105 protein-coding genes, 2 tRNA genes and 2 pseudogenes (1 of these 109 only partly in view) are annotated in these 111,318 nt (G+C 71.6%); 69 read left to right on the forward strand and 40 right to left on the reverse strand.

Annotated elements, in window-relative coordinates:
* Positions 1 to 247, forward strand: a 247-nt coding sequence (locus tag ACUJ8O_RS02650) for an integrase core domain-containing protein (protein ID WP_445373121.1), incomplete at its 5' end; no start/stop codon positions are given.
* A gap of 181 nt (positions 248 to 428) precedes the next feature.
* On the opposite strand, the gene ACUJ8O_RS02655 is transcribed toward ACUJ8O_RS02650, so the two are convergent.
* The 10 genes from ACUJ8O_RS02655 to dnaA all read right to left on the reverse strand — a co-directional run bounded on the left by ACUJ8O_RS02655 (position 429) and on the right by dnaA (position 11,890).
* Positions 429 to 501 (reverse strand) — tRNA-Ala (locus ACUJ8O_RS02655).
* A gap of 11 nt (positions 502 to 512) precedes the next feature.
* Complete coding sequence (locus ACUJ8O_RS02660) at positions 513 to 674, reverse strand: hypothetical protein (protein ID WP_010079767.1); 162 nt, start codon at positions 672 to 674, stop codon at positions 513 to 515.
* A 58-nt stretch (positions 675 to 732) separates the two neighbouring features.
* A tRNA-Ile gene (locus ACUJ8O_RS02665) sits at positions 733 to 806 on the reverse strand.
* Positions 807 to 906: 100 nt separating this feature from the next.
* Positions 907 to 1,407 carry a DUF3566 domain-containing protein gene (locus ACUJ8O_RS02670; RefSeq protein ID WP_095347371.1) on the reverse strand — a complete coding sequence of 167 codons (501 nt, stop codon included), beginning with the start codon at positions 1,405 to 1,407 and terminating at the stop codon, positions 907 to 909.
* Positions 1,404 to 4,100, reverse strand: a complete 2,697-nt coding sequence (gyrA, locus tag ACUJ8O_RS02675) for a DNA gyrase subunit A (RefSeq protein ID WP_095347372.1) — start codon at positions 4,098 to 4,100, stop codon at positions 1,404 to 1,406. The genes ACUJ8O_RS02670 and gyrA overlap by 4 nt, the downstream gene beginning before the upstream one ends.
* Positions 4,101 to 4,166: 66 nt before the next feature.
* Complete coding sequence (gyrB, locus tag ACUJ8O_RS02680) at positions 4,167 to 6,317, reverse strand: DNA topoisomerase (ATP-hydrolyzing) subunit B (RefSeq protein WP_170747709.1); 2,151 nt, start codon at positions 6,315 to 6,317, stop codon at positions 4,167 to 4,169.
* Between the two features lie 369 nt (positions 6,318 to 6,686).
* The gene (locus ACUJ8O_RS02685) at positions 6,687 to 7,250 is read right to left on the reverse strand and encodes a DUF721 domain-containing protein (protein WP_095347374.1); all 564 of its coding nucleotides are present in this window, start codon (positions 7,248 to 7,250) and stop codon (positions 6,687 to 6,689) included.
* A complete protein-coding gene (recF, locus tag ACUJ8O_RS02690; protein WP_371506794.1) occupies positions 7,243 to 8,457 on the reverse strand; it encodes a DNA replication/repair protein RecF in 1,215 nt (404 codons plus the stop codon). Before recF ends, ACUJ8O_RS02685 begins: the two co-directional genes overlap by 8 nt.
* 21 nt (positions 8,458 to 8,478) lie before the next feature.
* A complete protein-coding gene (dnaN, locus tag ACUJ8O_RS02695; protein ID WP_170747710.1) occupies positions 8,479 to 9,594 on the reverse strand; it encodes a DNA polymerase III subunit beta in 1,116 nt (371 codons plus the stop codon).
* Between the two features lie 748 nt (positions 9,595 to 10,342).
* Positions 10,343 to 11,890, reverse strand: a complete 1,548-nt coding sequence (gene dnaA / locus ACUJ8O_RS02700) for a chromosomal replication initiator protein DnaA (protein ID WP_371506793.1) — start codon at positions 11,888 to 11,890, stop codon at positions 10,343 to 10,345.
* A gap of 342 nt (positions 11,891 to 12,232) precedes the next feature.
* Here dnaA and rpmH point away from each other — a divergent pair, with 342 nt between their 5' ends.
* The 8 genes from rpmH (at position 12,233) to ACUJ8O_RS02740 (ending at position 20,329) form a co-directional block, all read left to right on the forward strand.
* A complete protein-coding gene (gene rpmH / locus ACUJ8O_RS02705; RefSeq protein ID WP_002856443.1) occupies positions 12,233 to 12,370 on the forward strand; it encodes a 50S ribosomal protein L34 in 138 nt (45 codons plus the stop codon).
* Positions 12,371 to 12,398: 28 nt separating this feature from the next.
* On the forward strand, positions 12,399 to 12,797 hold the full coding sequence (rnpA, locus tag ACUJ8O_RS02710) for a ribonuclease P protein component (protein WP_002856442.1): 399 nt from the start codon (positions 12,399 to 12,401) through the stop codon (positions 12,795 to 12,797).
* A complete protein-coding gene (yidD, locus tag ACUJ8O_RS02715) occupies positions 12,798 to 13,166 on the forward strand; it encodes a membrane protein insertion efficiency factor YidD (protein ID WP_002856440.1) in 369 nt (122 codons plus the stop codon).
* Between the two features lie 5 nt (positions 13,167 to 13,171).
* Positions 13,172 to 14,170, forward strand: a complete 999-nt coding sequence (gene yidC / locus ACUJ8O_RS02720) for a membrane protein insertase YidC (protein ID WP_010079777.1) — start codon at positions 13,172 to 13,174, stop codon at positions 14,168 to 14,170.
* A gap of 2 nt (positions 14,171 to 14,172) precedes the next feature.
* Complete coding sequence (locus tag ACUJ8O_RS02725; RefSeq protein WP_036314423.1) at positions 14,173 to 14,757, forward strand: Jag family protein; 585 nt, start codon at positions 14,173 to 14,175, stop codon at positions 14,755 to 14,757.
* Positions 14,750 to 15,475: a 16S rRNA (guanine(527)-N(7))-methyltransferase RsmG gene (gene rsmG / locus ACUJ8O_RS02730; protein WP_134416153.1), complete on the forward strand. Its 726-nt coding sequence runs from the start codon at positions 14,750 to 14,752 to the stop codon at positions 15,473 to 15,475. The genes ACUJ8O_RS02725 and rsmG overlap by 8 nt, the downstream gene beginning before the upstream one ends.
* A 74-nt stretch (positions 15,476 to 15,549) precedes the next feature.
* Positions 15,550 to 16,497, forward strand: a complete 948-nt coding sequence (locus ACUJ8O_RS02735; protein ID WP_036314421.1) for a ParA family protein — start codon at positions 15,550 to 15,552, stop codon at positions 16,495 to 16,497.
* Between the two features lie 2,509 nt (positions 16,498 to 19,006).
* A complete protein-coding gene (locus ACUJ8O_RS02740) occupies positions 19,007 to 20,329 on the forward strand; it encodes a ParB/RepB/Spo0J family partition protein (RefSeq protein WP_095347379.1) in 1,323 nt (440 codons plus the stop codon).
* Positions 20,330 to 20,446: 117 nt separating this feature from the next.
* Here the strand turns inward: ACUJ8O_RS02740 and trxA are convergent, their stop codons facing one another.
* From trxA to ACUJ8O_RS02765, 5 genes are all read right to left on the reverse strand, one after another.
* Positions 20,447 to 20,836, reverse strand: coding sequence for a thioredoxin (gene trxA, locus ACUJ8O_RS02745; RefSeq protein ID WP_323662986.1), 390 nt, complete (start codon positions 20,834 to 20,836; stop codon positions 20,447 to 20,449).
* 31 nt (positions 20,837 to 20,867) lie between these two features.
* The gene (trxB, locus tag ACUJ8O_RS02750) at positions 20,868 to 21,869 is read right to left on the reverse strand and encodes a thioredoxin-disulfide reductase (protein ID WP_101967584.1); all 1,002 of its coding nucleotides are present in this window, start codon (positions 21,867 to 21,869) and stop codon (positions 20,868 to 20,870) included.
* A gap of 148 nt (positions 21,870 to 22,017) precedes the next feature.
* Positions 22,018 to 24,093, reverse strand: a complete 2,076-nt coding sequence (locus ACUJ8O_RS02755; RefSeq protein WP_445373122.1) for a hypothetical protein — start codon at positions 24,091 to 24,093, stop codon at positions 22,018 to 22,020.
* A gap of 65 nt (positions 24,094 to 24,158) precedes the next feature.
* A complete protein-coding gene (murJ, locus tag ACUJ8O_RS02760; RefSeq protein ID WP_002857806.1) occupies positions 24,159 to 26,003 on the reverse strand; it encodes a murein biosynthesis integral membrane protein MurJ in 1,845 nt (614 codons plus the stop codon).
* A gap of 46 nt (positions 26,004 to 26,049) precedes the next feature.
* Positions 26,050 to 26,661, reverse strand: a complete 612-nt coding sequence (locus ACUJ8O_RS02765; protein WP_041102508.1) for an NUDIX hydrolase — start codon at positions 26,659 to 26,661, stop codon at positions 26,050 to 26,052.
* Positions 26,662 to 26,726: 65 nt separating this feature from the next.
* Here ACUJ8O_RS02765 and ACUJ8O_RS02770 point away from each other — a divergent pair, with 65 nt between their 5' ends.
* From ACUJ8O_RS02770 to ACUJ8O_RS02780, 3 genes are all read left to right on the forward strand, one after another.
* A complete protein-coding gene (locus ACUJ8O_RS02770; RefSeq protein ID WP_049145039.1) occupies positions 26,727 to 28,178 on the forward strand; it encodes a CCA tRNA nucleotidyltransferase in 1,452 nt (483 codons plus the stop codon).
* A gap of 52 nt (positions 28,179 to 28,230) precedes the next feature.
* Complete coding sequence (locus tag ACUJ8O_RS02775; protein WP_115165600.1) at positions 28,231 to 28,530, forward strand: DUF7218 family protein; 300 nt, start codon at positions 28,231 to 28,233, stop codon at positions 28,528 to 28,530.
* 143 nt (positions 28,531 to 28,673) lie between these two features.
* Positions 28,674 to 30,812, forward strand: a complete 2,139-nt coding sequence (locus tag ACUJ8O_RS02780; protein ID WP_445373123.1) for an acyltransferase family protein — start codon at positions 28,674 to 28,676, stop codon at positions 30,810 to 30,812.
* 106 nt (positions 30,813 to 30,918) lie between these two features.
* Here ACUJ8O_RS02780 and ACUJ8O_RS02785 read toward each other — a convergent pair whose 3' ends face one another.
* On the reverse strand, positions 30,919 to 32,004 hold the full coding sequence (locus ACUJ8O_RS02785) for an inositol-3-phosphate synthase (protein WP_144819071.1): 1,086 nt from the start codon (positions 32,002 to 32,004) through the stop codon (positions 30,919 to 30,921).
* A gap of 169 nt (positions 32,005 to 32,173) precedes the next feature.
* On the opposite strand from ACUJ8O_RS02785, the gene ACUJ8O_RS02790 reads away from it, so the two are divergent.
* Entirely contained in the window at positions 32,174 to 33,697 is a 1,524-nt protein-coding gene (locus ACUJ8O_RS02790; protein ID WP_445373124.1) for a glycosyltransferase family 87 protein, read from the forward strand.
* Here the strand turns inward: ACUJ8O_RS02790 and ACUJ8O_RS02795 are convergent.
* Positions 33,688 to 34,017 (reverse strand): hypothetical protein, encoded by a 330-nt coding sequence (locus ACUJ8O_RS02795; RefSeq protein ID WP_257997765.1) that lies wholly within the window; start codon positions 34,015 to 34,017, stop codon positions 33,688 to 33,690. The two genes, ACUJ8O_RS02790 and ACUJ8O_RS02795, sit on opposite strands and share 10 nt — an antisense overlap.
* Before the next feature lie 106 nt (positions 34,018 to 34,123).
* On the opposite strand from ACUJ8O_RS02795, the gene ACUJ8O_RS02800 reads away from it, so the two are divergent.
* From ACUJ8O_RS02800 to ACUJ8O_RS02825, 6 genes are all read left to right on the forward strand, one after another.
* Positions 34,124 to 35,611 carry a M18 family aminopeptidase gene (locus ACUJ8O_RS02800; RefSeq protein ID WP_445373125.1) on the forward strand — a complete coding sequence of 496 codons (1,488 nt, stop codon included), beginning with the start codon at positions 34,124 to 34,126 and terminating at the stop codon, positions 35,609 to 35,611.
* A 301-nt stretch (positions 35,612 to 35,912) separates the two neighbouring features.
* A complete protein-coding gene (gene rpsF, locus ACUJ8O_RS02805) occupies positions 35,913 to 36,218 on the forward strand; it encodes a 30S ribosomal protein S6 (RefSeq protein WP_002857790.1) in 306 nt (101 codons plus the stop codon).
* A gap of 132 nt (positions 36,219 to 36,350) precedes the next feature.
* Positions 36,351 to 36,947, forward strand: coding sequence for a single-stranded DNA-binding protein (locus ACUJ8O_RS02810; protein WP_044659956.1), 597 nt, complete (start codon positions 36,351 to 36,353; stop codon positions 36,945 to 36,947).
* 230 nt (positions 36,948 to 37,177) lie between these two features.
* A complete protein-coding gene (gene rpsR, locus ACUJ8O_RS02815; RefSeq protein ID WP_002857788.1) occupies positions 37,178 to 37,417 on the forward strand; it encodes a 30S ribosomal protein S18 in 240 nt (79 codons plus the stop codon).
* 28 nt (positions 37,418 to 37,445) lie between these two features.
* On the forward strand, positions 37,446 to 37,907 hold the full coding sequence (rplI, locus tag ACUJ8O_RS02820; RefSeq protein WP_020621886.1) for a 50S ribosomal protein L9: 462 nt from the start codon (positions 37,446 to 37,448) through the stop codon (positions 37,905 to 37,907).
* A 101-nt stretch (positions 37,908 to 38,008) separates the two neighbouring features.
* Positions 38,009 to 39,232 (forward strand): MFS transporter, encoded by a 1,224-nt coding sequence (locus tag ACUJ8O_RS02825; protein ID WP_371506789.1) that lies wholly within the window; start codon positions 38,009 to 38,011, stop codon positions 39,230 to 39,232.
* Between the two features lie 40 nt (positions 39,233 to 39,272).
* On the opposite strand, the gene ACUJ8O_RS02830 is transcribed toward ACUJ8O_RS02825, so the two are convergent.
* Both ACUJ8O_RS02830 and ACUJ8O_RS02835 read right to left on the reverse strand, forming a co-directional pair.
* Positions 39,273 to 40,388, reverse strand: coding sequence for a succinylglutamate desuccinylase/aspartoacylase family protein (locus ACUJ8O_RS02830; RefSeq protein ID WP_445373126.1), 1,116 nt, complete (start codon positions 40,386 to 40,388; stop codon positions 39,273 to 39,275).
* Positions 40,385 to 40,915, reverse strand: a complete 531-nt coding sequence (locus tag ACUJ8O_RS02835; RefSeq protein ID WP_036338493.1) for an ATP-dependent zinc protease family protein — start codon at positions 40,913 to 40,915, stop codon at positions 40,385 to 40,387. The genes ACUJ8O_RS02830 and ACUJ8O_RS02835 overlap by 4 nt, the downstream gene beginning before the upstream one ends.
* A 27-nt stretch (positions 40,916 to 40,942) precedes the next feature.
* Here ACUJ8O_RS02835 and rimK point away from each other — a divergent pair, with 27 nt between their 5' ends.
* Positions 40,943 to 42,178 carry a 30S ribosomal protein S6--L-glutamate ligase gene (rimK, locus tag ACUJ8O_RS02840; protein WP_123243984.1) on the forward strand — a complete coding sequence of 412 codons (1,236 nt, stop codon included), beginning with the start codon at positions 40,943 to 40,945 and terminating at the stop codon, positions 42,176 to 42,178.
* 15 nt (positions 42,179 to 42,193) lie between these two features.
* Here the strand turns inward: rimK and ACUJ8O_RS02845 are convergent, their stop codons facing one another.
* Both ACUJ8O_RS02845 and ACUJ8O_RS02850 read right to left on the reverse strand, forming a co-directional pair.
* Positions 42,194 to 43,420, reverse strand: a complete 1,227-nt coding sequence (locus ACUJ8O_RS02845; protein WP_323662995.1) for an acyl-CoA dehydrogenase family protein — start codon at positions 43,418 to 43,420, stop codon at positions 42,194 to 42,196.
* A 25-nt stretch (positions 43,421 to 43,445) separates the two neighbouring features.
* On the reverse strand, positions 43,446 to 44,621 hold the full coding sequence (locus tag ACUJ8O_RS02850) for a CaiB/BaiF CoA transferase family protein (protein WP_323662996.1): 1,176 nt from the start codon (positions 44,619 to 44,621) through the stop codon (positions 43,446 to 43,448).
* Positions 44,622 to 45,352: 731 nt separating this feature from the next.
* Here ACUJ8O_RS02850 and dnaB point away from each other — a divergent pair.
* The 5 genes from dnaB (at position 45,353) to ACUJ8O_RS02875 (ending at position 54,233) form a co-directional block, all read left to right on the forward strand.
* Positions 45,353 to 46,741 (forward strand): replicative DNA helicase, encoded by a 1,389-nt coding sequence (gene dnaB, locus ACUJ8O_RS02855; RefSeq protein ID WP_036338505.1) that lies wholly within the window; start codon positions 45,353 to 45,355, stop codon positions 46,739 to 46,741.
* 28 nt (positions 46,742 to 46,769) lie between these two features.
* Complete coding sequence (locus ACUJ8O_RS02860) at positions 46,770 to 47,933, forward strand: PIN domain-containing protein (RefSeq protein ID WP_152540178.1); 1,164 nt, start codon at positions 46,770 to 46,772, stop codon at positions 47,931 to 47,933.
* A gap of 173 nt (positions 47,934 to 48,106) precedes the next feature.
* Positions 48,107 to 49,579: a type I restriction-modification system subunit M gene (locus ACUJ8O_RS02865; protein WP_036338508.1), complete on the forward strand. Its 1,473-nt coding sequence runs from the start codon at positions 48,107 to 48,109 to the stop codon at positions 49,577 to 49,579.
* A complete protein-coding gene (locus ACUJ8O_RS02870; protein WP_080694970.1) occupies positions 49,576 to 50,724 on the forward strand; it encodes a restriction endonuclease subunit S in 1,149 nt (382 codons plus the stop codon). The genes ACUJ8O_RS02865 and ACUJ8O_RS02870 overlap by 4 nt, the downstream gene beginning before the upstream one ends.
* A 56-nt stretch (positions 50,725 to 50,780) precedes the next feature.
* Positions 50,781 to 54,233, forward strand: coding sequence for a DEAD/DEAH box helicase family protein (locus tag ACUJ8O_RS02875; RefSeq protein WP_235188160.1), 3,453 nt, complete (start codon positions 50,781 to 50,783; stop codon positions 54,231 to 54,233).
* Between the two features lie 7 nt (positions 54,234 to 54,240).
* Here the strand turns inward: ACUJ8O_RS02875 and ACUJ8O_RS02880 are convergent, their stop codons facing one another.
* The 3 genes from ACUJ8O_RS02880 to ACUJ8O_RS02890 form a co-directional block, all read right to left on the reverse strand.
* Positions 54,241 to 54,750 carry a hypothetical protein gene (locus ACUJ8O_RS02880; RefSeq protein WP_036338511.1) on the reverse strand — a complete coding sequence of 170 codons (510 nt, stop codon included), beginning with the start codon at positions 54,748 to 54,750 and terminating at the stop codon, positions 54,241 to 54,243.
* Between the two features lie 230 nt (positions 54,751 to 54,980).
* Entirely contained in the window at positions 54,981 to 56,066 is a 1,086-nt protein-coding gene (locus ACUJ8O_RS02885) for an endonuclease NucS domain-containing protein (protein ID WP_036338514.1), read from the reverse strand.
* 45 nt (positions 56,067 to 56,111) lie between these two features.
* Complete coding sequence (locus ACUJ8O_RS02890; protein WP_052001142.1) at positions 56,112 to 57,122, reverse strand: GIY-YIG nuclease family protein; 1,011 nt, start codon at positions 57,120 to 57,122, stop codon at positions 56,112 to 56,114.
* Between the two features lie 116 nt (positions 57,123 to 57,238).
* Between ACUJ8O_RS02890 and ACUJ8O_RS02895 the strand changes: the two are divergent.
* Together ACUJ8O_RS02895 and ACUJ8O_RS02900 are read left to right on the forward strand one after the other, a co-directional pair.
* Positions 57,239 to 57,784: pseudogene (locus ACUJ8O_RS02895) on the forward strand (GIY-YIG nuclease family protein); the annotation flags it as partial.
* A 49-nt stretch (positions 57,785 to 57,833) separates the two neighbouring features.
* Positions 57,834 to 58,223, forward strand: coding sequence for a hypothetical protein (locus tag ACUJ8O_RS02900; protein ID WP_127434991.1), 390 nt, complete (start codon positions 57,834 to 57,836; stop codon positions 58,221 to 58,223).
* 198 nt (positions 58,224 to 58,421) lie between these two features.
* On the opposite strand, the gene ACUJ8O_RS02905 is transcribed toward ACUJ8O_RS02900, so the two are convergent.
* Positions 58,422 to 58,814, reverse strand: a complete 393-nt coding sequence (locus ACUJ8O_RS02905; protein ID WP_194073915.1) for a DUF6176 family protein — start codon at positions 58,812 to 58,814, stop codon at positions 58,422 to 58,424.
* A 110-nt stretch (positions 58,815 to 58,924) separates the two neighbouring features.
* On the opposite strand from ACUJ8O_RS02905, the gene ACUJ8O_RS02910 reads away from it, so the two are divergent.
* The 3 genes from ACUJ8O_RS02910 to ACUJ8O_RS02920 are packed head-to-tail and all read left to right on the forward strand — an operon-like array spanning position 58,925 to position 60,294.
* Entirely contained in the window at positions 58,925 to 59,536 is a 612-nt protein-coding gene (locus ACUJ8O_RS02910) for a GNAT family N-acetyltransferase (RefSeq protein ID WP_052001145.1), read from the forward strand.
* Positions 59,537 to 59,550: 14 nt separating this feature from the next.
* Positions 59,551 to 59,922 carry an alcohol dehydrogenase catalytic domain-containing protein gene (locus ACUJ8O_RS02915; RefSeq protein WP_445373127.1) on the forward strand — a complete coding sequence of 124 codons (372 nt, stop codon included), beginning with the start codon at positions 59,551 to 59,553 and terminating at the stop codon, positions 59,920 to 59,922.
* A gap of 21 nt (positions 59,923 to 59,943) precedes the next feature.
* Entirely contained in the window at positions 59,944 to 60,294 is a 351-nt protein-coding gene (locus tag ACUJ8O_RS02920) for a GNAT family N-acetyltransferase (RefSeq protein WP_194073913.1), read from the forward strand.
* Between the two features lie 55 nt (positions 60,295 to 60,349).
* Here ACUJ8O_RS02920 and ACUJ8O_RS02925 read toward each other — a convergent pair whose 3' ends face one another.
* Together ACUJ8O_RS02925 and ACUJ8O_RS02930 are read right to left on the reverse strand one after the other, a co-directional pair.
* Positions 60,350 to 62,260 carry a DUF262 domain-containing protein gene (locus ACUJ8O_RS02925; protein ID WP_052001107.1) on the reverse strand — a complete coding sequence of 637 codons (1,911 nt, stop codon included), beginning with the start codon at positions 62,258 to 62,260 and terminating at the stop codon, positions 60,350 to 60,352.
* Between the two features lie 284 nt (positions 62,261 to 62,544).
* A pseudogene (locus tag ACUJ8O_RS02930) lies at positions 62,545 to 62,838 on the reverse strand (AMP-binding enzyme); the annotation flags it as partial.
* 99 nt (positions 62,839 to 62,937) lie between these two features.
* Here ACUJ8O_RS02930 and ACUJ8O_RS02935 point away from each other — a divergent pair.
* The 3 genes from ACUJ8O_RS02935 (at position 62,938) to ACUJ8O_RS02945 (ending at position 66,047) form a co-directional block, all read left to right on the forward strand.
* Positions 62,938 to 64,512: an ATP-binding protein gene (locus ACUJ8O_RS02935; protein ID WP_036337850.1), complete on the forward strand. Its 1,575-nt coding sequence runs from the start codon at positions 62,938 to 62,940 to the stop codon at positions 64,510 to 64,512.
* A gap of 96 nt (positions 64,513 to 64,608) precedes the next feature.
* A complete protein-coding gene (locus ACUJ8O_RS02940; protein ID WP_445373128.1) occupies positions 64,609 to 65,460 on the forward strand; it encodes a GIY-YIG nuclease family protein in 852 nt (283 codons plus the stop codon).
* Positions 65,461 to 65,510: 50 nt separating this feature from the next.
* Positions 65,511 to 66,047 carry a hypothetical protein gene (locus ACUJ8O_RS02945; RefSeq protein ID WP_158184091.1) on the forward strand — a complete coding sequence of 179 codons (537 nt, stop codon included), beginning with the start codon at positions 65,511 to 65,513 and terminating at the stop codon, positions 66,045 to 66,047.
* Positions 66,048 to 66,246: 199 nt separating this feature from the next.
* Here the strand turns inward: ACUJ8O_RS02945 and glpK are convergent, their stop codons facing one another.
* The 3 genes from glpK to ACUJ8O_RS02960 all read right to left on the reverse strand — a co-directional run bounded on the left by glpK (position 66,247) and on the right by ACUJ8O_RS02960 (position 70,349).
* Positions 66,247 to 67,779 carry a glycerol kinase GlpK gene (gene glpK / locus ACUJ8O_RS02950; RefSeq protein ID WP_152744150.1) on the reverse strand — a complete coding sequence of 511 codons (1,533 nt, stop codon included), beginning with the start codon at positions 67,777 to 67,779 and terminating at the stop codon, positions 66,247 to 66,249.
* Positions 67,780 to 67,873: 94 nt separating this feature from the next.
* Positions 67,874 to 68,596 carry an MIP/aquaporin family protein gene (locus ACUJ8O_RS02955; protein ID WP_010079813.1) on the reverse strand — a complete coding sequence of 241 codons (723 nt, stop codon included), beginning with the start codon at positions 68,594 to 68,596 and terminating at the stop codon, positions 67,874 to 67,876.
* Between the two features lie 13 nt (positions 68,597 to 68,609).
* Positions 68,610 to 70,349: a glycerol-3-phosphate dehydrogenase/oxidase gene (locus ACUJ8O_RS02960; RefSeq protein WP_095346735.1), complete on the reverse strand. Its 1,740-nt coding sequence runs from the start codon at positions 70,347 to 70,349 to the stop codon at positions 68,610 to 68,612.
* A 292-nt stretch (positions 70,350 to 70,641) separates the two neighbouring features.
* Between ACUJ8O_RS02960 and ACUJ8O_RS02965 the strand changes: the two genes are divergently transcribed.
* Positions 70,642 to 71,091: a hypothetical protein gene (locus ACUJ8O_RS02965; protein WP_043275869.1), complete on the forward strand. Its 450-nt coding sequence runs from the start codon at positions 70,642 to 70,644 to the stop codon at positions 71,089 to 71,091.
* Between the two features lie 65 nt (positions 71,092 to 71,156).
* On the opposite strand, the gene ACUJ8O_RS02970 is transcribed toward ACUJ8O_RS02965, so the two are convergent.
* Positions 71,157 to 72,299: a GNAT family N-acetyltransferase gene (locus tag ACUJ8O_RS02970; RefSeq protein ID WP_445373129.1), complete on the reverse strand. Its 1,143-nt coding sequence runs from the start codon at positions 72,297 to 72,299 to the stop codon at positions 71,157 to 71,159.
* Positions 72,300 to 72,350: 51 nt separating this feature from the next.
* Here ACUJ8O_RS02970 and ACUJ8O_RS02975 point away from each other — a divergent pair, with 51 nt between their 5' ends.
* The 15 genes from ACUJ8O_RS02975 to ACUJ8O_RS03045 all read left to right on the forward strand — a co-directional run bounded on the left by ACUJ8O_RS02975 (position 72,351) and on the right by ACUJ8O_RS03045 (position 84,271).
* Positions 72,351 to 72,935: a GNAT family N-acetyltransferase gene (locus ACUJ8O_RS02975; RefSeq protein ID WP_170747877.1), complete on the forward strand. Its 585-nt coding sequence runs from the start codon at positions 72,351 to 72,353 to the stop codon at positions 72,933 to 72,935.
* Positions 72,936 to 73,097: 162 nt separating this feature from the next.
* On the forward strand, positions 73,098 to 73,700 hold the full coding sequence (locus ACUJ8O_RS02980) for a helix-turn-helix domain-containing protein (RefSeq protein WP_170747876.1): 603 nt from the start codon (positions 73,098 to 73,100) through the stop codon (positions 73,698 to 73,700).
* A gap of 414 nt (positions 73,701 to 74,114) precedes the next feature.
* On the forward strand, positions 74,115 to 75,164 hold the full coding sequence (locus tag ACUJ8O_RS02985) for a restriction endonuclease (RefSeq protein ID WP_170747875.1): 1,050 nt from the start codon (positions 74,115 to 74,117) through the stop codon (positions 75,162 to 75,164).
* Positions 75,161 to 75,793 carry a GIY-YIG nuclease family protein gene (locus ACUJ8O_RS02990; RefSeq protein WP_445373130.1) on the forward strand — a complete coding sequence of 211 codons (633 nt, stop codon included), beginning with the start codon at positions 75,161 to 75,163 and terminating at the stop codon, positions 75,791 to 75,793. Before ACUJ8O_RS02985 ends, ACUJ8O_RS02990 begins: the two co-directional genes overlap by 4 nt.
* Before the next feature lie 132 nt (positions 75,794 to 75,925).
* On the forward strand, positions 75,926 to 76,834 hold the full coding sequence (locus ACUJ8O_RS02995) for an 8-oxoguanine DNA glycosylase OGG fold protein (RefSeq protein ID WP_170747873.1): 909 nt from the start codon (positions 75,926 to 75,928) through the stop codon (positions 76,832 to 76,834).
* 1 nt (position 76,835) lies between these two features.
* On the forward strand, positions 76,836 to 77,177 hold the full coding sequence (locus tag ACUJ8O_RS03000; RefSeq protein ID WP_445373153.1) for an alpha/beta fold hydrolase: 342 nt from the start codon (positions 76,836 to 76,838) through the stop codon (positions 77,175 to 77,177).
* A 23-nt stretch (positions 77,178 to 77,200) separates the two neighbouring features.
* On the forward strand, positions 77,201 to 77,797 hold the full coding sequence (locus ACUJ8O_RS03005) for a DinB family protein (protein WP_445373131.1): 597 nt from the start codon (positions 77,201 to 77,203) through the stop codon (positions 77,795 to 77,797).
* Between the two features lie 6 nt (positions 77,798 to 77,803).
* The gene (locus ACUJ8O_RS03010; protein WP_170747871.1) at positions 77,804 to 78,001 is read left to right on the forward strand and encodes an 8-oxoguanine DNA glycosylase OGG fold protein; all 198 of its coding nucleotides are present in this window, start codon (positions 77,804 to 77,806) and stop codon (positions 77,999 to 78,001) included.
* Positions 78,002 to 78,129: 128 nt separating this feature from the next.
* Positions 78,130 to 78,639, forward strand: coding sequence for a hypothetical protein (locus tag ACUJ8O_RS03015; protein ID WP_170747870.1), 510 nt, complete (start codon positions 78,130 to 78,132; stop codon positions 78,637 to 78,639).
* Positions 78,640 to 78,812: 173 nt separating this feature from the next.
* Entirely contained in the window at positions 78,813 to 79,787 is a 975-nt protein-coding gene (locus ACUJ8O_RS03020) for an Abi family protein (protein WP_170747869.1), read from the forward strand.
* 85 nt (positions 79,788 to 79,872) lie between these two features.
* On the forward strand, positions 79,873 to 80,229 hold the full coding sequence (locus ACUJ8O_RS03025; RefSeq protein WP_170747868.1) for a DUF6176 family protein: 357 nt from the start codon (positions 79,873 to 79,875) through the stop codon (positions 80,227 to 80,229).
* A gap of 56 nt (positions 80,230 to 80,285) precedes the next feature.
* The gene (locus tag ACUJ8O_RS03030) at positions 80,286 to 80,765 is read left to right on the forward strand and encodes an RES family NAD+ phosphorylase (RefSeq protein ID WP_170747867.1); all 480 of its coding nucleotides are present in this window, start codon (positions 80,286 to 80,288) and stop codon (positions 80,763 to 80,765) included.
* Positions 80,766 to 80,814: 49 nt separating this feature from the next.
* Positions 80,815 to 81,180 carry a serine/threonine protein phosphatase gene (locus tag ACUJ8O_RS03035; protein WP_088477507.1) on the forward strand — a complete coding sequence of 122 codons (366 nt, stop codon included), beginning with the start codon at positions 80,815 to 80,817 and terminating at the stop codon, positions 81,178 to 81,180.
* Between the two features lie 111 nt (positions 81,181 to 81,291).
* The gene (locus ACUJ8O_RS03040) at positions 81,292 to 82,944 is read left to right on the forward strand and encodes a DNA glycosylase AlkZ-like family protein (protein ID WP_170747866.1); all 1,653 of its coding nucleotides are present in this window, start codon (positions 81,292 to 81,294) and stop codon (positions 82,942 to 82,944) included.
* A 109-nt stretch (positions 82,945 to 83,053) separates the two neighbouring features.
* The gene (locus ACUJ8O_RS03045; RefSeq protein ID WP_170747865.1) at positions 83,054 to 84,271 is read left to right on the forward strand and encodes a Fic family protein; all 1,218 of its coding nucleotides are present in this window, start codon (positions 83,054 to 83,056) and stop codon (positions 84,269 to 84,271) included.
* A gap of 29 nt (positions 84,272 to 84,300) precedes the next feature.
* Here the strand turns inward: ACUJ8O_RS03045 and ACUJ8O_RS03050 are convergent, their stop codons facing one another.
* Positions 84,301 to 84,480, reverse strand: coding sequence for a hypothetical protein (locus tag ACUJ8O_RS03050; protein ID WP_240967101.1), 180 nt, complete (start codon positions 84,478 to 84,480; stop codon positions 84,301 to 84,303).
* Positions 84,481 to 84,673: 193 nt separating this feature from the next.
* Between ACUJ8O_RS03050 and ACUJ8O_RS03055 the strand changes: the two genes are divergently transcribed.
* From ACUJ8O_RS03055 to ACUJ8O_RS03070, 4 genes are all read left to right on the forward strand, one after another.
* Positions 84,674 to 85,381 carry a GntR family transcriptional regulator gene (locus ACUJ8O_RS03055; protein WP_043280379.1) on the forward strand — a complete coding sequence of 236 codons (708 nt, stop codon included), beginning with the start codon at positions 84,674 to 84,676 and terminating at the stop codon, positions 85,379 to 85,381.
* Positions 85,378 to 85,740, forward strand: a complete 363-nt coding sequence (locus ACUJ8O_RS03060) for a CidA/LrgA family protein (protein ID WP_095346741.1) — start codon at positions 85,378 to 85,380, stop codon at positions 85,738 to 85,740. Before ACUJ8O_RS03055 ends, ACUJ8O_RS03060 begins: the two co-directional genes overlap by 4 nt.
* Complete coding sequence (locus ACUJ8O_RS03065) at positions 85,737 to 86,471, forward strand: LrgB family protein (RefSeq protein WP_445373132.1); 735 nt, start codon at positions 85,737 to 85,739, stop codon at positions 86,469 to 86,471. Before ACUJ8O_RS03060 ends, ACUJ8O_RS03065 begins: the two co-directional genes overlap by 4 nt.
* Positions 86,472 to 86,648: 177 nt before the next feature.
* Complete coding sequence (locus ACUJ8O_RS03070) at positions 86,649 to 87,401, forward strand: metal-dependent hydrolase (RefSeq protein WP_445373133.1); 753 nt, start codon at positions 86,649 to 86,651, stop codon at positions 87,399 to 87,401.
* Between the two features lie 28 nt (positions 87,402 to 87,429).
* Here the strand turns inward: ACUJ8O_RS03070 and ACUJ8O_RS03075 are convergent, their stop codons facing one another.
* Both ACUJ8O_RS03075 and ACUJ8O_RS03080 read right to left on the reverse strand, forming a co-directional pair.
* A complete protein-coding gene (locus ACUJ8O_RS03075) occupies positions 87,430 to 88,152 on the reverse strand; it encodes a DUF6226 family protein (RefSeq protein WP_445373134.1) in 723 nt (240 codons plus the stop codon).
* Between the two features lie 42 nt (positions 88,153 to 88,194).
* The gene (locus tag ACUJ8O_RS03080; protein WP_445373135.1) at positions 88,195 to 89,697 is read right to left on the reverse strand and encodes a long-chain-fatty-acid--CoA ligase; all 1,503 of its coding nucleotides are present in this window, start codon (positions 89,695 to 89,697) and stop codon (positions 88,195 to 88,197) included.
* A gap of 262 nt (positions 89,698 to 89,959) precedes the next feature.
* On the opposite strand from ACUJ8O_RS03080, the gene ACUJ8O_RS03085 reads away from it, so the two are divergent.
* The 6 genes from ACUJ8O_RS03085 (at position 89,960) to ACUJ8O_RS03110 (ending at position 95,982) form a co-directional block, all read left to right on the forward strand.
* Entirely contained in the window at positions 89,960 to 91,021 is a 1,062-nt protein-coding gene (locus ACUJ8O_RS03085; RefSeq protein WP_144824478.1) for a zinc-binding dehydrogenase, read from the forward strand.
* A 134-nt stretch (positions 91,022 to 91,155) separates the two neighbouring features.
* Positions 91,156 to 92,052, forward strand: coding sequence for a MerR family transcriptional regulator (locus tag ACUJ8O_RS03090; RefSeq protein ID WP_445373136.1), 897 nt, complete (start codon positions 91,156 to 91,158; stop codon positions 92,050 to 92,052).
* Positions 92,053 to 92,190: 138 nt separating this feature from the next.
* Positions 92,191 to 93,735: an alanine/glycine:cation symporter family protein gene (locus ACUJ8O_RS03095; RefSeq protein ID WP_216880097.1), complete on the forward strand. Its 1,545-nt coding sequence runs from the start codon at positions 92,191 to 92,193 to the stop codon at positions 93,733 to 93,735.
* Between the two features lie 98 nt (positions 93,736 to 93,833).
* The gene (locus ACUJ8O_RS03100) at positions 93,834 to 94,424 is read left to right on the forward strand and encodes a DinB family protein (RefSeq protein WP_010079843.1); all 591 of its coding nucleotides are present in this window, start codon (positions 93,834 to 93,836) and stop codon (positions 94,422 to 94,424) included.
* Between the two features lie 11 nt (positions 94,425 to 94,435).
* Positions 94,436 to 94,963 (forward strand): hypothetical protein, encoded by a 528-nt coding sequence (locus tag ACUJ8O_RS03105; protein ID WP_036315583.1) that lies wholly within the window; start codon positions 94,436 to 94,438, stop codon positions 94,961 to 94,963.
* A gap of 188 nt (positions 94,964 to 95,151) precedes the next feature.
* Positions 95,152 to 95,982 carry an alpha/beta fold hydrolase gene (locus ACUJ8O_RS03110; RefSeq protein ID WP_020627045.1) on the forward strand — a complete coding sequence of 277 codons (831 nt, stop codon included), beginning with the start codon at positions 95,152 to 95,154 and terminating at the stop codon, positions 95,980 to 95,982.
* Between the two features lie 7 nt (positions 95,983 to 95,989).
* Here ACUJ8O_RS03110 and ACUJ8O_RS03115 read toward each other — a convergent pair whose 3' ends face one another.
* Positions 95,990 to 96,727, reverse strand: a complete 738-nt coding sequence (locus ACUJ8O_RS03115) for a Pr6Pr family membrane protein (protein WP_020627044.1) — start codon at positions 96,725 to 96,727, stop codon at positions 95,990 to 95,992.
* 104 nt (positions 96,728 to 96,831) lie between these two features.
* Here ACUJ8O_RS03115 and ACUJ8O_RS03120 point away from each other — a divergent pair, with 104 nt between their 5' ends.
* A complete protein-coding gene (locus ACUJ8O_RS03120; RefSeq protein ID WP_020627043.1) occupies positions 96,832 to 97,281 on the forward strand; it encodes an SRPBCC family protein in 450 nt (149 codons plus the stop codon).
* A 45-nt stretch (positions 97,282 to 97,326) separates the two neighbouring features.
* Here the strand turns inward: ACUJ8O_RS03120 and ACUJ8O_RS03125 are convergent, their stop codons facing one another.
* Entirely contained in the window at positions 97,327 to 99,075 is a 1,749-nt protein-coding gene (locus ACUJ8O_RS03125; protein ID WP_036315586.1) for an ABC-F family ATP-binding cassette domain-containing protein, read from the reverse strand.
* A 61-nt stretch (positions 99,076 to 99,136) separates the two neighbouring features.
* Between ACUJ8O_RS03125 and ACUJ8O_RS03130 the strand changes: the two genes are divergently transcribed.
* From ACUJ8O_RS03130 to ACUJ8O_RS03140, 3 genes are all read left to right on the forward strand, one after another.
* Positions 99,137 to 100,315 carry a cystathionine gamma-lyase gene (locus ACUJ8O_RS03130; RefSeq protein WP_445373137.1) on the forward strand — a complete coding sequence of 393 codons (1,179 nt, stop codon included), beginning with the start codon at positions 99,137 to 99,139 and terminating at the stop codon, positions 100,313 to 100,315.
* Between the two features lie 189 nt (positions 100,316 to 100,504).
* Positions 100,505 to 102,136, forward strand: coding sequence for an amidohydrolase (locus ACUJ8O_RS03135; RefSeq protein WP_445373138.1), 1,632 nt, complete (start codon positions 100,505 to 100,507; stop codon positions 102,134 to 102,136).
* Between the two features lie 217 nt (positions 102,137 to 102,353).
* Positions 102,354 to 103,274 carry a glucose 1-dehydrogenase gene (locus ACUJ8O_RS03140; RefSeq protein WP_036315591.1) on the forward strand — a complete coding sequence of 307 codons (921 nt, stop codon included), beginning with the start codon at positions 102,354 to 102,356 and terminating at the stop codon, positions 103,272 to 103,274.
* Positions 103,275 to 103,304: 30 nt separating this feature from the next.
* On the opposite strand, the gene ACUJ8O_RS03145 is transcribed toward ACUJ8O_RS03140, so the two are convergent.
* Positions 103,305 to 104,006, reverse strand: a complete 702-nt coding sequence (locus tag ACUJ8O_RS03145; RefSeq protein WP_036337122.1) for a ZIP family metal transporter — start codon at positions 104,004 to 104,006, stop codon at positions 103,305 to 103,307.
* 54 nt (positions 104,007 to 104,060) lie between these two features.
* The gene (trpB, locus tag ACUJ8O_RS03150) at positions 104,061 to 105,362 is read right to left on the reverse strand and encodes a tryptophan synthase subunit beta (RefSeq protein ID WP_197458574.1); all 1,302 of its coding nucleotides are present in this window, start codon (positions 105,360 to 105,362) and stop codon (positions 104,061 to 104,063) included.
* A 248-nt stretch (positions 105,363 to 105,610) separates the two neighbouring features.
* On the opposite strand from trpB, the gene ACUJ8O_RS03155 reads away from it, so the two are divergent.
* From ACUJ8O_RS03155 to ACUJ8O_RS03165, 3 genes are all read left to right on the forward strand, one after another.
* Complete coding sequence (locus ACUJ8O_RS03155; RefSeq protein ID WP_061867713.1) at positions 105,611 to 106,186, forward strand: hypothetical protein; 576 nt, start codon at positions 105,611 to 105,613, stop codon at positions 106,184 to 106,186.
* A 92-nt stretch (positions 106,187 to 106,278) separates the two neighbouring features.
* A complete protein-coding gene (locus ACUJ8O_RS03160; RefSeq protein WP_036315598.1) occupies positions 106,279 to 106,842 on the forward strand; it encodes a GNAT family N-acetyltransferase in 564 nt (187 codons plus the stop codon).
* Positions 106,843 to 106,859: 17 nt separating this feature from the next.
* Positions 106,860 to 107,891 (forward strand): DMT family transporter, encoded by a 1,032-nt coding sequence (locus tag ACUJ8O_RS03165; RefSeq protein ID WP_082836637.1) that lies wholly within the window; start codon positions 106,860 to 106,862, stop codon positions 107,889 to 107,891.
* A 39-nt stretch (positions 107,892 to 107,930) separates the two neighbouring features.
* Here ACUJ8O_RS03165 and ACUJ8O_RS03170 read toward each other — a convergent pair whose 3' ends face one another.
* On the reverse strand, positions 107,931 to 109,166 hold the full coding sequence (locus ACUJ8O_RS03170) for an MFS transporter (protein ID WP_445373139.1): 1,236 nt from the start codon (positions 109,164 to 109,166) through the stop codon (positions 107,931 to 107,933).
* 24 nt (positions 109,167 to 109,190) lie between these two features.
* Between ACUJ8O_RS03170 and ACUJ8O_RS03175 the strand changes: the two genes are divergently transcribed.
* A complete protein-coding gene (locus ACUJ8O_RS03175) occupies positions 109,191 to 109,700 on the forward strand; it encodes a MarR family winged helix-turn-helix transcriptional regulator (RefSeq protein ID WP_063189379.1) in 510 nt (169 codons plus the stop codon).
* Between the two features lie 15 nt (positions 109,701 to 109,715).
* Here ACUJ8O_RS03175 and ACUJ8O_RS03180 read toward each other — a convergent pair whose 3' ends face one another.
* Positions 109,716 to 110,534, reverse strand: a complete 819-nt coding sequence (locus ACUJ8O_RS03180) for a spermidine synthase (RefSeq protein ID WP_063189381.1) — start codon at positions 110,532 to 110,534, stop codon at positions 109,716 to 109,718.
* A gap of 35 nt (positions 110,535 to 110,569) precedes the next feature.
* Here ACUJ8O_RS03180 and ACUJ8O_RS03185 point away from each other — a divergent pair, with 35 nt between their 5' ends.
* Both ACUJ8O_RS03185 and ACUJ8O_RS03190 read left to right on the forward strand, forming a co-directional pair.
* The gene (locus ACUJ8O_RS03185) at positions 110,570 to 110,824 is read left to right on the forward strand and encodes a glutaredoxin family protein (protein ID WP_020624868.1); all 255 of its coding nucleotides are present in this window, start codon (positions 110,570 to 110,572) and stop codon (positions 110,822 to 110,824) included.
* Positions 110,825 to 110,895: 71 nt separating this feature from the next.
* Positions 110,896 to 111,318, forward strand: partial view of an SRPBCC family protein gene (locus tag ACUJ8O_RS03190; protein ID WP_144825846.1) — the 5' portion only. It continues 57 nt past the right edge of the window; only the first 423 of its 480 coding nucleotides appear in the window; the start codon lies at positions 110,896 to 110,898; its stop codon lies beyond the right edge, outside the window.

Here is a 111,318-nt window from a genome sequence, read left to right on the forward strand (position 1 = left end):
CGACAGTTATGACAACGCCCTCGCTGAGACCGTGAACGGCTACGACAAGACTGAACTCGTCCGCGGCCCCGCCCGTCCCGGACCGTGGCGGACGGTCGAGGACCTCGAGCTCGCGACCCTCGGATGGGTGCACTGGCACAACACCCAGCGCCTCCACGGCTACCTCGGCGACGTCCCGCCCCCTGAGTTCGAGCAGACGTTCCGTGCTGGCCAAACCACGAGCACCGAGCTGGTGGGAATCAGATAACGCGAGTCTCCACCAGACTCAGGGCGCTTCACAACGAGCTCGCGTCGACCACGCCGACCCTTCGAGATGCTCCTCGATCCGCAGGTCAATGCCAACGCTCTGACCTGGGCCGCAGACGCGAACAAGGCCCGAACCTCGACCAACGTTTCCGTTGGCAAGGGTTCGAGCCTTGTGCGTGCGGTGGAGGCAAGGGGACTCGAACCCCTAACCCCCTGCTTGCAAAGCAGGTGCGCTACCAATTGCGCCATGCCCCCGTGAGGACGGGTCAGTCCTCCGGTGCCGGCTCGACGCCGTCGGCGTCCTCCGGCAGGTCGTCCGTGGCCGTGGCCCAGACGTCCTTCCCCGCACTGTTCTCCCGCCAGAGACGCGCCCCATAGGCGGCTGCCGCGGCGCCGACCACGAGGGCCACGCGTGCCAGTCGACCCATGGGAAGACCTCCGGAGACGAACGGAGCCCCAGCGGACCGGGGCTCTGTGTGGTGGGAGTGGGCGTACCAAGACTTGAACTTGGGACCTCTTCGTTATCAGCGAAGCGCTCTAACCGCCTGAGCTATACGCCCTCACCGTCGGTCACGGCTGACGCCGTTCACAACAGGAGATGACTGTACAGGAACGCCGACGCCCCGCGCAAATCCGCGCGGGGCGTCGGCGAGGGTCGGCTCAGTCGTCCGCCAGCGTGACGCCGATGCCGCCCACGAGGCTCGCGCAGAGGTTGTAGAGCAGCGCGGCCAGGGTGGCCAGGGCGGTCAGCAGGATGACGTTGACCACGGCCAGCACGGTGGCCAGCGAGGTGACGGTGCTCAGCGGGGCCAGGGACGCCACGGTGTAGCGCCCGGCCTCGGAGCCGAGCACAGTGCCGATCACGTCGTTGACCCTGTCGAAGATCCCGAGGACGTCGGACAGCGAGTACAGCGCCACCGCCGCCACCACCGTGAGGATGCCCAGCGCCACCGAGAGCAGGAACGCCAGCTTCAGCACCGACCACGGGTCCACCCGGGTCAGCACCAGGCGGGCGCGGCGCACCTTGGCCTTCGGGACGGCGCGGACCAGGTCCTCCTGCGAGGACCCGCTGGCCTTGCGCACCGGGCGGCCGGACCGCGGCTCGGCGGCCTTCCCAGTGCTCCGTCCCTGGCCGGGACGCGACGACGCGGACGTGCTCACTGCTCTCCTCCGTCTGCACCCTCACCGGCGTCCTGCGTCAGGGCGTCCTCCGGTGCGGCTACGGGGTCGGTCGGGTCGATGTCTGCGTCCAAGGGTACATCCGGCCCCGCCTCGGCCTCGGCGTCCGCCTTCGCCTCCATCTCCTGCTCGTTGTTCAGGGTGACGGCGACGATCCGGTCCCGCTTGTCCGGCTTGGCGAAGATCACGCCCATCGTGTCGCGGCCCTTGGCCGGCACGCCGGCGACGGCGGAGCGCACCACCTTGCCCGAGGCCATCACCACGAGGACCTCCTGGTCCTCGCGCACCACGAGACCGCCGGCGAGCTCGCCGCGGTCGTCCACGAGCTTGGCGACCTTGATGCCGAGGCCGCCGCGGTTCTGCAGGCGGTACTCGTCCACGTGGGTGCGCTTGGCGAAGCCGCCGTCCGTGACGGTGAAGACGTAGCCGTCCTCCTCCACCACGTCCATGGTCAGCAGGGAGTCGTCGTCGCGGAACTTCATGCCCGTCACGCCCGAGGTCGCACGGCCCATGGGACGCAGCGCCTCGTCCGTGGCGGTGAACCGCAGGGACTGGCCCTTGCGCGAGATCAGGATGAGGTCGTCGTCGGGCGAGACCACGCGGGCCGAGACCAGCTCGTCCCCCTCGCGCAGCTTGATGGCGATCAGGCCGGCGGTGCGGTTCGTGTCGTAGTCCAGCAGCGGCGTCTTCTTCACGAGGCCGCCGCGCGTGGCGAGCACGAGGTACGGGGCCCGGCCGTAGTCCACGAGCGGCTGGATCTGGGCGATCCGCTCGTCCGGCTGGAACGCGAGCAGGTTGGCCACGTGCTGGCCCTTCGCGTCGCGGCCGGCCTCGAGCAGCTCGTACGTCTTGATGCGGTACACGCGGCCGAAGTTCGTGAAGAACAGCAGCCAGTGGTGCGTGGACACGGTGAGGAAGTGCTCGACGACGTCGTCGCCGCGCAGCGTCGCCCCGCGCACGCCCTTGCCGCCGCGCGCCTGGGACCGGTACTGGTCGATCCGGGTGCGCTTGACGTAGCCGCCGCGGGTGATGGAGACGACCATCTCCTCCTCGGGGATCAGGTCCTCGATGGACATGTCCCCGTCGAAGCCGGCCATGATCTCGGTGCGGCGGTCGTCGCCGTGCTTGGCCACGATCTCGGCGAGCTCCTCGGAGATGACCTCGCGCTGACGCTGCGGGGACTCCAGGATCCGGTTGTACTCGGCGATCTTCGCCATGAGGTCGTCGTACTCGTCCTGGATCTTCCGGGACTCCAGGGCGGCGAGCTGGCGCAGCTGCATCTGCAGGATGGCCTGGGCCTGGACGTCGTCGATGTCCAGGAGCTCCTTGAGGGCCTCGCGGGCCACGTCCGCCGAGGCCGAGCGGCGGATGGTCTTGATGACCTCGTCCAGCATGTCCAGGGCCTTGAGCAGGCCGCGCAGGATGTGCGCGCGCTCCTCGGCCTTGCGCTTGCGGAACGCGGTGCGGCGCACGATCACGTCGATCTGGTGCTTCACCCAGTGGTGCACGAAGCCGTCCAGGGACAGGGTGCGCGGCACGCCGTCCACGAGCGCGAGCATGTTGGCCGAGAAGTTCGACTGCAGCTCGGTGTGCTTGTAGAGGTTGTTCAGCACCACCTTGGCGACGGCGTCGCGTTTGAGCACGATCACCAGGCGCTGGCCGGTGCGACCCGAGGTCTCGTCGCGCATGTCCGCGATGCCGTTGATCTTGCCGTCCCGCACCATCTCCGCGATCTTCGCGGCGAGGTTGTCCGGGTTGGTCATGTAGGGCAGCTCGGTGACCACGAGGCACGTGCGGCCCTGGATCTCCTCCACGTTGACCACGGCGCGCATGGTGATGGGGCCGCGGCCGGTCCGGTAGACCTCCTCGATGCCCTTGCGGCCCAGGATCTGGGCGCCCGTGGGGAAGTCGGGGCCGTGCACGCGGGCCAGGAGCGCCTCGAGCAGCTCCTCGCGGGTGGCCTCGGGGTGCTCGAGGTACCACTGCACGCCCGCGGCCACCTCGCGCATGTTGTGCGGCGGGATGTTCGTGGCCATGCCGACGGCGATGCCCGAGGAGCCGTTGACCAGCAGGTTCGGGTACCGGGCGGGCAGGACGACGGGCTCCTGCTGCTTGCCGTCGTAGTTGTCCTGCATGTCGACGGTGTCCTCGTCGATGTCCCGGACCATCTCCATGGCCAGCGGGGCCATCTTGGTCTCGGTGTAGCGCTGGGCGGCGGCGCCGTCGTTGCCCGGGGAGCCGAAGTTGCCCTGGCCGAGCGCCAGCGGGTAGCGCTGGACCCAGTCCTGGATGAGGCGCACGAGGGCGTCGTAGATCGCGGTGTCGCCGTGCGGGTGGTAGTTGCCCATCACGTCGCCCACCACGCGGGCGGACTTGTTGAACGCGCGGTCCGGGCGGTAGCCGCCGTCGTACATCGCGTAGAGCACGCGACGGTGCACCGGCTTGAGGCCGTCGCGCACGTCCGGCAGCGCGCGGCCGACGATCACGGCCATCGCGTAGTCCAGGTACGAGCGCTTCATCTCCGACTCGAGGTCGACGGGCTCGACCTTGTCGGCGGCGCCCTCGGGGAGCACGTAGTGCTCGACCTCGATGTCCAGGCCGGTCTGCGGGGTCCCCGGGATCGGGGCGCCCTCGACGGGCTCGTCCGGGGTCTGGGGGGTGGTCTCGTCGCTCACGCGGGTCCTCTCGTGCTCCCCTCAGGCGGGGAGGGTGGTCGACTCAGGCAGGTCTGCGGGTCCGGCTCAGACGTCCAGGAAGCGGATGTCCTTGGCGTTCTGCTGGATGAAGCTGCGGCGGGACTCCACGTCCTCGCCCATCAGCATGGAGAAGACGGCGTCCGCGGCGGCGGCGTCCTCCATGGTCACCTGCAGCAGGGTGCGGTGCTCCGGGTCCATGGTGGTGTCCCACAGCTCCTGGTAGTTCATCTCGCCCAGGCCCTTGTAGCGCTGCACGCCGTTGTCCTTGGGGTAGCGCCAGCCCTTGGCCAGGCCGGCCTCGACGGCGGCGTCGCGCTCCTCGTCCGAGAACACGTAGTCGTGCGGGGCGTTGGACCACTTGATGCGGTACAGCGGCGGCTGCGCGAGGAACACGTGGCCGGCCTCGATGAGCGGGCGCATGTACCGGAACAGCACGGTCAGCAGGAGCGTGGTGATGTGCTGGCCGTCCACGTCCGCGTCCGCCATGAGCACGATCTTGTGGTACCGCAGCTTGGAGATGTCGAACTCCTCGCCGATGTTGGTGCCGAACGCCGTGATCATCGACTGGATCTCGGCGTTGCCGAGGGCCTTGTCCAGGCGGGCGCGCTCCACGTTCAGGATCTTGCCGCGCAGCGGCAGGATGGCCTGCGTCTCCGGGTTGCGGCCCTGCTTGGCCGAACCGCCGGCGGAGTCGCCCTCCACGATGTACACCTCGCAGCGCTCGGGGTCCTTCGAGGAGCAGTCGGCCAGCTTGCCGGGCATGCCGAAGGACTCCAGCGGGGACTTGCGGCGGGCGTTGTCCCGGGCCTTGCGGGCGGCCAGGCGGGCGTGCGAGGCCATGATGGCCTTGCGGATGATCTCCTTGGCCGGCCCCGGATTGCGCTCGAACCAGTCGCCGAGGTGGTCCGTGACCGCCTTGGACACGAACCCGCGGGCCTCGGAGTTGCCGAGCTTGGTCTTGGTCTGGCCCTCGAACTGCGGCTCGGAGAGCTTCACAGAGATCACGGCGGTCAGGCCCTCGCGGATGTCCTCGCCCGAGAGGTTGTCCTCCTTGGGCTTGAGGATCTCCTTCTCCCGCGCGTACCGGTTGACCAAGGAGGTCAGCGCGGCGCGGAAGCCCTCCTCGTGGGTGCCGCCCTCGTGGGTGTTGATCGTGTTCGCGTAGGTGTGCACGGACTCCGAGTAGGCGGAGGTCCACTGCATGGCCACCTCGACGGCCATGGAGCGGCCGTCCGAGAAGTCCTCGGCCTCGAAGGCGATGACGTCGTCGTGGACGTACTCGACCTTCTTGGCGGAGTTGAGGTGCTGGACGTAGTCGAGCAGGCCGTTCTCGTACAGGTAGGTGACGGAGCGGCGCTGGGGCTCCTGCTCCGTGTCCTCCGCCAGGCCGTTCTCCGCGACGTCCTCGCCGGCGGCGCCCTCGCCCGCGATCTCGTCGTCGACGACCTCGTTGGACTCCTGGACGCGCTCGTCCGTGAGGGTGATGCGCAGGCCCTTGTTGAGGAAGGCCATCTGCTGGAAGCGGGCGCGCAGGGTCTCGTAGTCGAACTCGATCGAGTCGAAGATCTCCGCGTCCGGGTAGAACGTCTGCACGGTGCCCGTGGCGTCCGTGGCCTCACCCTTGACCAGCTCGCCCTGGGGCACGCCGCCGTCCGCGAAGGACATGCGCCACACGTGCCCCTGACGGCGGACCTCGGTGTCCACGCGGCGGGAGAGCGCGTTGACCACGGAGATGCCCACGCCGTGCAGGCCGCCCGAGACGGCGTAGCCGCCGCCGCCGAACTTGCCGCCGGCGTGCAGGATCGTCATGACGACCTCGACGGTCGGCCTCCCCTCGGTGGGGTGCAGGTCCACGGGGATGCCGCGGCCGTCGTCCGCCACGCGCACGCCGCCGTCGGCCTGCAGCGTGACGTCGATGCCGGTGGCGTAGCCGGCCAGCGCCTCGTCCACGGAGTTGTCCACGACCTCGTACACGAGGTGATGCAGGCCCCGCGGGCCGGTGGAGCCGATGTACATGCCGGGGCGCTTGCGGACGGCCTCGAGGCCCTCGAGCACGGTGATGGCGCTGGCGCCGTACTCACCGGGCACCTTCCGGTCCTTCACCGGGGCCTCGGGCTGCCCGACGGCGTCCGGCACGGCCTCCGGGTTCGGCGCGGCCGACGCGGCGGTCGGCTCCTCCGCGGGGTTCTCGGGCATGGCGTCAACCACGGGTGGCTCACTTCCTCGGACGTCGGCGGCAGGGTCGACCCGCGCGCAGGCGCGCGACGCCGCCCGGACAGGACCGGCACGCGACACGCTCCCGCAGATCCACGGGGGCGGGGGACGGACGACGGCCGGCCCCCTCTCACTGGTCCCAGTGTACCGCCTGACACCCCGAGGGCCCGCATCGACGGGGGTCCGCCGCGGGAGAACACCCGCTCAGCGGCCAGGGACACGGCTCAGGACGCGCGCAGGAGACCGCCTATGCCTCCCGGGCCGTCACCGACCCTGTGACCGCGCTAGAGCGGCGCCCATGGCCTCGCCGCGTCCGGGTCGTCGTCGGGCGCCGCGCGGATGGCCGCGGACTCAGCCGTAGGTGTCGCGCGGCCCGCGTCCGCCGCGCACGGTGCGCGGCCCCCTGCGCCAGCTCGGGGCCTGGGGCCCCGCCACCTCGATGCGGGTCACGACGCCGGGCCCGAGCGCCTCGTCGAAGCGCTGCAGGAGCACGGGGCTCATCAGGCGCAGCTGCGTGGCCCACGCGGTGGAGCTCGTCCGGACCCGCACCACGGAGTCCTCGAAGCTCTCCGGGCGACAGTGCAGCGCGATCTCCGGCCCCACCAGCTCGGCCCAGCGGGTGAGCACGGAGCCGACCGCCACGGGGGTGGACCAGCCGCGATCGCGGATCAGTCGGCCGAACACGGTGGACACCGTGGCCGGGTCCCGGTCCGCACCCCCGAACGGGCGCCGACGGTCCTGCCGCTCCCGGCCGGCCGCCGTCGTGCCCGCCATGGCCCCGGCCAGGCCCGCGCCCGTCCCCCGCGCCCGCAGCGGCGCCTCGCCCCGCTCCCGGGCGGCCTCGCGGACCCGGCGCAGCTGTACGAGCGCCAGGTCCGGCCGGTCCGGCTCGAACGGGGCGGGGGTCTCAGCCATCGGCCCCGCCCTCGCGCCGGGGCTCGCGGATGTCGCCCTCCACGGGGGCCGCGGCGGCCACGGCCTCGGAGCCCTCCGCGTCCTGGCGGATGAGCACGCGGTGGGCCGTGAGCTCCTCGGGGACGTCCTCGAGTGCGGCGGCCGTGACGATCACCTGCTCGGCCCGGTGGACGAGCGCGGCGAGGCGGCGACGACGGGCGGCGTCGAGCTCCGCGAACACGTCGTCCAGGATCAGGACGGGGCGGGCGTCGGGGTCCGGGTCGTCGGCCACGAGCACGTCGTAGGCCGCCATGCGCAGGGCCAGCGCCAGCGACCACGTCTCCCCGTGGGAGGCGTAGCCGCGCGCGGGCGCCGGGCCCAGGAAGAGGGCGAGCTCGTCCCGGTGGGGGCCCACCAGGGTGAGCGCCCGCGCCCGCTCCTCCTCCCGCTGGGTCTCGAGCGTCCGGCGCATGTCCACGGCCAGGTCCGCCACGGCCGGGACTTCCGCGTGGGTGCCGCGGGCCAGCGGGACGGTGGACTCGTAGGCGTAGGCCGCCGCCTTGGAGCCGTTGGTCAGCGCCGCATACATCTCCTGGAGGGGGCGGGCCAGCAGGCGCAGCACGTGCAGGCGGCCGTGGAGCAGGCGGGCGCCGGCGGCGCAGAGGTGCTCGTCCCAGACGGCGAGCGTCGCGTCCTCCTCCGGGCCCCAGCGGCGAGAGCCGCGGCCCGACTTGAGCAGGGCGTTGCGCTGACGCAGCACGCGTTCGTAGTCGGCGGCGGCCTCGCCGAGCGCCGGACGCAGCTGCACCATGAGCTGGTCGAGGAGACGACGGCGGCCGCCCGGCTCCCCCGTCACGAGGCTGAGGTCCTCCGGGGCGAAGACCACGGTGCGCAGGATCCCGAGGCCCTCCTTCGCCCGCACGGGGGCGCCGCGGTTGATGGCCACCCGGTTGGACCGGCCCGGCAGGATCTCCAGCTCGAGGGCGACGGTGCGGGAACCGCGGTGCACGCGCCCGGCCATCCGGGCCCGGTCCCGGCCGAAGCGCACGAGCTGCGCGTCCGAGCTGACCCGGTGGGACTGCTGGGCGCCGAGGTAGCCGATCGCCTCCACGAGGTTGGTCTTGCCCACCCCGTTGGCCCCGAGCAGCACCGTGGACCCCGGCGTCAGCTCCAGGTCGGCCCAGCGGTAGGACCGGAAGTCCGCGACGGTGAGGTGGGACAGGTACACGGGTGCGTCCGGCCCCCTGCGTCAGGCGATGCGCACCGGCATCACGAGGTAGCGGTAGTCGGAGACGACGCCGTCCTCCTGGTTCACGCCGGTGAGCAGGGCGGGCTTGGGCGCGGACGTGAAGGCGAAGCGCACCTGCGGCTGGTCCACCACGGCCAGGCCCTCGGAGAGGTAGGACGGGTTGAACGCCACGGTGATGTCCTCGCCCTCGAGCGTGCACGGCACGGACTCGTTGGCGCTCGCGTCATCGCCGGTGCCGGCGTCCAGGGTGACCTGGCCCTCCGTGAACACCATGCGCAGGGCGGTGTTGCGCTCGGCCACGAGGGCGACGCGGCGGGACGCCTCGACCAGGGCGGCGGTGTCCACCACGGCCTGGATGGGGCTGGACTCGGGGAAGAGCGAGCGGATCTTGGGGTACTCGCCGTCCACGAGCACGGAGGTGGTGCGGCGGCCACCGGAGGCGAAGCCCACGAGGTCGGCGGTCTGACCGAGGAGGATCTCCAGGTCGCCGCCGGAGCCGAGGGACTTGGCGACCTCGGTGAGCGTGCGCGCCTTGATGAGCAGCGACGTCGAGAGGGACGGGTCCGCCGGGGTCCAGCGGATCTCCTTCATGGCCAGCCGGTAGCGGTCCGTGGCCAGGAAGGTCATGGTGTCGCCCTCGATCTCCACCTTCACGGCGGTGAGGATCGGCAGGGTGTCGTCCTTGGAGGCGGCGACGGTGACCTGGGCGACGGCGTGGGCGAACGCGGCGCCGTCCACGGTGCCCGCGGGGGCCGGCAGCTCGGGCAGGGCCGGGTAGTCGCCCACGGGCATCGTGGCCAGGGCGAAGCGGGAGGAGCGGCAGGTGACGAGCACCTTGCCGCCGTCGAGCTCCACCGTGACCTGGGCCTGCGGCAGGGAGCGGACGATGTCGTTCAGCAGGCGGCCGGAGACGAGCACCTGGCCCGCGGTCTCGACGTCGGCCTCGATCTCCAGGCGCGCGGAGGTCTCGTAGTCGAAGCTCGCGATGGACACGACGCCGGCCTCGGCCGTGATCAGCAGGCCCGAGAGCACCGGCACCGGCGGGCGCGGGGACAGGGAGCGTGCGGCCCAGGAGACGGCGTCGGTGAGGATGTCGCGTTCGACGGTGAACTTCACGAGCTGCACTGCCTCTCTGGGGGTGATGACGGGGGTTGCGGGCCCGGGGGGAACGGCGACACGCGGGCCTCAGCATAGGCGGTCCGCGCGGCGGGTGTCAGGTCGCCGACGAATGACAGCGGTGTGATTCCACGGATCTCGGGCGCCCGGGCGCAGCCCGGGCCCTCGAGGCGCTCAGCTCGGTGAGGGGCGGCGGAGATGATGTTGCTTGGCGGGATCTCTCCAGGGGGATCAGAAGGAGTGGTAGCGGGTGTGGATCCTGTGGAGAACGCCGTTCTGCCGCGTCACCATGCGGATTCGGCTGGGGGAACCGTGTGGACGCCCGCTCGTTCGGGGTGTGCATCCGGTGTGGACGAGCCTCGGAGGCCCTCCCCCCGCTCTGCACAGGCCCGACCGGGGTTGTCCAGACTCATCCCCGGATCCACCCCCCAGTTGTCCACATTCCTGTCCACAGGACGCGTCCACACCCGTCGAAATCCGCGAGATCATGCGGTTTTCGGCTGTGGAGATCTGTGGATACGTGTGGACCACCGAATGACATCCGTGTGATTCACCAGCCTGTGCACCGTCGTCGTCCCCAGGGGTGTGGACGCGGCGTGAGCGGCCTGATTCCGCCATCCACAGGCGCGGAGGTTGTCCACAGTGGCGGGGGTTCTCCACAGAGTTGTCCACACCGGTGGACAATGTGGAAGAAGACTCGAGTCCCGGTCGAAGGTTCGAACCGGGACTCGAGGGGGCAGTGGGTGGCTCAGGTGCCGCGCTGTTTCCGCTTGATCTCGTTGGTGAGCTCGGTGACCTGGTTGTAGATCGTCCGCCGCTCGGCCATCAGCTCGCGGATCTTGCGGTCCGCGTGGATGACGGTGGTGTGGTCGCGGCCGCCCAGGACCTGGCCGATCTTGGGCAGGGACATCTCGGTCAGCTCGCGCAGCAGGTACATGGCGATCTGCCGCGCCGTCACCAGCGTGCGGGTGCGGGACTTGCTGGTCAGCTCCTCGAGGGTGAGATTGAAGTACTCCCCCGTGGCGTGCAGGATCAGCTCCGGGGTGATCTCGTGCGCCGTCTCGTCCGTGATCAGGTCCTTGAGCACATGCTCGGCCAGCTCGATGTCCACGGTCTGCCGGTTGAGCGAGGCGAACGCGGTCACGCGGATCAGCGCGCCCTCGAGCTCGCGGATGTTCGTGGAGATGCGCGAGGCGATGTACTCCAGCGCCTCCGGCGGGGCCACGAGCCCCTCGGCCTCCGCCTTCTTCCGGAGGATCGCGATGCGCGTCTCGAGGTCCGGCGGCTGGATGTCCGTGATCAGCCCCCACTCGAAGCGGGAGCGCAGCCGGTCCTCGAACCCGGAGAGCTGCTTGGGCGGCAGGTCCGAGGTGATGACCACCTGCTTGTTGTTGTTGTAGAGCGTGTTGAAGGTGTGGAAGAACTCCTCGACCGTCGCCTCCTTGTCCGCCAGGAACTGGATGTCGTCGATCAGCAGGATGTCCACGTTGCGGTAGACCTGCTTGAACGAGGCGCCCTCGTCGTGGCGGATGGAGTTGATGAAGTCGTTGGTGAACTCCTCCGAGTTCACGTACCGCACCCGCAGGCCCGGGTAGAGGCGACGGGCGTAGTGCCCGATCGCGTGCAGCAGGTGCGTCTTGCCCAGGCCGGACTCGCCGTAGATGAACAGCGGGTTGTACGCCTTCGCCGGCGCCTCGGCCACCGCGTTCGCGGCGGCGTGCGCGAACCGGTTGGACGAGCCGATCACGAACGTCTCGAAGTGGTAGCGGTCGTTGAGGCGGCTGGTCTCCGCGGACGTCGACGGCGGCGCGGGGGTCGGCTTGCCGTTCCCGCTCGGGGCCGCGGTCGCAGCGGGCGCGACGTCGGCCGGCGGCTCGATGCGGAAGCCCGGCAGCTCCTCGGCGACGGCGCGGCGGGAGGTGGCGGCGGTCGCAGCCGGGGGCAGCTCGACGTCCGGCACCGCGGCGGCGGCCGGTCCGCCCGCGAGGGAGGAGCGGCGGGCCTCGGACGAGGGGGTCCGCGGCGGCTGCAGGTTCGCGTCGATCGAGATGGCCAGCAGGATCTCCTCGCGGAACTCCTTGGTCAGGGCGTCCGTGAGGGCGTCGGCCACCTGGGTGCCCTGGAGCGTCTCGCGGGTGGTCTCGTTCGGCACGGCCAGCAGGAGCGTGTTGCCGATGAGGCCCTGCGGCTGGGCCAGGTAGACGAAGCCCATGAGGCGGGCGCTGACCCGCGCGTCGTCCTCGAGGGAGCCCACGACGGAGCGCCACGAGCTGAGCACGGCCTGGTCTGCCACCACGGAGGCTTCCTTTCCTGGGGCAGACGTCCCCGAGGACGGGGGCGGCTGCGCGAGACGGACGACGGTGCTCGGAGTCTAACGGTTGTCCACAGGGTTGTGCACAGACGGTGGACAACCCCTATCATCCTGTGGACGACCGCCCCGGGCGCCCACGGGCGTCCGGGATCCGCGCGCACCCGTTTGACCCCTGCGTACCCCGGCCACTAGAGTTGTCTGGTCCCCCGGGTGTCGGTTGATCGTGCCCGCCGGGGATTTCATGTCAGAGCCTCACCGGTCCTTCCCCCTGGTCCACCTGCTCAGGTCGACGGTCGAAGGCACACAACACGTCGTGGAGAGATCACAGTGACCAAGCGCACGTTCCAGCCCAACAACCGCCGTCGTGCCCGCAAGCACGGCTTCCGTGCCCGCATGCGCACCCGCGCCGGCCGCGCCATCCTGTCCGCTCGCCGCGGCAAGAACCGCGCCGAGCTGTCCGCCTGAGGACCTCGGTCCAGGGACGGCGCGCCCCGTGCTGCCCCGTGACCGTCGCGTCCGCACGCCCGCGGAGTTCCGTCACCTCGGTCGCACCGGCACCCGCGCGGGTCGGCGCACCGTCGTGGTGAGCGTCGCCACGGACCCCGATCAGACCCGGTCCACGTCGCCGAGCGCCCCTCGGCCGCGGGCCGGGTTCGTCGTGTCCAAGGCCGTGGGGAACGCGGTGACCCGCAACCGGGTGAAGCGGCGGCTGCGCGCCGTCGTCGCGGATCAGATGCGCCTGCCCCCGCTGCGCGACCTGCCGGTTCTGGTGCAGGTCCGCGCGCTGCCGGCCGCCGCCGAGGCGGACTACGCGCTGCTGCGCCGCGAGACCGTCGGCGCGCTCGGCAAGGCCCTGAAGCCGCACCTGCCCGCCGCCTCGGAGCACGCGTAGATGACCGTCACGCCCTCGCCCTTCGTCGTGCTCGAGCCCTCCCGTGAGTGGGGGCCGCTGCGCGCGCTGCCGTCCGCCCTGCTGGCGGGCCTGCTCACGGTCTATCGGGCCGTGGTCTCCCCGCTGTACGGACCCGTGTGCCGGTTCTTCCCCAGCTGCTCCGCCTACGGGCTGGAGGCCGTGCACGTGCACGGCGCGGTGAAGGGGTCGTGGCTCGCCGCGCGGCGCATCGGCCGGTGCCATCCCTGGAACGACGGCGGCGTGGACCCGGTCCCGCCCGGGCACCGACGCTGGCCGCCGGGCCGGCAGCCGCGCATCCTCGCCCTGAACCACCCTCCCATCCCACCTGATCTCCCGCAGGAGGATTGACCCCCATGTTCGAAGCCATCCTCTCCCCGTTCCGCTGGCTGATGTCCTGGCTGCTCGGGGCGTTCCACAGCATCCTGGAGTTTGCGGGCCTGCCCGCGGACTCCGGCTGGACGTGGGCCCTGTCCATCCTCCTGCTGGTGGTGCTCATCCGCACCCTGCTGATCCCGCTGTTCGTCAAGCAGATCAAGGCGCAGCGCGCCATGCAGGCCATCCAGCCCGAGCTGCAGAAGCTGCAGGCCAAGTACAAGGGCAAGAAGGACCAGCTCTCCCGCCAGGCCATGGCCATGGAGCAGCAGGCGCTCATGAAGGAGCACAAGGCGAACCCGTTCGCCGCCTGCCTGCCGCTGCTGATCCAGATGCCGTTCTTCTTCGCGCTCTACCAGGTGCTGATCGGCGCCCGCGGCGCGGCGGAGCGCGGCGAGGCCATGGACGCCCTGTCCGCGGACCAGATCCGCTCCTTCGAGGGCTCCACGATCTTCGGCGCCCGCATGTCGGACACCTTCATGAACTCGCTCGGCGCGCCGGGCAGCGGGCCCGTGATCGTCACGGCGATCGTGCTGATCCTGCTCATGTCGGGCTCGATGTTCTTCATGCAGAAGATGCTCATGACGAAGAACATGACGCAGCAGGCCCTCTCCGGGCCCATGATGCAGACGCAGCAGATCATGCTCTACGCCATGCCCCTGATCTTCGGCATCGGCGGCATCAACTTCCCGATCGGCGTGCTCCTGTACTGGACCTACTCCAACTTCTGGGCCGTCGGCCAGCAGTGGTGGATCATCCGCAACAACCCGACCCCGGGCTCCCTCGCCGAGAAGGAGCTCAACGAGCGCCGCGCCGCCAAGGGCCTGCCCCCCGTGGGCCAGAAGGTGTCGAACGCCGAGGCCACGCCCTCGTCCGCGCACACCCAGGCGGGCCGCGGCGGTGCCGTGCTGAACGGTGAGGTCGTCCGCCAGTCGGGTCAGCGCGTCCAGCCCCAGCGCAAGAACCGCAGGAGGAAGTGAGCATGTCCGCCGAGAACGTGACCCCGGCCTCCGAGGCCGAGGACGCCGTCGTCGAGACCCCCGTGGGCCAGGGCTCTCGCGTCGCGGAGCAGGACGGTGCCGCCGTCTCGGAGGCGGTGCGCCGCCTCGAGGAGGAGGGCGACGTCGCCGCGGACTACGTCGAGGAGCTGCTCGACATCGCGGACCTGGACGGGGACATCGACATCGAGGTCCGCGACGGGCGCACGTACGTGTCCGTCGTCTCCGAGGACCACGATGAGCGCCTGGACGGCCTCGTCGGCCCCGACGGCCGCACCCTGGAGGCCCTGCAGGAGCTCGTCCGGCTGGCCGTGCTCGCCGCCACGGGGCACCGCTCCCGGCTGATCCTGGACGTCTGCGGGCACCGGGAGCGCCGCAACGTCGCCCTGCGCACCGCCGCCCAGGCGGCCGTCGAGCGCGTCCGCGCCGGCGAGGGTCCCGTGCACCTCGAGCCCATGGGCGCGTACGAGCGCAAGATCGTCCACGACGTCGTCGCGGACGCCGGCCTGACCTCCGAGTCGGAGGGCGAGGGCGCCCGCCGGCACGTGGTCATCTCCGCCGATGACTGAGCAGGGTTCGGCCTACGAGCGGCGCCCCGGGCTGGATCCGCGGGACCGGGGCGACCGTCCCGCACCCGTGGGACAGCCGGCACCGCCGCTGACCGATGCGCTGCGGCCGGCCGCCGTCGAGCTGTTCGGCGAGGCCCTCCCCCGGGCCGAGGCGTACGTGGCCCACCTGGCGGACACCGGCATCGAGTGGGGCCTGATCGGCCCGCGCGAGGCGCCCCGTCTCTGGGAGCGCCACGTCCTGAACTGCGCCGTGGTCGAGGAGCTCCTCCCGCAGGGTGCGCTCGTGGCCGACGTCGGCTCCGGTGCGGGCCTGCCCGGCCTGTGCCTCGCGCTCGCGCGCCCCGACTGCCAGTTCCTGCTCATCGAGCCGCTCGAGCGGCGCGTGGAGTGGCTGGACATGGTGGTCGCCGACCTCGGCCTGGAGAACGTGGACGTGATCCGCGGCCGCGCCGAGCAGGTCTCCGGGGACCTCGACGTCGACGTCGTGACCGCCCGCGCCGTGTCCGCGCTGAAGACCCTCGTGCCGCTGACCATGCCGATGCTGCAGGGCGCCGGGGAGCTGCTGGCCATCAAGGGCCGCTCCGCGGCCGACGAGATCGCCGCCGCCCGCAAGGTCCTGCGCAAGTATGGTGGTGCCGAGCCCGAGATCCTCACGGTGGGCGAGGGCCTGCTGCCCGAGACCACCACCGTCGTGCGCGTCAGCGCGCGTCCCCGCTGACCCCTCCCCCACCGGGACGGGACGGGCCGGGCGGCAGCAGATCCGCACACCCGCGACCCAGGAGGTAGAGCCGCATGGCGCAGGAGCAGGAGAGCCGGGGTGGGGCCTGGAGGGCCCTGCGCCAGAAGTGGACCGGCCGGACCGCCGAGAAGGGCGGCGCCGACGCCGAGGAGCCCGCGCGGCTTCAGCGGCGCCGTCTGACGCGCCCCGACCGCACCCGCGTGTTCACGACGTCCAACCAGAAGGGCGGCGTCGGCAAGACGACGACGACGGTCAACCTGGCCGCGGCCCTCGCCCGCGCGGGCATGCGGGTGATGGTGGTGGACATCGACCCGCAGGGCAATGCGTCCACCGCGCTGAACATCCCCCACACCGGGGACGTCGCCTCCGTGTACGACGTGCTCCTGGGCGAGATGGAGATCCAGGACGTCGTGCAGGACGCCCCGGACGTGGACGGCCTGCAGGTGGTGCCTGCGACGATCGACCTGGCCGGTGCCGAGATCGAGCTGGTCTCGCTGGTGGCCCGCGAACAGCGACTGTCGCGGGCGCTCGAGGCGTACACCGCCTGGCGCGAGGGGGACGGCCAGGAGCGGCTGGACTACGTGTTCATCGACTGCCCGCCGTCCCTGGGCCTGCTGACGGTCAACGCGTTCGTGGCGGCCGAGGAGGTGCTCATCCCGATCCAGGCCGAGTACTACGCCCTCGAGGGCCTCTCCCAGCTGCTCAAGAACGTGCAGATGATCCAGAAGCACCTGAACCCGCGTCTCCAGGTGAGCACCATCCTGCTGACGATGTTCGACGCGCGGACCAACCTCGCCGTGCAGGTGGCGGAGGAGGTCCGGACGCACTTCCCGGAGCAGCTGCTGAGCACCGCGATCCCCCGCAACGTCCGCATCTCCGAGGCCCCCAGCTATCAGCAGACGGTGCTGACGTACGACCCGGCCTCGGCCGGCGCCATGGCGTACCGGGAGGCGGCCGCGGAGATCGCCGGCCGCGGGGCGCCGACGGCCCTGAAGGGCTGACGCCCAGCCGGCCGCTGCGGCGGTCGCCGGGTGGCGCTGCTGGCGACGACGAAGCCCGCCGGAGGGAGTGATCCCCCCGGCGGGCTTCGTCGTGAGTGAGTGCGGCCCGGGAGATAAGCGGTAGGAAGACAAGCGGAATCGCTGGGCATGGCGGACGACCGTGTTTCACGTGAAACGACCCCCTCCGAGGGTGCGAGCGTGGTGCCGCCGCGGCGGGACGATGGGGAGGGGTGCCCGTGGTGGACTGCTTCCGTCTGACACGCTCCCCTCTCCTTCGCTGGGCCGGCCCCTCCGCCGCCGGCCAGGCGCACCTGTCGCGAGGCCTGGGTGGAGCCGCGGGCGGCGACGCACGAACTCACGGGGTGAACGGCATGGCGGCGGGGCGGCAACGGCGGCTGTGAGGGCCGGCGGTGCACGCTGCGTTGAAGTGCTCCGCGAGGGCTGCGCGACGCGTGGGGAACGTACTGGGCGCGGCCGTGCAGGGTATGGTCCGTCCCTCCTCCTTCACCCGGGTGCGCTGCAGCCTCGAGGATGCAGCCAGCGAGCAGGCCGGGTGCTGTGAGTGGGTGCCCCCTCTCCCCCACGGTCAGACCTCCTCGCCGTCGGTGACGTGCAGGGAATCGGGGCCAGAGCGGAGCACGAGCCGTGGTGTCGCCGCGAGGCGCGCGGCCGGTCTGCCGTCAGCGTGTGCGAGAGCAGACGTCAGCGGCGATGGTGGGCTGCTGTGATTCGTCTGAGTTGGAGGGGCCGAACGGCGGCGCCAGAAGGACAGTTCTATTGTGCATTCCTGTGTGCGGAGTAGGAGAGACTCCGGCGAAGAGGGGCGGCCGCACGCCCCCAATGTATACAGAGACAAGCATGTGAGCTGGCACTTTGCGGAATCAGCAGTGGTTAGCGGCTATCGTCGATGTTGATATGTGGACAAGATCTGTGGACAAGGGGACGTCGTGGGTAGGTGGCCGTGGGTGCCACCATGGCGCTGGTTGGTCTGGCGAATCCCCAGCGTGGCCCGACGGCTAGGTACGGGGTCGGCAGGGGGAATGCTGAGTCAGCCTGGGTCCCCTCCCCCGGGAAACCCGCATCAGCTCAGTGCGGGACGGTCAGGCCGCACGGTTCTGACCCCTGCAACGACGTGGAAGCAGGACGTCGATCACTCAGGTGGTGGCCGGGGGTTTCACGTGAAACACGATGCTCGCGCGTAGGTCTAGCGTCGATCCCTGGAGGGAGCCGCGTGCGGACGGACGGGTGAAGACCCGGTTCCACACGAGTCGGACGTGAACCTTAATGGGCGGAATGGGCAGACGGGAGGAATGGGTCCGGTCTGTCGGGCGGAAGGGCCTGCCATATGACTGTACGGCCGCTGCTGACGGCAGCGACTGCATCGAACAGTACGGTCAACGGCACAAGTCGGTGCAAGCCGCGCGACATGGGACCCGCGACCCGGCGTTCGCGCCCAGTACGCCGCCACGTTTCACGTGAAACCGAACGACCGACGTCCGGCGCTCGACGCGCCCGGGTCACAACGTCAGCAACGCGAGGAGTCTGAACCTCGAACGCATCTCACGCCCCTATGGACGCCGGCATCTGAATGCAACCCGCTCGTGGGCGGACTTCCGTGGCACCAGTGCACGGTCGAATCTTCGAACGGGACGTTTCACGTGAAACGAGCCTCGGGCGAAGGGGCCGTACCGTGAGATAACCACTTCAGGTTATCCATGGAACACACCATCAATGCCGCCAATGGGGTGACAGAGAACGACACGACAAGGAGGCACTGGTTCGTGAGGAGCAACCACGACAACCATCGGGCCCCCGTCCGTGTTCTCTGCGACAGACTCATTCGTGTTTCACGTGAAACACGGTCACCGACGCAACGTTCGATTCGTGAGCCGCGCGGGGGTGAGGAAGCACTGAACACAAGACGACGAGAAGTCCGAGCACGGCCGTTCGGCGATTCGAGTGTCCACACCACACCGCGGGGAGTGGAGCGGCGCTTCGATCCTGGTCCGCCACTTTCGATTCGACGATCCGCAGCATGATGCGGGTGGCCGGCAGACTGAGTACCGTCCGCACGGAAGGTTGATCGGTACCGGTACACCGAGAACACAAGCCGGTATATCTGCGATTCGACAATCGCCCACTCGCCAGCTTAGGGATCGCGTTTCATGTGAAACGAGTGGACCCTACGGGATGCATGTGAGGGTTCTGATGATTGCAGCCGCAACCCTCCTGGAGCGCTCCAACTCGGAGTGTTCCACGTGAAACACTCACGCTCGCGGCAGGCGTCCACCCGCGCGCCCACCCCCCCCGTCGTCCGAGTCCAATCACGGACGTGCATGCCAGAACCGAGACCCGAATATCACCGCACCCCTTGCAGCTCAGGCCCTCGCGTGGCCACCGGCAGTCGGGGCCAGCACAACGTGCGGGGTGTCCTCACGTCGCCCAGGATCATCGAGACCAGGCCGCTCACCTACACTGATCGCAGACCCACTCACTGCAGGAGGACCCGTTGAAGACGAGCCGTCGAGGAGGCCTGGGGCGAGGCCTCGGCGCCCTGATCCAGAGCACTGTAGAAGCCCCGGAAGAGAACGCCGAGGCACCCTCCCCGGAGGACTCTCCGACGCCGGCGAAGAGCGGCCCGAAGACCGAGACGCCGGGGGAGTCCGGCGAGCCGGTCCCGTCGGCCTCCCAGCAAAAGACCACGGGCCGCACCGCTCAGGTCACGAAATCAACGTCCACAACTGGCCGGAACGCCGCGTCCGCCACGAAGGCAGGGACCACCTCGTCGAAGCGTGCCTCGCGACCCGCGCAGCGTCCCGTCGACGTGTTCTTCTCCGCAGAGTCCGAGGATGCACCCGCGGCGCGGCCGACCAAGGGGCGTCCGGCCATGCCGACGGTGAAGGCGCCCAGCAAGCGTGCCACCTCCGCGACGTCGTCGAGGAAGGAACCGGGGGACTCGAGCGTTGAGTCCGCCGCGACCGAGGGGACCGTGTCCGCGGACATCGCGGTCCTGCGGGAGATCCCGGTGGGGGACATCCACCCCAACCCGCGGCAGCCGCGTGAGGTGTTCGACGAGGACCACATGGCGGAACTGGTCACCTCGATCCGCGAGGTCGGCATCCTGCAGCCGATCGTCGTGCGCGAGGTGGACGGCCCCACCCCCTATGAGCTGATCATGGGCGAGCGCCGGTGGCGCGCCACCCAGAAGGCCGGCCTGGACACCATCCCGGCGATCGTCCGCCAGACCCCGGACCAGGACCTCCTGCGGGATGCTCTGCTGGAGAACCTGCACCGCTCCCAGCTGAACCCGCTCGAAGAGGCCGCCGCCTACCAGCAGCTCATGGAGGACTTCGCCTGCACGCAGGAGGAACTGTCCCAGCGCATCGGCCGCTCTCGTCCGCAGATCTCCAACACGCTGCGGCTGCTCAAGCTGCCGCCCCTCGTGCAGCGCCGCGTGGCCGCCGGCACGCTCTCGGCCGGCCATGCGCGTGCGCTGCTCGGTCTCACGGACCCGTCGGACATGGAGCGTCTGGCGCAGCGGATCCAGTCGGAGGGCTTGTCCGTCCGGTCCACGGAGGAGGCGGTCGCGCAGCTGCAGGGCGGGCTCCGGCCGGGCCGCACGCCGCGGCGCAGCACGGACGACGCCCGCCACGAGCGCCTGGACCACTACGCCACCGCGCTCACCAGCCGCCTGGACACCGCCGTGAAGATCACCCTCGGCGCGCGCAAGGGCCGCATCGCCATCGACTTCACCACCGTGGAGGACCTGAACCGCATCATGGACCTCATCCAGGGCGGTCAGGACGGCAAGGGGAAGGGCAAGAAGTCCTGATCCGGAGTTCCCGCGGACGGCGTCCACGGGCACCCGCCGCTGGTCCTGAAGATCAACGCACGACGGCCCCGTCACCCTCTGGGGTGACGGGGCCGTCGTGGTGAGTGGGGGAGGGGCTCAGCCGAGCAGGGCCGAGAACTCCTTCTCCAGCGCGGCCTTGGGCTTGGCGCCCACGGACTCGGCGACCTTCTCGCCGTTCTGGAAGCCCACGACGAGCGGGATGGAGGTGACGCCGTAACGCGCGGCGATGGCCGGGTTCTCGTCCACGTTGAGCTTGGCGATCACGGCCTTGCCCTCGTGCTCCACGGCCATGTCCTCCAGGACGGGCCCGAGCATGCGGCACGGGCCGCACCACTCGGCCCAGAAGTCCACGAGGACGGGCAGCTCGGACTGGAGGACCTTCTGGTCGAAGTCGGCGTCGGTGACGGTGATGGTGCTCATGGCAGCCTCCTGGGGTTTGTTCTGTGTCTGACGAGGGTGGACAGGGGTGTTATCGACATGATTCATGACGCTCCGTCAGGGGTCATGAGTCAGTGGCTCATGCCGGGTTCGCGTCCGACTCCGGGCCGGCCGGCGCGGCCTCCTCCACGTCGGCCACGGTCGCGAGGTAGTGCTCCACGTCCTGGGCGGCCACGCAGCCCGAGCCGGCGGCGGTGATGGCCTGGCGGTAGGTGTGGTCCGTGACGTCGCCGGCGGCGAAGACGCCCGGCTGGGAGGTCCGCGAGGACGGATGGTCGATGCGGATCGTGCCGTGCTCCGTGAGCTCCACCTGGCCCTGCACCAGGTCCGTGCGCGGGTCCTGGCCGATGGCGACGAACAGGCCGGTCACGTCCAGCGTGGACGCCTCGCCGGTGCGGGTGTCCCGCAGGCGGAGGGTGTTGACCTTGTCGTCACCCGTCACCTCCGTGACCTCGGTGTTCCAGCGGAACTCGATCTTCTCGTTCTCCATGGCCCGGTGGGCCATCACCTTGGAGGCGCGCAGCTCGTCCTTGCGGACCAGTACGGTCACCTTGGACGCGAACTTCGTGAGGAACAGGGCCTCCTCCATGGCGGAGTCGCCGCCGCCCACGACCGCGATCTCCTGCTCGCGGAAGAAGAAGCCGTCGCACGTGGCGCACCAGCTGACGCCGTGGCCGGAGAGGCGCTCCTCGCCGGGAACGCCGAGCTTCCGGTAGGCGGAGCCGGTCGTGAGGATGACCGCGTGGGTGCGCAGCTGGGTGCCGTCGCCGAGCGTGAGCACCTTGGGGTTCGACGTCAGGTCGGCCTGCACGACGTCGTCGTAGACCACCTCCGTGTTGAACCGGCGGGCCTGGGCCTCGAGGTTCGCCATCAGCTCGGGCCCCTGCACACCCTCCGGGAAGCCCGGGAAGTTCTCCACCTCGGTGGTGTTCATCAGCTCGCCGCCCGCGGTCACCGCCCCGGCCACCAGGACCGGGGAGAGCTCGGCGCGGGCGGTGTAGATCGCCGCGGTGTATCCGGCGGGGCCGGATCCGACGATCACGACGTTGTGGACGCTCTGGTCCTGGGCGGTGGGGGCCACGGGTTCCTCCAGTGGATCGGGGTGGTGGACGCTCCTCCAGGACAACGGCGGAGCCACGGGCGGGTATTCCGCGGTGCCGGGGCCGCGGTGCGACGACGTCCGGCGACGGCGGCCGGAAGGTCCGGCGCGCCGTCGCCCGGGCGCGGGGTCAGCGGACGGCGATCTCGCCGAAACGCAGGCCGAACGGGAGGTCCGACGTCGTGCCCTCCAGCTGGGGCAGCGAGGTGAGGCTGACGATCACGTACTCGGCCTCGGCCTCGGTGCCCTCGAACGGCACGGGGATGGAGACGGTGTCCTGGTCGAAGGTGCCGTTGCCGATCTCCTTGGCGTTCGCGCCCTCGGGGGAGTCGGCGATGTAGGCGAACCAGGCGCCACCGGTGGCCCCCGTGCTCTGCAGGGTCACCTCGTTCACCTCGGTGCGCTCCTCGAGCTGGACCACGAGGTTCATGCTCTCCACATAGCCGCCGAAGTTCGGCCGTGCGTAGGCGAAGGTGCGCCACACGGTGGTGGGGTCGCCGTCGATGAGGTTGCTCAGGTCCGCGTCGTGCTCGGCCTCGTGCTCCGGCAGGTCCGGCACCGAGCGCAGGGCCTGGACGGGCTGCGGGGCGGCCGCGGCGCTCTCGCTGGTCGGGGTGGGGGAGGGGCTGGTGCTCTCCGACGGCGACGGGGTGTCCGATGCGGACTCGGACGACGCAGACTCAGACTCGGACGACGCGGCCGCGGCCTGCGGGGCCGGCCCGCCGCGCAGGTTCTGGGCCAGCAGCACCCCGCCCACGACGAGTGCGGCCAGCAGGCCGAGCACGAGGAGCAGGGCCAGCGGACCGCCGCCGCGCGTGCGGCCGTTGCCGTCGCCCGGGTCGGCCACCGTGGCGCCGTCGTCGCCCCCGGTGGTGGCCGGGGCGGCCAGAGCATCCGGAGCCGCGGCGGCGGACGTCGAACCGGCAGCCGCCGCGGTGGCCCCCGTTGCGGCCCCGGCAGCCACCGGCGCGGCCGTGCTGCGGGACTCCTCGTGGACGGGCGGCGCGGACTCGGCCACGATCGCTCGGCGGGGGACGGGACGCTGGCGCCGCACGGGGATCGCCTCGGTGTCCGGGGCGACCGGCTCCGGCGCGTCGGTCTTCTCGGCCGCCACGGGCTCGACGGGCTCGGTGGGCGGCGTGGCCCCGTCGGCATCGGCGTCGGTGGCCTGCGCGGCGGCGGCCCCCGCCGCGACGGCCGGGAGTGCGGCGGTGCCCGCCTGGGCCTCGCGCTCCGCGGCCTCGCGTTCCTGGGCCGCGCGCTTCTCAGCCTCGCGCTCCGCGGCCTCCCGGGCCCGCTCCTCCTCGGCACGACGGCGGGCCTCGGCCCGGCGCTCGAGCTCGCGGCGCTCGGCCTCCTCCCGCTCCGCGGCCAGCCGGACCTGCTCGGCCTCCCGCTCGCGCGCGGCCCGCTCCTCAGCCTCCTGCTCCGCCTGGCGACGGGCGCGCTCGGCCTCGGCGCGGCGCTCCTCCTCGGCACGCTCCTCCGCCTCCCGACGCTCGCGTTCTGCGCGCTCGGCGGCCTCCCGTTCGGCGCGTGCCTTCTCCTCGGCCTCCTTGCGCTCCCGCTCGGCGCGCTCGGCGGCCTCCCGCTCCGCCCGCTCGCGCTCCTCCTGCTGCTTCCGGGTGGCGGCGTCCGCCGCGGCCAGGGCCGACGCCCCGGCGGCCGCCTTCGCCGCGGTGCCGTCGGAGGGACGGACCCGCTCGGCGAGGCGCTCGGAGAGGCGGTTCAGGAACCCGGGACGACGCTGGGCCTCGTGCTCGTCCGCGCGGAGCCGGCGGTCGAGGTCGGTGTAGTACGCCTCGTCGTCGTCGTAGGCGTGGGGGTCTCCGGTCCGCGACTCGCCGAACAGCTCGGAGCCGAGGCTGTCCGTCTGGAACGGCTCCACGTACAGCTCCTGCGGGTACGCCAGACCCAGCAGGACGTCCGGGTCGGGGTCCCCGCCGGCGATCAGGTACGTGCGGCCCTCGGACAGCCCCAGGTCGAGCACCTGCACGTCGTCGGTGCGCTCGCCCGTGGCCAGCTCCCGCGCGGACGAGGCCACCTGCGTGGCGTTCTCACGTGAGGCCACGAGCACGGTGACGCGGCGGTTGAGCACCTGGTCCGTGCCCAGGAACACCATGTCCTGGTCCGCGGACGTCACCACGTGCTGGGTGATGCGATAGCGGCCGCCCAGGACGGCGCCGACGGCGATGGGCTGGGGCACGGGCTCTTCTCCTGACGACGGGGTCGGAATCCGATGATACGTGGCGTGGCCGTCGCGGCCAGAGATCAGCCGACGCGCAGCAGACGACCCAGCGCCGGCACGCGGGCGACGAGCGGCCGGAGGGCGTCGTCCAGCTCGGGGAACCGCATGGCCCGCAGCACCATCAGGTACACCGGACCCATCGCCACGGCCGCCACCGCGCACGTGAGCAGCGCCGTCCCGATGGAGTTCCACGCGAACCCGCCGGTGTACCCGCCCAGCAGCCACACGACGACGACGCCCGCGGCCGCCGCGGCCAGCGCGGCCAGGCCGGTCTGGACGTGGGCACGCAGCACGGATGCGAGGCCGTAGTCCCCGAACCGGCGCACGGTGAGCACATGGGTCAGGACGAACTGGTACACGTACGAGACGGACGAGGCGACCGCGACCCACAGGGCCATGGACCACAGCGGCAGCAGCATCGCGCCCGCCCACGAGAGCAGCAGCATCAGGAGCGAGCCGCTGACCTGGACCACCATCGGCACCTTGGCGTCCTCGGCGGCGTAGAACACGCGCAGCAGGTAGAAGGAGCCCGAGCGGAACGGGATGGACAGCGCCAGCGCGAGCAGGACCGAGCCCACCGCGACGCCGGCCACCATCGCCGTCTCGGCCGTCGAGCCGAAGACGCGGCCCAGGGGGCCCGCCAGGACCACCACGCCGGCGAGGCAGAACATCAGCGGCACGGTGAACGCGCGCAGACCCTGCGCCGTCGTGCGTCGCACCGCGGACATGTCCTGGCGGCCCATGGCGCGGGCCAGCCGGTTGAAGAGCACGGTGGCCAGGGAGAGCACGAACACCGAATGGGGCAGCACGGCCATCAGCATCGCCATGTTGTACGCGGCCACACCGGGGATGGCCGCCTGCGCCATCTCGGCGCTCCAGGTCTCCGTGCCGGGGATGCGCAGCTCGCCGCGGTCGCGGGCCTCCGTGGCGGAGGTGACGTACCGCTGGCACAGCAGGAGCACCACGTTCGTGGCGACCATCGTGATCAGGGTGTACCCGGCGATCCGGCCGGTGTCCCGCAGGCCGATGCCCTTCCAGCCAAACCGCGGGCGCAGACCCAGGCCGAGCCCGCGCAGCGGCAGGAAGAGGATCACGGCCTGCAGCACGACGCCCAGGGTGTGGCCGCCGGCCAGCACGACCGTCTGTGCGCTCGTCCACCCGGCGAGGTCGTCCCCGGCCCGGTACGCCCCGAACATGCCCAGGTACAGCACGATCGCGCCGATCGCGACGACGTTGTTCAGCACCGGCGCCCACATGTAGGCGCCGAAGCGCCCGTTGGCGTTGAGCACCTGCCCCACCAGCGCGTACATGCCGTAGAAGAACACCTGGGGCAGACACCACAGGGCGAACACGGTGGCCATCTCGAGCTTCTCCGGCGACCAGCCGCGGGTCAGGGCCGTCATGAGCGGGGCCGCCGCCAGCATGACCACCACCGTGCCGGCGAGCATCACGAGCGTGCCGAGCGTCATCAGGCGGGAGGTGTAGTCCGCGCCCCGGTCGGCGTCGCGGGCGTGCTTGATCAGCTGCGGCACGAGCACGACGTTGAACACGCCGCCCACCAGGAGCAGGTAGATCACGTTCGGGAGGGAGTTGGCGATCTCGAAGATGTCGGCCATGTCCGCGGACAGGCCGATCGCCACCGTCACCAGCGTCGCACGGACGAGGCCCAGCACGCGGGAGAGGAGCGTGCCGGAGGCCATGATCGCGGTGGACCGGCCGGCGCGGCGCTCGCCCTCGGGGGTCTCGTCCGCGGGGTCCACGGCGGCCGGATCCGTGGCGGGGGCGGGGTCCGTCGTCGTCGGCTCCTCGTCGGCGACGCCGGCGTGGGCGGGGTCCTGCGCTCGGCGCGGGGCGGGTCTGCTGCTCAAGGGTCACCCAATCGTGGTCGGAAGGCCCCGTGCCGGGGGCGGTGGATCAGGGGCGGGGGCCCCGGGCACCGCCCGGGGGGAAGTGCTGGTCGACCACCTGGCGGGCCAGGTCGACGATCCGGCGCTCGTTGGCGAAGGAGAGGCGGCGCGCGACGTCCTCGAGGCGCACCCATGCGACGTCCACGGCCTCGTGGTCCGGGTCGTTCTCCGTGGTCAGCTCGCCGCCCGTGGCGCGCAGCAGGAAGTGGTGCACGGTCTTGTGGACGCGGTGCCGGGCGACTGTGAACCAGTAGTCGATCGCGCCGAGCGGCTCGAGGATGTGGCCGGCGATCCCGGTCTCCTCCTCCACCTCGCGCACGGCCGCCTGCCGGTGGTCCTCCTCGCCCTCGGGATGGCCCTTGGGCAGGCACCACTCGAGCCGGCCACCGCGGTTGTAGCGGGCGATCACGGCCACCTCGAGGCCGCCGTCGTGCTCGCGGACGATGACGCCGCCGGCGGAGACCTCCTCCACCGTGGGCAGGGAGGCGGCAGCGGCGGAACGGGGTCCCGCGGGGGCCGGGGTGACGGGGCGCAGAGGCGGCTGCGGCCGGCGACGCCACGCCCCCAGCGCGGAGGGCAGGGGGGCGCCCCGGTGCGCGGAGGGATCGGGGCGGGTCATGCCGTCAACTCTAGCCCGGCCCGCGCGGGCCCGTGCCGGGACCGTCTGGCACCCTTGTAGGCATCATGGATCTGACCACCGCCACCCACGCGCTGCCCCCCGGCTTCCCCGCGGACGCCACCCTGCCCGCCGTCGTCGTGGAGCTGGGGCGGAGGTTCGAGGCCGCCGGCCACGAGCTCTCCCTGGTGGGCGGCCCGGTCCGCGACCTCTTCCTGGGGCGGACGTCGCCGGACCTGGACTTCACCACGGACGCCGACCCGGACGCGTCCGAGGCCGTGGGCGCCGGCTGGGCGGACGCCACGTGGGACGTGGGACGGCGGTTCGGGACTATCGGCTTCCGCAAGGCCGGCTGGCAGCTCGAGGTCACCACCTACCGGGCCGAGCAGTACGACCCGGCCAGCCGCAAGCCGCAGGTGGCCTTCGGCGACAGCCTCGAGGACGACCTGCTGCGCCGCGACTTCACCGTCAACGCCATGGCCCTGCGCCTGCCCGCCCTCGAGCTCGTGGACCCCTTCGGCGGCATGCGGGACCTGCACGCCGGCGTGCTGCGCACCCCCGGCACCCCCGAGGACTCCTTCTCCGACGACCCGCTGCGCATGATGCGCGCCGCCCGGTTCGCCTCCCAGCTCGGCTTCGCCGTGGCCCCCGAGGTGGAGCAGGCCATGACCGCGATGGCGGAGCGGATCACGATCATCTCCGCCGAACGCGTCCGCGAGGAGCTCGTCAAGCTCGTGTGCGGTGCGCACCCGCGCGCCGGCCTCGACCTGCTCGTGCGCACCGGCCTGGCCGACCACGTCCTGCCCGAGCTGCCCGCCCTGCAGCTCGAGTCGGACGAGCACCACCGCCACAAGGACGTCTACGCCCACTCCCTGACCGTGCTGGAGCAGGCCATGGAGCTGGAGGGTGAGTACGCGCCGTCGACCCCCGACCCCGTGCTGCGCCTGGCGGCGCTGCTGCACGACGTCGGCAAGCCGGCCACGCGTCGCTTCGAGAAGGGCGGGGCCGTCACCTTCCGGCACCACGAGACCGTGGGCGCCAAGCTCGTCCGCAAGCGGCTGCGCGCCCTGAAGTTCGACAACGACACGATCAAGGCGGTGGCCCGCCTGGTGGAGCTGCACATGCGGTTCTACGGCTACGGCGACGCCGGCTGGACCGACTCCGCCGTCCGCCGGTACGCGCACGACGCCGGCGATCTGCTGCCCCGCCTGCACGCGCTGACCCGCTCGGACGTGACCACCCGCAACCGGCGCAAGGCCGAGCGGCTGGCCCACGCGTACGACGACCTCGAGCGGCGCATCGCCGAGATCGCCGAGGCCGAGGAGCTCGCGGCTGTGCGGCCGGACCTGGACGGGCAGCAGATCATGGCGCTGCTGGGGATCCGCCCGGGCCCGGTGGTGGGCCGGGCGTACACCCACCTGCTCGAGTGGCGCCTGGACGAGGGGCCGCACGAGCCGGCCGAGGCCGAGGCGGAGCTGCGGCGCTGGTGGGCCGAGCAGCCGGAGGCCCAGCAGGACTGAGGCGGCGCGGCGGACCTTCCACCCGTCGTCGGGCCGGGACCACACTGGCCGCATGGCTGAGAAGAAGACCGAGAAGAACGGCGCCCCCATGGGCCCCGGCACCTCCAACATCAAGGACCCCGAGGTCTACGAGACGCTGCGCCGCGAGGGCGCGAGCGAGGAGAAGGCCGCGCGGATCGCCAACGCCTCCGCCCGGGACGGCCGGGACGAGGTCGCCGAGCGCGGCGGCGAGGCCGGCTCCTACGAGGACTGGACCAAGGACGAGCTCGCGAAGCGGGCCCGCGAGCTCGACATCGAGGGCCGCTCCACCATGACCAAGGACGAGCTCATCGAGGCGCTGCGCGACCACTGACCGGCGCCCGCCCCCCGCTTCCGGGGCGGAAACCGGTGCTTTGGGAGCGGAATACCGCCGGAAACCGCCCCCAACCCGGTGGGGTGGGCGGGGATAGCCGGAGGCTTTGGCCCATCCAGGTCCGGATGGGATGATCGACCGCTGTGAGTTCCGACCAGCGCACCGCGCCCGTGCCCCGCCATGCCCTGTCGCCCCAGGACGGCGCGCCCGCCGTCAAGGTCGGCACACGGGTCAGTCGCGGCCCCGGCCGGGTGACCGCCCTCGACGGGCTGCGGGGGATCGCGGTGCTCGCCGTGCTCGTCTTCCACGCCTGGCCCACCTTCCTGCGCGGCGGGTTCGTGGGCGTGGACATGTTCTTCGTGCTCTCCGGCTTCCTCATCACCACCGGCCTGGTCCGTGGTGTGGACGCGGGCCGGGGCGTGGCGCTGGGCACCTTCTGGATGAAGCGCGTCCGGCGCCTCATCCCGGCCATGCTGATGGCGCTCGTGGGCACCACCGCGCTCGCGTGGCTGGCGGTGGACGAGTTCCCCGCGGGCCTGGGCCGCCAATGGTTCGGCGCCCTGACCTACACCAGCAACTGGGTGATGATCCTGCAGGGCGGGGACTACTTCAACCGCGCTTCCCCGCCACTGTTCGAGCACCTGTGGTCCCTGGCGATCGAGGAGCAGTTCTACATCCTCTGGCCCCTGCTCCTCTGGGGGCTGCTCCTGCTCACCTGGCCGCCGCGCAGCACGGTGAACTCGGGGCGGGTGGCGGACCGACGCCGCATCCTGGCGGTCGCGGTCGCGGCCGTGGCCTCCGCGGCGTGGATGGCCTGGGGCTCGTGGCACGGGTTCGAGCAGGCCCGCCTCTACTTCGGCACGGACACCCACGCCTTCGGCCTGCTGTTCGGCGCGTGCGTGGCGATCGGCCTGGCCCATGTGCCCCGGCCCGAGCACGGCGGCCCCGAGCCGCGGACCTCGGCCACGCGGGTGGCCGTCGCGTGGGGCGCCGTCGCGGTGCTCGCGGCGGGCTTCGCCCTGGTCGACGGCGGCCACGCGAGCACGTACCGCGGGGTGCTGGCGGGCCTGTCCGCCGTCGTCGCGTTCATCGTCTGGCACGTGGTGCAGGGTGACCGGCGCGACTCGCTCTCGCGCGTGCTGGGCAACAGGTTCCTGCGCTGGTGGGGGCGCCGCTCCTACGCCGCGTACCTGTGGCACTGGCCGCTGCTCGTGATCATGCGCGTGATGGTGCCCGTGGACGCCCCCGGGTGGGTCGAGCCCGTGGCCGCCGGCGCGATCCTGCTGCTGACCGCCCTGATCGCCGACCTGAGCACCCGGCTGATCGAGGAGCCCATCCTCCACGAGGGGTTCAGGGGCGCCTTCGGCCGCTGGGGCGCGGCCGCGCGGCGGGCGTTCACGGGCGGGGCCGGGCCGATCGGCCGGTTCGCGGCCGCCGCCACGGCGCTGGGGCTCGTGGCCGTGCCCGCGGCGGCCGTGGCCGCCGTGGTGCACTCGCCCGCGCAGACCCAGCTCGAGCAGGACATCGCCCAGGCGGAGGAGTCCCTCAAGGCCGCCGAGGCGGCGCAGCAGGCGGCCCGCGAGTCCCGCGCGGCGGAGCAGTCGAAGCGGGCCGAGGCGTCGGCCTCGGCCTCGCCCGGCTCGGCCGCCCCCGGGGACGCGGAGGACTCCGCCGGCGCGACGTCCTCGCCCGGATCGTCCGCCGAGCCGTCCGGGCTCGGGCTCGGCGACCCGGCCGTCACGCGCCCCACGTACTCCAAGGAGCAGCTCACCGCGGCCCTGCCGCCGTCCGAGCTCGGCCCGGACGTCACCCTGATCGGCGACTCCGTCTCGCTCTCGGCCGCGCCCACGCTCATGGAGCAGCTGCCGGGGATGCTGCTCGAGGCGGAGGTGGGCTACCAGATCTGGGACGCCGCGGACGAGCTCGAGAAGCTCGAGGCGGACGGCCAGCTGAGCGACGTCGTCGTGGTGGCCCTGGGCGCCAACGGCACCACCCATCGGGGCGACTGGGAGAAGATCCTGGCGGCCGTCGGCGAGGACCGGCTGCTCGTGCTCGTGGTGCCGCACGGCCCGATGGACTGGATCGCGGACGTGCAGGTGCAGATGGAGGCGCAGGCCGAGGCCCACCCGGACCGGATCGTCCTGGCGGACTGGGACGCCGCGGCGAAGCAGCACGTCACGGACTTCTCCGCCGACGGCGTGCACCCCCGCGCCGACGGCCAGGCCATGTACGCCCAGCTCGTCCGGCTCACCATCGAGGACCGGCTCGGCGCCCGGCGCTGAGCGCGGTGGCCGGGGCGGCACGCGCCCCCACGACGACGCCGGCCCGTCACCTCCACGGGGAAGGTGACGGGCCGGCGTCGTGCGCGGTCCGCGGGGACCGGGCGGGTCAGCGCTCGATGTCGCCGCGGATGAAGGCCTCCACGAGCTCGTGCGCCGCGTCGTCGTTGTGCTGCACGGGCGGGGACTTCATGAAGTAGGACGAGGCCGAGAGGATCGGGCCGCCGATGCCGCGGTCCAGGGCGATCTTCGCGGCGCGCACGGCGTCGATGATCACGCCGGCCGAGTTGGGGGAGTCCCACACCTCGAGCTTGTACTCGAGCGAGACGGGGGCGTCGCCGAAGTTGCGGCCCTCGAGGCGCACGAACGCCCACTTGCGGTCGTCGAGCCAGGCCACGTAGTCGGACGGGCCGATGTGCACGTCCTTCTCGCCCAGCTGCGCGGAGGTGTTGGAGGTGACGGCCTGCGTCTTGGAGATCTTCTTGGACTCCAGGCGCTCGCGCTCGAGCATGTTCTTGAAGTCCATGTTGCCGCCCACGTTGAGCTGGTAGGTGCGGTCCAGGGTGACGCCGCGGTCCTCGAACAGCTTGGCCATCACGCGGTGGGTGATGGTGGCGCCGATCTGGGACTTGATGTCGTCGCCCACGATCGGCACACCCGCGGCGGTGAACTTCTCGGCCCACTCCGGGGTGCCGGCGATGAACACGGGCAGGGCGTTCACGAACGCGACGCCGGCGTCGATCGCGGCCTGGGCGTAGTGCTCGGTGGCCCGCTGCGAGCCGACGGGCAGGTAGCAGACCAGCACGTCCACCTCCGCGTCGCGGAGGGCCTGGGCCACGTCCACGGGCTCGACGTCCGACTCCTCGATGGTCTCGGCGTAGTACTTGCCGAGGCCGTCCAGGGTGGGGCCGCGCTGGACGGTGACGTCCGCGTGGGGCACGTCCGCGATCTTGATGGTGTTGTTCTCGGAGGCGGTGATGGCCTCGGACAGGTCCAGGCCGACCTTCTTCGCGTCCACGTCGAACGCGGCCACGAACTCGAGGTCGGACACGTGGTAGTCGCCGAACTGCACGTGCATCAGGCCCGGCACCGTGTCCGTGGCCTTCGCCTCGCGGTAGTACTCCACACCCTGGATGAGGGATGTTGCGCAGTTGCCCACGCCGGCGATGGCGACGCGGATGGGGTTGGTGGCCACGGTCTGGTTCTCTCCTCGACTGTCCGGAACGGGTGCGGGCACGCGGGGCGCGCACAGGGGGCCCACACCGTTCGGCGAGGCGCTCACCCGGGGATCAACCCCGCCAGTCTACGACCGACGACGGCGGCCCCGCCCGTCCGGGGTCCGGGCGGCTTCCTAGGATGGGGGCATGAGACCGGCCCCCGCGCACGCCGCGACCCCCAGCGAGCCGCCCACTCACGCCGCGGACGGCACCCCGAGCGACGCCGTGACCGCCCCGGGCGCCCCCGCTGGGCGTTCCGCTGACAGCGCACCGTCCGGTGCCCTGCCCGCCCCCGGCGAGCGCGGCGGCCGCTTCCAGCTCGCCGGCGGCCTCGCGGCGAACGGCCCGGGGCGGGGGACCGGCTCCTGGGCCGGGCCCGTGGCGCTGACGGGGCTGCTGGTGGCTCTGGCCGCCGTCGTGACCGTGCTGCAGAAGTCACCGTGCCTGCTGCACGGCTGGGGCGCGCCGAACGTCTACTACGCGGGCTGCTATTCGGACTGGGCCGCGCTCTACGGCGGGCGCGGGTTCGCGGCGGACCCGTGGGCGCCGTTCCGGGAGGGCTCCACGTTCGAGTACCCCGTGCTGATGTCCGTCGTGGGCTCGGTGGCGGCCTGGATCACGCAGGCGCTGCCGTTCTCGCCGGAGCAGGGCACGGTGGTGTTCTGGCTCGTGAACCTCGGGTTCGTGGTGGTGCTGTGGGCCGTCGTCGCGGTGCTGACCGTCCGGATGGCGGGGCGCCGGTGGACGGACGGGATCATGGTGGCCGTGGCCCCGGGGATCGTGCTGGCCGGCACCATCAACTGGGACCTGTGGGCCGTGGCCCTGCTGGCGTGCGGCATGTACGCGTGGTCGCGCGGCCGGTCCCTGACGGCGGGGGTGCTGTTCGGCCTCGGCGCGGCCATGAAGCTGTATCCGCTGCTGATCCTGGGGCCGCTGCTGATCCTGGCGGTGCGCTCGCGGCGGTGGCGGCCGTTCCTGCTCGCGGCCGGAGGCACGGTGGCGGCGTGGGCGGCGGTCAACGTGCCGCTCATGGCGGTGAACTTCCAGGCGTGGTCCGTGTTCTTCACCTTCTCCGGCGAGCGCGGGCCGGGCCTGTCCAGCGTGTGGCACGCGTGGGACGTGACCGCCGCGCAGGCCGGGTGGGCGTTCGTGCCGGAGGACTCCCTCACCCTGCTGGCCTACGGGACCTTCGCGGTGTGCTGCCTGGGGATCTTCGTGCTCGGCGTGCGGGTGCGGCACACCCCGCGGCTGGCGCAGCTGACGTTCCTGGTGGTGGCGGCGTTCGTGCTCACCAACAAGGTGTACTCACCGCAGTTCGTGGTCTGGCTGATCCCGCTCCTGGCGCTCGCCCTGCCGCGCTGGCGGGACTTCTGGGTGTGGCAGACGGTGGAGGCGCTGCACTTCTTCGCCGTGTGGATGTACCTGGCCAAGGGGGTGGCCGAGACCCCGCCGCAGCACTCCATGGACGACTCCGTCTACGTGGCCGCGATCCTCGCGCACATGCTCGCGGTGCTGTGGCTGTGCGGGCGCGTCGTGTGGGAGATGCTGCACCCGGCGGAGGACCTCGTGAAGCGCGACCACGGCGGCCACCCGGACACCGACCCGCTCGCCGGCGCGTACGCAGGCCCGGCCCGGGGGCGCTCAGGCCAGCCGGCCGCGGTTCAGGCGTAGTCCCAGCGGTGGATCGGGCAGTCCGGGGACGACGGCGGCGCGCTCGTCCCCGCCTCGGCGGCGCCGCCCTCGCGGGGTGGCGGGCAGACGCACTGCGCCCCGGAGGCGGCCGTGGCCGCCTTCATCTGTTCGCGCCAGATCACGTGGGGGTCGGTGGCCGGGTCCGCGGCCGCGCCGGGGTGCGCCGGACGCGCGGCGCCGTCGTCGTGGGCGGGGGTGCGGGCCGCGTCCCCGTCCCGGGTGAAGCCCATCCGCACGATGGCCCAGCCGCCCACGGTCCACGCCACCAGGAGGAAGACCCCCACGGCGACGGCGATCATGATGTCCACGGCGGGCTCCTCCTGCGCTGACGGGGCGGGCGATGCGGCGGGCCCGCTTGCGGGCCAGGGTAGTCGGACGGGGTGGTGGGGGCGGTACGGTCGGGGCATGACCCCCGTGACCCGTGACACCGCCGCCGAGCTGCCCGCCCACCTGCGGGACCTGGCCGAGTTCGTGACCGCCTCGCCCTCCAGCTACCACGCCGCGGAGGAGGTCGCACGCCGCCTGGAGGCCGTCGGCTTCACCCGGCTGGACGAGACGGTCGACTTCCCGTCGGCCCCGGGCGGCTATGTGGTGGTGCGCGACGGCGCGGCGGTGGCCTGGATCGTGCCGACGGGCGCCGGGGCGCTGGGCCGGGCCGCGGGCGCTGAGCCGCGCGTGGCCGGGCCGGACGACGCGGGGCCGAGCGCCGGCGTCGTGCCGGTGTTCCGCGTGCTCGGCGCGCACACGGACTCGCCGGGGTTCAAGCTCAAGCCGAACCCGGCCACCGTCACGGCCGACGGCTGGGTGCAGGCCGGTGTCGAGGTGTACGGCGGCCCGCTGCTGAACTCGTGGCTGGACCGCGAGCTGCGGTTCACCGGGCGTCTCGCCCTCGACGACGGCACGCAGGTGCTCGCCGCGACCGGGCCCGTGGGGCGCATCCCGCAGCTGGCCATCCACCTGGACCGCGAGGTCAACGAGGGGCTGACGCTGAAGCGGCAGCGGCACACGAACCCCGTCGTGGGGGCGCTCGACCCGCGCGGCGAGGGCGCCGGCGCGACCGTGGCCGACGGTCTGGTCGCCCGCGTGCCCGGTGACGTGCTGACCGCGCTCGCGGCCGCCGCCGGCGTGGACCCGGCCGCGGTGCGCGGGCACGACGTCGTGGTGGCCGACGCCCAGGCGCCCGGACTCTTCGGGCTGGCGGGCGAGTTCTTCGCGTCGGGCCGGCTGGACAACCTGAGCTCGGTGCACGCGGGCCTCGTGGCGCTCGAGGAGTTGGCGCGCGAGCACGGCGGCGCCGAGGGGCCGATCGTGTACGAGGGGACCGTCGCGGGCGGGGTGGCCGGTGAGGCGTCCGGCGCCCCGGTGATCCCGCTGCTCGCCGCGTTCGACCACGAGGAGCTGGGGTCGGCGTCGCGGTCCGGGGCGGCCGGTCCGCTGCTCGAGGAGGTCATGGGGCGCGTGCTCGAGGCGCTCGGCGTGGCCGGGCAGGGCCGGGCGCGGGCGATCGCGGGGTCCTGGCTGCTGTCCGCGGACGCCGGCCACCTGGTGCACCCGAACTACGCCGAGCGGCACGATCCCGTGAACCACCCGCGCGTGAACCACGGCCCGCTGCTGAAGATCAACGCCAACCAGCGCTACGCCACCGACGCCGGGGGAGAAGCCGCGTTCGCCCGCTGGTGCGGCGTGGCGGGGGTGCCGTTCCAGGAGTTCGTCTCGAACAACGACGTCCCCTGCGGCTCCACCATCGGCCCGATCTCGGCGACCCGCCTGGGCATCCGGACCGTGGACGTGGGCCTGGGCCTGCTGTCCATGCACTCGGCGCGCGAGATGTGCGGCGTGCGGGATGTGGAGCATCTGACGGCGGCCGTGCGGGAGTTCTTCCGCGGGGTGTGAGGCTGCGCGTGGGGGGGCGAGCCAGAGATTTCTGCTCCTGGATGGCCCCGAGCCAGAGATTTCGGTCGTAGAAGCGGCCGGAAAACGACCGAATCATCTGGCTCGCGGGCTCGACGCGCGGGAGGCGCCCGCGCGGGTGGACGCGACGCCAGCGCCGCGCCAGTGCCCCTCCCTCGAACTGCTAGGATGGATCAGGTTGTCTGCGTGCCGCCGAAGAGCGCGGAGCATCACACGGACGACGAGCACAGAACCTCCTGCCGCGGAGAGACCGCGGCCGCAAGCCCAGAGGAGGTGGGTTCGCATGCGTGCTTATGAGCTGATGGTGCTGATCGACCCTGAGGTCGACGAGCGCACCGTGGAGCCGACCCTGAAGAAGTACCTCGAGGTCGTCACGAACGCCGGCGGCACCGTCGACAACATCGACGTGTGGGGTCGCCGCAAGACCGCCTACGAGATCCAGAAGAAGTCCGAGGCCATCTACGTGGTCGTCAACTTCCAGTCGGAGCCGGCCGCCACCCAGGAGCTGGACCGTCTGCTGAACCTCAACGAGACGATCCTGCGCACCAAGATCATCCGTCCGGAGGAGCAGAAGATCACCGCTGAGTGATCCTCGTACCGTGTCCGGAGGGTCTGAGAGCATCGGATCAGTCCCCGACGCCCCCACCGGAACCCCGCTGAGCAGTCCCGGATCCCCGGATCCGGTCACTGACCGGCAGAACCCCCGAAGACAGGAGTGACCATGGCAGGCGAGACCGTCATCACCGTGGTCGGCAACCTCACCGCCGACCCGGAGCTGCGCTTCACCCCGAACGGCGCGGCCGTCGCGAACTTCACCGTCGCGTCCACGCCCCGCACGTTCGACCGCCAGACCAACGAGTGGAAGGACGGCGAAGCGCTGTTCCTGCGCTGCTCGGTCTGGCGCGAGGCCGCGGAGAACGTGGCGGAGTCGCTGACCAAGGGCATGCGCGTGATCGTGCAGGGCCGCCTCAGGGCGCGCTCCTACGACGACCGGGACGGCAATCGTCGCACCAGCTGGGAGCTGGACGTGGACGAGGTCGGCCCGGCGCTGCGGTTCGCCACGGCCAAGGTCACCCGCGCCCAGCGCGGCGGCGGCGGCGGTGGCTTCGGCGGCGGCCAGCAGGGGGGCGGCTTCGGCGGCGCCCCGGCCGGCGGCGGCTTCGGGGGGAACAACGACGGCGGCTTCGGCGGCGCCCAGCAGGGCGGCGGTTGGGGCGGCCAGCAGCAGGGCGGCGGCCAGGCCGCGCCGCAGGACCCCTGGTCCGGCGGCGGTGGCGGCGGATGGGACACCCCGTCCTCCAACGAGCCCCCGTTCTGATCCTGCACTGACCGGGTGCGGCCCCCACGGCCGCGACGGACACGGAACACCACGGACCTCTCCGTCCGGGCGCACGTCGCCCGGAGGGCCGCCCCGGCGGCCCATCCCACCCGCGACCCGGCACCGCCGGGCCGCACTGCACACGGCCCCGTGTCCCGCACGGGACGCCGCGTGATCCCATCCCGCAGAACCGTTCTGCGGGCTCCAGAGAACTCTGAAGGAGCACCACGATGGCGAAGGCTGAACTCCGCAAGCCCAAACCGAAGTCCAACCCGCTCAAGGCCGCCAAGATCACCGAGATCGACTACAAGGACGTGGCCCTGCTGCGCAAGTTCATCTCCGACCGCGGGAAGATCCGTGCCCGTCGCGTGACCGGCGTGACCGTCCAGGAGCAGCGCAAGATCGCCCAGGCCGTCAAGAACGCCCGCGAGGTGGCCCTGCTGCCCTACGCCGGCGCCGGCCGCGGCTGATCGAGCGAGCGAAGGAAGGAACACCCAGATGGCAAAGCTCATCCTGACCCAGGAAGTGGCCGGTCTCGGCACCTCCGGTGACGTGGTCGAGGTCAAGAACGGGTACGCCCGCAACTACCTGCTCCCGCGCGGTTTCGCCACCGTGTGGACCAAGGGCGGGGAGAAGCAGGTCGAGTCCCTGCAGAAGGCCCGCGCGGCCCGCGCCGTGGCGAACCTGGAGGACGCGCAGGCCCAGGCCGCGCAGCTCCAGTCCGCCACCGTGAAGCTCGAGCGCACCGCCGGTGCGGAGGGCCGCCTGTTCGGCGCCGTCCAGACCGCCGACGTCGCCGAGGCGATCGAGGCCGCCGGCCTCGGCTCCGTGGACAAGCGCTCGATCACCCTGCCGGCGCACATCAAGTCCGTGGGCAACCACGAGGCCCAGGTCCGCCTGCACGAGGACGTCATCGCGACCGTCCAGCTGGTGGTCGTGGCCGCCAAGGCCAAGAAGTGATCATCCGCTTCTGAGCCCGTCGCGCACGCGACGCACCCGAGGCCCCGGTCTGCTCTTCACGAGCGGGCCGGGGCCTCGTGCCGTGGGGGAACATGGAGGTCATGCCCTCCGCCCCACCGTCCTCCGACCCCGCCGGCTCGACGGCGGCCCCGCGCCCGCCGCTGTGGACGCGCCCGTTCATCCTCGTCAGCGCCACCTACCTGTTCGTGGCGATGATCTTCTACACGCTCATGACCGCCATGGCGCTCTACGCCGTCACGTCCTTCGGCGCGTCGGACGCGGAGGCCGGCGTCGTGGTGGGGGCGTTCGTGCTGGGCGCGGTCCTCACCCGCATGACGACGACGCCCGCCACCTTCGCGTGGGGGCGGCGGCGGGTCCTGCTCGTCGCCTTGGCCTGCTACGTCCTCACGACGGCGGCGTACCTCTGGGCGGACTCCCTGGCCACGCTGACCGCGGTCCGGCTGCTCAACGGCATGTGCTTCGGCGCGGCCGGCACCGTGCTGGCCACGGCCGTGCAGCGGATCGTCCCGCCCGTGCGCCGCTCCGAGGGCACCGGCTGGTTCTCCACGTCCATGACGCTCGCGGGCGCCGTCGGGCCGATGGTGGCGCTGCAGCTGAGCACGGCCCTCGGCTACGACGCCCTGTTCCGGGCGTGCATCGGCTTCACGGGCATGGCCCTGCTGATCGCCCTGTTCCTGCGCGTGCCCGAGCCGCCGCTGACGGGCCGGTTCCGGCTGCACCGGGCGGACGTGTTCTCCGCGGAGGTGGCGCCGGCGGCGGGCGTGGCCCTGGCCTCCGGGTTCATGTACGGCGGCATCCTCGCGTTCATGGCCACGTTCGCGCAGCAGCAGGGCTACCCGGCGATGGTGCCGAGCCTGTTCTTCCTGCTCTTCGCCGCGGGCACCATCGTGGGCCGCGCCGTCCTGGGTGTGCTGCACGACCGGCACGGGGACAACGCCGTCGTCTACCCGATCCTCGCGGGCATGGCCGTCTCCTACGCGGTGCTGGCGCTGTGGCGGGAGCCGGCGGGCATGCTCGTGGCCGGCGCCCTGCTGGGGCTGACCTACGGGCCCGTGGTGAGCGTGTTCCAGACCATCGCGATCAAGGTGGTCCGGCCCACCGAGATCGGCGTCGCCACGGGCACGTTCTTCCTGCTCCTGGACCTCGGCACCGGCCTCGGCCCCATGGTGCTCGGCGCGGTGGTGGCCGCCGTCGGGATCCCGGTGATGTACCTGCTCTCCGGCGGCGTCGGGGTGGCGCTGCTGCTCTACTACCGGCTCGTGCACGGCGGCCGGGCCATCGCCCGGCGCCCGTCCCCGGCCTGAGCGGGGCGGCTCCGGCGCGCGGCCAACGCCCCGCGGCTGCTCATGCGTCCCATCCTCCGATGTGCACGAGGGCGTCGCCGCGGTGCACCAGGGGTGCCTCGGTGCGGCCGATGACCACGCCGGTCAGCTCGGCCTTCACGTGCGCGAGGCGGCGGCCGAACGAGTTGTAGAGCGCGCCGATCCGGTCCCCGGCGCTCACGCGTTCGCCGAGGGAGACGTCCAGGTGCACGAGGCCGTCCGCGCGGGCGCGCACCCACGTGGACTGCCACACCAGGTAGGGGGCGTCCTGCTCACCGTCGACGACGTCGGGGTGCACGGCCTCGGTGTCCTCGCCGGTGGCGTCGGTCGCCTCGGGCACGTCCGTGGTCCGCTCCTCGGGGACCTCGCCGGGCAGCGGGCCTGGGGCGTCGACGACGGCGTCCGGCCCGGGCTCGGTGAGCCCGACGTCCGCGGGGTCCACCATGTCCAGGGCCGCGAGCACGCGCAGGACCCCGTCCACGCCGGGGGCGATCGCGTACTCGTCGAACCGCCAGGCCTCGCCGGCCTCGTAGAGCAGCACGCGCGCGCCGGTCTCGCGGGCCGCGGCGCGCAGGGAGCCGTCCCGCAGGCGGGCGTGGAAGAGCACGGGCGCGCCGAACGCCTCGGCGAGCGCGCGGGTCTGGGGGTCCTCCAAGTCGCACCGGATCTGCGGCAGGTTGGAGCGGCGGTCCGCGCCGGTGTGCAGGTCGATGCCCACGGTGCAGCGGCCGATCACCTCGGTCATCATCAGGTGCGCGATGCGCGAGGCCAGCGAGCCCCGGGCGGAGCCGGGGAAGGAGCGGTTCAGGTCGCGGCGGTCCGGCAGGTAGCGGTCCCCGGCCATCACGCCGAGCACGTTGACGATGGGCACGGCCAGCAGGGTGCCGCGCAGCTGCGTGGGCTGTAGGCGCTCCAGGACGCGGCGGACGATCTCGACGCCGGCCACCTCGTCCCCGTGGATCGCGGCGGAGACCCACACGGTGGGCCCGTCCTCGCGGCCGTGCAGCACGTGCACGGGCAGGGTGACGTCCGCGCCCGTGACGAGCTGGGAGATCGGCAGGGACAGCTCGTGGCGGCGGCCTGCCGCCACCTCGACCCCGCCGAACGCGAAGGGGGCGCGGGCGGGGCGACGGCTCACGCGCGTCCCCGGTTCCGGCGCCGCACGCCGCGCGGCGGCTGCCCGCCCACGTACGAGGCGGCGGGGTCCACGAGGAGGCCGCCGGCGGCCAGCGCGGTGCGCCCCACGAGCATGCGGAAGCCCATCTCGTCCCGGTGGGTCAGGGTCACCTCGGCCTCGATCGTGCGGCCGGCCAGGGTCAGCGGCATCACGACGACGACGCGCTCCTGCGCCTCGCCGTTCGAGGAGCGGACCGTGCGCAGGTCGGCCACCGGCAGCTCGGCCGTCCGCGCGTCCGCGGCCGAGGTCTGCCACGGGTGCACCTCGAACCGGACCCACGCGGCGCCGTCGCGGGTGAACCGCTCGATGCCGAAGGCGTGGAGCGCCGAGGTGCGGGCGCCGGTGTCGATCTTGGCCTTGATCCAGGGGGTGTGGGCGGCGGGCAGGCCGACCCATTCGCGCCAGCCCACCAGACCCGGGCGAGCGGCGCCGTCGTCGGTGGCGGGCGCGCCGTGGGGGGCCGGGGCCGTGTGCTTAGATTCAGACACGCCCCTCATCCTCCCAGGAAAGCGGTCATGAAGCTCGCCATCCTCTCCCGTTCCCTGCGCGCCTACTCGACGCAGCGGCTCAAGACCGCGGCGCTCGAGCGCGGCCACCAGGTGAAGGTCCTGGACACCCTGCGCTTCGGCATCGACCTCAGCTCGGACGAGCCCGATCTGATGTTCCGCGGCCGCCCCCTCTCCGGCTACGACGCCGTGCTGCCGCGCATCGGCAACTCGGTGACCTACTTCGGCACCGCCGTGGTGCGCCAGTTCGAGCAGATGGACGTCTACACGCCCAACACGGCCGCCGGGATCATGAACTCGCGGGACAAGCTGCGGGCCACGCAGATCCTCTCCCGCCACGAGATCGACATGCCCGCCACCGTGTTCGTGCGCAACCGCGGCGAGGTCTCCACGGCGATCGACATGGTGGGCGGGGCGCCCGTGGTGATCAAGCTGCTCGAGGGCACCCAGGGCATCGGCGTGATCCTGGCGCCGACCAAGAAGGTGGCCGAGGCGATCATCGAGACGCTGCACGGCACCAACCAGCAGGTGCTCATCCAGCGGTTCGTGGAGGAGTCCAAGGGCACGGACATCCGCGCGCTCGTGGTGGGGGACCGCGTGGTGGCCGCGATGCGCCGCCGGGCCCAGGGGGACGAGTTCCGCTCCAACGTGCACCGCGGCGGCACCGTGGAGCGCGTCGAGCTCTCGCCCGAGTACGCGGAGACCGCCGTGCGCGCCGCCCACATCATGGGCCTGCGCGTGGCCGGCGTGGACATGCTCGAGGGCGAGCACGGCCCGCTGGTCATGGAGGTGAACTCCTCCCCGGGGCTGCAGGGCATCGAGGCCGCCACGGACCTGGACGTGGCCGGCGCGATCATCGACTACGTGGCGGACCAGGCCGGCTTCCCGGACATCGACGTGCGCCAGCGCCTGGCCGTGTCCACCGGGTACGGCGTCGGTGAGATCACCGTGCACGCCGGCTCCGGCTGGGTGGGCCAGTCCATCGAGGACTCCGGGCTGCTCGCGAAGGACCTGCAGGTGCTCACCCTGCACCGCGGCACCTGCGTGTTCCCCAACCCCGCGGACACCAAGGTCCTCGAGGAGGGCGACCGGCTGCTCTGCTTCGGCAAGACCGAGAACATGCGCGCCCTCATCCCCGCCCGCGCCCGCCGCCCCAAGCGCGTGCGGAAGCTGCCGGCCACCCCGATCCTCGCCTCCGTCGCCGAGGAGGCCCCGGCGCCCGAGGCGCCCGCCGACGACGCCTGAGCCCGGGCGCGGGGCTCAGCGGGCCGGGGCGAACGCGCCGATGCCCGTGAGGTGCCGGCCGAGCGTGAGCTGGTGGACCTCGTCCGTGCCCTCGTAGGTGCGCACGGACTCGAGGTTGTTCGCGTGCCGCAGCGGCGAGTGGTCCAGGGTGATGCCGTTGCCGCCGAGCATCTCGCGGGCCTCCCGGGCGATGCCGATGGCCACGCGGCAGTTGTCCAGCTTGCCGGCGGAGATCATGGCGGGGGTGAGCGGGCCGGCGTCCTTGGCGCGACCGATCTGGTGCGCCAGCAGGTAGCCCTTCCCGATGGCCACGGCCATGTCCGCGAGCTTGGCCTGCGTCAGCTGGTGGGAGGCCAGCGGCACCCCGAACTGCTGCCGCTGCACCGCGTAGTCGAGGACGGCGTCGAAGGAGTCGCGGGCGGCGCCCATCGCGCCCCAGATGATCCCGTAGCGGGCCTCGTTGAGGCACTGGAAGGGGCCCTTGAGCCCGACGGCGGAGTCGGCCGGCAGCATCGCGGAGGCGGGCAGGCGCACGCCGTCGAGGTGGATCTCGCACTGCACCGAGGCCCGCATGGACAGCTTCTGCGTGATCGCCTCGGCGCGGAATCCGGGGGTGTCCGTGGGGACCACGAAGCCGCGCACCCCGCGCCCGTCGCCGGGCTCGCCGGTCTGCGCCCAGATGATCGCGACGTCGGCCAGCGTGGCCAGCCCGATCCAGCGCTTGACCCCGTCGAGCACCCAGTCGCCGCCGGGCTCCTGGCGGGCCGTCGTCGTCATGGAGGCCGGGTCCGAGCCGGCGCCCGGCTCGGTGAGGCCGAAGCAGCCGACCGCCTCGCCGGTGGTCATGCGCGGCAGCCACTGCACCTTCTGCTCCTCGGAGCCGTGCTTGTGGATCGCGCCCATCGCGAGCGAGCCCTGCACGGAGACGAAGGTGCGCAGGCCGGAGTCGCCGGCCTCGAGCTCCTGGGCGGCGAGGCCGTACTCCACCGCCGAGCGGCCGGGCATGCCGTGGCCCTCGTAGGGCATCCCGAGCACGCCGAGACGGCCCAGCTCGGGGACGATCTCGCGCGGGAACACCGCGTCGTCGTACCAGCGGGCGATGTGCGGGCGGATGTGCTCGTCCACGAAGCCGCGCACCTGCAGCGCGACGGCCTTCTCCTCGGCGGAGAACAGGGAGTCCAGGCCGACGACGTCGGCGCGGCCGAGGAACGAGTCGGCTTCGGCGTGGAACGGGATGGTCATGGCGGGGGTCCTCTCTGCGGGGTGGTCAGCGGGCGTCGAGCCAGGTGTTGACGGCCGCGGTGTCCGCGCCGAGCGCGGGCGGCGCGTTGCACGGGTGCGCGACGGGCGGGTCCCACTGCACCGGGTGGCGGAACTGCCGGCCGGCGGGGGCGCCGGAGCGGTCCTGGACCTCGACGGTCGGCTCGAGGCCGAGGGACTCGGCCAGCTCGACGCCCTCGGCGACGCTGGACACGAGGCCGGCCGGGAGCCGCTCGGCCTGCAGCACGTCCCGCCAGTGGGCCGCCGTCTGCGCCGAGAGCGCGTCCTCCAGGGCGGTGCGCAGCTCCTCGCGGTGCTCGACGCGGTCTGTGTTCGTGGCGAAGCGCGGGTCCTCGGCGAGTTCGGGGACGCCGAGGGCCGCGGCGAAGGTGCGGAACTGCGCGTCGTTGCCGATGGCGACGGCGAGCGGCGCGTCCCGGCACGCCAGCAGCTGATAGGGGGCGATCGAGGGGTGGTCGTTGCCCATCCGCCGCGGGACGACGTCGGCGCCGAGCCATGCCTGGCCCTGGTTGGCGAGCGCCCCCTGCAGCGAGGAGAGCAGGTTCAGCCGCAGGTGCGCGCCCTCCCCGGTGCGCTCGCGGCGCAGCAGGGCGGCGAGCACGCCGGCGGTGAGGTCCTTGGCCGTGAGCACGTCCACCAGGGCGACGCCCGCCTTCATCGGGGCGTCCGGTTCGCCGGTGATGCTCATGAGCCCGCCCGCGGCCTGGACGATGAAGTCGTAGCCGGGCAGGTCCCGGCCCTCGCGGTCGCCGAAGCCGGAGACGGCGGCGTAGACCACGGACGGGTTCTCCCGCGCGACGTCGTCGTAGCCCAGGCCGAGGCGCTCCATGGTGCCGGGCTTGAGGTTGTGGACCACGACGTCGGCCCGGGCGGCCAGGGCGGCGGCCCGCCGCTGGTCCTCGGGGTCCTTCAGGTCCCAGCCGACCGACTCCTTGTTGCGGTTCACGGACTCGAAGTAGGTGGCGCCCGTCGCCGAGCGGGGCGGGGCCCAGCCGCGGGTGTCGTCGCCGCGCTCGGGGTGCTCCACCTTGATGACGCGGGCCCCGAGGTCCGCCAGCGTCATGGTGGCGAGCGGGCCGGCGAGGACGCGGGAGAAGTCGGCGACGAGGACGCCGTCGAGCGGGAGCGAGGCCGGGGAGGGGGCGGTGGTGGCCGGGGGCACGGCGGACTCCTCACTGTGGCGGACGACACGACGACGGGTTCCACCCAAGCACCGTGCTCGCGTTCCGTCCAATGACTCTGGGGCGGGTCACTGACGTGCGTGAGTCATCGGTGCCGGGCGGTCCGGGGCGGCCGGGAGAGGAGGGCACGGGGAGGACCCGGGGCCGCGGGCAGACGCTGTCAACTTCGCCGTCCCCAGATCCGGGCACCTTGTCCACAGGAGTTGTCCACAGATGTGGAGGGTGTGGACGATGGTGTGGATAGGCGTGTACCAGGCGGTGTGATGAGGGCGCAAACGAGGGTGCTGTCAAGTCCCGCGGCCGGGGCCAAAGGGGGGTGGAGAATCTTCCTCCACAGCGCTGGGGATCGCATCGTCCCAGGTCAGAGCCGGATTCTGGGACTGGCCGAGCGGTTGTCCCCAGCGTGGTCCCCAGGCGATCCACACGACACGCCGCCGAATCCACACGTTGTCCACAAGGCCTGTGGGAAACGCGGTTGCCCAGCCTCCACGGCGCGCGTAGTGTCGCGTGGTATCCCCAACGCGAGGGCGGGTATTGGCCGCAGGTGACCACTGACAGGCGCGCATCCGCTCAGACCGTCGCCCCGGGGACCGTCGCACCGTCCGCCTGCAGGAGGGTGCGGCGGCACGGGCGGTGACAACAGAGGAATCAGGGCCGGGAAGACCGGCGAGGGCCGCCGTCGTGCGGGCTGTGGGAAGGGAGTCTCCGGACGTTGACTGAGAACTACGGAGACTCGGGCTCCTACGACGGCGGCCGTTCCTCTGAACGCTTCCTGCCGCCCCAGGACCTGGAGGCGGAGCGCTCGGTGCTGGGCGGCATGATGCTCTCCAAGGACGCGATCGCGGACGTGGTGGAGCTGCTGCGCGGCCACGACTTCTACCGGCCCAGCCACGAGATGATCTACGAGGCGATCATCGACCTCTACGGCCGTGGTGAACCCGCGGACGCCGTCACGGTGGCGGACCTGCTGAACAAGCGCCAGGAGCTCAGCCGCGTGGGCGGCCCCGCCGTGCTGCACGAGCTGATCCAGTCCGTGCCCACCGCCGCCAACGCGAGCTTCTACGCGGAGATCGTGGCGGAGAAGGCCGTCCTGCGGCGCCTCGTGACCGCCGGCACCAAGATCACCCAGCTGGGGTATCAGGGCGACGGCGAGGTCGAGGAGATCGTCAACGAGGCGCAGTCCGAGATCTACAAGGTGGCGGAGAACCGCCAGTCCGAGGACTACGTGCGCCTCGCGGAGATCATGGAGCACGCCGTCGACGAGATCGAGGCGGCCGGCAACCAGGGGGAGGGCCTGACGGGCGTCCCCACCGACTTCTACGACTTCGACGAGCTGACGCAGGGCCTGCACGGCGGGCAGATGATCGTGATCGCGGCGCGCCCCGCCGTCGGAAAGTCCACGCTCGCGCTGGACTTCGCGCGGGCCGCGGCCATCCACCACAACATGGCCACCGTGTTCTTCAGCCTCGAGATGGGCAAGAACGAGATCGCCATGAGGCTCTTGAGCGCCGAGGCGACGATCGCGCTGCAGGACCTGCGCAAGGGCACCATCCGGGACGACCAGTGGTCCAAGATCGCCGCGACCGTGGGGCGGCTGAACGAGGCGCCGTTCTTCATCGACGACTCGCCCAACATGACCATGATGGAGATCCGCGCCAAGTGCCGGCGGCTCAAGCAGAAGAGCAACCTCAAGATGGTGGTGCTGGACTACCTGCAGCTCATGAGTTCGGGCAAGAAGGTGGAGTCCCGTCAGCAGGAGGTCGCTGAGTTCTCCCGCGCCCTCAAGCTGCTGGCCAAGGAGCTCGACGTGCCGGTGATCGCGTTGAGCCAGTTGAACCGTGGGTCCGAGCAGAGGACGGACAAGCGGCCGCAGGTGTCCGACCTGCGCGAGTCCGGCTCGATCGAGCAGGACGCGGACATGGTGATCCTGCTGCACCGCGAGGACGTGTACGACAAGGAGTCCCCGCGCGCCGGCGAGGCAGACCTGATCGTGGCGAAGCACCGCAACGGGCCGACGAAGACCATTGTGGTGGGGTTCCAGGGGCATTACAGTCGGTTCAGTAACCTCGCACAGGATGGCGGGGGGAGTGGTGGTTTTTAAGCGTCAAACCCCAGATCCTAGGAGAAGAGTGAAGCTCATAATTTTGGACACAAACATCCTGTTTGGGAACTGGGAAATGGAGGGGGAAGAATTTGCTCTCCTGATTGGGCTGGTGTCTGCAGGGATTGCAGAGGTTGGCGTGCCTGAAGTTGTCGTCAAGGAACTTGCGGCGCAAGAGGTTGCGAGTATAAAAGATTCTGCTGATCGTTTGAAAAACTGGCTGATTTCGGCACATCCGTTCTGGTTGGGGCGCCTTAGGTCTCTCGAAGATGACACAACCCCAGGGCTGGGTACGTCAAGACGACGTAAGTGGGTTGCCGAGGAGTTGCAAAAATCCCAGGACTTCTCAACTACTGCTGTGAAAATTCAGGACTTCTTGTCCTCTAAGGGATTCAAAATCCTATCACATCGGATCTTCGATCATGCAAGGTTAGCAGACGACTACTTTCTCAGGCGGAAGCCTTTGAAAATCGACGGGTCAGGTGTTGCTGATTGGATAATCTGGGATACGGTCGTTAACGCGACTCCTGAGGGGTCTGATGTTGTGTTTGTCTCTAAAAATACGAATGACTTTGCAGCGCCATTGGATTCTTCTGCAGAAAAGTCCAGGAGGACCCTTCATTCTGACCTGCTCGACGATGTCGGCAAGTTCAATAGCTTTTCGTACGCAACTTCGCTCGAGCAATTACTTGCGGATTATCTGTCTGATGAGGTAGATCGATATATCGCCATCAGTGAAGTTGAGACGAATCCCTCGTTGTCCGTTGATCAAGGGGATGAAGCAATCGCTGAGGTCGAACGCTACTTGATGGCGCTAGAGGGTAAAGAGTTAGATAGCGGGGGTCAGCTGGCTGACATTTTGGCATCAAACTTTAAAGGTAGTTGGAAGGTTCGAGTGGATGCTGTGGAGGTTTACTCGGGTGATGCGACATGGGAACCGGTAGAATTAATTGAAGACACAGAGTGTGCAGCCGCTATTCGAGGAAAAGTGGAGGTTCCTGTGCAAGTGGAGGCACTACTTGAGGTAGATCCTGAAGATGTCTCCGATTTTATTCTTATCAATCCAAGTGTCATGTCTATGGACTGGAGCAAGGGTAGGCCGGTTTTTCGGGTCGGCATTGATAGAAACTTTGAGTTCGAAATTGAGGGAAATTCGGGAAGGTTGTCCGTCTTGGATTACAGGATTGCATGATGGGAGCGCGCAGCCTCTGCTCTATTGCTTAATACCCCTGTGTCGAAAGGCAGCAATTCTTGTTGCAAGCCTGAAAAGACTGTGACAAATTTGGTTAAAAATTATCGAGGTGCCGGTATTGGCAAGAATATTAATTCTCGCCACAGCCAGTGCCTACGTGTATCATATGACCCATGATCACAGGAAATCTTAAGAAGCAGGTCGACCGTGTCTGGGACGCCTTCTGGACGGGTGGCATCAGCAATCCGCTGGAAGTGATCGAGCAGATCACCTACCTGCTCTTCCTCCGTCGCCTGGACGAGAGGCAGACGCAGGCCGAGGCCAAAGCGCGGCACACGAACCAGCCGGTGGAGAATCCCGTCTTCGGCCCTGATCAGCAGCATCTGCGGTGGCAGCAGCTGAAGAACGAGTCCGCGGAGACGATGTTCGCCCGCATGGACCGCGAGGTGTTCCCCTTCCTGCGGCAGCTGGGCCAGCAGGTGGGCGGTGAGGACTCCACGTACGCACATCACATGCGGGATGCCCGGTTCACCATCCCGAACGCACGCATGCTCTCCACCGCGGTGGATCTGATCGACCAGCTGCCGATGGGCAGCCGAGACACGACCGGTGACCTCTACGAGTACCTGCTCTCCAAGATCGCCTCGGCGGGGGTGAACGGCCAGTTCCGCACTCCGCGGCACATCATCGACCTCATGGTGCAGATGACGGCACCCACCCCGGAGGACGTTATCGTGGACCCGGCCTGCGGCACGGCGGGGTTCCTAGTCGGCGCGTCGGAGTATCTGCGGGAGACGCACCCGGACATGTTCTACAACGCCCATGTTCGCCTGCACTTCAACAGGCGGATGTTCCACGGGTACGACTTCGACAGCACCATGCTGCGCATCGCCAGCATGAATATGCTCATGCACGGGGTGGAGTCCCCGGACATCGCCTACCGGGACTCCCTGGCCCAGGGCGCCAGCGACGGCGACGCCGGAAAGTACAGCTTGATCCTCGCCAATCCGCCGTTCGCCGGGTCCCTCGACGCTGACGCCGTGAGTTCCGATCTGCAGCGCGTGGTGAAGACGAGGAAGACGGAACTGCTGTTTCTGGCTCTGTTCCTGCGGCTATTGCAGCCGGGCGGCCGCGCGGCGGTGATCGTGCCGGACGGCGTGTTGTTCGGCTCGTCGAAGGCGCACAAGGACCTGCGAAAGATGCTGGTGGAAGACCAGTATCTGGAGGCGGTGGTGAAGCTCCCCTCGGGTGTGTTCAAGCCATATGCGGGGGTCTCGACGGCGATCCTCTTCTTCCGCAATGACGGTCCCGGCAGCACGGACGACGTCTGGTTCTACGACGTTCGTGCCGATGGGTTATCGCTGGATGACAAGCGCACCCCGGTGGAGGCCAACGACCTGCCGGACGTGCTGCGGCGTTGGCAGAACCTGGCGGGTGAGAAGGATCGTCCGCGCACCGCCCAGTCCTTCCTGGTGCCCAAGGCGGACATCGTGGAGCAGGGGTACGACCTCTCACTGAATCGGTATAAGGAGTTGGAGATCGAGGAGGTTGAGCACCGGAACCCGCTGGAGATCCTCGCCGACCTAGAACAGCTCGACGCCGAGATTGCTGCGGGGACGGCGGAGTTGAAGGGGATGCTGCAGTGAAGACGGTGAAGCTGGGCGAGGTCGCGGAGGTGGTCTCCGGGGCCACGCCGAAGACTGGGGTCGCGGACTACTGGGGCGGGAAACACTTCTGGATCACACCGGCCGAGTTGAGTCGTTCCAGCTCCCCGTTCATTTCTGAAACCGAGCGCACCCTTACCGAGGCAGGCCTGCGGAGCTGCGCCGCGAGGATGTTGCCACCTGGCTCTGTACTCTTGAGCTCGCGTGCTCCGATTGGCCTAACTGGTATTACTACTGTCCCGATGGCCACAAACCAGGGTTTCAAGAGTCTTGTTCCCGGGCCAGATCTCTCCGCTCACTATGTTTTTCACTGGTTGAGGGGTCATCGCGCCCTCCTGGAAAGTATGGGCACGGGTGCTACGTTCAAGGAACTCTCTAAGCGAGCGGTTGAATCAATAAAAATTCCCCTGCCAGACCTTCGCTATCAGGAGCAAGTGGCGGAGATCCTGGACCGGGCTGACGGGCAGCGGTCGCGTCGTCGTGCACAGGTGGATTCCCTGGACGTTCTTGTGCGCTCCAGGTTTGCGGAAGTCGTCGCGCAGGCTCCCGCGGGCCCCGTCCTTGGGGACGTTGCTGCATTCGTTCGAGGGGTCACCTTCAAGCCGGCTGATGTGTCGGATGAGGGTGTTCCCGTCATGCGGACGAAGAACGTTCAGAGGCACCTTGATCTGTCTGATGTGATTAGAATTCCTGCGGATCTCATCAAGAATGAAGGCAAATACCTTCGTTCGGGGGACACCTTGGTCTCGAGTGCCAACAGCTACAACCTGGTGGGCAAGTGCTGCTTTGTCGGAGAGCTTCCGGAGCGGTCTGCGATCGGTGGATTCGTTGCGGCGCTCCGCCCGGGGCCGGGCGTGGACCCCGTGTTCCTCCACCACTGGTTCAACAGTGACCGGATCCAGGAGACGGTGCGCAGTTTCGGCAACCAGACCACCAACATCAGTAACTTGAACATCAAGCGAACACTCACCCTCCGCCTCCCCGATGTTCCCCTCGCCGTCCAGCGCGAGTTCGCGGCCGTCGTCGCGAAGATCGACGCACAGCGGGAGCGGATCGAGCGGGCACTGGTCCTCGAGGACGAGCTGTTCGCGTCCCTGCAGTACCGGGCATTCCGCGGCGAGCTGTGAACCCGGCAGGATAGAGCCCAGCCGCAGTGTGGCGGCGCGCACCGAAGGAGGAGCCGATGGCAAGCAACATGGACTGGGTGGAGCAGGCGTTGCCTGCCGTCCATCAGGATGCCGCCCAGGCCGAGGCCTACCTCACCACGGACCCGCGCGCCGCCGCCTTCTATGCCCGACGCTCCGTGGAGCGGATCGTGGAGTTCCTCTACGCCACCCGGGGCCTGGACGACCCCTACAGCACCGACCTCGCCGGCCGCATCAACGCCCCCGCCTTCACCACGCTTGCCGGGCGGGGCATCGTGGACAAGCTGAACTTCCTCCGCAAGGCGGGGAACAACGCCGTCCACAAGGACCTCGCCCTGGACTCCCGGGCTGCCCTGACGATCCTCCGTGAGCTCTTCCACGTGCTCGTCTGGACGGCCTTCCACCACGGCCCCCACCCCGAGGCCGTCCCCACCAAGGCGCAGTTCGACCCCGCACGGGCCCCGCGCCAGGCAGCCATGCCCGTCGAACAGCTCGACGCGGTCATCGCCCGGCTCAAGGCCCAGGACGAGGCCAACGCCCGCCTTCGCGAGGAAAGCGAGCAGCAGGCCGCTGCCTACGAAGCGGAGATCGCCGCCCTGCGGGAGCAGATCGCCGCCGCCCAGGCGGCCGTGGCTGCCAGTGACCTCACCGACCTCCACGCCTACGACTACGCCGAGGCCGAGACCCGCACCCTCTACATCGACCTGCTCCTTCACGAAGCCGGGTGGCCCCTCGACCAGGACCGCGACCGCGAATACCCCGTCACCGGACTGCCCACCCAGAGCGGCACCGGCCGGGTGGACTACGTCCTCTGGGGTGCCAACGGCCTGCCCCTGGCCATCCTCGAGGCCAAGCGCACCACCCGCAGCCCCCACGAAGGCCAGGAACAGGCCCGCCGCTATGCGGACGCCCTCGAAGCGCAGTACGGCCGCCGTCCGTTGATCTTCTACAGCAACGGCTACGAGCACTGGCTCTGGGATGACGCCGCCTTCGCCCCCGCCGGGGGCTACCCACCCCGTGAGATCGAGGGGTTCCTCACGGCAGACGAACTCGAGCGGCTGATTCAGCGCCGCACCGCCCGGCAGGACCTCGCCACCGTGCCTCCCAAGACCGAGATCGCCGGGCGCCCCTACCAGCTCGAGGCGATCCGCGCCGTCGGCGAAGCCTTCACCGCCCGCCAGCGCGACGCCCTGCTCGTCATGGCCACCGGAACCGGCAAGACCCGCACCGCCATCGCCCTCGTCGACCAGCTGCTGCGTGCCAAGTGGGTCAAGCGCGTCCTCGTGCTCGCCGACCGTACCGCCCTGGTGAAACAGGCCGCCGAGAACTTCATGAAGCACCTGCCGAACGAGACCGTCGTCAACCTGCTCAACGACAGGACCGCCGAAGGCCGTATCTACGCCGCCACCTACCCCACCATGCTCAACCTGCTCCAGCGCGACGGGCAGGACGGACCCCGCCGCTTCGGCGCGGGGCACTTCGACCTCGTGATCATCGACGAGGCCCACCGCTCCGTCTACCAGAAGTACGGGGCCATCTTTGACTGGTTCGACTCCCTCCTGATCGGCCTCACCGCCACCCCCAAGGACGAGGTGGACCGCAACACCTACCGCCTCTTCCACCTCGAAGACGGCGTCCCCACCTTCGCCTTCGACCTCGCTGAGGCCGTGGAGCAGGGTTACTTGGTGCCGCCGGAGGGGGTGTCTGCCGGGACCGAGTTCCTCCGCCGGGGCATCCGCTACGACGACCTCTCCGAGGAGGAGAAGGCCGAGTGGGACGCCCTCGACTGGGGCGAGGACGGACCTCCGGAGAACGTGGACTCCCAGGAGATCAACGACTTCCTCTTCAACGACGACACCGTGGACAAGGTGCTCGAGCTGCTCATGGAGCGCGGGCAGAAGGTGGCCGATGGAGACCGGTTGGGGAAGACGATCGTCTTCGCCAAGAACCAGCGGCACGCCGAGTTCATCGAGCGCCGGTTCAACGAGCGCTTCCCAGAACTGGGCGGCAGCTTTGCCCGCGTGATCACCAGCAAGACCGCCTACAGCGGCGCCCTGTTGGACGACTTCTCCGACCCGGACAAGATGCCCCAGATGGCCATCAGCGTGGACATGCTCGACACCGGCGTGGACATCCCCGACGTGGTCAACCTCGTGCTGTTCAAGGTGGTCCACTCCAAGACCAAGTTCTGGCAGATGCTCGGCCGCGGCACCCGCCTGCGCCCTGACCTCTTCGGTCCTGGGCGGGACAAGACCTCCTTCACCGTCATCGACGTCGGCGGAAATCTCGAGTACTTCAACCAGGACCTTCCCGAACGGGCGCCATCCCAGCAGAAGCCCCTCACCCAGCAGATCTTCGAGACGCGGGCCGCCGTCGTCGCGGCCCTGGACGCTCAGGCCGAAGCGGGGAGCGAACGGGAGGACAGAGCCGGTGCTGTGCGCCGCAGTCACGCCGACTGGCTGCACTCCTACGTGGCGGCCATGCCCGGGCAGAACCTCCTGGTGCGCAAGCACCGGCGTCAGGTGGAGCGCTGGTCCGACGCCGCAGCCTGGGGGCGCGTGAGCGCCGAGGACGTCCAGGAACTCGCTGAGCACGTGGCAGGACTGCCCTCCGCGGTGCGCGACCCCAACGAGGCCGCCAAACGCTTCGACCTGCTCACCCTGCGCTGGCAGCTCGCCGACCTGGACCAGGACCTCACCACGGCCGAACGGTGCCGAACGGCGATCCAGGACATCGCCGGGGCTCTGTTGAGCCAGGTGCGCATCCCCGCTGTGAAGCAGAAGGAGGACCTGCTGTCCCGCGTGGCCGAAGACCTCTGGTGGAAGGACGCGGGGCTCGCAGACGTCGAGGCCCTGCGCGAGGGCCTGCGTGACCTCGTGGCATTCCTGCCCCGGCGAACCTCGTCCCCCGTCTACACCGACTTCGTGGACACCCTCCTGGACTCCAGTGAAGTGGTGATCGTGCCGTCCAGGCCCGGCATGGATTGGGAGCGCTACCGGCGGAAGGCGAGGGCCTTCCTGCAGGGCGAGCGGGACACCCTGGCGCTGCGGAAGCTTCGCGGCAATCAGCCCTTGACGGAGGCGGACCTGGACGAGCTCGGCCGCATGCTGGTGGAGGCAGGCGGGTCGGAGCGTCCCGAACTGGACTGGGTCCGCGACCAGGCCGGGGACGAACTCGGTGTGTTCGTGCGAAGCCTGGTCGGCCTGGACCGCAGTGCCGCCGAGGAGGCCTTGGCCGGGTTCCTGGATGAGGGGCGGTGGAACGCCGACCAGATCCACTTCACTCGCATGCTCGTGGACGACCTGGTCCGTAACGGGGTGGTGTCTCCTGGGCGCCTCTACGAGGACCCCTATCTGGCGATGGGTGGGGTGGACGCCGTGTATCCCGGCGAGGCGGCCGACGCCGTGGTGGCCGTGTTGGCCGACGTCCGGCGGCGGGCCGGGGTGGAAAACGGCACCGGGGCGCCGTCGAAGGCAGGAAGCGCGGCGTAGCGGGTGACTACTTCCGGAGGGCCCGCTGAGCGATCTGTGGCAGAAGCTGGCCGACCTGCCTAAGACCGTCTGGGCCAGCGATGGCAGTAACTGCGACGACGCCGGCTGTGCCTATGGCAAGGCCCGCAATAGTTACGGCCGCGTTCATTCCCCCATGCGTCAGGCCGGCGAGAAAGCGCCGGTTCTCTTCATCTTTGGCGTTGGCGCGCTCAATGAGGTCGTCCACCATGGCCATCAGATGGTCGCGGTCCTCCCGCGTGAGGTCCGGCTTGTCGAGCTCCCTTTCGATGACCTCCATCTTCTTCCTGAGAAGCCAGTCGTGTGTCTGACGGCTCTGCTCATTCGTCTCCAGCGTCTTGATGGACGCTGCCCGCACGGCGTCCAGGGCCTCGCGCACAGTGGCAGGGAAGTCGAGGGCATTCTCGAGGCGAATCCGCCACTCCCGAGGGTCGAGGTGTCCCTGAGGCCTGTCGTCGCCGGAGGTGTCCTCCGGCTGCTCGCCGTCCGTTCGCGTCATGGTCCAAGCATGCCGCAGGGCTCGGCGCGTGGGTACCAGCTGTGGCACCTGCTCAGCAACGGGCTGAAGGGACGAGTGTCAGGATGCGCGGCCTACACTCGGCCTCCTACATGGTGCCAGTCAGACCTGAGGTCCCCCCGTGTGGCAGTGGCAAGCTGCGGGGCCTCGGACATGGATCGCTCACATTCGAGGCGTCAAGGCCATCTGTCGCCGTGGTCACGTCGGGTGGTCTACCCCCGCCGGGACTGGGGGCTCTCAACGTCGAATTCCTCCGCCAGGCGAGCAAGCGTGAACTCCTGGCGGAGCTTGCAGGCGCTGTTCTGGTTGGCGAACATGCCCTTCTCCCAGTAGGCCTCCGAGGCGGGCCTGGTGTCGATCCACCGCACGGGGAGCACCCATTCGGTGTTGTCGTCACTAGCTTCGGAGGCGTGGCGGTACTCGCCCTTCAGGGGGAGAGCATCAAGTGCTTGCTCGCCCTCGGCTGTGGGCAGGATGGCCTCGTCGAAGCGCATCGCGGGCCCCGTCGTCTTCCCGACACCCACGTAGCCCGTCTGCGGGATGTGGACCCAGATGCGGGCGCCCACAGGGACGTTGCGCAGGGTCCGTGTGTAGAATCGCCCGCCGCCAGCAGAGACGAAGCCGTAGCGGCGGGTGTCCTCCCATTCGCGGTCGTAGACCACGTACCAGTCGACCCCGTTCCATGCTGCCTTTTTCGCGCGGTCCGTGGCGGCGGTGGACGCAGCGGTCGTCTCGTCGGAGCTGACGAGCCACGAACGGGCGAGGTACCGGCGATCCTCGTCCTCGAGATAGGAGAAGAAGACGGCGTTGATGGGGACCCCGAAGGTGCGCAGGTAGGCCACGATCCGTTCGGAGCTGCTGTCCAGGGTGGCGGCCACGATGGTCAGGCGCTGCTCGCCGTTGAGCTCGTCCGGAAGGCTCGAACCGAAGGTCTCGTCGAAGGCGGTCTCCAGGTCCGTGCCGAGGTGACGCCGTGCGATGTCCCGGATCTCCTCTCGCGGGAGCTGGGAGGTCCACGAGGCGTAGTCGAGGATCTGGGCCACCACTGCTCGGGGAGTGCGGTCGCGCTTCAGCTCGAGGACGTGGAGATTGCCCTCCCCGTCCATCGCGAGGATGTCGATGCGGGTGCCGTAGGGCGTGGGAACCTCGCGTCCGATCACCAGCAGCGGCTCACCAAGGAGCGTGGGGTCCTTGACGAGGAACCGCTGGAGCTCGGCCTCCGAAGGCATGCGGGCCTGGTCCAGCGGACGGGGTGCACCGTGCTGGTCCATGCGCCACATCTTCATCTCGACGGGCATGGTGGTTACTCCTCAGTCCGCTGCATGGAATCGAATTTCATCCAATCACGAGCCGGGGCGAGCCGCTCGGTCGTTTCCGGCCGTGGCCCACTCGTCCAGCACGTCCCCGATGTGCGCGAACGCCGCGTCGGCGAGGGCCCAGCTGTGGGCTCGAGAGAACATCGCCCGTCCCTTCCGCAGCTGCGAGAGAGCCAGCTTGCGTGCGGCGAGGAGCACTGCGGGGTGGCCGAGGAGAACGCCGATGTCCTCCCACCCGTGAACGGCGGTGGTCCACACCGGGCCAGTCGTGCGATAAGCGGTCTGAAAGAAGAGGGGGCGGAGTTCGTCGTCGATCTCCAAGGAGTCGTGGACGTTCAGAACCATGGTCTGCTCCCACTCGCCGTCCTCGGTCCGGGCCTCGTAGAGGTACAGCATCTCCACCTTCTGGATGCTCAGGGTCGCGAACCGGCGGTGGCTCCGCGCACGGTTCGTGGAGGGCCACGCGCTGAGCACCCATCCGCGCCCTTCCGTCTCCGTGGGGAGGGGGATCACGTAGTACAGGTAGCCGGCGATCGAGTCGACGGCCTCCGCGAGATGCGGGTGCTCCCGGACCGGTTCAGGGAGGCGCCCTCTGTCCGTGCGTCGTCGGGCGCGGGCCTCAACGATCCGCTGCGGGGCGATCTCCCGCTCCACGTTCATGGGATCATCCCCGATCCACGCGGCCTGTTCCTCCTGGGTGACGATGAAGTCGAGGGGGGAGTCTCCGAATGGCTGGGCGAGCAGCGTGCGGTTGCGAAGGCGGACGTCTGCGCGTCGCTTCTCCGTGATCATGGCCTGTTCGACCCGATCCAACTCCTCCGGAGGCACCGGGGTGAAGTTCACGGCCACGATGTCCTGCCACCGCCGGCGGTGGCTCGCGAACCGGGTGGCGGGATGGATGCTTTGGCCCACGTACTGATCCCCGTTCGAGAACTCGAGGACGTAGATCCCAGGGCCGACCCCGTCTTCGAAGATCAGCGAAGGTGCCAGCCCTGCTGGGGTCTCCCAGCGGCGGAACGGCAACGGGGCGGAGACCATGGGGCCATGATGCCGTGCTGTGGCGAGCGGGGCACCCCGAGCACAGCTGTGGGCCGCTAACGCGTCCGGCTGTTCGCCACCATGGAGCCATGACGTACGAACTGACGCCGGCGCGCATGGACGCGGCCGTCCAGGACGCGGTGCGCACTCTGGGCCACGGGCCGGTGTTCGAGCTGCATCTCTTCGGGGACGGTGGCCCGGAGTGGGGCGTGACCGGTTGGTCGGAGGAGGGCGGCGCTGTCCCGGACGCCCCAGGCCTCTACGCCGTGTACGCGAAGGACGTGTCCCGTGTGCGTCGAGAGCTCGGACCTGAGGTGCCGGTGGGGGCGGACGGCTTGTTGTACGTCGGCAAGGCCGAGCGGAGTCTGGCCGCCAGGGATGTGCGGCAGCACTTCGGCACGGGCAAGACCGGCCGGTCCACCGTGCGCAGGACGTTCGCAGCGCTGCTGGAGCACTCGGCGCTCCTCTGGCCGGTGCCGCGGGCCGGGGGCAAGCCTTCCAGCAAGAGTCCGGCGACCTTCGACCTCAGCGAGCGCTCGGAAGAAGCGCTGACCAGGTGGATGGTCGACCACCTGGTCCTTCGCGTCTGGGTGCCCGAAGTGCCCGTGGCCCTCGGTGACGTCGAGAAGCACGTGATCACGGCGTGGCGCCCGCCGCTGAACCTCACCCACGCAGGCCCCCCGCCCCCACATCAAGGCAGCTCGAGCCTGGATGGTCGCACTGGCCGCTGCGCAGGAAGAAGCAGAAGAGGGGCGACTCCCGGAAAGCTGGGAGCCGACGACGGTCGGGGATCTGCTCCGCGAGCACCCCGAGCAGTACGGGCTCCGAGGGTCCGTCGGCCTGTGGACCGAACTCCGGGTGCGGTTCGCGCGTGAGCCGCCGCCGGCGTCGCGTGACGAGCTCAAGGGCCTCGTGGACGGGGCGATCGACGAGATCCTCACCGAGGCCACGCCCTATGACCGAGTGAGCGTGAACATGGACCGCTGCAACGTGGGCGGCATGAGCCAGGCGCTGATCCACCTCCCGTGGTGGCGGGAGACCGCCGTGCCGATGATCCTCGACCGCTGGCAGAAGTGGGCCGATGCACGCGGGAAGGGCTGACGGGTACAGAACCCGGCTTACAGTCGGTTCATCCCTCGGCGGGACGACCGTCGGACGCTGATGGCCACCCTCGTGCGCGCGCTGAGGACTGGCGGTCCGACCCGGCCGACGACGTCGGTAACCCTGCCGCGAGCGTCACCCCGGCCCTGCCCACGGAGCGGCTGCGCCCGGTGGGGTGAGGATGCTCGGCGCAGTTCGTCAGGAAGCGTCCACACCGGCGTCTCTTAGGTAACGATCCGGCCCGATCGTTGCACATGCGGATCCATGCGAACGGATCGGGCGTTGGGCTGTTGTCTTACAGTCCAGCGGCCGCATGGCCGCCTCGACCCGCTCCGGGGTCACGTGCACCTCCGGGGCGAGGTCTTGAGGGGTGAAGTCCGGGTCGATGCACTCCTGCCAGAAGACCACGTGCTGCTCGTCCAGCCAGTGGGCGGACGCCCGCGCATCTGCAGCGCCCTCCCCCTGCACCGAGTACCAAGACAGGTACGTCACCCCGTCCACCACCTCGGAGAAGATCGTCTCCACGTACATGCGCTCCGGCTCCAGCGTCTCCCGGAACGCCTTGGGGTCGCACAGGGGAAGTCCATCCACGCCCGGGCGCGCTCCTCCTTGCCGGGCACCACGCGGAAACGGGCCAGCTCGATCCTCATGCCCCGAGCGTAGGGGCGGGGCCCCATCACCCGTGCCGCTACCGTGACCCCATGCCCACCCCCTTCGCCGCCCTCGCCGCGCGCCGCGGCGTCGCCTTCCCGCTGCGCGCCGAGCGCCTGACGCTCACCCCGTTCGCCGCTGACGATGCGACCGCCGTCTTCGCCTTCTGCCGCCTCGAGGAGGTCTGGACGTGGACGTCAGGGCGGGCCGGCTCGGCCGACGAGCTGCGGGAGCAGTACCTCGCCACCGGCGACCGGCTGACGGTCCGCGTGGATGAGGCGATCATCGGCGTCGGGAAGCTGGCCGTGCAGGACGCGTGGAGCCAGGGCGGGCCACGCGAGGAGGCCCGGAACGCGCAGGCGGAGATCGGGTGGACCATCGACCCGGCTCACGCCGGACGGGGCTACGCCACCGAGCTCGCCGGCGCCCTGCTGGAGATCGCCTTCACGGGCCTGGGCGTGCGACGCGTGGAGGCGGAGGCCTTCGCAGACAACGCGCCCAGCCTGCGCGTGATGGAGAAGGTCGGCCTGCGTCACGAGGGCACCTTCCGGGAGGAGTCGCTGCACCTCACCCGCGGCTGGGTCGACGGCGTCACCTACGCGCTGCTCGCCTCCGAGTTCCGCGCGCGGGGGAGACTTCTCCGCGACATTCCCTGGACCTGACGAGAGGACACCCCATGACCACCGAGACCCCCACCCTCACCGCCCCCGAGATTCCCGCCACCATGAAGGCCGTCGTCATCCGCGCGCCGGGCGACGTCGTCGTGGAGACCGTGGAGACCCCGCGCGTCGTGAAGCCCGCGGACGCGGTCCTCAAGCTGGCCGCCGCGTGCGTGTGCGGATCGGACCTGTGGCCCTACCGCGGCCACAACGAGGTGGACCACCGCCGCATGGGCCACGAGTACGTGGGCACGATCGTGGAGAAGGGCACGGAGGTCGCCACCCTCGAGCTGGGCGACTTTGTGATCGGCTCGTTCATGCTCTCGGACAACACGTTCGATATCTGCCAGGCCGGTTACCAGTCCCGTTGCGCCGACGCGGGCTCGTAGACGGGCAGCCAGGCTCAGTACATGCGCGTCGAGCTCGCGGACGGCTCCCTCGTGAAGGTGCCCGGCGGCGAGCCCTCGGACCCGGACCGCCTGGCCGACTACCTGGCTGCCTCGGACGTGCTCGGCACCGGTTCGTACGCCGCCGTCGCCGCGCAGGCCCGCGCCCTGCTGGACCTCGCCTTCACCGGCCTGGGCGTGCGCCGCGTGGAGGCGGAGGCCTTCGCGGACAACGCGCCCAGCTTGCGCGTCATGGCCAAGGTGGGGCTGCGCCACGAGGGCACGCTCAAGGAGGAGCCGCTGCATCTCACCCGCGGGTGGATCGACGGCGTCACCTACACGATGCTCGCCTCCGAGTACCGCGCGCAGAGCTGAGCCGTCTCCTCATGAGCCGGTCCGAGAGCGGTGGGCCAGTTCGCCTCCGATAGGATCAGAGGGTCCTGTCCGGTGTCGGCTCGCCCCCAATGGAGACACCGCCCGTCGATGCCGCTGGCTCATTGAAGTTCGCGGGTGCATCCGTTGATTCGGAATCAACGTCCCAGTCGCGAACGACGGACTTGCCCATGGCGCTCTCAATGAGGTCCACGAGTCGACGGCGACGATCCTGGAAGTAGCCGTCGAAGTCCCCTGCCCGGAGAAACGCCGGGTCAATCGCATGGGTCGCAATCTGCGCGTCCACCTGTTCCGCACTGAGGCCCTTCGCATCCAGGCGGTCGATGTAGACGGCGGGTGAGTCGCCCCGCAGGCGGATGTTTGTCTTCTTCGCCAGAGGAGTCTTGTTGATGATGCTCTCGCGTCGCCAATACTCGATCGCGTTGTCCTCGCACCACTTCTTGGGGAAGACATGATGGATGTCGACCTGCAGCTCGTCATACGACTGGAAGTCAAGCTTCTGATCCAACATCCAGTCCTTCACGGGGGTCTGCTGCGCCATGATCAGCGCGTAGAGGCCCTTGTAGGCGGCGGACTGCCGTGAGCGCAGAGAACCGAGACGTGACTCCGCGAAGCTGGCGCGGATGATGGCCTCCGGAGTGGTAGAGCTCTTGGCCAGAGACCAATCGGGCAACTGCTCCGCGTCCTTGGCCAGCTGGGTCGTGATCGTAGACCCGTAGAGCTCGCCCAGAACTCCGCACCAGAACCATTGGTTCAAGCGCGCGCGCACCGCGTGCTCTTCAGCTCGCTCGCCCAGCAGGGTGGTGACGATCATCAACGAAACGACCTGCGAGCTGTACGGGATGCCCCGACTCTCGTGGATGTGGAGATCGCGGAGATGCCTGGCCACCCTAGGCAAGGCATCCCGCAGCTGAGGAGCCCAGGTCCGGTAGTCGTCCAGACTCATGCTGAGGATGTCTTCACGGCGGGCGCTGGTCTGGGGCACCTGCTTGCCCGTCTTGCCGGCGGCCAGGGCTGTGCGGCGCTTGGACAGGGTGATCAGCACGGAGACAGCCATGAGGAAGTCTGTGCTCCTCATTTCTTTGAGCACCGGGTACTTGTGGAGCACCTCCTCGGTGCGCGCCCAGTCCTCAGCCAGACGGAAGTCCTCGCCCGTCTCCTTGAAGTAGGCGCCGTCGCCCGCGAAAGTGGCCGTGAGGAGCTCGAAGACGTCGAGGCGCAGACCGCCCGTGTTCACCTTCTCGAAGACGGTGGCGACAGCGTCCTTGGAGATGTCCTTGTCGAGTTCGATGGCGGACACCTTGTACGTTTGCACGGACTGGGCCACGGTCGAGAGGAACTGCTGGGTGACGGCCATCCGCTCCGGGGCGCCCTGCTGGTAGCCCATCATCCACGCGAAGCAGCGTGCACTGTCGAAGAGGACCGTGGCAGGCATGAGTCCCGCCGCGTGCTGCTTCTCCTCCGTCGTCACGTCCAGCACGACGTCTCGGCCGATGTTCCCCGTGACGATGCCCGAGTCCGGCAGAGACACGACGGCGTCCTCCTGTTCCCGGACATCGCCCAGTGCCTTGACCACGTCCACGAAGTATCGGCGCCTCAGCTTGTGATGGCGCGCGTCTTCCGTGTCCACCACGCCATCCCCCGTGAGGGCCTGCACCATCGATGTGGTGCGCTGCTGACCGTCCAGAAGAAGGAGTTCGGGCTCCTTCAGGCCCTCGTGGCCGATACCGGTGATGGGGCGCGGCTTGAAGCGGACATTATGACCTCCGGTCTTGAGGGTCATGATGACGCCCATGGGGTGCCCGCGGAGGATCGTGACCAGCAGGGACCGGATGCGCTCGTCGTCCCACCGATAAGGCCGCTGGAAGTCGGGGAGCTGAAGCTCGCCGCACTGAGCCTTGTTCAGCAGTTCGACGATCGTGTACTGGGGGGTCTGGAAGGTCGACACGGGATTCCATTCCGTCGAGGTCTCGGACCACGGGCGTATCGCGTGGGACGCGCCCTCCGGGAGCCGGGTTCATCCACCATGGCGCCCACGTGGTGAGTCTGAGCCTACTGAAAGCCGTCAGCGACCCCAGCGCTGTCGGCGCTCCCCGTGGCGTCGCCGATCGCGCCGTCGCCGCGCGCGGACCGCGCGTTTCGGTAAGAACCTGAGCCGACGGCCCAGGTTCTGACGGAAACCTGCGGTCCTGTGGACCAAGAGCCCGGGCCCTGCCCGGGGCCGGCCCCGCCTCACTGCGCCGTGGCCAGCTCCCGCTTGAGGATCTTCCCGGTCGCCGTCTTCGGCAGGCCGTCCATCGCCACCACGCTGCGCGGGTACTTGTACGGCGCCACTTGGGACTTCACGTGCGCGACGAGCTCCTCTTCGGTCGCGGTCGCGCCGGGCGCCAGCGTCACGTAGGCGGCCACCTCCTCGCCGAGCTCCGGGTGCGGCACGCCCACCACGGCGGCCTCCGCCACCGCCGGGTGCTCGTAGAGGACCTCCTCGATCTCCTGCGGGTACACGTTCATGCCGCCGCGGAGGCGCACCTCGTCCAGGTTTTCGACGTCGCCGGGGTCCGGGTTGAACGGTCGTCACGGGAAGCGCCCGTCATGACACTGACACCATGACTTACAGTTGTCACTGTGAACTGGTCCTCTGATCATCTGACGGCCACCCTCGACGCCCTCCGCGCGCGTCGTGGCGACACCACCTCGGTCGAGGTCAAGCGGGCCACGGGCGGCGTCCCCTCCCTGCCGGAGACGCTTTGCGCCTTCGCCAACATGCCCGCCGGTGGAACCGTCATCTGCGGCGTCGACGAGGCGCACGGCCAGTTCCGCGTGGTGGGCGTGCCCGACGTCGCCGCACTGGAGGCGGGGCTCGTGGCCCAGGCACGCGAGGCCGTGACGCCCAGCCCGACCCTCCTGCCCCAGGTCTTCCGCCTGGACGGGAAGGACGTGCTCGTCGCCCACGTGGTGCCCCTGCGCCTCACGGACCGGCCCGCAACGGTGCGAGGGCAGGCCTATCTCCGCCAGTCCGACGGCGACTACGTGATGCACGCGCACGAGCTGCGCATGCTGGAGGTCGCCAAGCTCCACGCCGACGAGCGCGTGGACTACGACGTCAAGCCCGTCACCGGGATGAGCGAGGAGGACCTGGTCCCCGAGCTCGTGACCGACTACGTGGCGGCCGTGCGCGAGCGGGACCGCCGCCTCCGTGACCGCACGCACCAGGAGATCCTCCGCCAGACCAACGTCCTCACCGCCGCCGGGGAGCCCACCCTGGCCGGCCTCTACGCCCTCGGCGACTACCCGCAGGGCCGCTATCCGGGGCTCACCGTCACCGCCGCCGTCCAGGTGCGCGGGGGAGAGGGGCAGGCGCGCAGCCGCAACCTCACGGACTTCACCGGCCCCGTCCCCGTGCTGCTCGACGAGGTGATGGCCTGGGTGCGCCAGAACCTCGGGACCGAGCACGTGTACCGCCCCGACGGTCAGCTCGAGCGCCGCCCCGAGCTCCCGCTCGCCGCCGTCCGTGAACTCCTCGGCAACGCCCTCGTGCACCGCGACCTCGGCCCCGACACCCTCGGCGCGGGCAAGGCCATCCAGGTGCGGCTCACGGACCGGGCCCTGTTCATCCAGAGCCCGGGCGGCCTCCGCGGAGTGTCACTCACCCAGCTCGAAAGTGACGAACACGCCCAGGCCGCCGTCAATCAGCGGCTGTACCAGATCGCCAAGAAGCTCACGACGCCGGACGGCGCCTCCGTCATCGAGGGCGAGGGCGGCGGCATCCACGAGGTGTTCCGGTCCGCTCGGCAGTGGGTGCTGGACCGGCCTCAGCTCATCGACACGGGCGTCCAGTTCAAGGCTCTGCTCTGGCGGCCGCGGCCCGAGGGGGCTCGGCCGAGTTGGCGGGAGCCTGCCGTGGAGGTCGCGACGACGTCCCCCGCGGAGGTGACGCCCGGGGCGAAGGCCGGGACACCGTCGTCGGCCGTGCCGCCCAGCTCCGCGCCCACCCGCCACGAGGGGCGCGTCCTCGGTGCCCTGGCCGCGGGGGAGGCGGTGGGCATCCGCGACCTGGAGGAGGCCACCATGCTGACCGCGCGGCAGATCCGCTACGCGCTCCGCCAGCCGCTGCTCGACGGGCTGGTGGAGATGACCGGCGGTCAGGGCCACAAGGACACCCGGTACCGACTGGTGTCGGCCAGAGGGGCGGGAGACTGACACTGCCGCTCTTGAGAGCCCCCCTTGGTGGTCGACTGTGAGTCTGAAGTGTCAATCTGTCGATGTGGATCCGTCCCATGAGCAGAATGAGGTCCTATGCCGCACTCTGATCCGGTTCCCGAGCCGTTCGTCCTGACTCTTGGGTCGGTGCTCGACGCCGCTGGCCTGGACCCGCACGAGGTTCTTGCCATCCATCACACATACAAGGCGGATGGGCTTCCCTCGCGGGCCGCGGCCACGCCCGAGCGCGTGCTCGCCTACACGCGCGAGCAGCACCACGTGGGGAAGTTCCCGAAGGAGCCTGCCCGCCACTGGCTGATCTTCATGGGGGAGGGAGGGCGTCGTTCTCGCCTCACCGCCGTGTACGAGAACCGCGGGGAGGCCGTGGCTGAGCGCACGGAGCGGCACCGGTACTACGACGTTGCGCCGGTGCCGCTGCTGGCCTCCCTCGAGGAGCGCCTGGTGGTGGAGTGGTCCGCAGATCCCGTGAACTGGGCCAAGCGCGGCCCCCTGGCGGCGCGGTTCCCCGTCCTGGAGATCGCCGACCCCACCACCGAGGCGTTCCCCGGCTTCGACCACGTGCTGCTCAGCTACGGGGACCTGCAGTCAATGGTGGCCGAGACCCGCTACGCAGGCTGGCGCACTGCCCTGCAGGCCGTACGCGGGATCTACCTGATCGCCGACGAGACCGCGGGCCAGTGCTACGTCGGCAAGGCCGACGGTGAGCGTGGTGTGCTCGGCCGGTGGGAGGCCTACGCCCGTGACGGGCATGGCGGGAACGTCGCCCTCCGGGATGCCCTGGAGCTCGATCCCACCCAGCCGGAGCGGTACACGTTCAGCCTGTTGCGCGTGTTCGGCTCCGATACCCCGCAGGCCCAGGTCGACGCCGCGGAGAAGCACTACAAGGACGCGCTGATGACGCGCCGGTTCGGGCTGAACCGGAACTGAACGGACGTCGTAGTCCTGGGGGAGTGGGCGAAGGTCAGACGGGGGATGGAATGCCCGCGCCGAGCCTCGGGGAAGAGGACAAGCGCGCCATCCCGGCACTGCAGCCATCGCTGAATTCCTCGAATATGACTGCCCGCGAGCACACGGGGCATCTGCAAGCCGCCCGCATTGATGTCGTCGCGCGGGCCGACGTCGTCGAGGAGTGCGGGTCAGGTCTGATGGGCGTGAACGGCCCACCCGGGACCGGCAAGACGACGATGCTCAGGGACATCCTGGCGTCCAACGTCGTCGAACGAGCACACCGAATGTCGGCGTGTGAGAACCCATTCGACGCCCTCACCGAACGCACCCATGAGTGGACCGGCGAGGGCAGGATGCGACGACGGGCGCGCGAACTCCGGCCCGAGGTGGCCGGCCTCGAAAAGGTGGTGGCCTCGGTGAACAACGCGGACGAGGAGAACCTCTCCGAGGAGATTCCACATCGGAGCGCCACCAAGGACGGCCGACACGTGGATGCGGACTACTTCGCCTGCCTGGCCACCGCCGCCTTGGGCGGAAGCGGCGGGGGAAGAGGACGCCCTGGGTGAGGACAGCTTGACGTCGGAGCAGCCGGGCACCTCGGGCCTGGCCACTGCGCCGATGGCAACGGCACCGACTCCGCCCCGCTCCGCGCGCAGGCGGCCGACGAGGGGGTAGTGCTGCTCGGGGTCCTTCTGGAGGGCCCGGACCGGCCCGGGGCGCACGGGGCGCACGGGGCCGGCCGGACCGACCTACGGACCGGACGGCTCAGCCCTGGGCCGACTCGACGTCCTCGTCGACCCAGTCGCGGGAGCGTTCCACGGCCTTCTTCCACAGCCGCAGGGCGCGCTCAACCTCCTCCTCGTCCGTGGTGGGCTCCCAGCGCTTGTCCTCTTCCCAGTTGGCCACGAGCTCGTCCTGGGACGCCCAGAACCCCACCGCCAGGCCTGCGGCGTAGGCGGCGCCGAGAGCGGTGGTCTCGATGACCTTGGGGCGCACGACGGGCACGCGCAGCAGGTCCGCCTGGAACTGCATGAGCAGCTCGTTGGCGACCATGCCACCGTCGACCTTCAGTTCGGTCAGGTCCACGCCGGAGTCCGCGTTCATGGCGTCCAGGACCTCGCGGCTCTGGAAGGCGGTGGCCTCGAGCGCCGCGCGGGCGATGTGCCCCTTGTTGACGTAACGGGTCATGCCCACCATGGCGCCGCGGGCCGCGGCGTCCCAGTGCGGGGCGAAGAGGCCGGAGAACGCGGGGACGAAGTACACGCCGCCGTTGTCCTCCACGCCGGCGGCCAGGGTCTCGACCTCCGGGGCGCTGGCGATCATCCCGAGGTTGTCCCGCAGCCACTGGATCAGCGAGCCGGTGACGGCGATCGAGCCCTCCAGCGCGTACACCGGCTTCTGGTCGCCAATGCGGTACGCCACCGTGGTGAGCAGGCCGTTGTCCGAGTGCACCGGCTCCTCGCCGGTGTTGATCAGCATGAAGTTGCCGGTGCCGTACGTGTTCTTGGCCTGGCCGACCTCGAAGCACGCCTGGCCGAAGGTCGCCGCGTGCTGGTCGCCCAGGATGCCGGTGATCGGCGTCTCGCGCAGCAGCTGCTGGCCGGATACGGTGCCCACCTCGGCGGAGGAGCTGACGATCTCCGGAAGCATGGACATCGGGATGCCCATGTCCGCGCAGATCTCCTCGTTCCAGTCGAGGGTGTCCAGGTTCATCAGCATGGTGCGGGAGGCGTTGGTGACGTCGGTGACGTGCCGGCCGCCCTCCCCGCCGCCGGTGAGATTCCACACGAGCCACGAGTCCGTGGTGCCGAAGATGAGGTCGCCGTTCTCGGCGGCCTCCCGGGCACCGTCCACGTTCTCCAGAATCCAGGCCACCTTGGGGCCGGAGAAGTACGTGGCCAGGGGCAGCCCGACGCGCTCCTTGTAGCGGTCCGCGCCGACGTCGCCGGCCAGGCGCTCGCAGAGGTGGTCGGTGCGGGTGTCCTGCCACACGATGGCGTTGTACACCGGCTTGCCGGTGTTGCGGTCCCACACCACGGTGGTCTCACGCTGGTTCGTGATGCCCACGGCGGCGACGTCGTGTCGGGTCACCTCGGCGCGGGCCAGGGCCTCGCCGATGACCTCGCGGGTGTTCGTCCAGATCTCCACCGGGTCGTGCTCCACCCAGCCGGCGCGCGGGAAGATCTGCTCGTGTTCGCGCTGACCAGTGGACACGATGGCCCCACTGTGGTCGAAGAGGATCGCGCGCGTGGACGTGGTGCCCTGGTCGATGGCCATCACGTAGCGGGGGGTGGTCATGTCCTACTCCTTCGGAGGTGGTCACGGGGGTGTGGGGGTGGCGGGCACGTTCCCGCAGGGGAACGTGCCCGCCGGGGTTGGACGGGCAGACCGCTCAGACGAACAGAGGCGCGGCGAGGCCGGCCAGGACGGCGCCGACGAGCGGGCCGACGATCGGCACCCACGCGTAGCCCCAGTCCGAGCCGCCCTTGTGCCGGATCGGCGCGACGGCGTGGAACAGGCGGGGGCCCAGGTCGCGCGCCGGGTTGATGGCGTACCCCGTGGGGCCGCCCAGGCTCGCGCCGATCGCGACGACGAGCAGGGCCACCGCGAGCGGGCCGAGCCCGGAGGGGGTGGAGCCGAAGAGCAGGATCACGAACACCAGGACGAACGTGGCGATCACCTCGGTGACCATGTTCCACAGCGGGTTGCGGATCTCGGGGCCTGTGGCGAAGGTGCCCAGGATCGCCCCCTGGTCCGTCTCCGCCTGGTAGTGGTCGCGGTAGGCCAGCCAGGCCAGGGCCGCGCCGAGGAAGGCGCCGATCAGCTGCGCCGCGAAGTACGCGAGCGTGGTGCCGAGGGTCACGGCGATGCCGGGGGCGTACTCCTCGGCGCCGCTGACGAGCAGGCCGACGGTCACGGCGGGGTTCAGGTGCGCACCGGTCGCGGCAGCGACGTAGACGCCCGCGAAGACGCCCAGCCCCCAGCCGAAGCTGATGAGCAGCCAGCCTCCGCCGTTGCCCTTGGTCTTCGTCAGGACGACGTTGGCGACGACGCCGACGCCGAGCAGCAGGAGGATCGCCGTGCCGGCGATCTCATGCAGGAAGATCGTGCCCATGGACGGGCTCCTTTCAGTGGACGGGGGCGGCGTCGGCGGCCGCGAGCGCGGCGGCGGCGGTGACGTCGTCGTGGGCGGTCTCGCCGCGGAGGCGGGCGGCGACGAGGTCCTTGTACGCCCGGATCTCACCGGCGATGCGCTCTTCATCCCAGCCCAGCTCGGGGCCCACGAGGGACGCGATCTCCTCGGCCGCCGCGACGCCGCGGTCGCGGACCTCGGTTGACAGGCGCGTGCGGCGCTCGATGACGTCGTCCAGGTGGACGACGCCCTCGGCTCGGGCCGCGTAGACGATCTCGGCGCGCAGGTAGCGCGGCGCCTCGGCGAGAGGGACGCTCAGGGACGGGTCGCCGTCGATCAGGTCGAGCACATGGCGCAGGACGGTGCCGTAACGGAACAGGAGCCGGTCCACGCGGGCCTCGTCCAGGCCGTAGTCGGCGGCGATGCGGTCCGCCTCCGCCTCGATCTCCGAGTAGCCGAGGCCGCCGAGCACGGGGATGCGCTCGGTGAGGCTGGGACGGGTCGGGTGGGTCTTGCGCACCACGAAGTCCACGACGTCCTCGGCCATGGCCCGGTACGTGGTCCACTTGCCGCCGGCCACGGCGGTGAGGCCGGGGGCCACCTCGGTGACGGTGTGCTCACGGGAGATCTTGGTGGAGCCGCCGTCGGATCCGGTGACCGGCTGCAGGAGCGGGCGCAGGCCGGCGTACGTGGCGATCACGTCGTCACGCGTGAGGTCCTCCTTCAGCACCGCGTTGGCGTGCTCGAGGATGTAGTCGATGTCGTCCGCGGTGGTGGCCGGATGGGCCACGTCCTCCGCCCACGGGGTGTCCGTGGTGCCGATCACCCAGTACTCGTCCCACGGGATGAGGAACAGCACGGACTTCTCCGTCTTGGTGATCACGCCGGTGGCGGCGTCGGCGCGGATGCGGTCGCGCGGGACGGTGATGTGGGCGCCCTTGGAGGCGAGCACCTCGAGGCCGCCGTTGGCCCCGGCCAGCTCCTGCTGCTCCTGGGTCCACACGCCCCCGGCCAGGATGACGGCGCGCGCGTGCACGTCGAACTCCTCGCCGGAGGTCTCCTCGCGGACACGCACGCCCTGCACACGGCCGTCGTCGCCGCGCAGGTAGCCGGTGACGGCGGTGTAGTTGGCGGCCACGGCGCCGTGGTCCACGGCGGATCGCACGAGCATCATGGCCAGGCGGGCGTCGTCGAACTGGGCGTCGGCGTACTCCACCGCGCCGACGATCTTCTCGTCGTCGAGGGAGGGGAAGGTCGCGGCCATGGAGCGGCGGCTGAGATGGCGGTGCGCGCCCATCGCGCGGCGGCGGCCGAGCGACTGCATGGCGTCGTACATGGTGACGCCGGCGCCGATGAAGCCGCGGTCGATCACCTTGTGGAAGAACGGGAAGACGAAGCGCAGGGGACGCACCAGGTGGGGCGCGGTCTGGGTGAGCAGCAGGTCGCGCTCCCGCAGCGCCTCGTACACCAGCTTGACGTCCAGCATCTCGAGGTAGCGCAGGCCACCGTGCATGAGGCGGGAGGAGCGGGACGAGGTCCCGGAGGCCCAGTCGCGGGCCTCGACGATGCCCACGTCGAGGCCGCGGGTGGCCGCGTCGAACGCGGCGCCCACGCCGGTGGAGCCGCCGCCCACGACCAGGATGTCGAGGGGGGCCTCCGGGCTGGTGGCCCGGAGGCGGGCGAGGTGGTCCTCCCGCGTGGCGGCGGAGAGGGGGACGGTTCGCAGGGTCGGCATGGGGGGTTGCTCCTTTATCAGTGGAGGCACAGTGTAGTGGCGTGGCTCACGATACCCAGTATCAGCACGAGCCGAGGTCCATGATGTCACTCCCGGGCCGCGGGTATGCACGCGTCGGGTACGGTCTCGCGGAACCCGAGCCGCTCGAACAGCGGCACGTCGGCGCGCGTGGAGGTGGCTCGTCCCACACGCTCCTCGGGCTGTGGCACCTCACCCTGTTCCGCTGGAACGAGGGCGGAGCGCCTCGGGTGACGCGTGCCCTCGGGTGAGGCCCCGCCCCTACACTCCGACCATGGACATCACCGTCGGCGCCGTCGGCCGCGCCTCGCTCTCGGACTGGGAGCAGGAATGCTGCGGTGACTCGATCGCCGTGGGGGAAGTCCACGAGCTGATCCTGCTGCCCTCCCGGGGAGTGAGTCAGGCTGGGCCCCTGGCCTCTGCAGGCTGGGTCGTCACCCATCACGACGACGGCAGCCCCGCCGGGTCGATCCCGTTGCGTCGTGTGCGGGCCGTGGTGAGGGCGGCACACGAGGTGTGGCCCTCGGGGCGGCTCGCCGAGATCGACCGCGTCCCCGGCCACGCTGACCTGACGATCCTTGAGCCAGAGGAGGCCACCGGCCTCGGCTTGGGGGAGGTCGTCTACGTCGGCGCCTACGAGCCGGTGCTCCCCGAGACTCCCCGCCCTGACGAGTGGCTTCTCGACCTGGAGATCCTCGAGGACCTCGGTCCGCACACCTGGTGAGCCTCGCGAGTCCACCCCCTCACGGTCTCGAGCTGCATGGGGTGAGCGTAGAAGTCCGTTCGTCGTCATAGATGGCCCCTCACCCCCCGGTCGCTCGCGAGCATCGCGTAGACGAGGGTGTCCGTCCACTCGCCCTTGCTCCACAGGTCCTGCCGGTGGTGTGCCTCTCGACGCATCCCGAGCATCTCGGCCAGTCGGGCGGACGCCGTGTTGCGGGCATCCATCTGTGCCACCACCCGGTGCAGGCCAGACGTCTCGAACCCCAGGTCCAGCAGCGCAGCCGCGGCCTCCCGGGCGAAGCCTTGACCGGCATGCCGCGGATCCAGTGCCCAGCCGATCTCCGCGACACCGCGCTCGCGGTCCGTCAGCCACAGGATCACGTCACCCACGGGGACGCCCGCGTGCTCCACCACCAGGGACACCGCCCCGGACGGGCCGCCGAGGTCGTCCCACGTGATCCGCTTGGCCAGCTTCGCCCGCGCGGTCGCCTCGTCCCAGGGCTCGTCCAGCAGGTGGCGCACCACCTCGGGCTGCATGTACATCTCCTGCAACCAGCCGAAGTCGTCCTCCCGGTGCGGCCGCAGCGTCAGCCGCGCGGTCGGCAACGGCCAGTCAGGGGCGCGGCCGCCCGCAGCCGCGCCCTCCTTGCGCCCCGCCGGAGGCGGGGCGTCGACGTCGGCGGGGACCGGCGTCGTCGTGCCGGACGCCCAGTCCTGGCGCAACATTGCGTAGGCCACGGACGCGAGCGGCTCGCCGCCGTCCACGGGCCAGCCGCGCCGGTAGTGCGCCTCCTTGACCCAGCCGGCCCGGCGGAAGGTGCGCAGCATGGGGACGTTGTCCTCGCGGGTCTGGCCCTCGAAGCGGTCCACCGCGGGCATCGTCTCGAAGACGTGCCGGGTGAGCGCGGTGAGGATCTGCGCGCCGAGCCCGCGCCCGCGGAACCGCTCCGCCACGCGCAGGTCGAACAAGGGGGTGGGGTCCGTGAGGTCCTCCAGGCGCACCACGCCGACGCGGCCGTGCTCGGCGTGGTCGATCCAGAAGGTGCGGTGGTCCTCATCCTCCCAGGCGCCGCCATCGACGGCCTTCTCCGCCTCCGGCCGGGTGACGCGCGGGCGCGTGTGGAACGGCCACGCGTTCTCGGTGAGCAGGGCGACGAGCGCGTCCCGGTCGGCGCCTGCCGGGTCGAGCGGAGTGAAGGTGACGTCCATGGGGCCGAGAGTAGGGGAGGGGACGTCACCGCCGCCCGTTGTCGTGACCCCATGGCCACGCCCCTCCTCGACCTCGCGGCGCGCCGCGGCGTCGTCTTCCCGCTGCGCACCGAGCGGCTGACGCTCACCCCGTTCGCCGCCGACGACGCCCCCGCCGTCTTCGACTTCTGCCGCCTCGAGGAGGTGTGGACGTGGACGTCGGGGCGGGCTGGGTCCGCCGGCGAGCTTCGGGAGAGCTACCTCGCCGCCGGCGACCGACTGACAGTCCGCGCGGGCGAGGCGATCATCGGCGTGGGGAAGCTGGCCGTGCAGGACGCGTGGAGCCAGGGCGGCCCGCGCGAGGAGGCCCGCGACGCGCAGGCGGAGATCGGCTGGACCATCCACCCGACCCATGCCGGCCAGGGCTACGCCACCGAGCTCGCCGGCGCCCTGCTGAAGCTGGCCTTCACAGGCCTGGGCGTGCACCGCGTGGAGGCGGAGGCCTTCGCGGACAATGCGCCCAGCCTGCGCGTCATGGAGAAGGTCGGCCTGCGACACGAGGGCACCTTCCGGAAGGAGTCGCTGCACCTCACCCGCGGCTGGGTCGACGGCGTCACCTACGCGATGCTCGCCTCCGAGTTCCTCGCGCGAGTCTGAGCTGCCTTACCCCCCACCCCATAAACGTCCATGTCAGAGCGGGGGCAACGCACCGTAGCCGGTGTGCTCCGGCAGGTAGCGCCCCCTTCCGTCCCGCCGCATACCCCTGGGTGGACAACCCGATGCAGACTGTGACCGTCTCCTCCAGGAAAGGACAGGGCCATGGCACTCACCCAGCGCATCAAGGAGCTCCGCACCCGCAACGGGCTCTCCCAGGCCGCGCTCGTGGACCGGCTGCACGTCTCCCGGCAGGCGGTGACGAAGTGGGAGGCGGGACGCGGCATCCCCGGCGTGGACAACCTGCGGGCGATGGCAGCCCTGTTCGGCGTCAGCGTGGACCATCTGCTGGACGGCACCGGGGACGGCGCGGCACCCGCCGTGCTTCGGCATCCCGTGGACGTCGCCTCCCTCGAGCCGTACAAGCCGGCCGGTCGATCCCTGGGCGCGAAGAGTCACCGGGCCGTGCGCGAGGCCTTCCCTGACGCGGTCATCTACCCCCTCGCGCGGATGCGGTCCAATAACCGGGTGCAGGAGTTCCTCGAGTGGGGGCTGATGCTCGCCTTCGACATCCCCTACGGACTCTTCGGTCTCAGCGACAGCCTCAGCAACCGGGACGCCTACTACCTGGTGGAGGAGAAGAACCGCCATGTGCTCGCTCGCGTCACGCCCAAGGCCGTCGAGGGCAAGGAGGTGCCGGAACCCGTCGAGGGCCGCACGTTCACCGTCGGGGCGGACCGGTTCCGTCGAACGAGCCGGCCCCTCTGACCAGGCCGAGGCTGGCGAACTGCTCCTCCGGTCGCTGCCCCGGCCCTGGATGTGGAGGTCATTGTGGGCTCGGCCCCGGGCGTTCACCTCCGTGCCGCGGGGCAGGGCGCCGACGTCTAGCGAGTTCCTCGCGCATGCAGCCCGCGTGCAGTCTGGTCCCGTTGACCTGACCGGGGGGGCGTACCACTGCATCTGCCGGCCCGATGTCGCAGCCCGTGGCGACCGTTCAACCTCACGCCGGAGGCCGCTGCCCGCAGGAGCCGGGCCACGTCGTCGCGGCCGCGCCCGACACGGACGGGTCTCGGCCTCGGCGGAGTCGCTGTGAGGCGCGGCCTGCTCTCACTGGTGCGGCAGCAGCGGTCTGCGAAGATCGACGCGCTGAGTATGCAAGGTGAGAGCGAGGAAGGAGTGGCGATGAGCGCATGGGTGGTCCGCGCGGGACAGCGGGGGGAGAACGAGCACTGGAACATCGAGCACGGGCGCGTGAGCGTGGGCTGGCCGGAGGTCGGTGACCTCTCGCCCGCCACATCCCGGGAGGACGTCCGCCGTCGCGTGGAGGAGGCCTACCCCGGCGACGGCGCCGCCCGCTGGGCCAACTACACCGGCCAGCTCTGGGCGTTCCGGGACTCCATCCGCCCGGGTGACCTCGTCATCCTGCCGCTGAAGACCAAGCCCGGCTACGTGCAGTTCGGACGCGTCACCGGCGCGTACGCCCACGACGCGGCCGAGGCTGGCTGGCACCGCAGCCACTCCCTGCCGGTGGACTGGCTGGGGGAGCCGGTCTCCAAGACCGTGGTGGGCCAGGACCTCGTCCACACCCTCAATGGCAGCCTCACCGTGTTCCAGCCGAGCCGGAACGACGCCGAACGCCGACTCGAGGCCATCGCTCGAGGAAAGCCCGACCCCGGGTTCACAGAGGGGCTGCCCCGTCCGGTGGCGACCCCCGCCGACCACACCACCACCGAGGTGACGGACCCCGAGACGGCACCGACCGTCGTCGCCATCCGAGACCGTATCCGCGCCCATGTGGCCGGGGAGTTCCGCGAGCACGAGCTGACCCACCTGGTCGCGGAGATCCTCACGGTGCTCGGCTTTAGGTGTGAAGTCTCGCCACCCGGGCCCGACGGCGGCGTGGACATCATCGCGGGCACCGGACCCTTGGGGCTGGACGCGCCGACGCTGATCGTGGAGGTGAAGTCCGAGCCGACCCCGATCGGTTCCCGGGTGCTGCGGGGGCTGCACTCTGCGATGACACAGCACCGGGCGGATCAGGCGCTCCTCGTGGCCTGGGGTGGGGTGACTCGACCCGCAGAGCTGGAGTTCAAACGCGACCGTACGACTATGCGCATCTGGGACGCCGACGCGCTGCTCGATCAGCTCTTCCTCACCTACGACCGGCTGCCGGCCTCCACGCGGGCGCGGATCCCGCTGCAGCAGGTGTGGGTGCTGGAGGACGAGGGGTGACGGCGCCCGAGGTGCTGGTGGCCGAGGCGCGGGAGGCGCTGCTGAACGGGCCGGTGTTCCGAGTGGAGCGGGCTGAGACCGCGCCTGGTGGCGTCAAGGCCGTCACAGCGGACGGTGTGGAGTTTCCGAAGGGGCGCGGTCTGTACGCGATCTCCGAGGTGACACCGTCGTGTGTGGAGGCCGGGACGCTGGACGCGCCGGTCGGCCCCGGCGGCCTGCTCTACGTCGGCAAGGCGGAGAAGAGCCTGACGCGGCGCGATGTGCGGCAGCACTTCGGGACCGGGAAGACCGGGCGGTCCACCGTGCGGAGGTCGTTCGCCGCGCTGCTGCGGGACGAGCTGGGACTGGTACCCGTCCCACGGGCGACGGCATCAGCGACCTCGACGGCGCCGTCCACGTTCGCATTGACGGAGGAGTCGGACCTGCGGATGACCACCTGGATGACCGAGCACCTGGCCCTGCGCGTCTGGACTCCGCCGTCCAACGTGGTGCTGGCCGCCGTAGAACGCGAGGTGATCGCGGACCTGAACCCGCCCCTGAATCTGACCCATGCCGGCCCGCGGCCGCGGTTGAAGGCAGCGCGGAAGGCGATGGTGGAGGCCGCCGCGACTCAGTTCGACCAGCCGTGATCCCTGGCCTCTGGGCCAGGCGACCGGACAGAGCGTATCGACGGCGTCGTGGTGGACGCCGACTTCCCGTGGGGACGGCGAGTCGTCCGCAGAGCCCTTCCCGGGGTGGAGGAATGCGGTACTTTCGGTGGCATGACCGCATGTATTCCCGTTCCCCTGCAGATGGCATTCGACCGGTGGGTCGCGGCCGGCAGGCCCAAGGACGCGCCCATTGTGTGGCGAAAGCCCTCGTGGGAGAAGGCGTTGGCCCATGCCACCCCCGTCCGGGAACTGCTGGGCGGATGGCCCGCAGACCTGAACGGGGACCCGTTGACGCGCGAGAAAGTCACGGAGTCCGCCGGGAAGGTCACCGCCGATGACCGTGCCGCACAGCTGACGGCTTTCCTCGCAGCGATGGTCTGGGGCTACGGCCGTGTGGGCTACGGCCCCTCGCGCGTCGCAAAGATGCTGGCAGAGCCGCGCTTCCTGGATGACCTCGCGGAGCTGACGCGCGTGACCCTGGCGGAGGGCGGGGTGGCGGGATACCAGCGTGTACGGGACGCTCGCTACGGCGAGCCGAGAGACCGGGGGTTCCTGAAGCACCTGGGTCCGGCCTTCGGCACCAAATACATCTACTTCCTCACCAAGGCCCAGCCGGTGGAGGGCCAGGTTGCACCCGTGCTCGATTCGGTCGTCCGCATGTGGTTCCGGAAGAACGTCGACGACGAGGCCACGAACGTGGAGATCGGCGCCGGCTGGGGCTACGCCGAGCGATACGCGACCTACGTGAAGACCATGCAAGCCTGGGCCGAAAAACTCGGCATTGCCGCCGACGACGTCGAACGACTCATCTTTGCCAGCCGCCAAGCCGAAGTCGGCGGCGGGTGGGCCGAATCGTGGTCCGATGCGTCCCCGACCAGCGCGCAGGAGCTTCTGGAGCATCTCGGGGCTCAGATCGCCGCCCTGGGCCTCCAGGACGAGGCGGAGACGCACCTCGAGGCGATCGCTGATCTGCTGGCGGAGACCACCGAAGACGACGCCGACGGACCCGCGCACCATTGACCTGCTCGCCGCCGTCGCCCACCTCGGTGGCGGACCTGCCGCCCGGGTGTGGGCCGAGGGGCTCGAGGAGACGGACGCCGGCTGGGTGCCACGCTTCGACGTCGACGTGCTGGCGGCCGCCCTGCGGCCCGTCCACGCGCGGCCCCGGTGGGAGGAATGGGGGCAGATCACCGCGCCAACCCTGCTGATCACCGGGGAGAACGGGTACGTGCCCGCCGGAGAGCTGGACGAGATGCGGCGGCGCCCGGATGTGCGGCACGTGCAGGTGCCCGGCGCGGGGCACGACGTGCACCTGGAGGCGCCGGAGCGGGTGGCTGAGCTCGTGCGGGGGTTCGCGGCCTGATTGATCTGGGGCAGGATCACCCCATGGACCACAAGCAGATCCTCCACGGCGGGCTGCGCCGCCAGCGTGCGGCCCTCCTGCACAAGCTCGAGGGCCTCAGCGAGCGCGACGCCCGCCTGCCGCGCACTCCCACCGGCACCAGCCTGCTGGGACTGGTCAAGCACGTCGCTGTCATCGAGCTGGAGTACTTCGGCGAGACGTTCGGCCGCCCCGCTGAGGTGCAGCTGCCCTGGGCGGCGGCGGGGCAGCCGGAGGAGGACAACGTGGACATGTTCGCCGCCGAGGGTGAGTCCCTCGAGGACGTCCTCGAGTTCGCCCGCCGCTGCTTCGCCCACGCGGACGCGACCATCACGACCCTCGACGCCGACGCCCCCGGGCGGGTGGCGTGGTGGCCCGACGACAAGGCGGAGGTCACGCTCGCGCAGATCATCGCGCACGTCGCCCTGGACGAGGCCCGGCACGCCGGCCACGCGGACATCCTGCGGGAGCAGATCGACGGGCAGGCCGGCCTGCGCGCCCCGGGGAACAACCTGCCCCCGTGGGACGCCGACCGCTGGGCCGCCCACGTGGGCCGTCTGACCGCCATCGCGGAGGGGAGCGGCAGGCCGGGCCGGAACTGAAGGCACATGCCTCCCGTACCCGACCTGCCCGCCTGCCTCGAGCACCTCGGCGCGGCCTTCGGCACCAAGTACCTCTACTTCCTCACCAAGGCCCACCGGGAGTCCGACATCGCCCCCGTCCTCGAATCCGTGGTGCGCGCCTGGTTCGCCGAGCATGTGAGATGTGGTGGGCTCGGACTTCCCGTGGGACTGCTGGTCGGGTGAGACCACGCTGCAGGCGGCACTGGCCGAGTCCCTGGAGCAGCTCCTCTCTACGTTTGCGGGGGAATCCCGCACCTGACCCGCACAGAACCCGACTGACAGCCGGTTCCCCCTCCAGGCAGGATGGCCCCATGACGCGCCTGCTCCCCGGGGACTCCCCCACGCTCGACCTCGCACCGGAGGACCCCGCCGACCTCCTCGCCCGCCTGCGCGCGGTTGGCGTCGAGATGAACGCGTCCGCCGAGCAGTTGATCGCCGACGCGTGGGTGCGCGTCGACGCGCCGATCCGAGTGACCGTCGTCGAGCGCACGCTCGCCGAGCTCGGCTTGCCCGACGGCGGCACCCTCCCCGAGCTGCGGCGAGCGGTTGAGGCGGCGGGCCTGCGGGAGTGCCCGCCCACCGTCGCCCCGCTGCTGCGCATGGCCACCCTGGACCAGGCGAACGCGCCGGACTCCGTGCTTCGGCACGGCCGCGCGCCCGACGGCTCCGCGCATGTGCTCAGCCCGTCCCTCGGCGACGAGCCCGGCGTGCACCGCGGCCTGTACCTGCGCGTGGTGGACCACGTCCCGAGGCTGCGCGGCTTCACGTGCGATGACCTCCATGTCTTTGGCCCCGAGGACCGCTGGATTCTGGCGCTGTGAGGGGCGCGGCCGGGTGCCCAGACCGCTCCACCGGCCCGGCATCGGCACGGACTTCTCAGGTGCTACACTGAACCCACTACATCCCCCACGCCTCTCCACGATGCGCACTTGGGGGATTTTTCTTTGCCTGGCGCTGCTTCGTGCCGGAACGGGAGGGTGAAGTGGGACGGACCATGCGGGCACGGGGGTCGGAGACCTTCACGAAGCCCCCGCTCTCCCACGAGCGGATGCTCGAGCAGCTTGAGAGCCGGGGGCTCGTGGTTCCGGACCGGGACCGCGCTCTCCGATACCTGCGGCACCTCGGGTACTACCGGCTCTCCCCCTACACGATCCCCTTCCAGGCGGAGCGATCCACTCACACCTTCGCCCCCGGTGCCGAGTTCGACGACGTCCTGGACCTGTACGTCTTCGATCGCAAGCTGCGGCTTCATTGCCTCGACGCCCTCGAGCGTGTGGAAGTCGCGGTCCGCGCAGCCCTGACCGACCACATGTCCACGACCTATGACGACGCCCACTGGTACATCGACGCCGCGCACTTCCGCGACCGACAGCGGCACGCTGACCTCCTCGACGTCGTCCGCCGTCTGGTACGGAGCCGGCTGCTGGGGTTGGCCGAGTCCGGTCATGACCGGATCCACCACCCCTCGGCGCTGGAGCACTACCTGATGACCTATCGGAAGCCGGAGCTGCCCCCGTCCTGGCTCATGGTGGAGTCCCTGACCATCGGGCAGCTGGCGGGCCTGTACCGCAACCTCGCGCGTCGCTCAGATCGTGTGGCGGTGGCGGCCAGCGTGGGGTCGACCGACACGGTGCTCACCTCGTGGCTGCAGGTCTACGTGCGCGTGCGGAACATCTGCGCCCACCACGGCCGCCTCTGGAATGTGGGCCTCGGCGTGACCCCCATGATCCCCAAGTCACCCGCCATCTCGTGGCTCTCCGGTGCCGAGGCCGTTCCCGAGGCGTCCCGCCAGCGTCTGTACCCGGTGCTCGTCTCGCTCCAGTCCCTTCTGGACACGGTCTCGCCGCGCAGCCGCTGGGCCGACCGCCTGTACGAGCTCCTGCATGACAGGCCCGAGATGAACCTCCACGGGATGGGCGTTCCGGTGGGCTGGTCCTCGGATCCGTTCTGGTCTCGTCACCTCCGATGAGCGCGGCCAGTGCGGGAGTCCTTCATCCCAGGGAGACGGCCGCGGCCCGCCGCCGTCGTCGGGAGGATCCGTAGGCTGGCGGCCCATGAGGATCGAAATGGAGAGGTTCCGCGTCCGCGCCGGCAAGGAGGAGCGTGCCCGCGAGTGGATCGCGTTCCTGCGGGAGAACCCCGAGGCGTTCCGCGAGACCGTGGAGCCCGAGCGGATGTACGTGGAGACGATCTTCTCCGAGACCGTCGGGGACGCCCTGTATCTGTGGTGGTACACCCTCCAGGGCGAGGACGGTGCCGAGCTCAGCGACTCCACCCACTGGCTCGACGAGCGCCACGCCGCCTACTGGCGCGAGTGCATCGACCCCGACGAGCCCAGCCTGCTGCTCATTCCCGAGGTGCACATGAGCCCCGAGCGGCTCGAGGATCCCACGCGGCCGCTGGGGGAGTGAGGCGGGCGCGCAGAACCCGGCTGACAGCCGGTTTATCTCCCCGGCATCATGACCCCATGACCCCCTCGCCCTTCACCGTGGTCGCTGGCACGTTCTACCGTGCCGTGGACGCCCGGTTCGTCGATAGCGCCCTTCGCGGCTCCCGCTCCGCCGGTCGGTACTCGCCACCGGACGCACCCACGCTCTACCTCAGCTCCTCACCGGAAGGAGTGGACGCGGCCATGGTTGCTCACACGGACGCGACCACCCCGCCGCGCGAGCTGCTGACCTTCGACGTTCATGCCGAACGGATCGTGGATCTGCGCGACGCCGAGGCGCTCGCGGCCCTCGGCGTCGACCTCGCCGACGCCATGGCCCCGTGGAAGCCGGCCGTGGAAGTGGGGGAGGAGCCATCGTCGTGGGCGGTCCGCCGACGCCTGGAGGAGGCCGGCGCACACGGGCTGATCGACCCGTCCCGCACCGCCCCCGGGCTGTGGCACCTCACCCTGTTCCGCTGGAACGAGGGCGGCGCGCCCCGGGTGACGCGCACGTTGTGACGCGAACGGCTCCCCTCGGACGTTCAATCCCCGCGGCTACTCTGGTCCCATGTCCGCCATCTTCGACCACCTGCGTTCCGACGACGGCGAGCACGTCGGCTACATCGAGATGGTCGGTGACCTCTTCGTGCCGCACGACCTCCTCCACCGACGCCGAGGCGAGCCCATGGAACTGCACGAGGCTGAGGCTGTCCTCGACACGATCGGCTTGCGTGCGCTCGCTGAGGACTGGCTGCTCGACCCGGCCGACGGCATCGGCGAACCCGTGCGGGTGCGCATCCAGGAGGTCACGCGCACGCAGGTGACCATCGCACCCACGGTGGACGGCGCCGTCGGGGAGGTCGCCAAGAGCATCGACCCCGCCGCGAGCATCACCCTGACCCTGCCCGCGGAGCGGCTGCGCCCGGCGGGGTGAAAGGGGGCGCGAGAGGAGCTACGGGGCGTTTCGCGCACCAAAGATGCTCAAAGTTATGGCAAGCATGAGCGAACGATGGTTCATCGCTCCATAACTATGGATACTTATGGCATGGATCTTGGACCTCTCCTCGCCGCGGGCGAGACCCTGGACGTCGAGTTCAAGCGACGGCTGGGGAAGGACGACCTCTACCAGGCCGTCGTCTGCATGGCGAACGGAACCGGGGGCCTGATCCTCGTCGGTGTTGATGACGACGGCACCGTCGTCGGGGCGACGGGGGACCACGGCGGCCCTGTGGACGCAGACCTCTTGGCTGGACGCATCCAGAACGGCATCGAGCCACCGTTGAGCGTGGACGTCGAGGTGGTCCCCTGGGAGGGCAAAGACGTGGCGGTCATCACCGTCCCCCAGGCGAAGTCCTCGTTCGTCGGTACGCGCAAGGGGCTGTTCGTCAAGCGCCTCGTGGGGCCGGACGGTCGCCCCGCGTGCATGCCGATGACACCGATGGACGTCCTGCGGGCCGGGTTCGACGGGATCGGGCTGGACTATGCCCGGGCGGAAGCGCGCGGAGCAGAGTGGGCACACCTCGATCCAGGCGAGTTCGATCGGTTCCGGCGGCTCGCCGCCCAGTCCGCCGGCGACAAAGGGCTGGCGGAGCTCGCCGATGCGGAGCTGCTGCGGGCGTTGGACCTCCTCACCCCCGACGGCGGCATCAGCCTCGGCGCGATTCTTGTCTTCGGCACGTCAGAGGCCCTGCGCCGGTGGGCGCCCACCGCAGAAGTCCTCTTCCAGGACTCCCGGCCCCATGGTCTAGAGGCAAACGAAGACCTGCTGCTTCCCCTGTTGAGTGCATTCGAGGAGATCGAGGCGCGCTTGGCACTGCGGAACTCCGTCACACCCGTAGAGGTGGGTCTCGTCCGTGTGGATGTCCCCCTGTTGTCAGAGAGTGTGCGACGCGAGTCGATCGCCAATGCACTGGTACACCGCGACTACGCCGAAGTGGGGCCGATTCAGGTGACCTTCACCGGGGCGACGTTCTCGGTCGCGAGTCCTGGCGGGTTCCCTCGCGACGTCTCACCGGTCAACATCCTGAATCGCTCGGCTCCCCGCAGCCCCGCCCTGGCGAACGTGTTCAAGCGCGCCGGTCTCGTCGAGCGCAGGGGAAAAGGCGTGCAGGACATGTTCGCCTCGCAGCTCCGCGCCGGCCGTGGCGCACCGGACTACGGCCGTTCCACGCAGCGGTCCGTGATCGTCGACGTCCCCTTGGATGACGAGGACAGGGAGTTGCTGATCTTCCTTGCCCGCAGGCAGAACGAGGGTCAGCGCGCACTGACACTGACAGAGCTGCGAATGGTCCACGAGATCAAGCACGGAGGGCCTGCCAGCTCGGCGGATGTGGCGGAGTGGCTTCGACTTCCCGTGACGGACGTGCGCGGAGCGGCTACCGCGCTCGTCGAGGCCGGCGTCCTGGAGGCGCGTGGGAACGGCCGGGCGCAGCGGTACATGCTGACCGCGCGGTTCTACGAGCTGGCCGAAGACCGAGCCGCCTACCTGCGCCTGCGTCCGGTCGACCGAATCCAGCAGCGGCGGCTGATCGCTGACTACGTCCGCGAGTTCGGGTCCATTACCCGAAGCAAGGCCGCTGAACTGTGCCAGATCGCGCCCACGGCAGCGAGAGCGGTGCTCAAGAGCATGACGGAAGAAGGCCTCCTCGAATTGCGTGGGGAGCGGCGCGCAGCGCACTACGTGCTCCCGGGCTCGTAGCAGTGTGCCCGGCCGCGCGCGCCGAGGCGATCGCGCGGCTCAGCAGTGTCCGTGCACAATGATGGCTCTTACGCAACGATCGATCCATATCGTTGCGTAGGATGCCCGTATGGGTACGGATCGGACTACCAGTACGGCCATCGGCTCGGAGGAGCGCCCCTGGACCGCGGACCCCGACGACGCCGGCATCCTTACCCGCCGCGCTCGCGTGCGTGCAGCAGGCCCATATCGAGCCGCGCTCCCGGCCCGCATCGCCCAACTCGGGCTCGACCTGCCCTCCGATCTGGCGACCGAGGTCGAGGAGGCGACGGCCGCCGTCGTGCGCTTCGACGCCGAGATCGGCCACGCCCTCCCGGGGCTCACCGGCGAGATCGCCCCGATCGACGCGGTGCTCCTGCGCACTGAGTCCGCGTCCTCCTCGCAGATCGAGCACATCACCGCGGGCGCGCGAGCCCTCGCCCTGGCGACTCTCGGCGAACGCACCCGCCCGAACGCAGCGCTCGTGGCGGCGAACATGAGGGCCATGGGCGCTGCCTCCCGGTTGGCCGCCGACCTCGACGAGCCCGCCCTGCTGGCCGCCCATCGTGCCCTCATGGACGGTCAGGAGCATGCCCGGCCGGGCGCCTACCGCGATGCGCAGGGGTGGATCGGGGGCGGGGTGCCCACGCCGCACACGGCGCAGTTCGTCCCGCCCCACCCGGAGCGCCTGCGTGCCGGGATGGACGATCTCTTCGCCTATCTGCGACGCACGGACGTACCCGCCCTCGTGCAGGCCGCCATCGCGCACGCCCAGTTCGAGACCATCCACCCGTTCGCGGACGGCAACGGCCGCACCGGGCGCGTCCTCGTGCACGCCGTGTTGCACCGGGCCGGCGCGATCACCCGTATGGGGGTGCCCCTCTCCGCGGGACTCCTCACGGACACGGCCGGATACTTCGACGCCCTCACCGCCTACCGCGACGGCGACCCCGCGCCCATCGTGCGCCGCTTCGCACAGGCCGCCCTGGCCGCCGTCGGCAACGGCCGAGAGCTCGTCGCGGACCTGGACGAGGCCCTGACCGGCTGGCGCGAGCGGCTCACCGCCCGGCGGGACGCGGCGGTCTGGCGGGCGCTCGCGGTGATCATCGCGCAACCCGCCGTGACCGTGGACCATCTGGCCCAGGCGCTGGGTGTCTCGCGCCCGGCCGCCCAGCGGGCCGTGGACCAGCTTGTCGAGGCCGGCGCTCTGCAGGCCGTGTCCGCTCAGCGTCGGAACCGGGTGTGGCTGGCCACCGAGGTGCTCGCCTGCCTGGACGAGTTCGCCGCGCGTGCGGGCCGGCGGGGTTGACCGGGTGTGGACTACCGGGCTGACCAGCCTCATGCCGCGTGTAGTGTCCCGGCCATCCGGGCGGGCGTCGGGTTGCGGGCGTCCATCTGCGCCACCACCCGGTGCAGGCCGTACGTCTCGAACCCCAGGTCCAGCTGGGACACCGATCCGGCAGGGCCGGCGAGGCCGTCCTCCCGGTACGGGCGCAGCGTCAGCCGCGCGGTGTGCAACGGCCAGTCAGGGGCGGGGCCGCCCGCAACCGCGTACTCCCCGCGCACCCCTGACCGGCACAGGACTCGGCTGACAGCCGTCCCGCATGCCCGCTTCGACAGGCGCCGGCATCTTATGCCCCTCCCCACCCGGCCCCTTCCGAGTCCGACACAATGCATACATCCATGCATGCATCCGATTACTCTGGCCCGCATGACTCCACTCTCCGACCCCTTATGGGGCAGTCGTGCCACGGCTGCCGGCCGCCTGGCCCACGACGTCGCCTGGCGCATCGTCCGCGGTGAGATCGCCGCGGGGGAGATGCTCACCGAGGTCCAGCTCTCCACGGAGGCCGGCATCTCCCGGACGCCGGCCCGGGAGGCCCTCCTCCAGCTCGAGCGCTGGGGCCTGGTGCGGCTCCTCCCCAAGAAGGGCGCGGCCGTGCAGGCTCTCACGCCGCAGAGCGTGGCCGACCTCACGGCCCTGCGCGGCCTCCTCGAGTCCACCGCCCTCGCCACGGTCGCCGCGCGGCCCGACGCCGTCGGGCCCCTCGTCGCCACGCTCACCGCCAACCTGGAGCAGCAGCGCGCCGCCCTGGACGCCGGCGACCTCGCGGCGTTCTCCGCGCTGGACGTGCGGTTCCACCGGGACGTGATCGCCACGTGCGGCAACGCCGCCTTCGACGAGGTCGTGCGCACCTTCGCCCCCCGCCTGGCCCGCCTCATCCACGCCGCCACCGGCGGATCCGTCGACGCCGCCCGCCGCCTCCTCGATGGGCACGCCGAGATCTGCGCTCAGCTGGCCGCCGGGCGCGCCGCCGACGCCCAGCGCGCCCTGCAGGCGCACCTCGACGCCGCGGGGAGCGGCGTCGTCCCCGGCCTGCCGCCCGTGGGCCCGTCCAAGGCAGGTGAACCCCGATGATCGAGGGCCTGCTGATCCTGCTGCTCTGCCAGCTGGCGGGCACGCTCGTGGCCGACACGCTGCACCTGCCGATCCCCGGGGCCGTGCTGGGCATGCTCCTGCTGCTCGGCCTGCTCGCGTGGCGCCGGCCGGCCGAGGACGCGCCGGTGATGGCGGCGAGCCATCACCTGCTCCAGCACCTGCCGCTGCTGTTCGTCCCGGCGGGCGTCGGCGTCGTCGCGGTGCTGGGCCTCATCGGGGAACACCGGGCGCTGATGCTGGTCGGCTTCGTGGTGCCCTGGCTGCTGGGGCTGGTGGTCACCGCCGGCGTCGCCGCCCCGCTCGCCCGCCGCCTCACGGACAAGGAGGACGCACAGTGAACGCCGCCGAACTGACCGACTCCCTCACCGAGGTCTGGGACGCGCTCCTGCGCACACCGCTGTTCGGCGTCGCGCTGACCCTCGCCGTCGCCGTGCTCTCCCGCCGCCTGTGGCTCGCCGCCCGGCAGACCGCCCTGCTCACGCCCGTGCTCGTGACGATCGTGCTGGTGGCCGCGTTCCTGGCCCTGACCGGCATCGACTACGAGACCTACATGATCGGCGGCAGCTACCTCACCTTCCTGCTGGGCCCCGCCACCGTGGCCCTCGCCGTCCCCCTCTACCGAGCCGGCCCTGACATCCGGAAGCTGCTGCTGCCGGTCGCCGTCGGGGTCACCGTCGGCTCGCTGACCGCCATGGTGAGCGCCGTGCTGATCGTGCGGCTGATGGGCGGGGACGCCGCGCTGGCCGCCACGTTCGCCCCCAAGTCCGCGACGACGCCGATCGCCATGGCGGTGGCCGACGCCGGTGGCGGGATCGTCTCCCTCGCCGCCGTGCTCCCCGTGCTCACCGGCGTGCTCGGCGCCGTGCTGGCCCCCTGGGTGCTCGACCGGCTGCGCGTGCGCGACCCCCGCGTGCGCGGCCTGGCCATCGGCGTGAGCTCCCACGGCATCGGCACCGCCCGCGCCCTCGCCGAAGGCCCGAAGACCGGTGCGTTCTCCGCCCTCGCCATGGCCTGCTCCGGCGTGCTCACCGCGCTCCTGGCCCCGCTCGTGCTGGCGATGACGGGGTGAGGGCCGGGCGGCCGCCCCCCGGCCGGGCAGCCGCCTCGACCCGCTCCGGCCGCGGCGGCCTCCTTACCGTGTCCGCCCCGCCTGCCACCCTGGTCCTCTTCCTTCCCCGCGGGCCGCCCGCCGGCCCTCGCAGGCGCGGTGACGCGGCCCGGTCCTGCGAACGAGAGGACCCCACCCATGATGGGCCCGTCCCACGCGGCCACCGGCGCCGCGGCCTGGCTGGCGCTCACGCACTGGCAGTCGCCGATCGCCGTGCTGCACCTGCCCGCCGAACTCCAGCTGCTCGGCGCCGTGACCACCGCCGGCGCGGCCATGATCAGCGACTGGGACCACCCCCGGGCCACCGTCGTCCACGCCCTGCCGCCCCTGACCGAGTGGCTGAGCCGCGGCATCCGCCACGTGGCCGGCGGGCATCGGCGCGGCACGCACTCGCTGGTGGGGGTCGCGGCGTTCACCGCCGTCGCGACGGCGGCCGCCTCGATCCAGGTGCCGATCGCGGGGCACGTCTACACGCCGGGTCAGGGGGTCATCGCCGCGTTCCTGGCGGCCGTGGCCGCCAAGGCCCTCCGACTGCTCCCGAACCGGGGATGGAGGGCCGCGTGGGCACTCGGCATCCTGGTCGCGGTGTCGGCGACCGTCCTCAGCGACGGGCTGTGGTGGATCCCCGCCTCCGTGGCCGTCGGCGTGAGCGTGCACATCCTCGGCGACGCCCTCACCAACAACGGGGTGGCCCTGCTCTGGCCGCTCAGCCCAGAGCCCCCCACTCGCCTGTGGTGGTGGCAGTCCTCCGGACGGTTCCGGCTTCCCCTGCTCGGCCGGACCGGGTCCTGGCGGGAGTGGGCGCTCGTCTCGGTGGTCACCGCGTTCACCGTGGTGCGGGCCGTGCGGCTCGTCCCGCTCGCCGCTCGGGGGGTGGCGGCACTGTTCTGAGCGGCGGCACCCGGCCACCGCCGCCCCCTCACGCCTCCGGGAGCCACCCCGCCCGCACGGTCGCCTCGGTCCCGCGCGGCAGCCTCGGACGGCCGCCGGCGGCCAGGTCCCGGCACGCGTCCGTGAGCGCCTCGAACGACCACCCCGGGACCCGGCCCAGCCCCTCGGCCGTGCCGTCCTCGCGCCAGTGCACGTGCCAGTCCCGGCGCCGCAGCCCATGACGGCCCCGCAGGCTCACCCCCGCCCCGACCGCGCGCACGACCGCCTGGTCCATGGCCTCGAGCAGCTCATCCGACCCGGGGTCGCAGGCGTCGCATCCGCAGTCCGGGAGCAGCGCGTGCACCTGCCCCGGCGCACCGGCCGCCACCCGGAGCACCGGCAGGACGCCGCCGTCGTCGTCCTGGGGCACGTCCGTCTCCAGCAGCCACCAGGGGGAGGCGCCGTCGACGCCGGCCGGCGGCGCCACCCGCAGCGCCCGGTCCACGGGGGCCGCCAGGTCGGCGCGCCCGGCCTCGTCGAGCGGGATGCCACGCACCGGGTCCGGCACGACGACGGCGCCCGCCTCCGCGAGCACCTCGGCCCACACGCGGGCCCGGGCGGCCGCGATCCGATACCGCTGCGGGTCGGTCACCCGGGAGTACTCCTCCTCCCGGGGCGGGGCGCCGTCCGGGTGCGGGTCAGGCCAGGCGGGCAGGCCGAGGGCGGCGTACCGCCGGGCCACCTCCGCCCGCAGGCGCTGCAGGGTCGTCATGGGAGGCTCACCGTGTGTCCGGCCTGGGCGGCCGCCCCGGGCTCACTCCGCCGGCGTCAGTTCCCGCTTGAGGATCTTGCCCGTGGCGGTCTTGGGCAGTCCGTCCCGCACGGTCACGGTGCGCGGGTACTTGTAGGGGGCCACCTGGGACTTCACGTGCTGGATCAGCTCCTCCTCCGTGGCGTGCGCACCGGGGGCGAGCACCACGTGCGCGGCGACCTCCTGACCGAGCTCCGGGTGGGGCACCCCCACCACGGCGGCCTCCGCGACGGCCGGGTGCTCGTAGAGCACCTCCTCGATCTCGCGCGGGTACACGTTGAGCCCGCCGCGCAGGATCATGTCCTTCGTGCGGTCCACGATGTAGTAGTTGCCCGCGGCATCGCGCCGGGCGAGGTCGCCCGAGCGGAACCAGCCGTCCTCGGTGATGGCCTGGGCGGTGGCCTCCGGCTTGCCCCAGTAGCCCTTCATCACGTTCTCCCCGCGGATCCACACCTCGCCCAGGGTCTCCTCGTCGCCCTCGGGCACGACGGCCCCGTCCGGCGTCACCAGCTGCATCTCGCACCCTCGGACGGCGCGTCCGATCGAGCCCGGATGGTGCTCCTCGCCCGGGTGGTTGAAGCACGCCACCGGGGAGGTCTCGGACAGGCCGTAGCCCTCCAGGATCTCGCAGTCGAAGGTGGCCTCGAAGCGGCGCAGCAGCTCCACGGGCATGGCGGATCCGCCGGAGACGCCCAGGCGCAGGCTGGCCAGGTCCTCCGGATGGTCCTTGGCCGCGGCCAGCACGGCCCCGTACATGGTGGGCACGCCGATGAACACGTCCACCGCGTGCTCGCGGACGGTCTGCGCGGCCACGGCGGGATCGAAGCGGGGGATCAACGCCAGGCTGGCGCCCATGGTCACGGGCGCCATGAGCGCGCACGTGAGGCCGAACACGTGGAACAGCGGCAGGCAGCCGAGCACGGTCTCCCCGTGCTGGAGCTGGATCAGCGTCTCCGCCGCGGTGTCCGCGTTGGTGCCCATGTTCCGGTGGGTCAGCTGGGCGCCCTTGGGGCGGCCGGTGGTGCCGGAGGTGTAGAGGATGACGGCGTCGTCCTCGAGGTCCCGCTCGACGGTCTCGGTCACCGGGCCGGGGCTCTGCGCGAGGTGCGGGGCGAGGCCGTCTTCGCCGAGGGTGCGCAGCGGCACACCGCGCTCGCGGGCGCCCTCCACGGCTTCCTCGGACGGCACCGACCACAGCATCGACGCGCCCGAGTCCTCCAGGTAGTACTCGATCTCGCGGCGCTTGAACAGCGGGTTCATCGGGACGACGACGGCGCCCAGCTGCAGGGCCGCGAAGAACACCACCGGGAACGCCGGGATGTTCGGCACCATGAGCGCCACGCGGTCCCCGGGGCCGATGCCCTCCTGCCGCATGAGCCCGGCCAGGCGCTGGGACTGGTCCTGCAGCTCGGCGTACGTCATGCGGTTCTCGCCGAGGATCAGGGCGGTGGAGTGCGGATGCTCGGCGGCGGTGCGCTCGAGGCGGGCGGGCAGGGTGAGGGTCACGACGGGCCTCCGGGGGGAGTCGGATGTGATGGGAACCACAGCGTAACGCCCGGCGGTGCTCGTTCGCTGTGAGCCGAGTGGGGTGTGTCGGCCGACCTCACGCCAGCGACATCACCGCGGTTCTGCCCGGCGGTGATGTCGCTGGCGCGCGGTCATCCACCGGCCCCGCCCGCGTCGCCGATGTGTCGTCTCCACGGCTCAGGGGCGCAAGACTGGTCCCCGCACACCGCCCGGACCGCCGGGCCAGACCGGAGGACAGACCATGACCGCACAGACCCCCGCCACCCCTGCCATCCCCAAGACGATGAAGGCCGTCGTCATGCGCGCGCCGGGTGACGTGGTCGTGGAGGAGGTGGACACCCCGCGCGTCGCCCAGCCCACGGACGTGGTCCTGAAGCTGGCCGCCGCGTGCGTGTGCGGCTCGGACCTGTGGCCCTACCGCGGCCACAACGACGTCGACCACCGGCGCATGGGCCACGAGTACGTCGGCACGATCGTGGAGAAGGGCGAGGACGTCGCCACCCTCGAGGTCGGCGACTTCGTGATCGGCTCCTTCATGCTCTCGGACAACACGTGCGAGATCTGCCAGGCCGGCTACCAGTCCCGTTGCGTCAACGCCGGCGAGTACACGGGCAGCCAGGCGCAGTACATGCGTGTCGAGCTCGCGGACGGCTCCCTCGTGAAGGTGCCCGGGGGCGAGCCCTCGGACCCGGACCGCCTGGCCGACTACCTCGCCGCCTCGGATGTGCTCGGCACCGGCTGGTACGCCGCCGTCGCCGCGCAGGCCGGCCCCGGCAAGACCATCGCCGTGGTCGGCGACGGCGCCGTCGGCCTGTGCGCCGTCCTGGCCGCCAAGACCCTCGGCGCGGAGCAGGTCATCGTGTTCTCCCGCCATGAGGATCGGGCCGCGCTCGCCCGTGAGTTCGGCGCGGACGTCGTGATCGCCGAGCGCGGTGAGGAGGGCGCCGCCCAGGTGCGCGAGCTCACCGGCGGCTACGGCGCGCACGGGGTGTGCGAGGCCGTCGGCACGCAGGGCTCCATGGACCAGGCCCTGGCCTCGGTGCGTCCCGGCGGGTACGTCGGGTTCGTGGGCGTCTCCCACGACCAGACCCTCGACGGCTCCGACCTCTTCGCCCGGGAGATCCACCTCGAGGGCGGGCCCGCGCCCGTCCGCCGCTTCCTGCCCGAGCTGATCGAGCGCATCCAGTCCGGGGAGATCCAGCCCGGCCGTGTGTTCACCGCGCGCATGCCGCTCGATGACGCCGCCGAGGCGTACCGGGCCATGGACGAGCGCCGCGAGATCAAGGTGCTGCTGGAGGTCTGAGGCCGCCGTGGCGTTTGGCCTCCACGAGCGGGAAGGGGCAGACCTGGCCGTCGGTCTCGAGCAGGCTGGGCGACGCTTGACCCTCCCCTTGGGGGAACGCCCACGCTGGGATCACCTGAGAGAAAGGTCGCCCCATGAGCCCCCTGATGACCGTCGGCGAGTTCGCCCTCGCCACCGGACTGAGCGCGAAGGCGCTGCGCTTCTACGACGAGCGCGGCCTCCTCGCCCCCGCCGACGTCGACGCCCACTCCGGCTACCGCCGCTACGCGCCCGGCCAGATCCGGACGGCCGCGCAGATCCGCGTCCTGCGGGCGGCCGGCCTCACGGTCGACGACGTCCGGTCCGTCCTCGCGGACCCGGCCTCCCTGCCGGCGCGGCTCGAGACGCACGCGGCCGAGCTGCGACGCCGCCGCGACCTCGAGGACCGCGCGCTCGCGCTCGCGGCCGCCGGTGTCTACGCGGCCCCGGATCCTGACGACGACGGCGCCCCCGCCCGTCCCGGCCCCGTGGCGGAGCGCACGGTCGGGCCGACGCCGTGGGCCGGCGTCGTGCAGCGGGTGGCCCTGGACGAGGCCGGTGAGGAGGCGACCACCGAGCGCGCGAACAACGCCTTCGCGACGCTGTTCCAGGCGCTCGCGGAGGCAGGGTCGGCACCCGCCGGGCCGCTGTGGACGGCGCTGCGTCCCGTGCCGGGCGCCGCCGACGTCGTGGAGACCGTCCTGGCGGTCCCGCTGAGCGGTCCGGCTCCCGCGGGCCTCAGGGTCGACGGGCACGAGGTGGTGACCGGGACGCTGCCGCGCCGGGTGGAGCGGTACGTGGACGTGCGGGCCGATGCGGGCGACGTCGACCTCCTCGACGACGCCCCCGGCGGCGCGCTGCCCCATCCGGATCTGCTGGGGCTCATGGACGCGTTCGACGTGGAGGACGCCGGCGCCGCGCCGGAGATCCGCCAGATCCTCGCAGACCCGGAGGCCGGACACATCGAGCTGGCGGTGACGGTGCGGGAGGAGGCGGGGGCGGGGCAGGGGTGAGCCGGCGCGGGGACGGCACGGCGTGTCTGGCCGGCCGACCCTGCCGGTCCCGCGCCGACCCCCGGGGGCTCAGGGGTGCCCGGGGTGGCCCGAATGTGATGGAGTGCACGGATCCTGTCCGCGACCTGGGAAGAAGCCATGGAGCAGTTCGTCACCGCCGCCAACTCGATCATGTGGAGCCTGCCCATGGTCGTCGGGCTCCTCGCCCTGGGCCTGTACTTCACGATCCGCATGGCGGCTCCCCAGGTGCGGCTGCTCAAGGACATGGTGGGTCAGCTGGTCAGGGGAGGATCGTCGTCGGCGGGGATCAGCTCGTTCCAGTCGTTCGCCATGGCCCTGGGTGGGCGCATCGGCGTCGGCAACATCGCGGGCGTCGCGGCCGCGATCTACCTGGGTGGCCCGGGCGCGCTGTTCTGGATGTGGGTGACGGCGATCCTCGGCGCCCCCGTGGCGCTCGTGGAGAGCTCGCTGGCGCAGCTCTACAAGCACAAGGTCCGCGGCGAGTACCGCGGCGGGCCCGCGTACTACATCCTTGAGGGGCTCGGCCGGAACTGGCGGTGGCTGGCGGTCGCCTACGCCGCGGCCACCGTGTTCGCCACGGTCTTCACCGGCCCGCAGATCCAAGCCAACGCCGTCACCGCCGCCACGACCGAGGCGTGGGGCTGGGATCCGCTGTGGGTGGGTCTCGGGATGGCCGTGCTGTTCTGCGTGATCGTGTTCGGCGGCATGCACCGCCTGGGCCGCACGGTGGGCCTCGTGGTCCCGTTCATGGCCGGCGCGTACATCCTGGTGGGGCTGCTCGTCGTCGGACTCATGTGGCAGCAGGTCCCCGCGATGTTCGGGCTGATCTTCTCCAGCGCGCTGGGCCTGGACTCGGTCTACGGCGGCATCCTCGGCGCCGCCGTCGCGTGGGGCGTGCGCCGTGCCGTGTACTCCACCGAGATCGGCACCGGTTCGGGCGCCCAGGCCTCGGCGGCCGCCCACGTCTCCCACCCCGTGAAGCAGGGCCTGGCCCAGGCGTTCTCCGCCTACGTGGACACCCTGTTCGTCTGCACCATGACCGGCCTGATGATCCTCGCCACGAACAGCTTCAACGTGCTGGGCCCGGACGAGGAGAGCCTCCTCGCGGAGCACGTGCCCGGCGTCGAGGAGGGCCCGGCATGGGTCCAGATCGCCATCGACGAGGCACTGCCCGCCTTCGGACCGTCCTTCGTGGCGATCGCCGTCTTCCTGTTCTCCTTCACCACCCTGCTCTCCTTCGCGTTCTACGCGGAGACGAACGTCGCCTACCTCATCCCCAACAAGACGGCGCAGCGCGCGGTCATCGCGATCGCCCGGCTGCTGCTGGCCGGCTCCATGGTGTTCGGGTCCGTGCAGAGCTCGGCCCTCGTGTGGGCGTTCGCCGACTTCGGCGTCGGCCTCTACACGTGGGTGAACATCCTCGCGCTCGTGCTCCTGAGCCCCGTGGCCATCCGCCTGCTCAAGGACTACGACCGCCAGCGCCGCGCCGGCCAGGACCCCGTCCTGGACCCGGCCGCCATCGGCGTCCGCAACGCCCACCTGTGGGAACAGATCCACGCCGCCTACGAGCGCACCGGGGACGTGGACGAGGCCATGGACCACGTCGCGGACACCGCCCCGGACACCCGGGCCATCACCGTGGTCCCGCGCCGGGAGGGCTGAGGACCGACGACGGCGGCCCGGGGCGCCGGACGTCCGCGACGACGTCGGGCCACGGGCCAGGGCCGTCCGCGCGGCCTGAATCCCGGCAGGCTCACCCCATGGACCACAAGGAGATCCTCCATCAGGGGCTGCGCCGGCAGCGCGACGCCCTCTTCGCGAAGCTGGACGGCCTGCCCGAGCGGGAGGTCCGCCTGCCCCGCACCCCCACCGGCACCAACCTGCTGGGCCTGCTCAAGCACGCGGCCACGTGCGAGCTCGAGTACTTCGGCGAGGTCTTCGGCCGCCCCGCCGGCATCCCCCTGCCCTGGGACGCGCCGGGGGTGGGCGAGGAGGACGGCGCGGACCTGTTCGCCGCCGAGGACGAGACCCTCGAGGACGTCCTCGACTACGCGCGGCGATGCTTCGCGCACGCGGACGCGACCATCGAGGCCCTCGTCCTCGACGCGCGGGGGCGGGTCCCCTGGTGGCCCGCGCACCTGGCCGAGGTGACTCTGGCGCAGATCCTCTCCCACGTGGCCCTCGACGCGGCCCGCCATGCCGGCCACGCCGACATCCTGCGCGAGGGGATCGACGGGCAGGCCGGCCTGCGCGGCCCCGGGGACAACCTGCCCGGCTGGGACGCCGAGCGGTGGGCCGCGCACGTGCGGCGGCTCGAGGGGATCGCCCGGGGTGCGGGCCCGGTGCGCTAGCGTCCGCGGTGATGACTCCCCGCTCGCTCGCCGGTCTGGCCCTCACCGTCGCCGCCCTGATGTCCGCCTTCGTGCTGATGGCGCCGACGGCGCCGGGGCTGTTCGTCGGCGTGCTCACGGTGGGGACCTTCGGGTTCGGCCCGTTCTACGGGGAGCCCTCGCGGCAGCTCGTGGACCGGCCGTGGAGGCGGGACACGCGCTGGCGCGATCTCGCCCGCCGGGTCCGCACCGACTGGCTCTCCCGGCAGCTGGGCGCCGTCGGCTGGAACGCGGCCATCAGCCGCCGCATCACCGGCCGGGCCGACCTGCGGCGCATCCGCACCGCCGCCGTGGGCTCCCTCGTCAGCCACGCCGCCTCCGCGGGTCTGCACGCGGTGGCGGGCGTGGCGCTGGCGGCCGTCGGGCATCCGGTCTGGGGCGTGGTCGCGGTGGCCCTGGGGCTCGTGGTGCACGCCTGGCCGGCCCTGCTGCAGGTCTCCGTGCTCGGGCGCATCGACGGACTCCAGACGCAGATCCGCGGGGACCAGCTGCTCTGGTGACCGGCCGGCACCGGGCGGCCCGGCCGAGCACTTTGTGGGCCGAATCCGACGGATGAGCCCCTGAATCGGGCACGGGAGCGTCGCATTCGGCCCGCAAAGCGGTGGGGAGGGGGCAGCGGGGAGAGGGCGGCGAGGAGAGGGCGGCGGGGAGAGGGCGGCACCGCGCGCTCAGCCCTACGCTCGGACCCATGACCGAGCACACATCCGAGCACACCCCCGAGAACCCCCACGTCGTCCGCCGCGGCTCCGGCGTCCCGCTGATCGCGGTGCACGGCAACAGCGTGGACCACCGGCTGCTGCTGCCGCTCGACGACGCCCTCGCCGAGGCCGGGGAGGTCGAGCGGATCTACGTGGACCTGCCGGGCTTCGGCCGGACCTCGGCCCTCCAGGACGACGGCGGCCTCCCCGAGCTCGCCGCCTGGCTCGTGGACTGGATCCGCGCGGAGGTCGGCGAGCGGCCGTTCGCGGTGCTCGGCAACTCCCTCGGCGGCCTGCTCGCCCGGCACGTGGCGGCCGAGTTCGGCGCGCAGGTGTTGGGGCTGGGGCTGCTCGCGCCCGTCGTCGACCCGGACGAGGACCGGCGCACCCGCACCGACCTGGTGGTGCGCGAGCGCGACGACGCCTTCATGTCTACCCTCGACCCCGACGACGCCGCCCCGTTCCTCGAGATGTCCCCGCGGCTGACGCGGGACACGTGGGAGCGGTTCCGCGAGCACGCGCTGCCGGGCGTCCGCGCCGTGGACGAGGAGGCGCTGAAGCGCCTGTCCGCGCGCTACGTCCTGGACGCCGTGCCGGAGGAGGCCGCGCCGCCGTTCGAGGGGCCCGCCCTGATCCTCACCGGCCGGGAGGACCACCTCGTCGGCTACCGGGACCAGGCCGCGCTCCTGGAGCATTACCCGCGCGCCACCTACGCGGCGCTCGACGCCGCCGGCCACAACGTGCACCTGGACCAGCCGGAGGTCGCCGAGGCGCTCGTCCGCGCGTGGGCGGTGCAGGTGGGCCGCGCGGCGTCGGACTGAGGCGGGGTCAGGGGGAGGGACGGGCCTCCACCCGGGCCTCCGCCTCGGCGCCCGCCCCCACCCCGACGCCGGCCCGCGCCAGCAGGCCGTCGGCCACCCGCAGCAGGGCGGCGACCGCCACGAAGAACACGAGGATCGCCACCACGTAGACGGCGACGCCGTCGTAGCCCAGCCGCGGGACGTCCAGGATCGTGTACGGGTACCAGTCCAGCCACGGCCCGCGCAGCAGCGTGAACGCCAGCCAGGCGAGCGGGATGAGCGTGGACAACCACACCACCCGCCACGTGATCTGCCGCCGCGGCCCGAAGACCGCCCACAGCACCGGGGTGAGGATCGGCGTGACGATGTGCTGCAGGGTGTCGTTGAACCGCTCGACGGCGGTCATCGGGTCGGCGTCCCGCAGCAGCACGTTGAACACCACGCCCGTGATCACGATGCACACCACCCCCGTCACCCGCAGCACCCGGAACAGCGTGCCCGGCCGGTGCAGGCGCAGCGCCAGCAGCAGGGACGTCAGCCCCACCAGGAAGTTCGAGAGGAACGTGAAGTACGTGGGCTGGTTGAGCATGTGCTCCCAGCCGCCCTCGAGCACGCCCGCGTAGCCCGCGTCGGCCGGCAGGTCCGAGGACTTCCACGAGCCGATCCACAGTGAGAGCAGGTTGCCGCCCAGGGACAGGGCCGCGGCGACGGCGAAGGCAGGCCGCGCCGTCGTCGTCCAGCGGCCGGAGGGGGTGGGGAGGGTCATGCGCCCATCCTGCCGGAGCGCGACGCCGCCCCCGGTGCACTGGCCGAGCCGCTCGGGCCGGCGGGCGTGTCCCGGCCGGCGGTCCGGACCCTACGCTCGGCACCATGATCCGGACCCCCTGGACCCGCACCCCCGCCGGCGCGAGGCGCGCGCGCCGCCCCCGACAGTTCCGCCGCGTGACGACGACCGGGCCCGCCGCCGTGGACGTGGCCTGGGCCCGCTACGCCGACCTGCGCCTGTGGCCGCGGTGGGCTCCGCAGATCCGCGCCGTGGAGGCGCCACGGCGCCGGCTGCGGGCCGGGCTTCGCGGCGTGGTCCACGCGCCCCTGGGGCTGCGCGTCCCGTTCGTGGTCGAGGAGGTCGACGACGACGCCCGCACCTGGCGGTGGACGGTGCGGGTGGCCGGGACGGCGGTCTCCATGACGCACGACCTCACCGCCACCCCCCGCGGCACCCGGGCGGGGCTGACGGTCCACGGGCCCGCCGTCGTCGCCCTGGCCTACCGACTGCCGGCCCGCGTGGCGCTGCGGCGGCTGTGCCGGGCGCACCTCTGAGGGCGGACCGCCGGGCCGGGCCTGTGGCCAGGGGCCCCGCCCGCCTCACACCGCCGCGGCGTCGGTCCGCAGCTCGACGCGCGGCCAGTCGGCGAGGTCGGCGAGCATCTGCCGGTCGTGGGTCACCACGACGACGGCCTGCTCCGTGACCTGCAGGGCCTCGGTCATCTCGTCCACGAGCGCGGGGGAGAGGTGGTTCGTCGGCTCGTCCAGCAGCAGCACGTGGGGGCGCTCGATGAGCACCATCGCCAGGTGCAGACGGGCCTGCTGCCCCTGGGACAGGCGTCCGACCGGGGTGTCCGCGGCCTCGGCGGTGAGCAGCCCGAGCGAGGGCAGCGTGGGGGCCGGCAGGGGACGGCCCAGGTCGTCGACGCCGGCCTCGTCCGCGCCGACGCGGCGCACGTGCTCCTCGAACACGGCGGCGGCGGTGCGCTCCTCGTCCCACGCGGGGGTCTCCTGCGCCACGAGGCGCACGCGCACGTCGGCGCCCACGGTCACCAAGCCGCTCGTGGGCTCCAGGTCCCCGGCGAGCACGCGCAGCAGCGTGGACTTCCCGGCCCCGTTCGGGCCCGTCACCAGCACGCGGCCGCCCGGCACGAGGGCCGCGCCCATCGGCTGCTCGAGCCGCCCGGCCACGCGCACGGCGTCCGCGGTGAGCAGGACGTCGTCGCCCGCCGTGCCCGGCCCGCCCGCCGTGCCCGCCGCCGCGTCCGCGCCGTCCCGCGGGTCGCCGTCGGGCATGTCCGCGAACGGCCAGTCCAGGCGCAGGGGCGGCTCGGGCACGGTGATCCGGTGCGCCTCCAGCTCGTCGAAGCGCCGGTTGAACATCTGCACGATCCCCGCCGACCGGCTCGAGCGCTGGTGCTTGCCGGTGCCCTTCGGGGGCCGCCACGAGCCCTGCATCTGCTCCCGCGCGTCCTCCACGGCCAGCTCCAGCCGCTCGCGCTCGGCGTTCTGCTCGGCGTACTCCTGCTCCCAGGCGGCCCGGGCGCGGCGGCGCCCCTTCGCCCAGCCGGCGTACCCGCCGGAGTACCGCCGCGGCCGCCCGTCCTGGCTGGGATCCAGGTCCACGATGTCGGTGCACACGGCGCGCAGCAGGGCGCGGTCGTGGCTGACGACGGCGACCCCGCCCGGGTGCTCCACCAGCCGGCGGGTGAGGAAGTCCAGGGCGACGTCGTCCAGGTGGTTGGTCGGCTCGTCCAGCAGCAGCAGGTCCGGCCGGGAGCCGAGGGTGACGGCCAGGCGCACCCGGTGGCGCTGGCCGACCGAGAGCGATGTGAGGGGGCGCTCGCGGTCCGTGCACGCGTGCAGCCCCTCGAGGTCCATGTCCACGCGCCGGCCGGCGTCCCAGGCGTCGTAGAGGTGGGCCCGCTCCAGCGCGGTGGAGTACCGGTGTCCGGCGCCGGCGTCGTCGGGGGCCTCGGCCAGGGCGGCCGCGGCGGCGTCCAGGGCCTCGAGTGCGGCGTGCGGGCCCGTGAGGGCGTCGCGGACCAGGTCGCCCACCGTGCGGGAGCGCCCGTCGGCCCGCGCCCGCAGCGCCTGCGGGACGAACGCGAGCGTGCCCGCCCGCGTCACGCGGCCGACGTCGGGCGTGATCCGGCCCGTGAGCACGTGGAGCAGCGTGGTCTTGCCGCGCCCGTTCTCACCCACGATCCCGAGCCGCGAGCCGGCGTTGATCCGCACCGTGGCGTCCGTGAGCACGCGGTGCCCGCCGAGCGAGACGGTCAGGTGCTCGCCGCGCAGGTGGGCGGCGGGCCCGGCGGGCAGGGCGGGGGAGGGAGGGCCGGAGGTCATGTCCGCCAGTCTAGGGAGGGGGCGCGCTGCCGCGTCCGGGGTCGGGACTACGCTCGGGGCCATGTCCGCCGCCCCGCCGCCGCCCGCCTTCGGCACCGTCCTGCACCACCGCGCCCACGGGATGGCCCCGGGGGAGTCCATCTCCCCGCCGCTGGTCCACGCGAGCGCGTTCCACCTGCCCGGCGCGGACCCGGACGGCGCCCCCACCGCCCCCGGCGCGGACGTGCCTTTCCAGTACGCGCGCTGGGCCACGCCCACCTGGTCCGCGCTCGAGGCCGCCCTGGGCGCGCTGGAGGACGCCGACGTCGCCGTGGTCCCCTCCGGCATGGCCGCGATCGCCGCCGTCCTGCTGCCCCTGCTGCACCCGGGGGACCGCGCCCTCCTGCCCGCGGACGGCTACGGGCCCACCCGCGCCCTCGCCGCCGAGCACCTCACGCCCCGAGGCGTGCACGTGGACCTGGTCGCCACCCAGGGGCTCGCCCATGCGGACCTGAGCGGCTACGACCTGGTGCTCGTGGAGACCCCCTCCAACCCGGGGCTGCGCGTGGCGGACCTGGCGGACGTCGCCGCCCGCGCCCACGCGAACGGCCGCCGGGACGGCGCGGGGGCCCTCGTGGTGGTGGACAACACGCTGCTGACCCCCCTGGGGCAGCGCCCGCTGGAGCTGGGGGCGGACGTGGTCGTGGCCTCGGACACGAAGGCCGTCAACGGGCACACGGACGCCCTCGGCGGGCACGTGGCCAGCCGGGACCCGCAGGTGATGGCGCGGGTGCGCGGCTGGCGGACCCTGGCCGGCGGGATCCTGGGCACCCACGAGGCCTGGCTCATCCACCGCGGTCTCGAGACCCTCGAGGTCCGCTTCGCCCGGATGTGCGCCTCGGCGCAGGCGGTCGCGGAGCTGGCCGCGGGCCACCCGGCGGTGCGCGCCGTGGTCTACCCGGGGCTGGCGGACCACCCGGACGCGGAGGTCGTGGCGCGTCAGATGACGGCGGCGGGCGGCCTCGTCGGGCTGCGGTTCGCGGACGCGGCGGCGGCCGAGCGGTTCATCGCCGCGGCGCAGTACGTGGTGCCGCAGACCAGCTTCGGCGGCACGCACACGGCGGCCGAGCGCCGCGCCCGCTGGGGCGACGACGTCCCGGACGGTTTCGTGCGTCTGTCCGTGGGCGTGGAGCCCACCGCCGAGCTGCTGGCCGACCTGGAACGCGCGATGACCGCCGCGGGCGGCGGGCGGACCGCCTGACCCGCGCCCTCCGCACTTTGTGGGCCGAATACGACTCTCCCGGGGGCTCTGGGGCCCGGGAGAGTCGTATTCGGCCCTGAAAGTGAGCGCCGCCGAGACCTCACCCTGACCCGCGTCCCGGCTACGCTCGCGGACGAGGCCGCCCACCCGCGCCTCGCCCGCCCGCCCCGTCCCAGGAGGCCCCGCCCCATGCAGCTCGACCTGATCGTGGAGAACGCCCGCCTCATCACCGGCGACCCCGCCCGCCCGTCGGCCTCGCGGCTGGGGGTGTGGCGGGGCGTCGTCGTCGGGGTGGACGAGGAGATGGACGGCCTCGCGACGCGCGAACGTCTCGACGCGCGGGGGCGCACCGTCCTCGCCGGGTTCAACGACGCCCACGCGCACAGCGTCTGGTTCGGCCAGTCCCGGCTGGACGTGGACCTCGAGGGCGCGCGCACCGCGGAGGAGGTCCACCGCCGGGTCCGCGCCCGCGCCGCCGAGCTCGACCCCGGCGCCTGGGTGACGTGCACCGGCTTCGACCCCGGCCACCTCACCGGCCCCCAGCCGGACCGGGACGACCTCGACGCCGCCGCCTCCGGGCGCCCGGTGCTCATCCGCCACAACACGGGCCACGCCGTCACGGTGTCCGGGGCGGTGCTGGTCCTGGCCGGTGTGGGGGAGCAGGTGCTGCAGCAGCCCGAGGGCGGGCGGATCCTCACGGATGCCGCCGGCCGGCCCACCGGCCTGTTGGAGGAGACCGCCATGAGCCTGGTGACCCGGCTGCTGCAGCCGGAGTCCCACGAGCACATCGGCGCGTGCCTGGCGCGGGCCTCGCAGGAGTACGCGGCCGAGGGCATCACCTCGGTGACGGATGCGGGGGTGGCCGGCGGGTGGATCGGGCACAGCCCGCTCGAGTTCGGCGCGTATCAGCGCGCCCGGGACGCGGGGCTGCTGCGCACCCGCTTCCAGACGATGGTCACCCTGGACGCGCTGCACCCGGTGGACGGCCATCCCGACGACGGCACGCACCTCACCCTCGACGCCGGCGTGCGCACGGGCGTGGGCGACGAGTGGCTGCAGATCGGGCCGGCGAAGGTGTTCACGGACGGGTCGATGCTCGGACAGACCGCCGCGATGACCGAGGACTACTGCGGCCACGGCCACGGCCGCGGCTACCTACAGCAGGACGCGGGGGAGATGCGCCGAGCGTGCCTCGGTGCGGCGGCCGCCGGCTGGGCGCTGGCCCTGCACGCGATCGGCGACGCCGCCCTGGACTTCGCCCTCGACGTGATCGCCGAGGCGCGGGGCCGGTTCGGGCGGCCCGTGATGCCGCACCGCGTGGAGCACGGCGGGGTGGTCCGCGACGATCAGGTGGCCCGCATGGCCGAGCTGGAGGTCGTGATGGCCACCCAGCCGAACTTCATCAGCGCGTTCGGCGGGTCGGTGCGGGAGCGGATCGGGCCGGAGCGGGCCGCGCTCTCGTACCCGGCCGGGCGGCTGCTGCGCGCGGGCCTGGTGCTGCCCGGCAGCTCGGACCGTCCCGTGGCCGGCGGCCGCCCGCTGGAGGTCATCCAGGACTTCGTGCTGCGCCGCACCGAGACCGGCGAGCAGTACGGCCCGGACGCGGAGCGGCTCACGGTGGCCGAGGCCCTGCACGCCTACACGGTCGGCTCCGCGGAGGCGACCGGCTGGGGCGGCCGCAAGGGACGGCTCGTCGCGGGCCAGCTCGCGGACTTCACGGTGCTCAGCGAGGACCCGCACGCGGTGCCGAGCGACCAGATCGCGGCGATCGACGTCGTCGCCACCGCCGTGGGCGGGGAGTTCGTGCACGGCGGGCTGTGACGCCCGGCCCCGGCCCCGGCACCTCGCGACGAGCCCTGCGATATGGCCCCTAAACCACGCGTTTAGGGGCCATATCGCAGGGCTCGTCATCCAGGGGAGCGGGTGGGGCACGTCCGGTGACCCGGCGGTCAGCCGTGGCTCTGCCGGGGGGCTGCTCCCTACGCTCGGAGAACGGCGCGCAGACCGCGCGCCGCCCCGAGACCATGAGGAGCACCCCGTGGCGCACGACGACGCGAACACCACCACCACCGACCAGCTCACCCTGCAGGACCCCACGAAGCGCTACCCCGTGATCAGCCCGCCGGAGCAGTCGTTGCCCGGCACCGGCCTGGACGCGGAGATGACGCCGAAGGCCGACCTGGGTGAGAAGTCCTACCGCGGCACCGGCCGTCTCGAGGGCCGCAAGGCGCTCATCACCGGCGGCGACTCCGGCATCGGCGCGGCCACCGCGATCGCGTTCGCGCGCGAGGGCGCCGACGTCGTGATCACCTACCTGCCCGAGGAGGAGAAGGACGCCCAGCACGTCCTCGAGGTCCTGCAGGCGGAGGGGCGCACCGCCGCCGGGATCCCCGGCGACCTCCGCGACAAGACGTTCTGCGCCGACCTCGTGGCCCAGGCGGTCGAGAAGCTCGGCGGGCTGGACGTGCTGGTGAACAACGCCGGCAAGCAGGTGGCGCAGGACTCGATCGAGGACATCGACGACGAGCAGCTCGAGGCCACCTTCGACGTCAACATCCTGGCCCAGTTCCGCCTGGTCAAGGCCGCCCTGCCGCACCTGAAGCCGGGTTCCACGATCATCAACACCACGTCCGTGGTGACCTACATGGCCCCGCCGCAGCTCGTGGACTACGCCTCCACCAAGGCCGCCATCAACACCTTCACGAAGGCCCTGGGCCAGCAGCTGGCCCCGAAGGGCATCCGCGTGAACGCCGTGGCGCCCGGTCCGATCTGGACCCCGCTGCAGCCCTCCGGCGGCCAGAAGCCGGAGGCCCTGCCGGAGTTCGGCCAGTCCACTCCGCTGGGCCGCGCCGGGCAGCCCACCGAGCTCGCCCCGGCGTACGTGTTCCTGGCCTCGCCGGAGTCCTCCTATGTGGTGGGCGCGACCATCCCGGTGACCGGCGGCATGCCCACCCCGTGACCGGAGCCGGGCGTTCCTGTCCCTGGGCGGTCACACCACCAGGGACAGGAACGCGCCGAGCGCGAAGCCGACCACGGTGAGCAGCCCGGCCTTCTCCCCGCCCTTCTCTCGGGCCTCGGGGATCATCGTGTCGATCAGCATGACCAGCAGGGCGCCGGCCGCGAAGCCCTGGATGCCGCCGGTCAGGGCAGGGGAGGCGACGTCGGCGATCAGCCCGCCGCCCCACGTCGCCAGGGCGCAGACCACCGCCACGAGCGACCACTGGATCAGCAGGTGGCGGCGCGTCTTGCCGCCGTCGAGGGAGTCGGCCGTGGCGGCGATGGACTCGGGCAGGTTGGACATGAAGATCGCCACGAGCAGCGCGAGGGACACGCCCTCGCCCGCGACCAGCCCGATGCCCAGCACGAGCTGTTCCGGGATGCCGTCCAGCAGCGCGCCCACGGTCAGCGCCGCACCCGAGGACGAGCCCCCGGACCTCGCGGCGGAGCGCTCCACCGCACGGTCGCCGAGGAAGTAGGCGGCCGCGCCGAGCGTCAACCCGATGCCGACGGCGGCAGGTCCGGCCGCCTGCACGCCCGCCTCCGCGAGCTCGAAGGACACGGACGCGATCAGGGCGCCGGCGCCGAAGGCGAGCACGAGTCCGATCGTGCCCATGTGCCAGCGGCGCAGGGTCGCCAGGACGGCGCCCACGAGCAGGGAGGACGCGGCGACCGCGCCCCACATCAGGGTCATCACGGCAGCCAGGCTACGCGCTGACCGGGGGCGACGCCGGGCCGCCGCCTCAGCTCACCGCACGACCTCGTCCGCCTCGCCCGTGAGCCCGAGCTTCTCGGCCACGTAGTCCACGTCCTTGTCTCCGCGGCCGGAGAGGTTGACCAGGATCCGCGCGTCCCGGCCCATCTGCGGGGCGAGGCGGATCGCGTGCGCCACGGCGTGCGCGGACTCGAGCGCGGGGATGACGCCCTCGAGCCGCGTGAGCCGCTGGAACGCGTCGAGCACGGCCGCGTCGTCCTCGGCCACGTACCGGACGCGGCCGACGCTCGCGAAGTGGGCGTGCTGTGGACCGACGCCCGGGTAGTCCAGGCCCGAGGCGATCGAGTGCACGGGATCCGGGGTGCCGTCGTCGTCGGCGAGGACGAGGGTGGCCATGCCGTGGAGGACGCCGTCGCGGCCCTGGGTCATGGTCATCGCGTGCTCGCCCTTGGTCGCGGAGCGGCCGCCGGGCTCGACGCCCACGAGCGCGACGTCGGCGTCGTCGAGGAACGCGGTGAACGCGCCGATCGCGTTGGAGCCGCCGCCCACCGCGGCGACGACGGCGCTCGGCAGCGCCCCGAACCGCTCCTGGAACTGGGCGCGGGCCTCGCGGCCGACCACGGACTGGAAGTCGCGGATCATCGTGGGGAACGGGTGCGGTCCCACCACGGAGCCGATCGCGAACAGGTACTTCTCCGGGTCCGCCGCGTACACCTCGAACGCCGAGTCCACGGCCTCCTTCAGGGAGCGGCCCTCGCGCTCCACCGAGACCACCTTCGTGCCGAGCAGGCGCATGCGCACCACGTTGGGGTGCTGCTTGGCCACGTCGATCGCACCCATGTGGATCTCGCAGTCGAGGCCGACCATCGCGGCCGCCGTCGCCAGGGCCACGCCGTGCTGGCCGGCGCCGGTCTCCGCGATCAGGCTGCGCTTGCCCATGCGCTTGGCGAGCAGCGCCTCGCCGATCGTGTGGTTGATCTTGTGGGCGCCCGTGTGGTTCAGGTCCTCGCGCTTGAGCACGATCCGTGCGCCGCCGAGCTCGTCGGAGAGGCGGTCCAGCGGGGTCAGGGGGGAGGGGCGCCCGACGGCGTCGCGCAGCAGGCGTCGGTATTCGGCGTAGAACTCGGGGTCCTGGCGCGCCTCGGCGTACGCGCGGGCGACCTCGGCCATGGGGCCGGCCAGCTGCGGGGGCAGGTGGGCGCCGCCATACTGGCCGAACATGCCGTCCGCGGAGACGTCCAGGTCCGGGGTGGTGACGAGGTCGCAGGCCTCGGCGAGGGTGCGGGGCTCGGGGGCGCCTCTCAGGGCGTTGTCCTCGGGGTTGCGGTGGGTCATCGGGGGTCCTCCTGGGATGGGGCCCGCCGGAGCCGCTCATGACGGAGCCGCCCGGCAGGCGAGCGGCTCGTCGTGTCAGATGCGCATGACCGGGGCCGCCCTCAGGCGGTCCACCACTGCTGCGCGTGCATCTGCATGGGGCCAGCGTACTGCACGTCGGGGCAGGCGTGAGTCTCACCATGTGGCTACAAATCTCATAATGTGGACGCGGCTCCCCATCTCAGTGAATCGCGATTCACCCTGGATCCATGACCGTCACCACCGTCGACACCCAGTCCCTGACCGCCGAGGCCGCCGCTGTGCTGGCCGCGATGCCCGGTGTGTCCTACGAGACGTTCCTCGCCGAGGCCCCAAGCCTGCCGGGTGTGGTCGCCGTCGTCGCCGACGACGCGGCCCGTGCCGCCCTCGGCCTGCCCGCGCAGCACACCGGCCTGCTCGCCGTGACGGCGGCGCCGCACGGCCTGCGCGACCGCGACGTCCGCGTCGCCTTCCAGTCCGGCCGCACCGGCGCCTCCCCGCTGCGCCAGGGCCTGGCCGCGCTGCTCAGGGACGTGCTCGCCCTGGACGTGGAGCGCACCAGCCCGGGTGCGGCGGGGGAGGGTTTCGCCCTGACTCCGGAGTCCGAGGAGACGCTCACGGCGTGGATGCGGGAGCACCTGACGCTGCGCGCCTGGGTCGCCCAGGACGCCTCCGCCCTCGAGGGGGTCGCCCGAGAGGTGGCCGCCGATCTCGCCCCGGCCCTGCAGCCGGGCGCCCTGGCGGCCCCCGTGGCGCAGCGGGTCGCGGCCATGAGGGCCTCCGCCCGCCGTTCCGCCACGCTCTGAGCCGGCCGGGCGCCGGAGGCGACGCCCTCGTCCGTGGCGCTCGGTCTCGTCGCGCCGGGAGATCACCCCGAGTCCGCTGACAGGATGGGTGCATGAAGCACGAGATCGTCCTCACCCGCGGGGACCTCACCCTGCGCCCCCTTGCCCCCGACGACGGCCCCGCCCTGCGCGAGCTCGTCGACGCGGCTATGTGGGCGGGGAACAGCGCGCCCCTGCCGGTGGACGGCGCGGCCATGTCCGCGCACCTCGCCGAGCTGATCGAGCGGGAGGGCACCTTCGCCTTCGCCGTCGAGCAGGGCGGGGAGCTGGTGGGGCGCACGAGCCTCTATGACCTGGTGCCCGGGCTGCGGGTGGAGGTGGGGCACACGGTCTACGCGCGTCGGGTGTGGGGCACCTCCGTGAACCCCGGCTGCAAGCTGCTGCTGTTCGGGCACGCGTTCGAGGAATGGGCACTGGAGCGGGTGGCCCTGCGCTGCGACCACCGCAACGCCCGTTCACACGCCGCCATCGCCCGCCTGGGGGCGACGTTCGAGGGCACTCTGCGCCGCTTCCGTCCGGCGGCAGACGGGACGATCGCCGACGTCGACTACTTCAGCGTGGTGCGCGAGGAATGGCCCGCGGTGCGCGCCGGGCTCGAGGCGCGCCTGGCGGCCTAGGGGTGTACAACGGGGGGATGCCACCCGAAGCCTCTGCCCCGTCCGCCGAGCGCGGACCCTCCCGCTCCCGACCGGCCGCCGTCGCCGCCCGCCCGGACGCCCCCTCCCCGCGGGCGACCGCCCTGCTGTTCGCGCTCGCGGTGGCCGCCGGCTCCGTGATGCCGCTGCAGGGCCGCATCAACTCCCGCCTCGCCCACCTGACGGGCGACCCCGTCCTCGCCGCGCTGTGCTCCTTCGCGGCGGGCCTGGTCGTCATGGTGCTCGTGAGCGTGCTGACGCCGCGGGGCCGCCGGGGCCTGGCCCGCATCCGCCCGGCCCTCGCCGCGGGGTCCGTGCGCCCGTGGTACGCGGTGGCGGGCGTGATCGGCGGACTCCTGGTGCTCACCCAGTCCGCGACGATCGGCCCCCTCGGCGTGGCCGTGTTCACGGTCGCCGTGGTCACCGGGCAGGTGGTCGGCGGGATGGTCGTGGACCGGCTCGGGCTCAGCCCCGCCGGGGTGCAGCGCCTGACGCCGCGGCGCCTCACGGGGGCGGCGCTCGCCCTGGCCGCGGTCGCCCTCGTGGTGTGGCCCAAGCTCGGCGAGGCCGGCGGCGGGCCCGGCTGGGCGCTGCTGGCCCTGCTGCCCCTGCTGGCCGGCCTGGCCACCGCCGGACAGCAGGTGTTCAACGCCCGTCAGACCACGGCCTACGGCACCGCCATCCCGGCGACCCTGGTCAACTTCACCGCCGGCGTCCTCTTCCTCGGGATCGTGTGGGGCGGGATCGTCCTGGCCTCCGGCCACGGCATGCCCGCGCTGCCGCACGACTGGCGGCTCTACCTCGGCGGCCCGCTGGGGTGCGTATTCATCGGGGTGGGCGCCATGGTCGTCCCGCGCCTGGGCGTCTTCGCCGCCACCCTCGGCCTGGTCTCGGGCAACCTCCTGGGCTCCCTCATGGTGGACCTGGTGGCCCCCACCGACGGATCCACGGTCACCACGACGACGGTGCTGGGCACCCTGGGCGCCCTCGCCGCCGTCACGCTTGCGTCCTGGCCGGCGCGGCGCCGGTAGCGCCGCCCGCGGCGACAGCCCGCGGTCACCGCGCGGGACTCAGGCGCGGGCCACGGTCCCCCGCCGCCCGTGCCGGCGACCGTGCATCACGAAGTAGTACCCGGCGGCGATCACCAGCACACCCGCCAGGGCCGCGTACATGGCGCCGTAGCCGGCGGAGGCCACGAGTCCGCCGAGGAGCACGGGGCCCAGGCCCAGCCCCACGTCCGCGAACAGCATGAGGGTGGAGATGCCGGCGCCGAGCTGGTGGGAGGGCACCGCGTTCACGGCGATCGCCTGGGCCGCGGGCATGAGCGTGCCGTAGCCGAGGCCGCTCAGCGCCCCGGCCAGCACCACCTGCCAGTCGCGCGTGGCGAAGGCCAGCACCAGGAGCGCGGCCGTGAAGCAGAGGAGTGCGGGGTAGACGACGGCGTCGTCCCCCCGGCGGTCCTGCAGGGTGCCCAGGGTGAGGCGCATGACGAGCATCGCCGCGGCGTAGGCCAGGAAGAAGAGGCCGGCGCCGGCCGTGAGCCCGCGCTCCACCGAGTAGGCGTTCAGGTAGGTGAGGATCCCGGCGTAGCTCAGGCCCACCAGCAGCATGAAGCCACTGATCGGCAGCACCGCCGGGTGCAGCACGGAGCGCAGGCGGAAGCCCACCGCGGGGGCGGGGTGCTCCAGGGGGACCTCGCCGGCGGCGCGCTCGCCGTCGACGCCCGCCGCGGCGGGCGCCTCGCGCACCAGCAGGCCCAGCACGAAGCTGACCACCGTGATCCCCAGAGTCGCCCGGAACAGCCACACGTAGCCGATGGAGCCGGCGAGGAAGAGCCCCAGGGCGGGGCCGATCGCGGTGGCCAGGGTGGTGCCCAGCGCGAGGTGGCCGGTGGCCTCCGCGCGTCGCCCGTCGGGGATGGCCGCCTGGGCCAGGGCCATGACGGCGGTGCTGGCGAAGGCGTAGCTGGCGCCGTGGAGCATGCGCACCGCCACCAGGGCCGGCAGTGAGGAGGCGACGAGGTAGAGCGTGCAGGACAGCGCGACGGCGACCAGGGCCACCACCAGGACGCGGCGCTTGCCGAAGCGGTCCACCACGTGGCCGGTGACCACGCGGCTGACGGTGGCGCCGATGACGAAGGCGCTCGAGGCCAGCCCCGCCCCGGCGTCCGAGGCGGCGAACTGCCGGACCGCGTACACGGCCATGGTGGTGACGAGGGCGTAGAACGCGAGGAACTGGAGGAAGGAGACCACCCAGGCGAGGACGAAGGTGGGGGAGGCGATGCGTTCCTGCTCGGCGATTTGCATGATGCAAAAGGTAGCATCGTTTGCATGATGCAATCATCTGAGGGGGCGTGGGTCGACCCGGTCGAAGGGATCATGTACGAGCACATGCTCCTGCTGCGGGTGGCCACGCAGGGGGTGGCCCCCTACGGCCGGTCGAGCGCGCTGGAGCGCAGCGCCACCGTGCTGCTCGCCCGCCTGGAGGCGGGCGGGGCCATGAGCATCGCCGAGCTGGCCGAGGCCTTCGACCTCGACGTCTCCACCGTCCACCGGCAGGTGGCCGCCGCCATGAAGGCCGGCCTCGTCGAGCGGGTGGCGGACCCCGACGGCGGCTCCGCCCGGCTGCACCGTCCCACGGAGGAGGGACGCGCCCGCCTCGCCGCGGAGCTGAGCTCCCGCGCGGACAACGTGGCGCAGATCGTCTCCTCCTGGCCCGCCGAGGACGTCGTCGAGTTCAGCAGGCTCCTGCGGCGTTTCAACGAGGGGGCGGAGGAGCGCCGGGGCCACCCGTGGCCCCGACCGCAGACGGGCCCCGGTGCGGAGGACCCCCGGCTCTGAGCACCGCGCCCGCCCTCAGGCGCGACGGATGCGGTCGGCCAGCGCGGCCGACTCCGCCGGGTCCAGCACGGCCGCCGGATGCGGCCCCGCCGCGGCGAGGCGCTCCGTGCAGCCGGCCTCTCCCAGCGGCGCCCCCGCGGCCAGCACGACGTTGCCCCAGTCCAGGCGCTCCAGCATCCCCTGGTCCGCGAGCGTCCACGGGCCGGGCACCCCGGCCTCGGCGGCCGCCTCCTCGAGGGCGCCCAGCTCGGCGCCCAGGAAGCGCAGGCCGGCGTCGTCGCCGATGTTCACCAGCAGCACCCCGCCCGCCGTCAGCAGCTCGAGCAGCTCCCCGTAGAACACGGCGCCGCGCAGGTGCTCGGTGCCCTCCTCGCCGGTGCCGATGTCCAGCACGACGGCGTCGAACCGCTCCCCGTCCAGCGCGAGGTCGACGGCGGCCAGGCGCGCGTCCGCGACCACGGAGACGAGGTCCGTGCCCGCCGGCAGGGGCAGCTCGGCGAGCACGAAGGACACGAGCTCCCGGTCCAGGTCGACCACCGTCTGCTCCGAGCCGGGCCGGGTCGCCTGGAGGTAGCGCGGCAGGGTCAGCGCGCCCGCGCCGAGGTGCAGGACCCGCACCGGCGCACCCGCCGGGGCGACGCCGTCGAGCACGTGGGCCATGCGGCGCAGGTACTCGTAGCGGATGCGAGCGGGGTCGGCCAGGTCCACGTGGGACTGGACGGCCCCGCCGATCTCCAGGACGAACCCGCCGAACTCGTCGGGGGCGATGCGGGCGTCCACGCCCGACGTGGACAGGTGGACGGTGCGGCCGGAGGGGGAGGGCTGGGCGGGCATGCCCCCAGCATCCCACCCCTCAGTACGCTGGACGGATGAGTCAGAACGTCCTCACCGTCTACGGCGCCGACTGGTGCCGAGACTGCCTGCGCACCAAGCGCCAGCTCGATGAGCTCGGCGTCGCCTACGACTATGTGGACCTCGTCGCCGACCCGGCCCAGGCCGATGCCGCCGAGCGGATCTCCGGCCGGAAGAACATCCCCGTGGTCGTGTTCCCCGACGGCGACCACCAGGTGGAGCCGACCAACGAGGAGACCGCGGCCAAGCTCACCGCGCTGGGCCTGATCTGAGGTCGGGCCGCCCCCGGCGCGAGCCCCGCCGGCGCTCTCGGTGGGCGCGCACCGGGGTCTACGCTCTCCCCATGGAGCACATCGACGAGACCGCCCTGCCCGCCCCCGAGGACCGCGTCGTGTCCGCGACCCGTCACGTCGACGCGCCGGCCGGCGTCGTCTTCGAGCTGATCGCGGACCCGGCCCGCCAGCCCGAGTGGGACGGCAACGACAACCTGGCCGAGGCCGCCCCCGGGCAGCGGGTGACCGCCGTCGGGGACGTGTTCGTCATGACCCTGCAGAAGGGCGTGGACCGCGCGAACCACGTGGTCGAGTTCGAGGAGGGCCGCCGTATCGCCTGGAAGCCCTCCGAGGTCGGCGGGGAGCCGTTCGGTCAGCTCTGGCGGTGGGAGGTCGACGGCGACGACGAGGGCGGCTGCCGCGTCACCCACACCTACGACTGGACCGCCCTGACCGACCCGAAGCGCATCCAGAAGGCGCTGCGGACCGGAGAA

Source organism: Micrococcus sp. EWR3.9.1 (assembly GCF_052615555.1).

Excerpts from the sequence above, each read along its gene's own strand:
- ACUJ8O_RS02660 (WP_010079767.1), bottom strand. The coding sequence starts at position 674 with ATGGGTCGACTGGCACGCGTGGCCCTCGTGGTCGGCGCCGCGGCAGCC.
- gyrB (WP_170747709.1), bottom strand. The coding sequence starts at position 6,317 with ATGCCCGAGAACCCCGCGGAGGAGCCGACCGCCGCGTCGGCCGCGCCG.
- ACUJ8O_RS02685 (WP_095347374.1), bottom strand. The coding sequence starts at position 7,250 with ATGGCTGAGACCCCCGCCCCGTTCGAGCCGGACCGGCCGGACCTGGCG.
- yidD (WP_002856440.1), top strand. The coding sequence starts at position 12,798 with ATGACCGTCACGCCCTCGCCCTTCGTCGTGCTCGAGCCCTCCCGTGAG.
- yidC (WP_010079777.1), top strand. The coding sequence starts at position 13,172 with ATGTTCGAAGCCATCCTCTCCCCGTTCCGCTGGCTGATGTCCTGGCTG.
- ACUJ8O_RS02725 (WP_036314423.1), top strand. The coding sequence starts at position 14,173 with ATGTCCGCCGAGAACGTGACCCCGGCCTCCGAGGCCGAGGACGCCGTC.
- rsmG (WP_134416153.1), top strand. The coding sequence starts at position 14,750 with ATGACTGAGCAGGGTTCGGCCTACGAGCGGCGCCCCGGGCTGGATCCG.
- ACUJ8O_RS02735 (WP_036314421.1), top strand. The coding sequence starts at position 15,550 with ATGGCGCAGGAGCAGGAGAGCCGGGGTGGGGCCTGGAGGGCCCTGCGC.
- trxA (WP_323662986.1), bottom strand. The coding sequence starts at position 20,836 with ATGAATCATGTCGATAACACCCCTGTCCACCCTCGTCAGACACAGAAC.
- ACUJ8O_RS02765 (WP_041102508.1), bottom strand. The coding sequence starts at position 26,661 with ATGACCCGCCCCGATCCCTCCGCGCACCGGGGCGCCCCCCTGCCCTCC.
- ACUJ8O_RS02770 (WP_049145039.1), top strand. The coding sequence starts at position 26,727 with ATGGATCTGACCACCGCCACCCACGCGCTGCCCCCCGGCTTCCCCGCG.
- ACUJ8O_RS02775 (WP_115165600.1), top strand. The coding sequence starts at position 28,231 with ATGGCTGAGAAGAAGACCGAGAAGAACGGCGCCCCCATGGGCCCCGGC.
- ACUJ8O_RS02790 (WP_445373124.1), top strand. The coding sequence starts at position 32,174 with ATGAGACCGGCCCCCGCGCACGCCGCGACCCCCAGCGAGCCGCCCACT.
- ACUJ8O_RS02795 (WP_257997765.1), bottom strand. The coding sequence starts at position 34,017 with ATGATCGCCGTCGCCGTGGGGGTCTTCCTCCTGGTGGCGTGGACCGTG.
- ACUJ8O_RS02800 (WP_445373125.1), top strand. The coding sequence starts at position 34,124 with ATGACCCCCGTGACCCGTGACACCGCCGCCGAGCTGCCCGCCCACCTG.
- rpsF (WP_002857790.1), top strand. The coding sequence starts at position 35,913 with ATGCGTGCTTATGAGCTGATGGTGCTGATCGACCCTGAGGTCGACGAG.
- ACUJ8O_RS02810 (WP_044659956.1), top strand. The coding sequence starts at position 36,351 with ATGGCAGGCGAGACCGTCATCACCGTGGTCGGCAACCTCACCGCCGAC.
- rpsR (WP_002857788.1), top strand. The coding sequence starts at position 37,178 with ATGGCGAAGGCTGAACTCCGCAAGCCCAAACCGAAGTCCAACCCGCTC.
- rplI (WP_020621886.1), top strand. The coding sequence starts at position 37,446 with ATGGCAAAGCTCATCCTGACCCAGGAAGTGGCCGGTCTCGGCACCTCC.
- ACUJ8O_RS02825 (WP_371506789.1), top strand. The coding sequence starts at position 38,009 with ATGCCCTCCGCCCCACCGTCCTCCGACCCCGCCGGCTCGACGGCGGCC.
- rimK (WP_123243984.1), top strand. The coding sequence starts at position 40,943 with ATGAAGCTCGCCATCCTCTCCCGTTCCCTGCGCGCCTACTCGACGCAG.
- ACUJ8O_RS02845 (WP_323662995.1), bottom strand. The coding sequence starts at position 43,420 with ATGACCATCCCGTTCCACGCCGAAGCCGACTCGTTCCTCGGCCGCGCC.
- ACUJ8O_RS02865 (WP_036338508.1), top strand. The coding sequence starts at position 48,107 with ATGATCACAGGAAATCTTAAGAAGCAGGTCGACCGTGTCTGGGACGCC.
- ACUJ8O_RS02875 (WP_235188160.1), top strand. The coding sequence starts at position 50,781 with ATGGCAAGCAACATGGACTGGGTGGAGCAGGCGTTGCCTGCCGTCCAT.
- ACUJ8O_RS02880 (WP_036338511.1), bottom strand. The coding sequence starts at position 54,750 with ATGACGCGAACGGACGGCGAGCAGCCGGAGGACACCTCCGGCGACGAC.
- ACUJ8O_RS02885 (WP_036338514.1), bottom strand. The coding sequence starts at position 56,066 with ATGCCCGTCGAGATGAAGATGTGGCGCATGGACCAGCACGGTGCACCC.
- ACUJ8O_RS02890 (WP_052001142.1), bottom strand. The coding sequence starts at position 57,122 with ATGGTCTCCGCCCCGTTGCCGTTCCGCCGCTGGGAGACCCCAGCAGGG.
- ACUJ8O_RS02900 (WP_127434991.1), top strand. The coding sequence starts at position 57,834 with ATGGTCGCACTGGCCGCTGCGCAGGAAGAAGCAGAAGAGGGGCGACTC.
- ACUJ8O_RS02910 (WP_052001145.1), top strand. The coding sequence starts at position 58,925 with ATGCCCACCCCCTTCGCCGCCCTCGCCGCGCGCCGCGGCGTCGCCTTC.
- ACUJ8O_RS02915 (WP_445373127.1), top strand. The coding sequence starts at position 59,551 with ATGACCACCGAGACCCCCACCCTCACCGCCCCCGAGATTCCCGCCACC.
- ACUJ8O_RS02920 (WP_194073913.1), top strand. The coding sequence starts at position 59,944 with ATGCGCGTCGAGCTCGCGGACGGCTCCCTCGTGAAGGTGCCCGGCGGC.
- ACUJ8O_RS02940 (WP_445373128.1), top strand. The coding sequence starts at position 64,609 with ATGCCGCACTCTGATCCGGTTCCCGAGCCGTTCGTCCTGACTCTTGGG.
- ACUJ8O_RS02945 (WP_158184091.1), top strand. The coding sequence starts at position 65,511 with ATGCCCGCGCCGAGCCTCGGGGAAGAGGACAAGCGCGCCATCCCGGCA.
- glpK (WP_152744150.1), bottom strand. The coding sequence starts at position 67,779 with ATGACCACCCCCCGCTACGTGATGGCCATCGACCAGGGCACCACGTCC.
- ACUJ8O_RS02955 (WP_010079813.1), bottom strand. The coding sequence starts at position 68,596 with ATGGGCACGATCTTCCTGCATGAGATCGCCGGCACGGCGATCCTCCTG.
- ACUJ8O_RS02960 (WP_095346735.1), bottom strand. The coding sequence starts at position 70,349 with ATGCCGACCCTGCGAACCGTCCCCCTCTCCGCCGCCACGCGGGAGGAC.
- ACUJ8O_RS02965 (WP_043275869.1), top strand. The coding sequence starts at position 70,642 with ATGGACATCACCGTCGGCGCCGTCGGCCGCGCCTCGCTCTCGGACTGG.
- ACUJ8O_RS02970 (WP_445373129.1), bottom strand. The coding sequence starts at position 72,299 with ATGGACGTCACCTTCACTCCGCTCGACCCGGCAGGCGCCGACCGGGAC.
- ACUJ8O_RS02975 (WP_170747877.1), top strand. The coding sequence starts at position 72,351 with ATGGCCACGCCCCTCCTCGACCTCGCGGCGCGCCGCGGCGTCGTCTTC.
- ACUJ8O_RS02980 (WP_170747876.1), top strand. The coding sequence starts at position 73,098 with ATGGCACTCACCCAGCGCATCAAGGAGCTCCGCACCCGCAACGGGCTC.
- ACUJ8O_RS02985 (WP_170747875.1), top strand. The coding sequence starts at position 74,115 with ATGAGCGCATGGGTGGTCCGCGCGGGACAGCGGGGGGAGAACGAGCAC.
- ACUJ8O_RS02995 (WP_170747873.1), top strand. The coding sequence starts at position 75,926 with ATGACCGCATGTATTCCCGTTCCCCTGCAGATGGCATTCGACCGGTGG.
- ACUJ8O_RS03005 (WP_445373131.1), top strand. The coding sequence starts at position 77,201 with ATGGACCACAAGCAGATCCTCCACGGCGGGCTGCGCCGCCAGCGTGCG.
- ACUJ8O_RS03010 (WP_170747871.1), top strand. The coding sequence starts at position 77,804 with ATGCCTCCCGTACCCGACCTGCCCGCCTGCCTCGAGCACCTCGGCGCG.
- ACUJ8O_RS03015 (WP_170747870.1), top strand. The coding sequence starts at position 78,130 with ATGACGCGCCTGCTCCCCGGGGACTCCCCCACGCTCGACCTCGCACCG.
- ACUJ8O_RS03020 (WP_170747869.1), top strand. The coding sequence starts at position 78,813 with ATGCGGGCACGGGGGTCGGAGACCTTCACGAAGCCCCCGCTCTCCCAC.
- ACUJ8O_RS03025 (WP_170747868.1), top strand. The coding sequence starts at position 79,873 with ATGAGGATCGAAATGGAGAGGTTCCGCGTCCGCGCCGGCAAGGAGGAG.
- ACUJ8O_RS03030 (WP_170747867.1), top strand. The coding sequence starts at position 80,286 with ATGACCCCCTCGCCCTTCACCGTGGTCGCTGGCACGTTCTACCGTGCC.
- ACUJ8O_RS03035 (WP_088477507.1), top strand. The coding sequence starts at position 80,815 with ATGTCCGCCATCTTCGACCACCTGCGTTCCGACGACGGCGAGCACGTC.
- ACUJ8O_RS03040 (WP_170747866.1), top strand. The coding sequence starts at position 81,292 with ATGGATCTTGGACCTCTCCTCGCCGCGGGCGAGACCCTGGACGTCGAG.
- ACUJ8O_RS03045 (WP_170747865.1), top strand. The coding sequence starts at position 83,054 with ATGGGTACGGATCGGACTACCAGTACGGCCATCGGCTCGGAGGAGCGC.
- ACUJ8O_RS03055 (WP_043280379.1), top strand. The coding sequence starts at position 84,674 with ATGACTCCACTCTCCGACCCCTTATGGGGCAGTCGTGCCACGGCTGCC.
- ACUJ8O_RS03060 (WP_095346741.1), top strand. The coding sequence starts at position 85,378 with ATGATCGAGGGCCTGCTGATCCTGCTGCTCTGCCAGCTGGCGGGCACG.
- ACUJ8O_RS03070 (WP_445373133.1), top strand. The coding sequence starts at position 86,649 with ATGATGGGCCCGTCCCACGCGGCCACCGGCGCCGCGGCCTGGCTGGCG.
- ACUJ8O_RS03075 (WP_445373134.1), bottom strand. The coding sequence starts at position 88,152 with ATGACGACCCTGCAGCGCCTGCGGGCGGAGGTGGCCCGGCGGTACGCC.
- ACUJ8O_RS03085 (WP_144824478.1), top strand. The coding sequence starts at position 89,960 with ATGACCGCACAGACCCCCGCCACCCCTGCCATCCCCAAGACGATGAAG.
- ACUJ8O_RS03090 (WP_445373136.1), top strand. The coding sequence starts at position 91,156 with ATGAGCCCCCTGATGACCGTCGGCGAGTTCGCCCTCGCCACCGGACTG.
- ACUJ8O_RS03095 (WP_216880097.1), top strand. The coding sequence starts at position 92,191 with ATGGAGCAGTTCGTCACCGCCGCCAACTCGATCATGTGGAGCCTGCCC.
- ACUJ8O_RS03100 (WP_010079843.1), top strand. The coding sequence starts at position 93,834 with ATGGACCACAAGGAGATCCTCCATCAGGGGCTGCGCCGGCAGCGCGAC.
- ACUJ8O_RS03105 (WP_036315583.1), top strand. The coding sequence starts at position 94,436 with ATGACTCCCCGCTCGCTCGCCGGTCTGGCCCTCACCGTCGCCGCCCTG.
- ACUJ8O_RS03110 (WP_020627045.1), top strand. The coding sequence starts at position 95,152 with ATGACCGAGCACACATCCGAGCACACCCCCGAGAACCCCCACGTCGTC.
- ACUJ8O_RS03115 (WP_020627044.1), bottom strand. The coding sequence starts at position 96,727 with ATGACCCTCCCCACCCCCTCCGGCCGCTGGACGACGACGGCGCGGCCT.
- ACUJ8O_RS03120 (WP_020627043.1), top strand. The coding sequence starts at position 96,832 with ATGATCCGGACCCCCTGGACCCGCACCCCCGCCGGCGCGAGGCGCGCG.
- ACUJ8O_RS03125 (WP_036315586.1), bottom strand. The coding sequence starts at position 99,075 with ATGACCTCCGGCCCTCCCTCCCCCGCCCTGCCCGCCGGGCCCGCCGCC.
- ACUJ8O_RS03130 (WP_445373137.1), top strand. The coding sequence starts at position 99,137 with ATGTCCGCCGCCCCGCCGCCGCCCGCCTTCGGCACCGTCCTGCACCAC.
- ACUJ8O_RS03135 (WP_445373138.1), top strand. The coding sequence starts at position 100,505 with ATGCAGCTCGACCTGATCGTGGAGAACGCCCGCCTCATCACCGGCGAC.
- ACUJ8O_RS03145 (WP_036337122.1), bottom strand. The coding sequence starts at position 104,006 with ATGACCCTGATGTGGGGCGCGGTCGCCGCGTCCTCCCTGCTCGTGGGC.
- trpB (WP_197458574.1), bottom strand. The coding sequence starts at position 105,362 with ATGACCCACCGCAACCCCGAGGACAACGCCCTGAGAGGCGCCCCCGAG.
- ACUJ8O_RS03155 (WP_061867713.1), top strand. The coding sequence starts at position 105,611 with ATGACCGTCACCACCGTCGACACCCAGTCCCTGACCGCCGAGGCCGCC.
- ACUJ8O_RS03160 (WP_036315598.1), top strand. The coding sequence starts at position 106,279 with ATGAAGCACGAGATCGTCCTCACCCGCGGGGACCTCACCCTGCGCCCC.
- ACUJ8O_RS03165 (WP_082836637.1), top strand. The coding sequence starts at position 106,860 with ATGCCACCCGAAGCCTCTGCCCCGTCCGCCGAGCGCGGACCCTCCCGC.
- ACUJ8O_RS03170 (WP_445373139.1), bottom strand. The coding sequence starts at position 109,166 with ATGCAAATCGCCGAGCAGGAACGCATCGCCTCCCCCACCTTCGTCCTC.
- ACUJ8O_RS03175 (WP_063189379.1), top strand. The coding sequence starts at position 109,191 with ATGATGCAATCATCTGAGGGGGCGTGGGTCGACCCGGTCGAAGGGATC.
- ACUJ8O_RS03180 (WP_063189381.1), bottom strand. The coding sequence starts at position 110,534 with ATGCCCGCCCAGCCCTCCCCCTCCGGCCGCACCGTCCACCTGTCCACG.
- ACUJ8O_RS03185 (WP_020624868.1), top strand. The coding sequence starts at position 110,570 with ATGAGTCAGAACGTCCTCACCGTCTACGGCGCCGACTGGTGCCGAGAC.